This window comes from Paenarthrobacter nicotinovorans, assembly GCF_021919345.1.
Taxonomy (GTDB): domain Bacteria; phylum Actinomycetota; class Actinomycetes; order Actinomycetales; family Micrococcaceae; genus Arthrobacter; species Arthrobacter nicotinovorans.
The window spans coordinates 337146-448400 of the sequence record NZ_CP089293.1 but is presented as its reverse complement, the minus strand read 5'-3'; the positions used below and the strand labels follow the sequence as shown (position 1 = coordinate 448400).

Below are 111255 nucleotides of genomic sequence, written 5' to 3'. Positions count from 1 at the left end.
CCCGCCAGCTATCACAACGGCTCCGTGTGGCCCCATGACAATGCGCTGATCGTGTCCGGACTCCTCCGCTATGGCTTCGTGGAGGAAGCCCAACGGATAGCAACCGCAATGCTTGAAGCCGCCGAGATCTCTGGCGACCGTTTGCCCGAACTCTTCTGCGGATTCGACCGCACGCAATTCCGGGAACCCGTCCCTTATCCCACGGCTTGCTCACCCCAGGCGTGGGCCGCCACGACGCCCATCCACCTGGTCATGAGCCTGTTGCGCTACGACACGCACATCTCCTTGGGCGGCATCTGGCTGGATCCGGTGCTGCCGCCGTCGTTCGGGGACCTGCACATCCGCAATGCGCCCATGGGCGGCGGGCGGATCACCATTGACGCTTCCGGCACGGAAGCGACGGTTCAGGGCATCCCCGACGGCCTCACGGTCCATCACGGGCAACGGCCGTGGATGTCCGAACTTGTTGAGCGGGCTCACCACCGGACTCCCGACAAAACCTAGGCACGGAAGCCTGTTACTGGATGGCTGCTTTGAGTTCCTTCGCAGCCAGTTCAGGATCAGCGGCACTGTAGATGGCGCTTCCGGCCACTGCTACGTCGGCACCTGCCAACTGCACGGCCGCAATGGTGGATGCGTTGACGCCGCCGGCCACGGAGAACGGCACGCGGGCTTCTTCTCCGGCATTGAGGAGTCCGCGCAGGTCATAGCCCGGCTGTGCCTGCTCGTCGAGGCCCGCGTGGAATTCGATGAACCTGGCCCCGAGGGAACGGGCTTGCTTGGCGCGGGAGACCTTGTCGGCCACGCCAATGAGGTCCACCACGATGCCCTTGTTGTGGGACTGAGCGGCCTTGACGGCACCGGCGATGGTGGAGTCATCCGCAGTTCCCAGGACGGACACAAGATCGGCACCCGCCTTGAAAGCGATGTCCGCTTCGAGTTCACCGGCGTCCATGGTCTTCATGTCGGCAAACACGATCTTGTTGGGGTGGGCTTCCTTGATGGCCGTCACGGCGGCGAGACCCTCAGCCTTGATCAGCGGGGTACCGAGCTCGATGATGTCCACGTGCTCGGCAACTTTGCCGGCGAGTTCCAGGGCATCTTCGATGGTGAGGAGGTCAAGGGCGACTTGCAGTTTCATGGTGTATCGCTTTCTTTTGTTTGGGGTGGCTTTGGAGGACGGGTTTGCGGTCTATTCGAGGTTTGCGTGACGCAGCCAGAGCTTCTCGGCGGGCTCTGCAGTGGCTTCCCACAGAGTTTGGAAAACCGACTCCGTCACCAGGAAAAGGGATTGTTCAAAGAGGCTGCCCGAGTATTGCCGGGACAGGTCGGAGCCGTGGTCAGTCTTCCGCGCGGCGGGAATGACCACCAGCGCGTCGGCGAAGCCCGCAACAGCGGACGAGGGGTTGGTGGTTACTGCTGCCACCCGCGCCCCCGCGGCCAGTGCTGTCTGGGCTGCTTTGACCACGCCGGAGGTGGTCCCGGAACCGGATGCCACCAGCAACAAATCGCCGGCAGTGATGGCCGGTGTTGTGGTGTCGCCGGCTACGTAGACCGTCAGGCCCAGATGCATCAAGCGCATCGCGGCCATTCGGAGCACCAGCCCGCTCCGGCCGGCTCCGGCCAGGAAGACGCGCTCCGCTGCGCCAACTTCCTCTGCAAGGCGGGCAACCTGGCCGTAGTCCAGTTCGGAAGCAATGCCCCCAAGCTCTGCGAGGATCAGGGAGGCGTTGCCGGCTACGTCTTCAGCTGTGGCTGTCGCGGTGTCTGCAAAGACGTTCACGGTTCACTCCGTTCGTGGGTGGTTGATAGCGGCCTTCCGACCTTGTAACTATTCTTCCGACTGGCAGGGTTGGCTGAAACGCCGAAAAAGGACAGTCCTGGCCACCCGTTCGGGTAGGCAAGAACGTAACTGCTCGTCTACGCTTGGGATATGCCCCAGCAACCGTCCGTGCCCTGGCAGCTCCTCAAAGCCATCGAAGACATCGCCCAAGCGCCCCTCGCGCGTATCGCGGAGAGCCTGCGGACGGCCCTCTCGCCGTTGGTCCCCTCCAGCGCCTTGGTGATTTTCACGGAAGACTGCACGGGCCGGCCCCAGAAAAAGGCGGGTGCCGAGGGCATTGTCAGCCGCGTTTCCATCCCCGAGCTTGATGGGATCCGGGCATCCATGGAGGCGAAAGGGCCGTGGCGGACGCGAGCGTGGATTGCGGGGCAGGAGCGCGACATTCTGGCCTTCACCTACCCGCCCAGCAACGCCCTCCTGGTCCTCACCGACCCGGAGTTGCCGGAAGACGATGAACCACTGCGCCTCGCCTCCTACCTTTGGGGACTCACAGCGGCCCGTATCCAGGAGAAGGTCAGTGACGCGCCGCCGTCGTATCTTTTGGAGTCCCGGGCAGCATCAGCTGAACGGATCCGCGTAACCGCGGAGCTGGTGGACCAGCACTCTACTACCCTCGAAACCCTGCTGGCCGCACTGCGGTCCAACTCCTTGGACGATCACGCGGCCCGGGTCTCCGTGACCGACCTCGCCGTCAAGGCACTGATCGGCCTCAGGACCCTGAACGACCGCACCAGCGATCTCGTGGAAGAACCTGTGAGCACCGCCTTCCAAAGGCTCCGGGAGGACCTCCGTCCGTTGATGCACTTCAGCAACATCGACATCCAGTTCATCGAGCCACCCGCCAACGGACGTGCCCTGCCCGGAGAGGTAGCCCACGCTGCCAGGGCCGTCGTCCGGGGCCTGGTCCTGGCGATCGCCGAGCAACCCGATGTGCACCGCGTACGCGCCCAATGGGACTGCGACGGGGAAAACCTGCTGATCAATGTCAGGGATGACGGACGCGGGGAACTGTCCCCGGATGCCCCGAACATGGAACGGCTTCGCCAGAAGGTGCAGGCCCTTGACGGCAAAATGAGCGTCGACGTCATGCACGGGTGGGGAGCAGACATCTCAGTGGCGCTTCCCTTGGACCCGCCGGCAGCGCCCGTGGGGGATGTCGCGGCGTGGGGCCTGGCCACCAGGGAATTGGAAGTTCTTCAGGCATTGGCCGCCGGGCAACGCAACCGGGCCATCGCCGCAGAGCTGAACATCAGTGAAAACACGGTCAAATTCCATCTGCGGAACCTGTTCCGGAAGCTGGACGTCCGGTCCCGCACTGAGGCCATTGCGCTGGCCCACAGTGCGGGACTCCGGTAACAGCTAGGCGTCGATCACCATATCGGTGCGCGCCGTGGAGCAGCAGGGCAGGAACTTGCCGGCGTCGATTTCCCGCGAGCGGATTCCGCCCTGGTGGTTCATTTCCACCTCGCCGGAAAGCTTGACCACCTTGCAGGAACCGCACATGCCCTCTTTGCAGTTGGCACCGATCCTGACACCGGCCCGCTGGGCCACGCCCAGGATGTGCTCATCGGGGTCAATGCGGACATTGACGCCGGTGCGCAGGAAGGACAGAGTGAGGCTTCCCGTTCCGACGGTCTCGAAGCTCGAGGCATCAGGCGTTGCAGCCTCGGGCGCCTGGCTTGGACCGCCGTCGGAAGCTTGGGAACCTGAGGCGTCCGGGTCGGAGGTTTCCAGCGGGAGTCCCGTGGCTTCCAAAGTCCCGTCGGCGTCGTAACCCGGCTCGTAGAGCCCGAACGCTGCCGGTTGGCTTTCGTAGTAGTCCTCGGCGGAATCGGCGATTTCCTCGGCGATTTCCTCCGCAATATCTGCCGCGAGCGCGAGCTCTGCCTGGTATTCGAGGAGGGTCTGGCGGTCACCGGTGAAGAACTCCATGTAGATGGAGGTGTCGTCAACGCCTACCTTTTTCAGCAGCTCAGTGGCCGTGTTCAGGTAGCCTTCCGGGCCGCAGGCATAGACCTGCCTGCCGTTGGCGTCAGGGGCCACCTCTTCGAGCATGGCCGCTGTGAGCCGTCCGCTGAACCCTTCCCATCCTTCCGGTTTGCTGCGGTCGCCCAGGGAGTAGAAGACCTTGACGCGTGAGTCCACGGAGGCGATGTATGCCAGCTCCCGGTGGAACGCGAAGCCGCCGGCCTCCGCTCCGTGGTACAGCACCACGACGTCGGCATGGCCGGGCAGGGAGTGGATGGTCCGCACCATCGACATGATGGGGGTGATGCCGGCACCGGCGGCCAACAGGAGGTACCTGGCGCGCCGGTCGGCGTCGGGCAGGTGGAAAGCCCCCACCGGTCCGAGCATGTCCAGCACAGTGCCGGGCTTGACGTTCTCATGAACCCATGGCGACACAAGGCCCGTGGGATCGCTCTTGACAGTGATGTTGAAGGTCCAGGGCTCCGTGGGCGAACTGGACAGCGAGTAGCTGCGGTCCACCGGGTCCTGGTCCTCGCCGTTTACCGGAAAAGCGATGTTGACATACTGGCCGGCACGGAACGCCAGGGGCGCCCCGTCGCAACGGCGGAAGACGAAGGTCATCATTCCGCCGGCCTCGGGAACAGTCTCGACACATTCGGCCATGAACTCCTGCGGATGCCAGGGACCCAGGGCACGTGCGGCACGCGCGGGTGCCTCGCTGCTGCCCATCACCCGGTTCCACGGCATCTCAAGACCCCGGATGCGCTGCGGCTCCCGGATTGCCGTTTCAGTGAGGAGTTCAATCATGCCAAGTGCTCCTGCACGCGCTGGACGTACCAATTGATGAATGCCTCCACCTGGTATTCGCTCTTCATGTAGGGGCCGGGCTCGTAGGCGGGGCTGCCGGCACCCGTCTGGCACAGCTCAACGAACGCCTTGTCCTGCAGGTTCGTCTGCTTCCAGGTGTAGGTGAGTTTTTCCAGGTCGTAGTCGACGCCTTCCACGGCGTCGTCAGCCACCAGCCAGGTGGTGCGGACCAGCGACTGGTGTTCGTTGATGGGGAAGACGCCGAACGTGATGACGTGGTCGCTCTGGAAGTGGAACCAGCTGTTGGGCTGCAGGTGCATGGAGCAGCGGCCGAGGCGGAAGTCGCGCAGATCGCCCAGGAGCTTCTTGGAAAGCCTGCGCCCGTCGGGCGAGAACGATTCGCCTTCACCGTCCAGGGATTCGCGGGAGATGCGGATGCCGGCGATGCGCGTGTCGAGTTCCTCCACTACCTCGTAGGGGAGGCCATAGCGGCGGCAGCGCTCCTCGAGGGAGGACTGGGCTTCCTTGTTGCGGTCCCAGACTTCCTCAAGGTGGGCCGGAATCAGGCCCTCGGTGAGTCCCCACGTGGGGAAGAGGGAGCAGGCGAGTTCCGGGTGCCCATCGCAGTGGTAGCACTCACGGTTGTTCTCCATGACGAGCTTCCAGTTGCCCTCTTCGATGATGTTCTGCTGGTAGGCGATTTTTGTCTTCGCCAGATCGTGGGGCGCGAGGTAGGGCTCGAAGATCTTTGAGGTTTCATCGAAGTCGGCCGGCGGCTCGCTCGCGATGCAGACGAAAATGAGCCCCGCGACGACACGGCTGTGGGCGCGCTTGAGGGCGAAGCAGTTCTTGTCGAACTTCGTCTCCCCCGGTGCCGAGGCGTGGATCAGGTTGCCCTCGGGCGAGTAGGTCCAGGAGTGGTAGCCGCACACCAGGTTTCCGGTGGAGCCTGCGGCTTCGGTCAGCACCCGGGCACCGCGGTGGCGGCAGACGTTGTGCAGGACGTTGACGTCGCCGTCGTCGTTGCGCAGGACGATCAGGGAGTACGGGCCGTAGTCCACCGTGATGTAGTCACCCGGTTCCGGCAGTTCGGCGACGCTTCCGGCAAAGATCCAGTGCGCACCGAAGATGGCTTCCATGTCGATCTTGAAGATCGTGGGATCGGTGTAGAAGGGGGCGTCCAAGGAGTAGCCGGTGCGCCGGAACTCGAACAGGGCACTGATCTCGGCCAGCTGCTCGGCAGGCAATGTTGAGGCGAGTTTTCCGCGCGAATTCAGGGGCACGTTCACTTGAGCAGTCATGGGTTTCCTCCCGGGAGGCTGGGTAAGTTGGGGGATCTTGGGGGCCGCGGGTGCATCGTCGCAAGCGGCGTTATCGAAGTCTTCGTAGTACGAGATTAGGGACGAATGCACTGCAACAAAAGCGCAATATTTAGGAGATAACCATGCGCAATGGGTGCATGATTGGTCCATGATCGATCAGAGGTTGATAACACTTCGGGTGTTTGCCCGATGTGGCACCGTGGGGGCGACGGCCGAGCTCACGGGATATTCCCCTTCCGCCGTCTCGGCGCAGCTGCGCGAGCTCCAGCGCGTCCTCGGCATGCAACTGCTGACCAAGGACGGCCGGGGCGTGCGGCTGACCGCCACAGGACGCTTCCTCGTGGCGGGTTCGGACAGCCTTATCGCCGAATGGGAGAGCCTGAGAGCCGCGGCAATGGAGGCCGGCGACCAGGTGCAGTCACATTTCGGCCTGGGCGGATTCTCGACGGCGGCCGCGCAGCTTCTCGCGCCACTGGCCGCAACGCTGCGCTCCACGCGGCCCCTGCTGGAGGTGCAGGTGCTGGAGGCAAATCCATCACGTTGCTTCGACCTGCTTGTGGCTGAACGCATCGACCTCGCCGTCATTGTGGCGATGCAGTCCGACACCTACGGCGAGGACGATCCCCGCTTCGAGCAGACGGTCCTGCTGGACGATCCACTGGACGTCATCATTCCCGCGGACCATCCCCTGGCTTCACGGCAGACGGTGACGCTTGAGGAACTGGCGTCGGAGCCGTGGATCACGGAGGCAGCGGGGTCCACCTACCATTCCTTGTTCACCGCAGCATTTACGGCAGTGGGAGTGACGCCGCGGATCGCGCATGAGGCAGTTGAATGGGAGACCCAGATCGCATTCGTAGGGGCCGGGCTTGGCGTAGGCCTGCTGCCCCGGCTGGCGCCACTGCACAGCGCGGAGAACGTAGTGCGGCTGCGCATTACGGGCAAGGGGAGACCTGCGCGCCGCATTGTCGCAGCGGTCCGCAGGGGCAGCATCGCCTCGCCCCTGATCCAGGAGTCACTGGGCATCCTGCAGGCCAGCGCCAAACGGATTCTGGCGGCGCGGCCCGAAGACGATCTCTGAGCCCCACGGCAACAAAACCGGCCCGGCCGGCAACAGCGCTCCGACTAAGCCCAGACCTGGTAGCCGGTGGACTTGTCAAAGAGCCGCCGGGTGTCGGCTCCCGCGGCGGCGATCCACAAGACGGAGTCGTCATCCGCCGCCTGCTCCACCACGCCCGTCATGACGTGGTCGTCGAAAAGCCACACCTCCACGGTGTGGCCGGTCAGCTTGGCCCAATCCATCCGCAGTCCCCGGCCGTCCGCCGTCCTCACCGGCCTCACGTCCAGCACCCCGGCCTACCAGCCGCGTTCTGCGAGGCGGTGGGGCTGCGGGATGTCGTCGACGTTGATGCCGACCATCGCTTCGCCCAGGCCGCGGGAGACCTTGGCAATAACGTCAGGATCGTCGTAGTAGGCAGTAGCGTTCACGACGGCGGCGGCACGCTCTGCCGGGTTGCCGGACTTGAAGATACCGGAACCGACGAACACGCCATCGGCGCCGAGCTGCATCATCATCGCAGCATCAGCCGGGGTCGCGATGCCACCGGCAGTGAACAACACCACCGGAAGCTTGCCCGTAGCGGCAATTTCCTTGACCAGTTCGTACGGGGCCTGCAGCTCCTTGGCCGCAACATACAGCTCGTCCTCGGGAAGGGCGGCGAGCTTGGCGATCTCGGAGCGGATCTTGCGCATGTGACCGGTGGCGTTGGAAACATCGCCGGTACCGGCTTCGCCCTTGGAACGGATCATGGCCGCGCCCTCGTTGATGCGGCGCAAAGCCTCACCGAGGTTGGTGGCACCACAGACGAACGGGACGGTGAAGTTCCATTTATCGATGTGGTTGATGTAGTCCGCCGGAGTCAGGACCTCGGACTCATCGATGTAGTCAACACCGAGGGACTGCAGGACCTGGGCTTCGACGAAGTGGCCGATACGGGCCTTGGCCATGACCGGGATGGACACGGCAGCGATGATCTGATCGATCATGTCCGGATCGGACATGCGGGACACGCCGCCCTGGGCGCGGATATCAGCCGGAACGCGCTCAAGCGCCATGACAGCCACGGCACCGGCGTCCTCGGCGATGCGGGCCTGCTCGACGTTAACGACGTCCATGATGACGCCGCCCTTGAGCATCTCCGCCATGCCCCGCTTGACGCGGCTGCTGCCCGTGAGCGGAATGTGTTCGAAAAGAGGGTGTCGTGTAGTCACGTGGTACTCCAGGGACGTGGGGGCCGTGATTGCATCACGAGCACAGGACCAGGATGGGCCAGGGTGTAGGCCGCGCCTAATATCCGAGTGATATATTAGTAAGAAGTCCAGTATGCAAGTGACCCGTCGCCGAGTCAACCACTTTGGCGGCGGACGCCCTTAGGCGGCGAACAGCGCCTGACGAACAGCTTGCTCAAATCCGCTGACATGGAGACGGGCGAGTTCGGCGGCCGCTTCTTCGTTGCCGTCAATCACAGCCCGCAGAAGATCCAGGTGCTCGCGGACGTGGTGCTCGAGGTCCGGAAGCCTGTCAAGTACCATGCACCAGATCCGCGTGGCCAGATTGTCATAGCGGATCAGCACGTCCTCCAGGTGCGGATTCGCTGCAGCCGAATAGATGCCCTGATGCACGCTCGCGTCAAGACGCAGGGTTTCCACCACGGACGCCGCGCTGACATCGAAGTCCTCCACGGCCCGCATCACGTTCCGCAGATGTTCCCTGGTGGCAGCTGAAGCCACCCGCGCTGCGCGGGCCGCGGCAAGCGGTTCAAGCTGGGCGCGGATTTCGGAGATGAAGGCGAGGTCGGTTACCTCCACGCGGGTGGCGAACGTTCCGCGCCGGGGGTAGGTAATCACCAGCCGATCCAGCTCCAGCCGTTTCAAAGCTTCACGGACGGGAGTCCGCCCCACTTCCAGCTCCTTGGCGAGCTGTTCGTCATTAAGGATGTCCCCTGGCTTGATTTCAAGCATCAACAAGCGGTCGCGCAGCCGTTCGTAGGCCACGTCGGCCAGTGATTTCCTGGTGGCGTCGCCAATGCTTGCGAGAGTTCCAGTAGCCACAGCGTGAGCTCCTTCTTCAAAACCGGGAAATCTATTGACCTGCCCCGGACACCAGTATACGCTGATTTCCAATCCTAATATATCAGTTCGTATTTCAGGAATATATCTAGGCAAACACCTAAGGAGGACACATGACCCTCGTGGCTTCAGACTCACACCTCAGCACCCTTCCGGCAGAACGCGGCCAGCTCAAGGACGAGCAGGCGCAGAAGTTCGTACTCACACTGTCGTGCGTCGAACAGCCGGGCATCGTGCAGGCAGTCACCACTTTCCTCTTCGAGCGCGGCTTCAACATCGAAGAGCACCAGCAGTTCGATGACAGCCTGCGCCAGACATTGCACCTGCGCACTGCCTTCTCCGGCGGCCAGAGCTACTCCCCGGATCAGCTGGAGGATGAGTTCCGTTCCATCGCGGACCGCTTCGATATGAAATTCAGCTTCCACGACCAGACCAAGCAACGCGTCCTGGTGATGGTCTCCAAGTTTGGCCACTGCCTCAACGACCTCATCTTCCGCTGGCGCGGAGGCAGCCTCGGCGGCGAGCTCGTCGCCGTCGTCTCCAACCATGAGACCCACCGCGCCATGGCCGAGGCAGCCGGGCTGCCCTTCATCCACATCCCCGTAACCCCGGACACCAAGGCCGAGGCGGAGCAAAAGCTCCTGGAACTTGTGGACGAATACAAGGCCGACCTCGTGGTCCTGGCCCGCTACATGCAGGTCCTTTCGAACGACCTGTGCCGCAAGCTGGAAGGACGCGCGATCAACATCCACCATTCCTTCCTCCCCGGCTTCAAGGGTGCCCGCCCCTACCACCAGGCCTACGACCGCGGCGTGAAGCAGGTGGGTGCTACCGCCCACTACGTCACCGCCGACCTGGACGAGGGCCCGATCATCGAGCAGGAAGTCATCCGCGTGGACCACAGCTACGGCCCCAACGCGCTTTCCACTGTGGGCCAGGACGCAGAAGCACTGGCACTTTCCCGTGCCGTCCGCTGGCACTGCGAACACCGCGTCCTCCTGGACCGGACCAGCACGGTCGTCTTCCGCTAACCAGCCCGTTCAAGCCCGCCCCACACGAACTTCCGCAGGAGAATTTTCATGGCATCCACGCCCCGCATTGTCATCATCGGAGCCGGGATCGTCGGCACCAATCTCGCCGACGAACTGGTCACCCGTGGCTGGAACAACATCACCGTCCTGGATCAGGGCCCCCTGAACATGCCCGGCGGTTCCACCTCGCATGCACCGGGGCTGGTGTTCCAGACCAACCCTTCAAAGTCCATGGCGTTGTTCGCCAAATACACGGTGGAAAAACTCCTCTCGCTGACCGAGGACGGCCAAAGCTGCTTCAACCAGGTGGGCGGCCTTGAAGTAGCCACCACGGAAACCCGTCTGGCGGACCTCAAGCGCAAGCTGGGTTACGCGCAGTCGTGGGGCATCGACGGCAAGATCCTCTCCCGCGAAGAGTGCAAGGCGCTGTACCCCCTCATCAACGAGGAAGACATCCTCGGAGGCCTGCATGTTCCCACGGATGGCCTGGCCCTGGCCGCCCGCGCGGTCCAGCTGCTCATCAAGCGCACCGAGGCCGCCGGCGTCAAGTACATCGGCAACACCGAGGTGACCGGGATCGAGCAGTCCAACCGCCGCGTCACCGGCGTCGAGACCGCCGACGGCGTGATCCCCGCGGACATTGTGGTTTCCTGCGCCGGCTTCTGGGGCGCCAAGGTAGGCGAGCTGATCGGGATGTCCGTCCCGCTCCTGCCGCTGGCCCACCAGTACGTCAAGACCACACCGGTCCCTGCACAGAAGGGCAAGAACGAACTGCCCAACGGTGCACAGCTGCCCATCCTGCGCCACCAGGACCAGGACCTTTACTACCGCGAGCACGGCGAACGCTACGGCATCGGCTCCTACGCGCACCGCCCCATGCCCGTGGACCTGGACGAACTGGGCAGCTACGAGCCCAGCAGCATCAGCGAACACAACATGCCTTCCCGCCTGGACTTCACCCTGGAAGACTTCCTTCCCGCGTGGGAAGCTACCAAGCAGATCCTCCCGGCACTGCGTGAAAGCGAGATCGAGGACGGCTTCAACGGCATCTTCTCCTTCACCCCGGACGGCGGCTCCCTGGTGGGCGAGTCCAAGGAAGTGGATGGCTTCTTCGTAGCCGAGGCCGTGTGGGTTACCCACTCCGCCGGCATCGCCCGCGCCGTGGCAGAGCTGCTGGTGGACGGAAAGTCGAAGATCGACCTTGGCGACTGCGACATCCACCGCTTCGAAGAGGTCCAGCTGACGCCCGAGTATGTCAGCGAAACGTCCCAGCAGAACTTCGTGGAGATCTACGACGTCCTGCACCCGCTCCAGCCCAAGCTGTCCCCCCGCAACCTTCGCGTCAGCCCCTTCCACGCCCGCCACAAGCAGCTGGGCGGCTACTTCCTGGAAGGTGCCGGTTGGGAACGCCCCTACTGGTTCGAAGCGAACGCCGAGTTGCTGAAGGAAATGCCGGACGAGTGGCAGCCGCCGGCCCGTGACGCCTGGTCCGGGATGTTCAGCTCCCCCATCGCTGCGGCGGAGGCGTGGAAGACCCGCACGGCAGTTGCCATGTACGACATGACGCCGCTGAAGCGCCTGGAAGTTTCCGGCCCCGGCGCCTTGAAGCTCCTGCAGGAACTGACCACCGGCGATCTCGCCAAGAAGCCCGGCGCCGTTACCTACACCCTGCTCCTGGACGAAGCCGGTGGAATCCGAAGCGACATCACGGTGGCACGCCTGAGCGAAGACACCTTCCAGCTGGGCGCCAACGGCAACATCGACACCGCCTACTTTGAGCGCGCGGCCCGCCACCAGACCGAAAACGGCAGCGCAGGCGACTGGGTCCAGGTCCGCGACACCACCGGCGGCACCTGCTGCATCGGCTTGTGGGGCCCTCTTGCCCGCGACCTCATCAGCACCGTCAGCAACGACGACTTCAGCAACGATGGCCTGAAGTACTTCCGCGCCAAGAAGGTCACCATCGGCGGGGTCACGGTGACCGCGATGCGCTTGTCCTACGTCGGCGAACTCGGTTGGGAGCTCTACACCAGCGCAGACAACGGCCAGCGCCTTTGGGATGCCCTGTGGAAGGCCGGCCAGCCGTTCGGCGTGATCGCCGCCGGCCGTGCCGCCTTCAGCTCACTGCGACTCGAAAAGGGCTACCGCTCCTGGGGCTCGGACATGACCACCGAACACGACCCCTACGAAGCGGGCCTCGGCTTCGCCGTGAAGATGACCAAAGAGAACTTCGTCGGTAAGGCGGCTCTGGAAGGACGCAGCGAGGAAAGCTCGGCCCGCCGCCTGCGCTGCTTGACGGTCGACGACGGCAGGAGCCTGGTGCTGGGCAAGGAACCGGTGTTTTATAAGGACCAGGCGGTGGGTTATGTCACCAGCGCCGCCTACGGTTACTCGGTCCGCAAGCCGATCGCGTACGCCTACCTGCCGGCAGCCGTCTCGCTGGGAGACTCCGTAGAGATCGAGTACTTCGGCCGCCGCATCCAGGCAACGGTCACCGAGGATCCGCTGTACGACCCCACCATGAGCCGGCTACGCGGCTGACCCCGCGCACTGCGGGTCCGTCAACGACCCGGAAGCCAGGACATGCGGCCCGGGCCCTTCCCCTCTCCCGACAGACCAGGGTCCGGGCCGCTGTTTCCGGCCTTCACATCCAGTTCAGCGTCTTACCCAGTTCAGCCAGGACGGCACATGATCAGCTCTGAAACCATCAATAACTACCTCTCCAGGCTGGCCTCCCGCCAGCCCACACCGGGCGGCGGTGCTGCCGCTGCGCTGCACGCGGCACAAGGAGCCGCATTGGTTGCCATGGTGGCCCGGTACACCACAGGCGCGAAGTTTGAGCAGCATGCCGCGCTCGTAGCCCGGATCACCAGCGCCGCCGACCACCTTGTAGTGGAAGCCTTGCGCCTGGCCGACGCCGATGAGCACGCCTTCCAGGCTGTCATTGACTCCTACAAACTCCCGTCGGACACGGACGAACTCAAGAGTGCCCGCAGCGCAGCCATCCAGGATGCCCTGGTCCAGGCAGCCCAAACTCCCGCGCAACTCATCCGGGTCGCCGGTGAGGTCGTCAGCCTCGCCACCGATCTCCTGGATGCGGCAAACCCCAACGTCATCAGCGATGTCGCCGCGGCTGCAGATGCCGCCCGCGCTGCCGCCACGACAGCGCGCGTGAACATCGACATCAATGTCGTGGCCATCAAGGACAGCGCCGCCCGCAGCCGCCTGGCAGGGCAGACGGACGGACTTGAGGACAAAGTGGTCCTCGCAGCCGATTCCCTGGTCAAGCGCGTCCGCGAAAGGATCCTCTCGTGAACACCCAAGTGCTTTCCGGCAAGCAGCTGGCAACCCTCATTCAACAGCGCGCCGGGGAAGAAGCCCGCGCCCTGGAGAACAGCGGGCGCCATCCCGTCCTGGCCGTGGTGGTTGCCACCGATGACGAGTCGACGCTTTGGTACGTCCGCTCCATCGAACGTGCAGCCGAACGGCTGGGCATCGGTTGCAGGATCGTGGACCTGGGACCCGAGGCCACCGAGCAGGTATTGGCAAGCGTCCTCGGGGATCTCAGCACTGAACCTTCGGTCAACGGAATCATCCTGCAGACGCCGTTGCCGGTGGGCGTAAAGGCTGATTCGCTGGTGGGCCTCATCGCCCCGGAAAAGGACATCGACGGCGCCAATCCCCTCAGCCTCGGCCGCTTGGCTGTAGGCCAACCCGCCTTCGCCCCCGCAACAGCGCAAGCCGTGGTGGAACTGCTGGACCACTTTGATGTGCCCGTCGCGGGACGCAACGTGGCCGTCGTCGGACGATCCGCAGTAGTGGGCAAGCCGCTGGCCTTGCTCCTCCTGGAGCGGGACGCGACTGTCACCATCTGCCATTCCAGGTCGGGGCCGCTGGAGCGCTATACCCTGCCGGCCGACGTCGTGGTTGTTGCCGCCGGCAGGACGGGCCTGCTTAAAGGCAGCCACATCTCACCGGAGACGGTAGTGGTCGACGTCGGAACCAACGTCCTGCCCGACGGCTCACTGGTGGGGGACGTTGACGAGGCGAGCGTCACCGGTATCGCGGCCGGGTTGACCCCGGTGCCCGGCGGCGTAGGCTCAGTCACCACAGCCCTGTTGCTCCTGCACACGGTTGAAGCCGCACGGCAGCAGGAGCCGGCCCAATTGGCCACCGCCACCTCCTCCGCCCGGATCTGAAGGGAAACCTCATGGCTACCAAAGCCCCCGACGGAAATATTGATGAGTCAAAGCTGACCGTCACCAAACCCAAAACCAAGGCGGTGGGCATCCCGGCCGTCGCCAACGCGTTGAAAATCTCGCTGGAACAGATGGGTCCGGTGCGCAGCGTCCAGACCCTGCTCGCCGTAAACCAGCTGGACGGTTTCGACTGCATGGGCTGTGCCTGGCCCGAACATGAAAAGCGGAACGCGGCGGAGTTCTGCGAGAACGGCGCCAAAGCCGTTGCTGAGGAAGCCACCCGCCGGCGCGTCACTCCCGAATTCTTCGCCAAGTACTCAGTGGAAGAACTGAAGACCCGCGACGACTACTGGCTGGGCCAACAGGGGCGCCTGACGCATCCCATGGTCCTTGAAGAAGGAGCCACCCACTACACCCCGATCGACTGGGACGACGCTTACGAGCTGATGGCCCGGGAACTCAGGGAGCTGGAAAGCCCGGACCAAGCGGTGTTCTACACCTCGGGCCGGACGTCCAACGAAGCAGCTTTCGTATATCAGCTCCTGGTCCGCGGAATCGGCACGAACAACCTGCCCGACTGTTCCAACATGTGCCACGAATCCTCCGGTTCCGCCTTGGTGGAAACGATCGGTATCGGTAAAGGCTCCGTCAGCCTCACCGATCTGGAAACGGCGTCGCTGATCTTCGTCGCCGGGCAAAATCCCGGAACCAACCACCCTCGCATGCTCAGTGCGCTGGAGAAGGCCAAGAAGAACGGTGCGGTCATCGTGTCCGTCAATCCACTTCCCGAAGCCGGACTCCTGCACTTCGAAAACCCGCAGCATGTGGCAGGAATGATCCAAGGAACGCAGCTGACGGACGATTTCCTGCAGATCCGTGCCGGTGGCGACCAGGCTCTCTTCCAGGGCCTGGGTAAATACCTCCTGGAAGCCGAAGCCGAGGGCCGCAAGACCCCGGGCCTGGAAACCGTTCTTGACCACGCGTTCATCAATGACCACACCGTGGGCATCGACGACTATCTCCGTTTTCTGGAGAAGGTGGAATGGGATGACATCGTGGAGGCAACGGGGCTCACCCTGGAACAGATCCACGCCACCGGTGAACGGCTTCTGGCTTCCAGCGCCACCATTGTCTGCTGGGCCATGGGCCTGACGCAGCACAAGCACTCCGTGCCCACGCTCCGCGACGTGGTGAACGTCCTGCTGCTCCAAGGAAACATCGGCAAGCCCGGCGCCGGCGTCTGCCCTGTGCGTGGCCACTCGAATGTCCAGGGCGACCGCACCATGGGCATCTTTGAGAAGATGCCGGAAGCATTCCACGACCGACTGGACCAGGAATTCGAATTCCGGTCGCCCCGGGACCACGGCTATGACACTGTTGCGGCCATCCGTGCCATGCGGGACGGGAAAGTCCGTTTCTTCATGGGAATGGGCGGCAATTTCGTGCGGGCCGCCCCCGACTCCGAGGTCACCGAGCACGCCTTGGCCAACACCCGGTTGACCGTCCAGATCTCCACCAAGCTGAACCACTCGCACCTGTCCACCGGCCGGCGGGCACTGATCCTGCCGACCCTCGGCCGCACCGAAAAGGACACCCAGCGAACCGGTGACCAGCGGGTCACCGTGGAAGATTCCATGAGTGCCGTCCACGCCTCACGTGGCCGCCTGAAGCCTGCAAGCGAGCACCTCCACTCCGAAGTCGCGATCGTCTGCAACCTCGCGGACAAGCTTTTCACCGACGGGTACCAGCGCTTGCCCAACACCCCCAGGGCTTCCTGGCTCGCCATGAGGGACGACTACACCCTGATCAGGAAACACATCGAGGCGGTCTTCGACGGTTTCGAAGACTTCGAAGCCCGGATCCAGCATCCCGGCGGCTTCGTGCTGCCCCACCCGCCCCGCGACGCCAGGAAGTTCGACACGGCCTCCGGGAAAGCGCACTTCACGGGCAATGAACTGGAGTTCATCAAAGTCCCGCCGGGCAAGCTGGTCCTCCAAACCCTGCGCTCCCACGACCAGTACAACACCACCATTTACGGCAAGGACGACCGGTACCGCGGCATCCACGGCGGGCGTCGGGTGGTGCTGATCAACGCAGGGGACATCAGCGAGCTCGGCTTTGCCGATGGGGACATGGTCCACCTGGTCTCAGAGTTCCACGGGACAGAGCGACGGGCCGAAAACTTCCGCATCGTTTCCTATTCGACGCCGAAAGGCTGCGCCGCCGCGTACTACCCCGAAACCAACGTCCTGGTGCCGCTGGATTCCGTCGCCGACACCAGCGGCACCCCGACCTCGAAGTCCGTGATCATCCGGCTGGAAAAGGCCTAGCCGCACCACAACTGTCCATTTGTCCGTTTATCGATATGTCCAACTGTCCGTGAATGGTGCTTCGGTGGCCTGAAACCTGGGGAGGTATTCCTCATCGAAGCACCGCTTTCGGACCGTTGGACAGCTCAGTTCAACAACAGCAAGGAACAGGGAGTAACCATGTCAGGAAACAGAGCAGTCGCCTACAAGGAACCCGGTGTCGTCGAAATCATCGACACCGACTACCCAACGTTTGAACTCAAGGACGGACCGGGCGTCAACCCGGCCAACGTCGGCAGGAAGGTCCCGCACGGGGCCATCCTGCGGACAGTGACCACCAACATCTGCGGTTCGGACCAGCACATGGTCCGCGGACGCACCACCGCACCGCAGAACCTTGTCCTTGGCCACGAAATCACCGGTGAAGTGGTGGAGGTGGGACCCGACGTCGAATTCATCAAGGTAGGTGACATCGTCTCGGTACCGTTCAACATCTCCTGTGGCCGCTGCCGGAACTGCAAGGAACAGAAGACCGGCATCTGCCTCAACGTCAACCCCGACCGCCCCGGCAGCGCCTACGGCTACGTGGACATGGGAGGCTGGGTCGGCGGACAGGCGGAGTATGTCCTGGTCCCGTACGCGGACTGGAACCTCCTGCGCTTCCCGGACCGGGACCAGGCCCTGGAGAAGATCATGGACCTGACCATGCTCTCGGACATTTTCCCCACCGGCTTCCACGGCGCAGTCACAGCCGGTGTCGGCGTCGGGTCCACCGTGTACGTTGCCGGTGCCGGTCCCGTGGGCATCGCTGCCGCGGTCGGCGCCCAACTGCTGGGGGCCGCCGTCGTGATTGTGGGCGACATGAACGAGGACCGCCTGGCCCAGGCCCGATCCTTCGGCTGCGAAACCGTCAACGTCTCCCAAGGCGATCCCAAGGACCAGATCGAGCAGATCCTGGGCGTTCCCGAAGTGGACTGCGGCGTTGACGCTGTGGGCTTCGAAGCCCGGGGACACGGAAAGGACGCCTCGCACGAAGCCCCGGCCACCGTGCTGAACTCACTCATGGACATCACCGCGGCCGGCGGCGCCCTGGGCATCCCGGGCCTCTACGTGACCGGCGATCCGGGCGGAATCGACGACGCCGCCAAGCACGGTTCGCTCTCCCTGTCGTTGGGGACGGGCTGGGCCAAGTCCTTGTCCTTCACCACCGGTCAATGCCCCGTGATGAAGTACAACCGCCAGTTGATGATGGCCATCCTCCACGACAAGGTCCAGATCGCCAAGGCGGTCAACGCCCAGGCCATCCCGCTCGAAGACGCGCCCCGCGGCTACGCCGAATTCGACGCCGGAGCCGCAACCAAGTTCGTACTGAACCCCAACGGCTACGTGAAGGCCTGACAACAGCTACCGGGGACTGCGCGGCAGTAATTACGGGAAGGCCGTGCAGTCCCCGGTGCCTTCCACACCGGAAGCACCACCCAGGAAACGGACATCCATGCTTGCACAAGAGGAGTTAACAGCCGGCCTCCAGCGGAACCATGCCATGACGTGGGCCGAAGCCCGGCAACTGGCGTACCACTGCGCAGCTCCCCTCCCCTCCGCACCAACAGGCTTCGACGCGGCGATCGGCTGCACTTTGGCCCGCGATGTTGTCGCCCGACAGGACCTTCCCCATTACGCGTCATCAGCCATGGACGGCTGGGCCATCAGCGGTGAAGGGCCCTGGGCACTCACCGGGCCCGGGCGGCGCCTTTCTGCCGGAGAAGCCAGTGTCATTGCCACCGGAGGCCTCATTCCTGCCGGAGCCACCACCGTGCTCCGCAAGGAAAGCGGACAGGTGTCCGACGACGGGCACCTCACCTTGGGGCCGGAGGTGAAACCGGGCGAAACACTTCCCGGCCGCCATATCCGCCCGGCCGGCGAAGAAGCCACCGCAGGCGACGTCCTCATACCCGCCGGCACCCTCCTCAATCCGGCCCACCTTGCCCTGGCCGCGGTGGCCGGCCACGATCAGCTGCAGGTACAGCGCAAGCCGAGGGTCGCCGTCGTCATGACCGGTTCTGAAGTGGTCACCTCAGGTGACCCCGCGCCCGGACAGGTGCGCGATGCTTTTGGTCCGCAGCTCAATGCCGTCATCCCGCAATTGGGCGGAGTGCCGGATGGGCAGCTACGGATCGGCGACTCGTACGGAGAGTGGCTGGCGGCACTGGACGGCGCCGGTGACGGGCGGCGTCCCGAGGTGACGATCACCACCGGAGGCACCGGTAAATCCGGTACAGACCACTTCCGTGCCGCCGTTGCGGCGCTCGGCGGGCGGCTCCTGCTGGACGGGGTAGCCATGCGCCCCGGGCATCCCGCCGTCATGGCCGAACTGCCGGACGGTCACTTCATCATCGGGCTGCCGGGCAATCCGCTGGCAGCCATGCTGACCCTCATGACCCTGGGCGAACCCCTGCTCGCCGCCCTGGGAAACCGCCCCTTCCAGGAGGCCACTCCGCTGCTTTCCGGCGCCGACATCGAACCCGTCCAGGGAAAGACGCGCCTCATACCCTGCCGGCTCATCCACGGGCTGGTGTTCCCGGCCGCACACGCTGGTCCCGGGATGATGCGCGGGCTCGCGTGGGCCGACGCGTATATGGCGGTGCCTCCGGAAGGAGCAGTGGCCGGCGAGCCGGTTCCCGTGCTGCCCCTGCCGTGGACAGCGCCCATCGGTAACCCGGGCCAGAACCAGCCAGGAAGGCCCACCGTATGGCCCGCATGACGCAGCGCAGGAAAATCCACCGCTTCCAACTCGATGGGACGGGCGGCGAGCACCCTGTTCGTTACAAAGAGGACGTCCTGGCTGCCGAGGAGCCACTGGAAATCAGGATCGGTGGGACCTCCTTCGCAGTGACAATGCGGACACCCGGGGACGACTTCGATCTTGTGGCCGGGTTCCTGGTGTCCGAGGGCATCATCCGGAACCCATCGGAACTGCTCTCCCTGCGGTTCTGTGCCGGCGAAAAGGACGGGACACAGACCTTCAATGTCGTCGACGCCCAGCTGCGCCCGGACGTGCCCCTGCCGGACACCAAACGCCACGTCTACACGTCCAGCTCGTGCGGCATCTGCGGAACCGACTCGATCGACGCCGTGCGCAAGACCATCCACTACGACGCGTCCCTGGATGGGCTGCGGGTTCCCGTCGATCTCCTGGCCGGGCTGCCGGACCGCCTCCGTGAGGCCCAGGCCGTTTTCGACAGGACCGGCGGTGTCCATGCTGCGGGACTCTTCAGGGTGGATGGTTCCGAGCCGGAGCTCCTGTGCCTTCGCGAGGACGTGGGGCGCCACAACGCCGTCGACAAGGTGGTGGGGTGGGCACTCCGCCAGGACCTGTTGCCGCTGACGGGCCTGGTCCTGCAGGTCTCCGGCAGGGCATCGTTCGAACTCGTCCAGAAGGCCGCGCTGGCCGGAATACCCGTCTTGTCAGCAGTCAGCGCACCCTCGAGCCTGGCGGCCGATCTTGCAGTGGGGACCGGCCTGACCCTGGTGGGCTTCAGCCGTGGCCACAGCCTGAACGTCTATGCAGGAAGGGAACGACTCATCGATTCACGGGCCAACGTCCCGGAGGTGGCCGTCAGCGCATAAGTTACGAGTGCCCCATGATGTGAAAGAGTCCGTGTAAAACTCCGTCTAGGATGAGGAAAGACGAGGGTGCAGGCCGTTCAGGGCTACCAGGCCCAGGGCCGCCTGCCTGGACAACGACACGAGGCAGCATGGCCGCACGCAACAACCCGGACTTCGACAAGGACGCGGACGCCCAGGGCGGAGGCGTCCAGTCAGTGGACCGCGCCCTCCAGATCCTGGAAATCCTGGCCCGGGAAGGCGACGCCGGAGTGAGCGAAATCGCCGAGGAGATGGGCGTCCACAAATCCACCGTGTCCCGGCTTGTGGGCTCCCTGGTTGGCCGCGACCTCGTCCGGCAAAACAGCGAACGTGGCAAGTACCAGTTGGGCTTCGGCATCCTCCGCCTGGCGTCATCCATCCCCGGCAGGCTGAGTGTTGTCCACGAGGCACGGGAAGTGCTGGAGGCCCTGGCTCACGAGTACAAGGAGACGGTCAATCTGGCTGTCCTGAGGTCCAACTATGCGGTCAACGTGGACCAGGCGATGGGACCGTCGACTTTGGCCACCTATGACTGGGTGGGGAGCCTGACGCCGTTGCATGCCACGTCGAGCGGCAAGGTTCTCCTGGCAGCACTGACGGCAGACGAAAGAACCCAGGTTTTCAAGGCGGTGGGGCTGCCTGCACGAACGCCCCGCACGGTGACGAACCGCGGAGAGCTGGAGAAGCAACTGCTGGACGTGGCCCGCAACGGATACGCCACGGTCCACGAAGAGTTTGAGATCGGCCTCACCGCCGTGGCTGTGCCCATTTTCAACCACACCGGCAGTGTCATTGCCGCCGTGAGCATCTCCGGTCCGGCGTTCCGTTTTTCGCCAGAAGAGCAGCCGGGCCTCATCGATGGACTGCGCGAGGCCGGGCTGAGTATCAGCGCCAGGATGGGCTACAGGCCCCGTTAGCCCGGACCCGTAACCAGCTCTTCCCCCGTGGCGCTCTTGGCGCAACGGTCATCATGATAGGCAACACCCCACGTCAAGGCCAATTGATATATCAAGTGGCCGTCAAAGACGGGAAAAGCCTTGACTTTGATGTGTGACGGGGCGCACTCTGTTGCTTAGCGCGAATGTTGTTGATTCATGCGGAACGTTCCTAACCTTCTCCGAACGCACAGCCCAAGGCCGTGCATCAACGCAAAACCCATGACTCGCCGAGCAAAGGACCCGCTCATGGCTACAAACAGTGACATAAAACCGTTAACACCTGAGGAGTTGCCTGCCGACGATCGTCCGGCAGGCAGTCCAGCAACCCGACCCGCCCACGTGGAGCTTCCTGAAGAAGTCATCAGCAGCTCCCCCGATGCAACAAACCCGGCAGCCCTCAACGACGAGGATGGAGGCGCAGAGACTCTCCCCGATTCTGAAGAATACGATCAGATCCTGGTGGAACTGCGCAACGCCAAGACCGAGCAGGCCGTCTCCGCCCGCCGGAACCAGAAACTTACCCTCGACAAAGTCACCTTCGGGATCACGGGCGCCATCGCCGTCGCCTTCGTGGTCTGGGGCTTTGTCGGACGCGACAGCCTTTCGGAAACATCCAAAGGGGCCCTGAACTGGGTCATGGAATACACAGGCTGGCTCTTCATGGTCCTCGCCTCCTTGTTCGTCGTCTTTGTCCTATGGCTGGCCCTGGGCAAATTCGGCAACATCCCGCTGGGCAAGGACGGCGAGAAGCCCGAATTCCGCACCGTCTCCTGGGTGGCCATGATGTTCGCCGCGGGCATGGGCATCGGCCTCATGTTCTACGGCGTGGCTGAGCCTCTCTACCACTACATCTCGCCCCCGCCAGGAACCGTGGACGGCCGCACGCCCGCCGCCATCCAGACCGCCATGGCCACCTCGATCTTCCACTGGACCCTCCACCCGTGGGCCATGTACGCAGTGGTTGGCATCGCCATGGCCTACGGGACCTACCGCCTCGGCCGCAAACAGCTGGTCTCCGCAGCGTTCACTTCGCTGTTCGGCATCCGGATGGTCGAAGGGCCGATCGGAAAGTTCATCAACATCCTTGCCATCTTTGCCACCCTCTTCGGAACCGCTGCTTCCCTGGGCCTCGGCGCCCTGCAAATCGGCAGCGGCATGACGTCCAACGGCTGGGCGGGTGAGATCGGCACTCCCGTGCTGGTGGTCATCGTGGCCGTCCTGACGTTCTGCTTCGTAGCATCAGCGGTTTCCGGCATCAGCCGCGGAATCCAGTGGCTGTCCAACATCAACATGGTCCTGGCCGTGGTGCTTGCACTCATCGTCTTCGTTGCCGGCCCCACCCTGTTCATCCTCAACCTGATCCCCTCGGCCATCGGCGACTACGCCCGCGACCTCGCGGAGATGTCGTCCAGGACAGAAGCCGTGGGCGACGACGCGTTGCGCAGCTGGATGACCAGCTGGACCATCTTCTACTGGGCCTGGTGGATCTCCTGGACGCCCTTCGTTGGCCTCTTTATCGCGCGCATCAGCCGCGGCCGCACCATCCGCCAATTCGTTACCGGCGTGCTTCTGGTCCCCAGCGTTGTCAGCGTGATCTGGTTCGGCATCTTCGGCGGAGCCGCATTCCACGTCCAGCAGGAAGCAGACAAGGCCGGTACGCCCGGCCTGGTGACCACAACCAACGGGGTCCCTTCCGTCAACTTCGACGGCGCACTCTTCGACCTCGTCAAGAACCTGGGAATGCCCGGCTGGGCCACGGCCGCCGTCATTGTCCTGGCCATGGTGCTCGTGGCGATCTTCTTCATCACCGGTGCCGACGCGGCCTCCATCGTCATGGGCTCACTCAGCTCCAACGGTGCTGAGCACCCCCGTCGTGCCGTGGTCATCTTCTGGGGAAGCCTCACCGGTGCTGTTGCAGCGGTCATGCTGCTGGCTGGTGGTGATGAACCATCCGAAGCCCTGGCCGGATTGCAAAGAGTCACCATCGTGGCGGCGCTGCCGTTCGTGATCGTCATGCTGCTGCTCTGTTTCGCCCTGACCAAGGACCTGCGGCGCGATCCCCTGTCGCTGCATAAGCGACTTGCCACCTCGGTGGTTGAACGAGCCATCCGGACCGGTGTCGAGCAACACGGCGGCGTCCAGTTCGACCTCGTCACCAAGCATGAGTGCGCCGGGAAATGTAACGAGTCCGATTGCCCCGGAGGAACGGCCACAGGGACCATACCGCTCGTCGGCAAACCCCAGCTGAACTCCGAAGACAAGTGACCGGCTCCGCCCCAAGCACTTCACCTGCACAGTTCTTCACCTGCACAGTTCATCCCACATAGTTAGGGCCCGCATGTCTTACATCTCAACCACCGACGGAACCCTCCGGCTCAGCCACCAGGCAAACGACGTGACCCTCACCCTGGACGCCTCCAAGCCCATGACACTGCGCATCGAGGTTGACCGTTGTCCCTGCGGCTCGGAACACAGCCGCCCCGGTTCCTACGTCGACAGCGACTTGAACAACTAGCACCGCAACTTAACAGCAAAGCAGGCGCCGGATTCTTCCGGCGCCTGCTTTTGTTTGTACTGCTGTGGAGCTGTTTGTACTGCTGTGGGGCCTGGGCCTACTTGGGCATCAGCACCGAGTCGACCAGGTACACCGTGGCGTTGGCGGTCTGGACGCCACCGCAGATGACGTTGGCACCATTCACGGTGAGGGCGTCCTTGGTGCCTGCAACAGTCACTTCGCCACCCTCTACAGTCTTGTGGGTGCCGACGATCTTGTCCGGGGACAGCTGGCCGGGGACTACGTGGTAGGTGAGGATCTTGCTCAGCAGGGCGTCATCGGTCTTGAGCGTTTCGATGGTGGCCGGGTCGATCTTGGCGAAAGCGTCATCAACCGGTGCGAAGACCGTGAATTCGCTGCCGTTCAGGGTGGAGACCAGGTCAACCTTGGGGTTGAGCTTGCCCGAGACGGCGGCGGTGAGGGTCTTGAGCAGCGGGTTGTTGGAAGCAGCGGTTGCTACCGGGTCCTTGGCCATTCCTGAGACCGAACCGGCACCGTCCGGAACCTGTGCGGCGTAGCCGGCGCAGCCGGGGCCTACAAGGTTGGCGGCGGGATCCATGGCGGCGCTGCTCATGGGGGACGACGACGGCGACGGTGCCATCGACGACGGAGCCGCGGAGGAACTCATCGGGGCGGGTGACGAAGAAGAGGGCGAGCTGGAGGTGCTGGATCCACCACAGGCAGTGAGCCCGAGAAGGGTGGCTGCAGTGAGGCCAACGAAGGCGAGGGCGGGGCGCTTTGTGGACAACATGTCATTCTCCTTGTTTTTGGAACCAGGGCGTTGGGTCCATTGGGTGGTGGGACACGGGCTGCAGGTACCGCTTTTGCTGTACCTCCGGTTTGTGTCTCACCAACTATTCGGAGGATGGGGCAGGGTGGATGGGTGCGGATTGAAAAAGTTTTTCGAACACTTTGAAACCGGGTCCACTCATGGCCCGCGGTGAGGCCATGCCGGGCCATAAGTGAACCCCGTTTTTACAAGTACGGCCGCGTGATGAGTTCGAGCGCGTGGCCCGAAGGGTCTTTGAAGTAGACCCCCCGGCCGCCGTGCTCGGTGTTCGTCTCACCCGGGCGGGTCATCTGCGGATCGGCCCAATGTTCGACGCCGGCACTCAGCAACCGCTGATAGGCGCGGTCGAAGTGTGCGTCGTCCACGAGGAACGCATAGTGCTGCATCTGGATCTCCACCGGCGGCTCAGCGAACTGGAGCATCACTCCTCCAGCCAAAGTGAGGTTGCTGAATGGCCCCCAGCCGGGAGCTTCGTCGGCTTCGAGGATGGACCGGTAGAACCTGGCAGAAGTTTCGCGGTCAAGGGACGCGATGATGGTGTGGTTGAAAAGCGCTGGCATTCATGACTCCTTTTATGTGGGTTCGTTTCGATGAATTGCTGGGTCATCGATCCACAAGGCGGAGCACGCTGGCGCGTCAGAGGTCGGCCGGGTAGCCGATCCGTGCAGGGCAGAAGCCCGATCCGGTCATCACGACCGCAAGCCTACCTGAGCCTCGCGGCAGTCCTGGCATATTTCCCGCCGTCGCCCCAAAACCCGCCCACCCGCCGTCGTCCGTTGCCCACCACCGGCCCGGGTGACAGGATGGGCGGCATGGCTATCGAGGTGAGACCGGCGACGGTGTTCGATGACGTGAAGACCATGGTCGGTCCCAAGCGCCCCGATTCCAACGTGTGCTGGTGCCTGAGTTACAGGATCCCGTCCAGGCTGAACCAAAGCCTCCAAAGACAGGAGCGCGGGAAGTACGTCGAGAAGCTGGTCGCCGAAGACCCGCCTCCCGGGGTGTTGGCGTACGACGGCGACGAAGTAGTTGGGTGGGCAGCGGTGCACCCGCGCGCGGACACCAGTTTCGCGACGAACCGAAAGATCCCGCAGGTGGACGATGCCAAGGTGTGGTCCGTGTGGTGCATCCGTGTGCGGCCCGGGCATCGCGGCAAGGGCATCTCCCACGAGTTGCTGCGCGGAGCCATCGAATTCGCCAAGAGCCATGGCGCCCCATTCATTGAGGGCTATCCCGTGGACAACCAGGGCGGCAAAGTGGACCTGACCATGGCTTATGTGGGTACGCGAAAGCTCTTCGAGAAGGCCGGCTTCAAGAAGGTGGCCGAGACGACGTCCGTGCTCAACGGTTTCCCCCGGGTGCTCATGCGCCTGGACCTGCGCTGAAAACCATCCAACTAGATGCCCTGTAACCGCGCCGTCATCCGGTGCGCTTCCTCGAGCAGCAGCTTGCCCAGGAACTCCTGCCGGTCAGGGCGGAACCGTGGCTCGATCCCCGTCAGGGACAAAGCCCACGCCGGCCGGCCCTGGGGGTCAAACACCGCAGCCCCCATGCCCCAGCTGCCTTCAAGAATCAGTCCGGGATTCACGGAGTAGCCGGTCAAACGGGTCTGCTCCAGGTTGTCCCGCACCACGTCCGCGGGGTGTCCGGAAGCGAAGTCGCCCGCATGTGCCGGCCAATCCGCCAGGAGGGACTCTTGCTCCTCAAGAGGCAGGAAAGCCATGATCGCCGTTCCTGCCGAAGCGATGCCCAGCGGAAAGCGGACGCCCTCGTGCAGCACGAACGACCTCACAGGGAACGAACCTTCTTCACGCAGCACGCACACTGTTTCATTGCCCCGGCGGATGGAGAAGAACGCGCTCTCCCCGGTTTCGGCTGCCAAGCGGCGCAATGACGGGCGGGCAATGTCTTCCATGGGAAAACGGGCCGCCGCCACCGACCCCAACAGAAAGACTTCCGGCCCCAACACCCATTTACCGGAGTTTGAATCGTGTTCCAGCAGGCCCTCCGCAGCCAGCGAGGTCAGTAGCCGGTGCACAGTTGGCCTGGTCAGCCCGGATTCACGAACCAAACCCGCCAACGAGGTGCCCTCGGGCTTCCGTCCCACCAGCCGAAGCAGCAGCGCTACGCGCCCCACCACTTGCGCTCCCTGTACCGCCATAGTGGCCTCCCGAAGATTTCATCCACAATATGGACACCATCCACCATAGCGTCCATAGGGTGAGTAGCCAATGGGAGGGAGCGTTGACCCGCCCCCTCAAGAAATCTAGGCTCCAAGGAAAGAACGGGTCGTCCACAAAGTGGATGCCACTCAGCAACACTCAACATCACTCAACGAGGAGTCCACCATGTCCAAGATCCACGCGAGCGCAGCCCAAGCGCTCCATGACCTGATGGCAGACGGCTTGACCATCGCCGTCGGAGGTTTTGGCCTCAGCGGCATCCCCGCCGACCTGATCGACGCCGTTCGCGCGTCGGGCGCCACGGATCTGACCATTGTTTCCAACAACATGGGCGTGGACGGCAAGGGACTGGGCGTGCTGATCGAGGCGGGCCAGGTCCGGAAGGTCATTGCTTCCTACGTGGGCGAGAACAAGCTCTTCGCTGAGCAGTATTTGGCTGGCCAGCTCGAGGTCGAGTTCACCCCGCAGGGCACGCTGGCCGAGCGCCTTCGCGCCGGCGGCGCCGGCATTCCCGCTTTCTACACGCGGACGGGCGTGGGCACCTTGGTTGCCGAAGGCAAGCCGCTGGAAGAGTTCGACGGCGTCACGTACGTCCGCGAGCGCGCCATCACCGCCGACGTCGCACTGGTCCACGCCCACACCGCGGACACGGACGGCAACCTGATTTACCGCTACACCGCACGGAACTTCAACCCGGTGGTGGCCACGGCAGGCACCGTAACTATTGCCGAGGCCGAGGTCATCGTGGAACCGGGCGAGCTGGACCCCAACCACATTGTCACCCCGGGCGTCTACGTCCAACGGCTTGTCCAGGCAAGCAACAGGGTCAAGGACATCGAACAGCGAACAGTCCGCCAGCGCGCTGAAGCGCACCACGCCGAACCCCTCACGGTCTGAAGCAGAAGGAGCAAACCATGGCTTGGACACGAGACCAGATGGCCGCGATTGCGGCAGAAGAACTGAACGACGGCGACTACGTCAACCTCGGCATCGGCATTCCCACGCTGGTGGCCAACAACCTGCCCGATGGCGTGCGGGTAGTCCTCCAGAGCGAGAACGGGCTACTGGGCATGGGTCCGTTCCCTTATGAGGGCGAGGAAGACGCCGACCTTATCAACGCAGGCAAGCAAACAGTCACCATCACCCCCGGCGGGAGCATCTTCGACTCTGCAACTTCATTCGGCATGATCCGTGGCGGGCACGTGAAGGTAGCCATCCTTGGCGCCATGCAGGTGTCCGGCAGCGGCGACCTCGCCAACTGGACCATCCCCGGCAAGATGGTGAAGGGCATGGGCGGTGCCATGGACCTGGTGGCCGGCACACCGCGCGTCGTCGTCCTGACCGAGCACAACGCCAAGGACGGTTCGGCCAAGATCGTCACCGAATGCACCCTCCCCCTCACGGGGCTCCGCTGCGTGGACCGGATCATCACGGACCTCGCCGTATTCGACATCGTGCCGGTTACGGAAGGGAACGACGGCGGCACCCGCCTGCTGCTGACCCGACTCGCCCCGGGCGTCACCGTGGAAGAGCTCCGCGACAAGACCGGGGCCGGGTTCGCGGTAGCGCTCGCCTCTGTTGAACACACCCTCGAAGGAGCCAACGCATGAGCCTCAAAGACCAGTTCGGCAAAGACATCCTGCTCACGGGGTGGGGACACAGCAAGTTCGGGAAGTTGACCGATGAGACCCTGGAATCCCTGATCGTCCAGGTGGCCGGGGAGGCCATCAGCAACTCCGGGCTGGACCCCAAGGACATCGACGAGATCTACCTCGGCCAGTTCAACTCCGGCATGCAGCCGCTGGGCTTCACGTCGTCCCTGGCACTCCAGCTCTCCGCGGACCTGGCCAACGTCCCGGCGACCCGGACGGAGAACGCCTGCGCTTCCGGGTCCGCCGCCTTCCAGCAAGGCGTCAAAGCCGTGCTGGCCGGGACTGCCCGGAACGTGCTGGTGATCGGTGCGGAAAAGATGACCGACGCCGGAGCCGACGTCGTGGGGGCAGCGCTGCTCGGCGCTTCCTACGAAATGGCTGGTAAAGCCTCCAGCACCGGATTCACGGGCCTCTTCGCTGAGGTCGCCAAGCATTACGACAAGCGCTACGGCGCAGGCATCACCGGTCCCGGTGTCCAAGGCCTCGGCGATGTCCTGGGTTCCATCGCCGCCAAGAACCACCGCAACGGCATGGACAACCCTTACGCCCAGATGCACCGCGACTTCGGCGAGGAATTCTGCCGGACCATTTCGGACAAGAACCCCATGGTGGCCGAACCCTTGCGCCGCACCGACTGTTCGCCGGTCTCGGACGGAGCTGCCGCCGTCGTGCTGTCAACGTCGGCGACCGGGGGCGTAACTGTTCCCGTGCGCCTGGCCGGGTTCGGCCACGCGAACGATTTCTTCCCCGCAGAACGCCGCGATCCCACCGAATTCGCTGCCACCCGGGCGTCGTGGGAGCGCGCCTTCGCCATGGCCGGGGTCGGCATTGAGGGGCTGGACTTCGCCGAGGTTCACGACTGCTTCACGATCGCCGAGCTCGTCATGTACGAGGCCATGGGCCTGGCTCCCCGCGGTGAAGGATCGCGGGCCATCACGGAGGGTTGGGTCTACAAGGACGGCAAGCTCCCCATCAACGTCTCCGGCGGCCTGAAGGCGAAGGGCCATCCTGTGGGCGCCACCGGTGTGTCGCAGCATGTCATCGCCGCTATGCAGCTCAGCGGAACCGCCGGCGACATGCAGTTGCCCAACGCCCGTCGCGGAGCCGTCCAGAACATGGGCGGCGTGGGCATCGCCAATTATGTGAGCGTGCTGGAAGCCGTCTAGTCCATCTACGTCAGCGGGACCTGATCAGCGCCGCGATCTCCGTAAATCCGAGCCGCTCTGCATTTTGCAGGGCGGTTCGGCCTTGCGGATCGCGGATGTCCGGGTTGGCTCCGGCCGCGAGGAGTTGCCGGACCACGTCCTGCTGCTTGGGGCCGCCGTTATTGAGCAGGATGGCTTCCTGCATGGCGCTCCAGCCCAGGTTGTTGACGTGGTCCACGGGCACGCCGGCGGCGATGAGGATCCTCACTGTTTCCGTGTGTCCGTGTTCGCTCGCGGGGATCAGGGCGGTGCCGCCGTAGCGGTTGGTGCTGCGCACGTCCGCCCCTGCTGCCAAGGTCAGCTCCAGGACTTCGTTGAAGCCCTCCGCGCCGGCGTACAGGAACGCGGAGTCCTGGATGTCGTCCTTGGCGTTCACGTTTCCGCCGGCCGCGATCAGCTCCCGGACCCTGGCAACGTCGTTGGCCTTCGCGGCGAGGATCAGGAGTCGGTCGGTTTCCATTTGGGCCTCCGGTGTCAGGGTGGGCGGCACGGCAGCCGACGACGTCGGGCCGGGACCCGCCCCCGATGGTTCGGCTGAGGTGGGGGCTGAATGAGTCGGCGTTTGGTCGGAAGGTGAGGCGGCGGAAGGTGAGGCGGCCGCCGTCGAGCTCTGTGTAGTTGACGGCCCGGGCGACGACGGCGCGCACCCGGCCACGAGCCCGACCAGCACCAACCCCGCCCCCACCACCCGAGTTTTTGTCCAGATATCGCCCTTAAGACGCTCCCATAAGGGCATCACGTGTACAAAAAAGCGGGCGCGGGTGGTCATGGGTCGAGGCTACTTCGCCGCTGCGGCCAAGGCTTCTGCACCGGCGGTGGCGCAGGCCTCGTCGAGGGCACCGTCGGGAGCACCGCCAACACCGATGCCGGCAACAGAAACGCCGTTGACCTTCAGCGGAACTCCTCCGGCCAGGAACAGTGTGCCGGGGAGGTCGGCGATCGAGGGACCGTTGCCGTTGATGCGCTTGGCCAGCTCGCTGGTGGGAGCACCGAACGCGGCAGCCGTGTAGGCCTTCTGCTTGGCAGCTTCGATGGTGTGCTCGGCGGCGTTGTCACCGCGGAGGACCGCCTGGACGGTGCCGAAGCGGTCCACCAAAGCGACGGTAACGAATGGCAGCTTGTCCGCCTGGCACTTGGCCAGTGCGGCATTCACGGCTTTGCTGGAAGCGCCCACGGTGATGCGGTTCTGCGCTACGACGTTCTCGGGGGCAGGCTGCACATCCGCGGCAACCTTTGCAGGCGCGGCCTCAGGTGCCACGGCGTTGGCCACAGCCGTGATTCCGCCGGTGAGCAACAGCGCTCCGGCAGCAGCGGCGGCAATCATCTTGTTGGACTTCTTCACGGGGGGTTCTCCTTCGGGACTGCATGGACATTCCGAGTACACATCCATGCTTCCCGGACGGCCCCGTTGCCACATCGGCCCGAAGCAGGCCCCGGGCTCATCCTTTCCGCACGCTGTATCAGCCAAAAGGTGGAGAGACCAATAACCGCCCGGGACCTAGCATGGAAAGATCGCCCACCACAGCAAGAAGCCGCCACAGCCAGGAACGGAACCGGGAACCATCCATGCCAACTGCTCCTCCACAGCCAGGGCCCAGCAGCCGCTTCGACGGCCGCATCGATGCCGTGGTGCATGTGGGCTTCGCCGTGCTGATGGTGGCCTCCGGGGTCCGGTACGTCATGCGGCACTCCCCCGCGGACAACCTGTGGACGGTGGCTTTGGCGGCGGCAGTGTGCGGGCTCTACGCCATCACCGCCCTCCTGGCACATCGACGCCCGGCCCGGGGCAGCCACTGGATCCCGTGGATGATCGCCCTTGTGGCAGCGTGGGCCGCCCTGGTGATCGTGGCTCCGAGCTTTGCGTGGTGCTCGTTCGCCATCTTCTTCCTTGCGCGCAGGGCTTTCCGCGGCTGGGCCGGATACGCGGCCAGCAGCGTGACCGCAGCGGCCACCGCCGTCGGGCTCTTCCGGATGAGCGGCTGGACGGACGTTGCCATGCTGCTTGGCCCGCTCGCCACGGGTGCCCTCCTGACCTTGATCTACGACAAGATCGAACGCGACCAGGAGCAGTTGGCCGCAACCGAACGGCAGGCCGGGATCGCCACCGAACGCGAGCGCGTCTCCCGGGAAATCCACGACACCGTGACCCAAGGCCTGGCAAGCAGCCTGCTTCTGCTGGAGGCGGCGCAGCGCTCCTGGCCGGATGGTTCGGCCCAGCGGGACGTTGCCAAGGCGTCCGGCCTGTTGAGGCGGAACCTCGCCGACACCCGCAGCCTGGTGCACGAACTTTCCGCGCCAGGTCTCGAATCAGGCCCGCTTCCGGAAGCCCTGCAGCACGCCGCGAGCCAATATGTGGATACCATCCAGGTCCACATCACCGGCGATGAACGGCCGCTCCCCGCAGAGGTCCGCCATGCCCTGATCCGGGTGACCCAAAGCGCAGCGGCCAACATCAAGCTCCACGCGCACGCGGACCACTCCAGCGTGACGCTTGGGTACCTCCCGGAGTCGGTCACCTTGGACGTGTACGACGACGGACGCGGCTTTGATCCCGCAGCGGTACCTGCGCCGTCGGAAACCGGAGGGTACGGCCTGCGGGCCATGCGGCAACGGGTTGAGCAGCTGGGTGGAGAATTGTCAGTGGAGAGCTCGCCGGGTGAAGGCACCATCATCGCGGCGCAGCTGCCGCTCAGCCAGCCTGCCCGGTCGTCCAAGGAGGGCCTGTGACCGCCATTTCCGTTCTGCTCGTTGACGACCACACCGTGGTCCGGAGCGGACTCAAGGCGCTGTTGGGCACCCAGGCGGATATCGCCGTCGTCGGTGAAGCCTCCTCCGGCGAAGACGCTCTGGAAGCGGCCCGGGTGCACTCGCCGGCGGTTGTGCTGATGGATCTGGCCATGGGAGCCGGGATGGACGGCATCGAAGCCATCAAGCAGCTCCGGCAACGCAACCCGCAGCAAGCGGTGATCGTGTTCACCACCTACGACTCCGACGCCGACATCGTCCGCGCCGTGGACGCCGGAGCCATGGGGTACCTGCTCAAGGATGCCGCGCCGGAGGAAATCTTCGCAGCCGTCCGTGGTGCTGTGCAGGGCAAGAGCGTGATGAGCGCACCGGTCGCCTCACGGCTGTTCCAGCAAATGCGGAATCCGGACGACATCCTTACTCCGAGGGAAGCCGAGCTGCTCAGCCTGCTGACCGAGGGACTCAGCAACCGGGACCTCGGAAAACGCCTCTTCATCTCCGAGGCCACGGTCAAAACACACCTGGCACACATCTACGCCAAACTAGGTGTCGAGACGCGTGCAGCAGCCATCGCAACAGCCATCCGGCGCGAGGGGATGCGGTAAAGGCACACGGTTGGTTACGCTGACCATATGTCGGACACAACGGGTCGCAGAATGTTCACAACTCCAGGGACAGCTTTGTTGGTCCGGGGAGCCCTCGCCATCGTTTTCGGACTGCTGGTCCTGGTCTTGCCCAGCGCCACGGCGTTTGCAGTGGTGGTGGTGTTCGGCTTCTTCGCCATCATCGACGGCATCACCAGCGTGGCCCACTACTTCTACGACCCCGCCGGCCGCTCGCGCTGGAGCGTTGTGGGTGGATTCATCTCCATCGCCGCCGGCATACTGGCCATCGCCTGGCCCGGCATTACCGCTGCCGTCATTGGCGTGATCATTGGCTTGTGGGCCCTGGTACTGGGGATCTCGCAGATCATCCTGGCCCTTGCCGCCCGCAGCTTCATCCGCAGCTGGGGACTATGGCTGCTCACCGGCCTCATCACCACGGTGTTCGGAATTGTGGTCCTGGTCAATCCGGGCATCGGGCTCCTCGGCCTGATGGGAATGCTCGCAGCTTTCGCCATTGTGACCGGCCTGCTCCTGATCGCTTCGGGCATCGGTCTCCGCAAGCTGGCCAACACCCAGCCGCTGTATGGCCACTAGCTTCGGCTCGGTAAAAAGCCGCAGGGGGATGCGCTCAGCCCCAAGTTCGGTAAGTTAGTGGCTGTGAAGATAGCTACCTGGAATGTGAACTCCCTCCGTGCCCGAGCCGACCGTGTTGAAGCGTGGCTTGAGCGCAGCGACTGCGATGTCCTGGCCATCCAGGAGACCAAGTGCAAGGACGAGAACTTCCCCTGGGAACTCTTTGAACGCATGGGATACGAGGTAGCGCACTTCGGCGTGAACCAGTGGAACGGCGTGGCCATTGCCTCCCGTGTGGGCCTGGAAGACGTTGAGCGCACCTTCGTGGACCAGCCTGCCTTCGGCAAAGCCGGCAAGGACCCCGCCCAGGAAGCCCGCGCGATCGCTGCCACCTGCGGCGGAATCCGCGTCTGGAGCCTCTACGTTCCGAACGGCCGCTCCCTGGACGACGAACACATGCCCTACAAGATCAAATGGCTCGAAGTCCTGCGGGACCAGGCAGCCGAATGGGTCAAGGCCGACCCCAACGCGCAGATCGCCCTCATGGGTGACTGGAACATCGCCCCGTTCGACGACGACGTCTGGGACATCCAGCTCTTCCGCGACAACAACTACACGCACGTCAGCGAACCCGAGCGCGCAGCGTTCCACGCGTTCGAAACCGCCGGATTTACCGACGTCGCACGTCCCTATACGCCGGGGCCGGGGGTCTACACGTACTGGGACTACACGCAGCTGCGGTTCCCCAAGAAGGAGGGCATGCGGATCGACTTCTGCCTGGCCTCCCCGGCACTGGCTTCCCGCGTCACGGGTGCGTCCATCGACCGCGAGGAACGCAAGGGGAAGGGCGCCTCGGATCACGCTCCCGTGATCGTGGAGCTCGCCGACTGAGCACTGCACCTGATGACTCATTGACGAAAGGGGTGGCTGGACATGGCGGGTAGTCTGTACCGGGGCCAGGCGGGACTGCCGTTCTCTTCGTCGCTGCGCATTTACGAGCCGCTTGAGGCGTTCCCTCCCGAGCAACAGCGCCAAATTGTGGCGGAGGGCAGCAAGGCAGGTTCCCGGGCCGCCGTCGAAAATGCGGAGCTCCAGGCCTCGCTGGGACGCATCACCCGCTCCGGCGGCGATCCGTTCCCCACCGGCCGCACCGATCTTGTCCGCATGACGCGGGTCCCCATGGGACGGCACGCCGCTCCCGGCAATGATGAGGACGACGCCGGACGGCTGCTTTACTGCCCCAGCCAACTGGTGATTCGGGCCGGCTTGGCGGCCAACGCGCTCATGGACGGAGTCCACAGTCCGCTGGCCGACCTGCTCATTCCGGTTTCGCAAAGGGACAAACACCAGATGCGGATCGACCGGATCAACGCCCGCGAAGACGCCAAACGCGTCCACACCCGGGCCTCAACCTGGGGTATCCCGTTCAGCTGGTTCTCGCTGTTTGCCGAATCGGACCGCAAAGACGTCGTCGAGTCCGACGGCCGCATCCTGACGGTGCGGGTATGGACCCCACTGACTGAAGCCTTGGAAAGGGCCCGGTTTTCCGTGGCCCATCTGGCGCTGGCCGCTCCGGACCTGGACATGCTGGATGACCTGACGCAGCTCACTGAGTGGCTTGAGCTGTTCCACGTCCAGTCGATGGTGGAGCTCGATTACGGCGCCGTTGCAGACAAGGTGTACCCGGACGACTCCCCCATGGATGTCCGCTTGGGCATCGAGTGCCTGGCCGAAGGCGACATGACAGGCGCCGCGGCCGCGTACCGGCGCCTGGCTTCCCGCTGGATTCCCATTCGGCAGTTGGCGCGCGCTTCGTAGCTTCACGGTTTCCAGGCTCCCGCTTGTGCGGGCTCCTGCGTCCTTAGTTGGGGCTGTTGGTGAATTTCCCGTTCGGCGGCGCTGTAGTCTCGCGGACAATCAACTGGTGGGGAGCCACGGCGGAGTGCACCGCTCCGACGTTGCCGTCGAGTTCGTCCAACAGCATCTTGGTCGCAAGTTCGGCTTGGTTGTCCGGGCGCTGGCCGACTGTGGTCAGGCCCAGCGAGGACGAGAAATCGTGGTCATCGATGCCGATCACGGAGAGGTCCTCCGGGACCCTCACCCCGTGGCGGCCGGCTTCAAAAATCACGCCCATCGCCATCTCATCGGAGGAACAGAAGATCGCGGTCGGTTTCCGGCCGGGCTGGCTCCACAGCCGGTTGAAGGCCTGCTGCCCGCTGGCGACGGTGAAGTCACCCCACTGGTCCCACTCAGGGCGGACTTCCAGCCCGGCGTCGGACATGACTTCCTGGAACGCCTGGATCCGCACCCGGGGGACGTCGAAGTTCAGATCCGTTTCGTCATCGCCGTGCAGCAGGGCAATGTCCTTGTGTCCCAGATCCAGCAGGTGCTTCACGGCGGTGGATGCGGCGTCGTAGTCATTGATGCCGATGTAAGGGCAGTCCTCGACGTGGCCACCCACCACCACCAACGGAATGTCGATCTTGTGGAGATGCTCCAGTTCGTCCTCAGTCAAGGACATGCAGAGCACCAGCAGGGCGTCGATCTGCTTGTACACCATGGTGGAACTGAAGAGGCGTTCACGGTTGCTGCCGTGGCCGCCTAGGTTGAACAAGGAGAGGTTGTATTTCCTTGAGTGCAGCTCACGGTCGGCGCCTTCGATGGCTTTCGAGAAGAACCACCGGCTGACGAAAGGAGCCAGGACGCCTATGGTCCGGGTGCGGCCCGTCGCCAGCCCGGAGGCCGACGACGACGCCACATATCCCAATGAACTTGCTACTTCGAGGATCTTCTCGCGGGTTGCGGGAGATACCCGCGGCAGTCCCCGCACTGCACGGGAGACGGTCGCCGTCGAGACTCCCGCTGCTGCGGCAACGTCCTCGATGCTGACGCCGGTGTGGCCGCCGCGTTGGGACCGCTCGTTCGTCTTTGCCACTCAAGCCCCCTTTTTTGGTGCATGCCGAAAGCCGAGGGCTCGTTCCCGGACGGCACCTTCCAGCCTATTCCGCCTGCCTGCTGTTCGCCGATTTCGCACAAGTTATTGCGACGCCGGTCAGGTACTGGTGTTCTCCATGGGCCGCCTCAACCAATCCGTCGTGTCGTACGGCGCGGTAGCTTGCGCCGCAAGCGGAGCATTCCCCAGAGGGCGAGGACAACGGCCAGGAGCCCCAACGCCCAGCCGAGGGCGGGCTGGCCGGTGACCTCCATCGAGATGGTGGCCACCAGGAGCACCAGGCCCCAGAAGGCGAGGAACCCGATGATGATGTCGAAGTCCTCCGCGGACCGTACCCGTTTGGTGCCCGGGTCGGGCTTCGCTGCGGGGGACTCCCGACGTCGATTTCCGTAACTTGTCACTTGACAGCGCCTGCCGTGAGGCCGGCCACGATCTTGCGCTGGAAGATCAGCACAAGGACAACCAGCGGAATGGTCACCACGGTACCTGCGGCCATAACGGCTGTGTACGGTTCCTGGTGCGGCTGCGCACCGGCAAAGTACGCGATGGCTACCGTGACGGTCTTGGTGGCGTCATTCGACAACTGGCTGGCGATGAGGAATTCATTCCAGGAGGCAATGAACGCCAGGATCGCGGTAGTGAACGTTGCCGGGGCCGCCAGCGGAAGGATCACTTTCCGGAACGCCTGTCCCTGCGTGCAGCCATCGATCCTTGCGGCTTCTTCGAGCTCCCACGGCATCTCGCGGAAGAAGGAGGTCAGCGTGTAGACCGTGAGCGGAAGAACGAAGGAGATGTTCGGAATGATCAGTGCCTGGTAGGTGCCGAACCAGCCGATGTTGGTGAACAACTGGAACAGCGGGGTAACCAAGGCAACGCCGGGGAACATCGATGCGCCCAGGATGAAGCCGAGGACCACGAACTTGAACCGGAAATTCAACCGGGCCAGGGCGTAGGCCGCAAACACACCGACCAGCAGCGCTACGACAGTCGTCACGGCGCCAACGATCAGGCTGTTCAACAGGTTGCGGCCGAAGTGGTTGCCAAGGCTCTCGTCGAACACCGTCGCGAAGTTGTCCCATGTGAAGTGGGTGAAGAACGGCGTGGTGTCGAACGTGTATCCGACGTCGCGGAAGGCGGTGACCAGCATCCAGTAGAAGGGTGCCATGCACCAGACGAGGATGATGGCGGCGCTGATGTAGGTGCGCAGCGACCCCCAGTTGAAGGGCCGTTTGGGCCGTTCCACGGAGTCGGCGGAGGTCTTCGAAGCTGTGGCTGTGCTCATCTCACTTGGCCTTTCCGGAAGATGTGGCCGCGTCCACGGCATTCGCCCCGAGGAAGCGGACGAAGATAAACGCCACGAGGAAGATCACCAGGAATGTAATGGTCGATAGCGCCGCCGCTGTATTGAACCCTTGCCTGATTTGTTGGACAACAAGGATGGACAGCGTGGTGGTGCCGTTCGCGCCCTGGGTCATGATGGCGGGGAGATCGTACATGCGCAGTGCGTCGAGGACACGGAACAGGATGGCCACCATCAGCGCCGGCTTCACCAGCGGCAGGGTGATCAGGCGGAACCGCTGCCAGGTGGACGCGCCGTCAACCTTGGCGGCTTCGTAGACTTCGTCCGGAATCAGCTGCAGGCCCGCCAGGATCAGGAGGGCCATGAAGGGCGTGGTCTTCCAGACGTCGGCAATGATGATTGCCCACTTGGCCGGCCATTCCGAGCCGGTCCACAGGATCTGGGTACCGAACAGCTTGTTGGCGATGCCTTCGAAAGCGAAGATGAAGAACCAGAGTTTGGCGGTAACGGCCGTCGGGATGGCCCACGGAACCAGGACGGCTGCGCGGATCAGGCTGCGTCCGCGGAAGGCGCGGGCCATGATGATTGCCATCCAGAAGCCAAGAACGGTCTCGAAGGCCACGGTAACCACCGTGAAGAAGAAGGTAGTGCCCATGGAGTCCCAGAACTGGGCTCCGAGTGTGCCCGGAGGGCAGGCCAGCGAGCCGCCGCCGGGGGCCGTGCATTGCTGCAGCAGCCAGTGCGTGTAGTTTTCAAAGCCGGCCGGGCCGCCCTCGGAGAAGAACCCCGTGGCCGGGTCGAGGCCGGAGTCCTTCTGGAAGGACATGATGATGGCGTTGAGCACCGGGTAGATGATGACGATCGCCAGCAGGATGAGCGACGGCGCCAGGAGGGTGTATGCCCAACGGCCCTGCGTAAGCTGCTTCCGGTCGGCGCTTTCGCGGCTGGGCATCGTGTGTCCGGAAGCCGCCGTCGCGTCTGGTTTTTGTAGTTCTGTTGACATGTCAAGACTCCTGTCAGGGAGAAGGCCGTGGCCGGCAGTCCGGCTGCCCGCCCCTCAGGGACAGGCAGCCGGACTGTAGCCCGGGTGGTTACTTAGCTCCGGCCGACTCAATAGCCGCTTGCATGTCGGAGATTGCCGCATCCACGGTCTTCTCTCCCTTGAGGGCAGCGTAGGCGTTGTCCTGCACAGCCTTGGTGACGGCGGGGTAGAACGGCGTCACGGGACGCGGAACCGCGTTCTCGATGGACGTCTTCAGCACCGGGAGGTACGGCAGCTTGGTCACGAGTTCCTGATCGTCATACAGCTTGGTCAGGACCGGGGCCAGCGAACCCTGGGTAGCGTAGAAGCGCTGGGTTTCCTCGCTGGTGATGTACTTGATGAAGTCCGCAACAGTTGCCTTGTTCTTGGAGTAGACGCTCATAGCGATGTTGTGGCCACCAAGCGAGGAGGCGCCGGGGCCGTCCTTGCCCGGGAGGGGTGCCATCTTGAACGTGTCCTTCACAGTGGAGGAACCGTCGGTCTTGGCCAGGTTGTACACGTACGGCCAGTTGCGGTGGAACAGCAGCTTGCCGGCTTCGAAGGCCTGGCGTCCCTGCTCTTCCTGGAAGGTGATTGCTTCGGTGGGGATGTTGCCATCCTTGTAGGCGTTCACCAGGTTGGTGAGGCCGGCCTTGGCTTCGCTGGAGTTCACGGCAGCCTTGCCGGAATCATCAACGATCTTGCCGCCTGCCGAGTTGATGGCTTCAGCAGCGTTGACCGTCAGGCCCTCATACTTCTGGAACTGGCCTGCGTAGCAGCCGATGTTGTTCTGCTTGGCGATCTCGCACATTCCCATCATCTCGTCCCAGGTCTTGGGCGGGTTGGGAACAAGGTCACCACGGTAGTAGAGGATGCCGCCATCCGAACTTTGGGGGGCTGCATAGAGGGTGTTGTTGTAGGTGGCGCTCTTGACGGTGGACTCGAGCATCCCGTCCGTGGAGATTGCGGTCTTGTCCTTGAGCGGCTGCAGCCAGCCCTTGGCAGCGAACTCAGCAACCCAGATGAGGTCGACGCTCATGACGTCGTAGTTGGCGTTCTTGGCCTGGAAGTTCTGGACCAGGTCATCGTGCTGCTGGTCGGCCTGGTCCGACTGCTCCTTGAACGTTACTTTCTCGTCCGGATGGGCGGCGTTCCACTTTTCGATGAGGGGCCGGACAACGTTGCTGTTGTCCTTGCCCTGGACGTAGGTGATCGGCCCGCGGCCGTCAAGGTTGTTGGCTGCGTCGCCGCTGGCACCTCCGGAACTGGTGCCGCCGCCACCCCCGCCGCCACCACAGGCGGTCAGGGACAGAGCCAGGACTCCGGCTACAGCTGCCGGAAGCAGGAACTTTTTGGATTTCATGCTGGGAACTCCTCGGTGAGTGGACCAGGTTTTTCCGCGGTGCGGTTGATGTGGTGAGGCTCACAATAGTCACGGGATGAAGCAAAATGCAAGCGCTTACACGCGTCGTGACCACAACGATACAAAGTAGCCTGATTATTCACGCTCACCACCCTGGCAACGAGGGGTCTTTCCGCCGACATGGATGCGTTTTGGGATGGCCGTGGCCTGGAGTCGATTTGATTGCCCACTATTGCCTATGGAACAGTGGGAAGCGTGGATGAACTCGAAGCACTGCAGACCATTGGACGGCTCATCAAGGAAGAGCGTCTCGCGCAAGGTCTCAGTCAGGTGCAGCTGGCCAAACAAGCAGGAACCGCCATCAAGACAGTGCGGACACTGGAGTCGGGCACGCGACGCACGCAGGAAATCAACCAACGCAAACTCGAGCACGCCCTGGGGTGGCGTGCAGGATCGGTGTCCGAAGTCCTCAAGGGCAAATCGAACTTCGCACCGGACATGATCACGCCGGACGACATGCGCTCCGGGGACGACTCAAGGCAAGGACCACCCCGCATTGCCGTTCCCGCGGCACCCGTCGCCCGGGCCTCACATCTTTCCGACGAGGAACTCCTCGCAGAGCTCACCTACCGGATGATGCACCGCAACAGGGGCTGAATGCCCTGTTCTTCGCCGGCGCTCCTTCATTCCGGCGGATCTTCTCTGTCGGCGCTCCTTCAGTGTCGGCGCATCGGACGGTTGGCCAGTTGCTGCAGATATTCGTTGTAGGCGTCCAGCTCAGGGTCTCCGGCCACGGCGGACTTACGGGCAGCCGCGACCCACCCCCGGGCCTCGTCCCGCTGCCAGCGCACCAGAATGAACATGAGCAGCAGCACTCCCGGCAGTTCCCCGTATGACCAGGCCAAACCTCCGGCCATGCCCTGGTCCGCCATGGGGTCGAGGCTCCAACTTGCCGGCGGGGTGGCGAAGAATTTGACCATCGGAGCCGTTGCCATCATGATGACCACGCCGAAAAAGGCGTGCAGCGGCATCTCGGCAAAGATGTCGAGCATACGACCGAAGTGCGTCTGCCGGGTGGGCAGCGGGTCTGCCGAGATCAGCGGCACGGTGAACAGGACGCCCGCAGCGAGGAACAGCAGTTCCAGCCACACATGCCCGTACCAATTCGGCAGCAGCAGGTCCGCGAGGCCGGAAAAATAGACACCGTAGAAGCTCAGCAGGAACAGGGGGACCATGAAAGCCGGGTGGATGGCCAATCTGCCCCAGCGTGAACGCAGCCCCCACATGGCCATCCTCAAGACGGGCCGGCCGAAGCGGCCATGAGGGGTTGCCCGCAGCAGCAAGGTGCCCGGAGAGCCGATGACCAGCAGCGGAGGCACGGCCATCATCAGGGTCAGCTGTTGGAACATGAAGACGGAGAACATCCGCAGTCCGTAGCCCTCGATCCCGGCGCCCATCACAACGATAATGGCCACGCAGCCGAGCAGGAACGACGCCGTCCTGACCGGCGACCAGTGCCGGCCCTTGCGCCAGAGGCTGATGGCACCGGCGAGGTAGAACACCGCCGCCAGCAGTGTCATGGCTGGAATCAGCGGAACCGGCTGAAGGTTCGGCGCGAGGTACTCACCCAGCGAGGGTGGCAGCGAGGGAAGCCAGACGGGGCCCTCGATTCCAGGCTCGCCCATCTCAGCACGCCCACTTGGTGAACGCGCCGTGTACCGGGGTGCTGTTTAGCCGTTGCTGACCGCTTGGAGCCTGTCCTGGCCCGCGTGTCCGACGTGCGTGAGCCCGAGGTCGAGCAACATCCGCACATGCGAATCCGCCAGGGAGTAATACGCCATCCGGCCGGCCCGACGGACCTGCACTACACGCGGTCCGCGCAGCAGCCGCAGCGCATGGGAGACTCCTGATTCGCTCAGCCCGGTGGTGGCAGCAAGATCGCACACGCACATTTCCCCGTCGAGGAGGGCAATGAGGATCCGCACCCGGCCCGGGTCCGAAAGCAGCCCGAAGATCACGGCCAGATCGTTCACGTCCGACTCGGCAGGCATCCGCGCCCTGACCTCCTCGACCCGGTCGGCGTCGACCACACGGACTGCGCAATCGCTGCCGGCCCGACGGGGCGTCGCCTGCCGTGCCCGTGCTGTTCCAGTCATCCATCAAGACTACCCCTACCTGCGAATGCGTCGCATTTGTCTTGCCTTAAGCGGCCGTCGAAAGGATGACGGACACAGAGTCCGGCCGTGCTTGGCGTGGCCACGAATTAACGTCTGAACAACTCTACATATATTCTGGAGTGGTGCCGGAATGCCTGGCACCACCCGGCCCCGGGCTGAGGGACCGGGCCGGGGATCAGCACCTAGGAGCCATCGTGACTTTGAAAGCCGCACTTGCAGGAGGCAGCCCGGCCATTTCCCCGGGACTGCCGTTCCTGATCGCGTCGGGCGGGACGGCTGTGATGGCGGACGGTGCTGCTGTCCTGCCCGCCATCCGGCAGGCCCGCGCATGAGCGGTCACGATCACGCTTCCGAAGCGACTGTTCGGCGCAGCAAACTCATCACGGTCTTCGCCATCACCTTCACTGTGATGATTGCCGAAATCATCGGCTCCGCACTTACCGGGAGCCTGGCGCTGCTGGCGGATGCCGGGCACATGTTCACCGATTCCGCCGGGCTGTTGATAGCGCTCGTCGCCGCGTCGCTGGCCATGAAGCCCGCCACGCTGAAACGGACCTGGGGCTATAAGCGCGCCGAGATCATCGCCGCGGCCGGACAGGCGGCATTGCTGCTCGCCGTCGGCGGCTTCGTCATCGTCGAGGGCATCCGCAGGCTCTTCGAACCACCCGAAATCGGCGGGTCCACGATGCTCTGGTTCGGCGTCATCGGCCTGGCCGGCAACGCCGTAGGCCTGATAATTCTGGCCTCCGGCCGGAACCACAACTTCAACATGAAGGCCGCCTTTCTTGAGGTCCTCAACGACGCCCTCGGATCGGTAGCGGTCATCACGGCGGCCATCGTCATAGCCGTCACCGGCTGGCTTCAGGCCGACGCCGTCGTGTCCTTGATCATCGGCGTCCTGATCATCCCGCGGACCCTGAAGCTGCTCCGCGACACCGTGAACGTGCTGATGGAATCCACTCCCGAAGGACTGGACCTGGCCAAGGTGCGCGACCACATCCTGGCTCTCCCGCACGTCATCGATGTTCACGACCTTCATGCTTCGCTTGTGGCCTCCGGAACTCCGGTGCTCTCGGCGCACGTTGCAGTGGAAGACAGCTGTATGACCGACGGCCACGCGGCCGGCATCCTCGCTCAGCTGCAGGCATGCCTCGCCCAGGACTTCGACATCAGCGTCGAACATTCCACCTTCCAGATCGAACCAGCATCCCACCGCGACCAGGAAAGCATCCACCACTGATGACGCACAGCAAAACACTGCCCCAGCCCATGGACAAGGCAAAGAAGGTCCGCGTATTCATCTGGGTCCTGCTGGCTGTCCTCGTCGCCGTTGGAGTGATCTGGTACACCGTATTTACGCTGAACAAACCCGCTCCGACAGAACCTACGCCTGCTGCTGAAGCCCAAGTGGTCCGTGACGACAGCCATCGAGTCACCTCCCCGGCTGTCGAAAAGGCACAACTGGTGGAGTTCCTGGACTTCGAGTGCGAAGCCTGCCTCGCCGCGCAGCCGGTGGTCGAGGAACTGAAGAAGGAATTCGGAGACCGCGTCACCTTCGTCCACCGCTACTTCCCATTGCCGGCACACCGCAATTCGGCCACGGCAGCCCTCGCTGTAGAAGCAGCCGCCCAACAGGGCAAATATGAGCAAATGTACGCAAAAATGTTCGAAACCCAGGCGCAGTGGGGCGAGAAGACGGAGTCCCAAGCACCCCTGTTCCGCACATTCGCCGGGGAACTGGGCCTCGATCTGAGTGCCTACGACGCTGCTGTGGCGGACGACAAGACCAAGGAACGGATCAAGAAGGACATCGCGGACGGTACAACCCTGGGAGTGAAAGGAACACCGACGTTCTTCCTCAACGGTGAGATGCTCACCCTGGACACCGAGGCACAATTCCGTCAGCTCGTAGCCGATGCCGTGAAATAGCTGACCACCCGCCAAGCGGCCCGTTGTCATTGCCCCGGATTGCCCCGGGCAGACGCCCGGGAGCGGCTTAGGCGCCTACCTGTCCCTGGCCGACCAGCAGAATTGCAGAACACTTCGATGAAACTCTTTACAACGCGACTCCTGCGCATCCGCTTGGTGATTGCCGCCGTCGTCCTTTCCCCTGCGGTCGCCGCAGCTCCGGCGCAGGCACACGCCGCCGCGGAAGCGGTGTTTCCGACCAGGGAGACCATCACCGTCCAAAACCCTGCCCAAGCCCGCACCGCGACACCATCGCCGACGCCCGAAGCGACTTCGCCGTCCAGCACCCCTGCCCCGGCGACTGAAACCACACCGGAACAGGTTAAGCCCAACGATGACAACGCTCCCCTGGCCGTAGGCATTGCTGCCGCGATCCTGGTTGTCGCCGCCCTTGTCCTCTACATCGCCCAGAAGCGCAGGGACAAGACATCCGCGGCATAGGCACCCGAAGCTGCCCGGGCATTAGTTTCCGGCTTGGCGCCTGACCATTTCATTGATCCAGGCCGGGGCGAACGGAGAAGTGCAGTTGGGTGGCGTTGGATAGTCCTTCAGCACTTCCAACCGCTCGCCGATGTCCAGGGCACGCGGACGGTACTCCGGGTGTTCAATCCCAATTTGCGCCAGACAGTTATTCATTGCCCACTGCAGGCGGTCCGGGGCGTCCTTCATTTCTGCTTCGATAATGTCCAGCAGTTTTCCGAGGTCCAGGCCTTCGGGGCGTTTGACCACACGCTCGGCGGTCAGTGCCCAGCCAGCACTGGACACCACAGGATCAGGGTCGGCAAACCATGCCACCCTCAAATCCTCAGCAAACGGGCTTTTCTTGACGACGTAATTGACGAACCAGTCATGTACTTTGGGTCGCTTGGCTTCCCGGAGCATGGCGTCGAGTTCGTTCTTTCCGAAGTCCTTGGGACGGCAGATCAGAAGTGACAGAAGACGCGCAGCGGTGTCGCCCGTGGACCACAGTTCGCGGGACAGATCCTGCTGGATTTTGAGCCTCTTGGCTACAGCACGAAGCTTGCTGAGATTCACCCCGTGATCGTCGCCGTGCTTCTCATTGACCTCGCGGGCCCGGGGATCCTCCAAGGCGGCAAGCTCCGCCAGGACCGCGTCCAGGGAAGATTCGGGCGCCATTGATCCTGCCACTGCTGTCTCCTGTCCTCCGATGGCAGAAACTACTGCTGATTGCCGTCCTTGAACAGTCCGGCAATCTTAGCGCCGAGGTCCTTCACGTTTTCGGCTACGTCCCCGGCAATTTCCTTTGACTTCTCCGCGACGTCACCGGCCAATTCCTTGACATTCTCTCCAACGTCACCGGAGAAGAACTCCTTCACGTTCTCTGCGGCTTCACCAGCGAATTCCTTGACATTCTCCACAGCGTCACCAGCAAATTCCTTGGCATTTTCAAGTGCGTCGCCTGTGGCGTTCTTCGCGTTCGATGCCCCGTCATTCACCGCGTCGGCTCCAGTGTTTTCCTCAGTCATGACGAACTCCTCTGTCGGGTTGTGGCTTTGCGCATCAAAGGAGGTTTCCCCCTCTGGCTTCAAACTATTTGCAGCAGCGGAATTACGCAACGTCAGCGCACCCGTTCGGCTTTCGTGAATCTTGAGCGCGCCCCCGAAACCATGTGCACCAGCACCGGCGTCTTCTGTCCGATGACGAGGTCCAGTGCTTCGACCAGTTGTGAGACCTCCGCAGCCAGGAGGTGGGGTGCCACGCCCTGGCGCGGTTGGATGCGTATCCGCAGACCCGGTTGCCCCTTGAACTCATAGGTTGCCACTGACACCCCGGCAAGGTCGGTTCTTTCCGTCAACGCAGCCCTCAGTGCCTGTTCGGCGACGCCACCGCCAATCCTGACTTCGCCGTCGACATTGCTGTCATCATCACTGGCGACCAGGAGGTTGGCCCGTCCTTTGCCCTGCTGTGACAGCCACGCAATCATGGCGACGATGAGGGCCACCAGGACCACACCCGCCACAATCCACAGCCAGCTCTCTTCGCGTCCGGGAAACCGCGTCTGCCGGAAGGCATTCTCAGCTCCGGCCCAGACGCCGGCAGCCCATCCACGCCACCAGGCGGCCACTGCAGGGACAGTCGCCAGCAGCAGGAGCAGAAGACCCACCGCCAAGAGTTTGATCCCGATGATGAAGAGCAAGACGCGGTTGAGTGCCCGGGGTGTTCCGTTCACGCCCCAATCACCCCCGACGACGCCAGGTTGACCCGGACCGTGGGCATGGGAACCGGCGACATCTCCTCAAGTTCAGCCTGCACAGCCGCGAGTACGGCGTCGTGGCTCACGCGGCTCCCGGATGTTGGCCGCACATTGACCACCACTGTCTGTCGGGAAACCACCACCATCACCTGCTCCTGGGTAACGTTCGCTGCCATCCGGGCACGACGGGCAAGTGCGGAGGCCAGGACTTCGTCGTCAACCACGACGGCGGTCCGCGGGTCCCGGAGCAGATGGCGGGCCCGCCTGCCAGGCAGCACTGCGTGGAGCAGGAAGAACAGCCCCACCATGGCGACCACGGCACCGCTCGCTCCCAGCAGGAGGGGTGAAATGCCCTCAGGTAGGGCGATGATGCGTTCGGCAGCAGTGGTGGGATCAACCAACCAAGGAGGCTGGCCGACCGCACGGACTCCGGCTTCCAGCAACGCGTATACGCAGAGAATAATGACGAGCACCGCAGCAATGACGGCGGCGCCGGCCCGTGATGAATGGGTCTCGCGACGGAGGATACGGCTCATCGCCGGGTCCTCCCCCGCCACCGGCGCGGCGTCGTTGTCCAGGCCCACGGCCATGAACTTCCCGGTTTCCTGGTCCTGTGTCATTGAACGCGGCCTCCCTCCCTGACCTGGGCCCCACTGATCCTGATATCCACCCTGCTCAGCTGGGAACCACTGAGCCGGGTCACCGTCTCGAGGACTCTGGATTTGGCAGCTACGGTGCGATCCCAGATGGAGCCCCCGAAACCTTGGACACGCCTGGGATCCCGGAGCACTTCCGTCAAAGCCGGGACGCTGATGGGTGCGACAATCGACAAAGCCAGCAGGCCGTCGTCGTCCGCCCAATCCGCGCGGATGTCGCTGGCCTCAACGCCGAGCGCCTCGGCGGCAGCGGCGCGGGCCAGGGAAGTCAAAGCCTGGGTACTGATCCGGTTATGGCCGGCCAGGCTGGTGGTGGTGTACTCCACAGCCTCAGCCACGCTCATGACGAAGAGCGCCGGCCCGTAATGGCGTCAAGGACACTTCTAAGATCCAGTTTCCCTTCGGCGGCCCGCCCCAACAACGCTCCGATTCCCATGAAAAGCAGTGAGATGAGGAAACCCCACAGCCCGAACGAGAACGACATGAACGCCACGAAGGCTCCGATCGCGATTCCCACTACGGTCATGCTCACTGGAGTGCCTCCCTTTCCACCACGACGGTCTTGGCCCCGGGCTGTTTTGCCGGCGGCGCGATGAAAACGTCGGTAATCTCTATGTTCACTTCGATCACCTGAAGGCCAACCAGTTCTTCGACAGCGCGGTACACCGCCGCCCGGACCTGATTGGCGACGCCATGCAAAGGATGGCCGTAGAGGGCAACCAAGGTGATGTCCACTGCCACTTGGGTTTCGCCCACCTCGGCGCGGACGCCCGCTGCGTGGTCTGAACTGCCGACAGCGTCACGGATCGCGCCAAGAGCGCGGGAAGGACCTGAACCAAGAGAGTAGACACCGGGCACTGTGCGGGCGGCGACACCTGCCACCTTCGCCACCGCGGCCTCGGAGATGATGGTGCGTCCGGTACCGGGAATCTCGCCCCCAGGCACAGGATCCGGCTGCACGTTCTGGACTTCCATGGAGCACTCCCCTTCTCTTGAGTACCACCCTAGCGTCTAGCTACGACGCTTTGGAGACAAGGGGTGCGCGCGGCGGTGCCCTAGGAGCAGTTCTTCTCTGTCCACGTCTGGATGGGCTTCATGAGTTCCTCGAACTGGCCATCGCCGTACTTGCTGAAATCCGACCCCGCGGACTCAGTGAAGGCCCGCAGTTTCTCGAACGACGGCTTCAGCTCTTCCGGCACCTTGCCCTGCATTTTCGACAACTCATCCTTGGCCTTCTGGATGTCCTCAGCATTTCCGCCGGTCATGGCTGCCAGGGGGAGAATGGTGACGCTCAGCATGGTGGCGCTGACAGACAGGCAAGCCTCTGACATTGAGGTGAATTGGCCGTATACACCGTCGGTTCCTGCCGAGCCGTCCGGGCTGGGCGCGCTGGCGGAAGCGGAGCTTGAACCCACTTCCGCGGCGGGGGTTTCGGACGCCGCCGGGGTGTTTTGAGCTGCCGGCGATGGTGAGGAGCAGGCGCTGAGCGTCAGCATTGCGACGAGACCGGCAGCTGCTGCCAGGCGGCCGGAAAAGGACAGGCGTGAACGTTCGATGGCGACCATGAATTCCCCCAAAAAGATGCGTGCGATGACAAGCTGGCAGGCCAAGAATACTTCGGCCATCGCCCCGAGGCCAGAGACGAGTTATCCACAAGGCCCGTTTCCAGGCTGGGAGGCGACTGGGAACCCTGCCTAGACTGGCCGACACATCACCTGAAACAGCAGCTGGGGAGCTCGCCATGCCACGCCTTACGTATGCCGCTTTGTTGCCTCTCCGTGCGCGAACGGCGGCAATCGTCGTTGTTGCAGCGGTGCTTCTCAGCGGCTGCCAGGGCGGGTCACCCACTGCGGGCAACTCGGAAACACACACGACGACGGCGTCGCCCACCTCAAGTGTTTCGTCGCCTGTTGCTTCGGCTGCTCCGCCTTCGTCGGGTGCGTACAAGCCGGCGGATGCGAAGGGGAAAGCGCAGAACGTGCCGGTGCCTGTGATGCCCGAGTTGGCGAAGGAGAACTCCAAGGCGGGGCTGGAGGCGTTTATTCGGTATTGGTACGCGACGTACTCTTATGCCACTGAGACCGGTGACCTGGGTCCATGGCTACAGACCACCGATACCTCCAACACGCTCGCAGCCGCTTATAAGAGAGCTCTTGAGGGCAACCACTCGGACGGAAGATGGATGGTTGGCGGGCAAATTTCCGTTCCAGCCGTCGACATCATCTGGACCGCAGGGGCAAGTACCCAAGAGGCCAGAGCCCAGGTCATTCAAGAAGAAATTCACTACCTCAACCCCGACGGCACTGAGGGCAGGGAATCTACACCGGCATCGAACATCGCCGAGGCGGTTTTTCTGGAATTCAGGAGTGGTACGTGGAGAGTCATTAACAACGGCTTGATTGTTGGTTGATGGTGAAGATCCTTCGCGTTGGGGTTCTTCTCCTGGTCCTCTCGGCTATCTGGGCAACCCCGGCTCCCGCGCATTCTTCAAACGACGACGGACGCCAACTAAGTGTCGGCCGTGGTGAGACGGCACTGACCGTCGGGGCCACATTTATCTTCAACCCCGAGACCGGCAAATCTGAGCCGAGGCCTGGAGCGTCCCCGGCCGCCGAGGACCCCAACCAGTACATGGCCGATACCCACTGCCGTGCCGACGGACCCGACACCAAAGACCCCGGCTGCGACGCCCTCGACTGCCCCGCCACCACACCCGGTGGCCCAGAAGGCACCCCCGTCATCTGGAAAGAAGCCCCCAAAGCCATCACCAACCCCGGCTGGACCAACTGGATCCCCATCACCGGCCCCACCTGCCTCTATGACGCAGAGCCGCAAAACGTCCTCGCCGACATCGCCGCCCGCATCCTCAACGACTTCCGCCAACTCCCCATCAACCCAGGAAACCTCCAAGCCCAACCCTTCCCCCACACCCTCAAAGGCGGACCCACCAACTTCTACACCACCGCCACCGAACAAACCTTCGACGTCACCATCCTCGGCCAAGCCATCCACCTCACCGCCACCCCCGCCAACCACACCTACACCTTCGGAGACGGCACCACCCTGGGCCCCACCCCCGCCGCCGGCTACCCCCTCCCCGAAGCCGAATGGCTCACCACCGAAACCCGCACCAGCCACAGCTACACCGAAACCGGAAACTACCCCGCCACCATCACCACCAGCTTCACCGGCACCTACTCCGTCAACAACGGCCCACCACTACCCATCAACGGAACCCTGGACCTGACCACACCAGCCACAACCATCCACGTCTGGAAAACACAAAGAGCACTCGTCGCCGACACCTGCCAACAAAACCCCAACTCCTGGGGCTGCCCCACCACCGAACCAACGCACTAAGGCCTCGGAACAGTAGCTTCCTGACCCGTTTTGAACCCGAAACAGCTCGAAACCGCGGGAAAAGCGCGCTCAACGGCCTCAAACAAGGTCACAAAGCCACACCACCCAGGTGCCGACGTCGAATCTTGCGGAAACCCCTGTACCCCCACCACCCAAGTTGAGGGCGGACAGCCCGGCAACACACCCAAACACGGCGTGTTGGATCCCTCACAGTTTCAAAGTGGGTGGCGGCGGTACGCGGGGACGGAGAAGCCGCGTCTTCAACGGAGATCCTGGGCCTTAAAAGAAGAAAAGCACCAGTTCCAAAGAACTGATGCTTCCCAGTGGTGGCTCCGACCGGCGTCGATCCGGTGACCTTTCGATTTTCAGTCGAACGCTCTACCAACTGAGCTACAGAGCCTAGGTGACATGTCACCTTGAGAACCGAATTTCTTCGGCGCTCAGAGCGACCCTGACGGGACTTGAACCCGCGACCTCCGCCGTGACAGGGCGGCGCGCTAACCAACTGCGCTACAGGGCCTTGCGTTTGCAGTATCTCTACCGCGTTTTTTTCAAGGCTTCTAGCTTACCAGACTTTTTCAGTCCGATTTACCACTTCCTTGCGTACCCCCAACGGGATTCGAACCCGTGCCGCCGCCGTGAAAGGGCGGTGTCCTAGGCCGCTAGACGATGGGGGCCTGAACTCAATTCGGATTTTGCAAAGAAAAGGGACGCTTTACGCGTTCTTTCCGTGTCTCGCTCGTCCGAACTGGACTCTAAAACTTTAGAGCATAGATGCCGATATTCCCAAATCGAGGTTGGAGGACCATCCCGGGCCCCCGCTTGCGAACGCGCCGAGGGGTTGGAACCCACCCTTTTGGAGGCTTCCTAAGAGTCGAAAGGTAACCCCTCGCGAGACCCGAGAAGGGAGGCCCGCGAACATTGGCAGGATCTTGCCCTGACGCGTCCGAAAACCGCCAGCCGTCCCGGCCGATGCCCCGATAGATTTGGCACATGACAACCACTTCCCCGGCCGAACCCGGCCAGCCATCCCCGAGCCTGCCCCCGCGCACCACCCCCGCGCCGGGAGCGGCCATCAGCAAACTGGGCATCGCTGCGGTCATCGTTACCGTTGTCCTGTGGGCATCCGCGTTCGTGGGCATCCGGGCGGTCGGCCCCAGCTTCTCCCCCGGGTCGTTGACGCTCGGGCGTTTGGCGGTTGCCGCCGTCGTTCTTGGCATTGTGGTGCTGCCGACGCTGAAGGTCTGGCCGAAAGGCCGGGAGTGGCTTCCGATCGTGGCCTACGGGGTGATGTGGTTCGGCGGCTACAACGTCGCCCTGAACGCCGCGGAACACATGCTCGACGCCGGCACCAGCGCCATGCTGATCAACGTCTCGCCCATCCTCATCGCCATCCTGGCGGGAATCTTCCTCAAGGAGGGCTTCCCGCGGTGGCTGCTGATCGGCAGCGGGGTGGCTTTCTGCGGTGTGGCGATGATCGCCTTGGGTTCGGGGCAACGTTCGACGGCGGATGTCGCCGGAGTGCTGTTGTGCCTCCTCGCTGCTGTGCTCGCCTCAGTGAGCGCAATCCTGCAAAAGCCCGTGCTCCGGAAATTCTCAGCAGGCCAGGCAACGTGGTTCGGCATCATGGTCGGAGCGCTTTGCTGCCTGCCGTGGGCAGGTCAGTTGGTGACCGAAATCCAGGCAGCGCCTCTTCCGGCCACGCTCGGCCTGGTGTACTTGGGCATCTTCCCCACCGCCATCGCCTTCACCACGTGGGCGTACGCCCTGTCGCTGATCTCGGCCGGCAAACTGGCTGCCACGACATACCTGGTGCCGGGAACAACGATCCTGATCTCCTGGGCCGTCCTTCAGGAAGTACCAACCATCTGGGGCCTGATCGGTGGAGTGGTGTGCCTGGTGGGCGTTGGGCTCACGCGGCGTCGGACCAGCTGAACCTGCCGCTAGCGGGCCATCTCTGCCAGGAGTTCACGGTGCGTGGGCGGGTTGGCCCCCGGACGCCCGACAGTGATGGCGGCTGCCATCGACGCGATGCTGCCGATCCGCTCCAGCACGGTTGGCGCCAGCCCGTCGCTGCCACGCAACAAAAGGCCCATGATGAGCGCCGACATGTAGGAATCGCCCGCGCCAATGGTGTCCGCCACGGTGGACGGCACGGCGCGGACCCGGAGCTGAAAGTGGCGCGTGGCCATCAATGAGCCCTTCGCACCCTCGGTCATGACCGCCAGGGTGGTACCCAGCGTCAGAAGATGGCTCGCGATATCCTCCAGTGCCTTGCCCGGGTAGAGCCAGTGGGCGTCCGAGGCACTCATCCTCACGACATCCGTCAGCGGCACAATTTCCTCAAAGAGGGCAAGTGCTTCGTGATGGCTGCCCAGGAGATCAGTGCGGATGTTGGGATCGTAGGTGACCATGCAGCCTCCCTGCGCCTGCTCCAACAAGCTCCGGACCACTCCGGCGCCGGGCTCAAGGAACGTAGCAATGGAACCGGTGTGCAGGATGCGCGGCGCATACGGCAGCGCCAAGGGGGCCAGGGCCCACTCAATGTCGAAGGTGTAAGCGGCCGAACCGTCTGCAGCGATCCTGGCTGTCGCCGTCGCGGTCTTTCCCATGGACTGGGACCCGGGCAGCAGCACCACTCCCGCGCTCTGGAGGTGCGCTGCGATGGCGTCGCCCCGGGGGTCCCGGCCGATCGCCGTCAAAAGTCCGGCTTTCACATCCAGCCGGCCCAACCCGTAAGCAACGTTGGTCGGCGAACCGCCGGGGTATTCGGCCTGGCCGTCGGGCGACTGCACGATGTCGATCAGCGCCTCGCCCACAACGACGACGTCGAGGGGTTCAGACATGGGGGAAGCGGTGGAAGTCATGCGGTTCCTGTGTCTATCGGAAAGGGACTGAGATCAGTATCCCTCATGACATGGGGCGCTAATACAGCCGTGGCGGACTAAAGTCGAGTCATGCCCGCGAATCTTCCTCCCGGACTTCCCATCGTTCCCGACGGCGAGCGTCCCTCTTCGCCGCTGCCGGAGCGGGACGCGCCGCACAGGCTGCCCTTCCAAATGTCACCCGAGGAGTTTGAAGAAGCCGTCAGCGACGCCCTGCAGCTGATCCCGGCCAAAGCCGCCCATGCCATGGACAACGTGGCAATTTTCATTGAGGACGACTACACCCCGCAGCCGGGGGAAGACCCGGGCACAGTGTTGTTGGGACTGTACGAGGGCGTGCCGCTGACGGAACGGGATTCCTGGTGGGATGCGGGCTCCCTGCCGGACCGCATCACAATCTTCCGCCAGCCCATCCTGGATATCTGCGGCAGCCGCCAGGAAGTCATCGATGAGGTTGCCATCACCGTGGTTCACGAGATCGCACACCACTTCGGGATAGATGACGATCGCTTGCACGAGCTCGGCTGGGGCTAGCCTTGTATGCATGGGGCATGATCACAACCACTCGCACGGCGTTACCGCAACCGGAAAGCACCGCAAACGCCTGATCGCCGTCCTGGGCATCACCTTGGGCGTCGTGGGCATCCAAGTGGTCGGTGCCGTCGTTTCCGGTTCCCTGGCGCTGCTGGCGGATGCCGGGCACATGCTCTCCGACGCTGCAGGTGTCTTCATTGCGCTCATGGCCGCATGGATTGCCACCCGCCCGGCCAGCGATCTGCGGACCTACGGATACCAGCGCGCAGAGGTTTTGGCTGCCTTGGCCAACGCTCTGATCCTCATTGTGATCGCCGTAGTGATCATGATCGAAGCGATCCGTCGGTTCGGCGAAGCCACCGAAATCCAGACCGGCGTAATGCTGTGGGCTGCAGTCCTGGGCGCCGTCGCCAACCTGGTTTCCCTCCTCATCCTGCAGGGAGCGCAAAAGGAAAGCCTCAACGTCCGCGGCGCCTACCTTGAGGTGCTGGGCGACCTCCTGGGCTCCATCGCGGTCATCGTGGCAGCAATCGTGATCATGACCACCGGGTTCTCGGCTGCCGACCCCATCGCCTCGGTCCTCATCGCCCTGATGATCATTCCCCGTGCATGGCATCTGCTCCGCGACGTGGTGGACGTACTTCTTGAAGCCACCCCCAAGGGCGTGGACGTGAACATGATCCGCGAGCACATCATGGCCGTGGACGGTGTGGTGGAAGCACACGACATCCACATCTGGACCATCACTTCCGGCGTACCGGTGTTCTCCGCCCACGTGGTGGTGCAGGACGAGGTGCTCAATGCCACTGGCGCGGACAGCATCCTGGACCAGCTGGGCTCCTGCCTTGGCCGGCACTTCGACACCGAGCACTGCACGTTCCAACTGGAGCCCGTCAGCCATTCCGAGCACGAATCGCACCAGCACGCCTGAAAAGCTCAGCCGTCCGGGTCTTCCGTACTGACTGTCCCCGCTGAACCGTCCACGGTGATGCGCTGGCCCGTACGTAGCCGGATGGTTGCGTCCGGGACGCCGACGACCGCAGGGATCCCGTACTCGCGTGCCACCACGGCGCCGTGCGAGTTTGGCCCGCCCATCTCCATGACCAGGCCTCCCGCTGTGAGGAACAGCGGGGTCCACCCGGGATCCGTGGACGGAGCCACGAGGATCTCACCCGGCTCCAGATGTGCCCCGACCGGGTCCATGATGACGCGCGCAGGCGCGCTCACCTGACCCGTCGACGCCGGGCTGCCGGACAATGTTCCCGGGCGCGGATCGGCATCGCCCGCAGCCGTCGCTTCCGGCTCCGTGCCGTCTGAGAGCAGCACCCGGGGAATGTGCCTGCGCCGGAGTTCGTGTTCGTAGGCCGCCCTGTATTGTGCAATTTCCTCGCCGAAATCCTGCCCCGCAAGCGCATTTTCCACCCTGTCCAGATCCAGGAAGAAGATGTCCTCCGGGCGCTCGATCCGATGTGATGCTGCCAGTTCGTTTCCCACCAAAAGCAGTTGTTGCCGGGCCACGGCGAGGCCCAGCACGAGGTTGTATTTGGGCAACTCGCGCAGACCAGCGAACCTGCGCGTTCGGTCCAGCGCTGCGCGGACCACCACTGCGTGGAGCGGACTGATGGCCCGGGCCCGGGCGATGAACTTCGCCACCTGTTCTTCGGCCTCTTCAGCTGCCCTGCGGAACTGCTCGTCGGGAGCCCCCGCACCGGGCTGCAGTCTCAGATAATTGGCCAGGACGCCAAGAATGTGGGTGGGATCGTCTCCCCACCGGGGCATGCCAAGGTCGATTTCAGCCACGGCCCGGTGCCCGTAGGCGCGCAGGAACCCATCGAGGCCGGATTGTGCAATGGCAGGCAACCCCTCGTCCCTGTACCGTTCCAGCAGCGCTTCCGCCGTTTGGCCAGCCATGGAGGCAGCGGCGTCGTCATCTTCCCTGATCTGCGAGGCGAGCTGCCACAGGGCCAGGTCCATTTCAGTGGTGACGTTGTTGGGCAGCCCGCGGATCACGGTCTGCAGTTCAGCGTAGGATGCCTGGTCGCCGAGTATCCGGCCTACGAGCGCCAGCAGGGCAAAGCCGAGCGCCGGCAATGGCAGGATTTGCGGGACGGTGGCGAAGAGCTCCGAACCCAGGATTCTTTGCACGTGGGCTACCCGTTGATGGGCGGTGGCTTCCCCGGGGACGGCTATGGCTTTGCGGAGGTCAGAACTGTGGCGCTCTACCCGTTCCAAGGCCGCCTCCGGACGGAACAGACCCCGGAGCAACGATTCGGGGACGCGGTATTTTGCAGCAACTGGAGCCACGTGGCGGATGAGTTTCAGCGGCGTTTTGATGGTCACCGAAAAGCGGGCGTCATCGAACAAACTCCGTATCAGCATGGCGGACCGGGCTTCCATGACATCGAAGACCCGGGGCACGATCTTCCGCCCGATCCGGCTCCGCAATACCGGGGTGAGATCAAAGAAGATGCGCTGGCCGGCCTCGTAATAGGGCGAGGGTCCTGACCGGGGATCCGGGACGGCAAAGCCCGCCGTTTTGCCTACACAGGAGGCTATGAGGCGAATCCCGGCCAAACCCATGGGCGTCAGTGGCCGTGTGAGGCCCTGCGCGAGGCTGAAATTCAGAAAGGCGTGGATGCCAGGGACCTGTGGGGTGCGGGTGGTTTGCGGGTAAAGGGTGGTGATGGGCCTGGCCTGGGTCAGCCACAGTTTTCCGTTGGGATCCATGGCCCACTCGGTGTCCTGTGGAGCTCCATAGTGTCTCTCCACCAAGCGGCCAAGTTCGGCCAGCTCCTTGATCTGCCGGTCACTGAGACACGGTTGAACAGCTGCATCCCGGGCGCCTTCCGGGTCCCCCGGACTTTCGTTGAGGGACCGTTGGGTCCGTTGCGTGCCGCCGCCCGGCACGGCATGGATCTCCACCCGCCGGTCCCCCAGGGTGCGTTTCACAATGGCACCGCCGGCCATATCAACAACGTACTGATCCGGATTCACGGCGCCGGATACCACGGCCTCCCCCAGACCGGGGCTCGCGTCGATCACTGTCTCGTGCCTCTTGCCCGTCACGGGATTGGCCGTGAACATAACACCGGCAGCCGTCGAATCGACCATCTCCTGGACAACGACAGCCAGGGCGGCACCAGCATGCTCAATGCCGTTGGTAGCCCGGTACGTCACCGCCCTGTCAGTCCACAAGGAAGCCCAGCAGCGGCTCACGGCATCCAGGACAGAGTCCGCGCCCACCACGTTCAGGAAAGTGTCCTGTTGGCCGGCGAAACTCGCGAAGGGAAGGTCTTCGGCTGTTGCCGAGGACCTGACCGCGACAGGGACGTTGCTGCCCAGGGCGTCATAGGCGGACCGCACTGCTTCAGCGATGTCGGCCGGGACCCCGGCGTCGAGGACCAGGGAACGGGCCCGCCCGGCCAACCGGTTCAGCCCTGTAAGGTCAACCGTGCTTGTCGATTCCAGGGCCGCACAAATGTCATCCAGGCCGCTCGATGACAGCGCACGCCGATAAGCATCCGTGGTCAGGCAAAAGCCTGGCGGCACGGGTAGGCCGGCGGCTGCAAGCTCGCCGAGGTTCGCTGCTTTGCCGCCCACCTCGGGAAGCATGGGTCCACGAATATCCGTGAGCTGCAGCGTGAACACCGGCATCCCTTTTCCTGCGCCTTTTCCTACACCGCGCCGAGCATCGGACCAAACTTGTCGCGGTCTGCCAGACGGGGATCCTCGCGGTCCGGAACAACCAACACGGGTCCCTTCGCATGGTGCAGGACGCCATCCGATGTGGATCCCAACAGCATGCCCGCAAACCCGCCGCGGCCACGGGTGCCCAAAACCACCAATTCCACGCTGCGGCTGGTTTCCACCAGAACGTCAACAGGCGAGCCGTCCCTGAGGTCCGTCTCGATGGTCAGTTGCGGGAAATGGCTCTGCAGCCAGGCAACCCCCGCGTCCAGCTGAACCTTGATATCGGCAAACAAGGCGTCCCGGTCCAAGGGAGCGGGGACCCAGGCCAAGGAACCGCTGTATTGCGGGACAGCGCAAATGACGCGGAGCTTGGCTCCCATGCGTTGGGCCTGCTCAGCTGCTTCGAGCACAGCGACCCGCGCCTGCTCCGAGCCGTCCACGCCCACTGCAACCACGTTTTCCACGATGCGGGGGCCGGCCTTGGCGTGCTCGGCCTTGATGTGTTTGTCCTCGGTATTCTCGCCGAGGCGGTCAGCACAATAGAGCGGGACAGTTACTGTGGGGCACTTGGCATGGGCGGGCAAGGCGCTGCTGACTGAACCCAGCAGACGACCTACGAAACCGCCGCGGCCACGGCTTCCGAAAACCAGCAGCGCTGCCTCTGCGGAAAGATCCAGCAGCACGCCTGCTGCGTCGCCGTTTTCGACGGAAGCATCAACGTCGATGGAGTATCGGGCGACCTTGTCCATGGCCTGCTTGACAATGGCTTCCGCGCCCTCACGAATGACCGAATCGTCCACGGTGGCGTATCCGCCGTCGAGTCCTGAGGCGGCGAAAATAGGAACCGAGTACGCCGTGACGATGTGCAGCGGAAGCTGCCTGCGTTCGGCCTCACGTGCTGCCCACACCAGGGCGCACTGCCCGTGTTCCGAGCCGTCCACTCCCACGACGATGCCGCCCGGTGCCACTGTCAGGCCCTCGCCGTCCTGTGGCTCTTCACTGTGTCTGCCGTGCTGGTCCATTTGGGGCCCGCCTCTCCACCTACTGCTTGATGTTCCGGCCATTCTGCCAGAGGTTTTCCGCATCGGATTCCTCGAGGGCTCGATTGTCAATGGCCAGGGGCAGGGAAATCCGGAATTTCCCTGTCCAATGCCCACTATTCTCGGTCGGCAGGGCCGAATCAAGGTGGCTCGGCTGTATGTGTATAACGGTCGGGGCTCGGTTTCCGGACCCCGTTTTTGTGCTGCTGATGAACACACGGAACACGCTGTCAGGGAAGGCTATCCATGCGCGAAAAAGTTCGGTAGTGTTCGAGTCACCGAATGGCCGGCGAACGTGTCCTACAGCACACTCCGGCCATTTATTTGCGGCCGCTTGGGGAACTCGGACGCGATCCCACGCGATGCCGCAAGGCACACACGTCAAGGAGGAACCAAGCAGTGTCACACGCGCCTGATTCCGGCACGGAACGCACAACCACCGTGGTCATAGGAACCGGCTTGTCCGGCCTGGCAGTTGCCAGTGAACTCAGCCGCTACGGCGTGGGCTCCATAGTGGTGGATGGTTTCGGTGCCCTGTCAGCCACCGGCCCGGCGGTCCACACAGGCATGCTTCAACGCTGCGAGGTCACCGATCCCGCGTCCATCCAGGAACGCAACGAAATCCTCCGCCACTTACGCAATTACGCGGCCAGCCACCATCTGGACGTACGCAGCACCACCAGGGCCGTCCGCCTGGATTTCCTGGGCGCGGACCCAACCCAGCACATCGGGTACGGGCTCGCCGCAAGCATGACCCGGAGCGGTCTCCATGCCTCTGGCCCCCTCGAATCCGCCCCGCGACAGTGGGCAGTCCACACCGCCAACGGGGTTCTCCTGGCAGACCATATTGTGGTCACACGCTGCGCCCAGAGCCAGCTGCGCCGCATGCTGGCCGAACTTGGAATCGCCGTCGGGCAGAACCTGGTCTCCGCGATGCGGGCAGTGGGAATGCACCTGGTGGGCGTGGGCGAGCTCATTACGCCCAGCCCCAAGGAAGTCCTGCGGCAAGCCAAGGCAGTGGGCCAGGCAATCTCCACCAAAGTGGCGCTCCCGGGCGGCCCGGGTATCGCCATCGCCTAGCCGGCATCATTCACGGCAGCCGCAACACGAAGTTTAAACGCCAAAGGCCGGTGTCCTCGAAGATGATCTTCGGAGACACCGGCCTTTGCGTTGAAGCGTGAGGCTTATGCGCCAGCGCGTACGTACGTGATGGGACCAGTAGCGGTCAACCAGCTGATCGGGTGGATGCCCGTCTGATTGCCGTTGATTCCACCGCTGATTGCCTGGCCGTTGCCGATGTAGATGGCGACGTGGCCGGACTGGACGATCATGTCGCCCGGCTGCGGGTCGCTGACAACCTTGCCGTAGTTCATGAACTGCATGGGGGCGAGGTCGCCAACCGGAATGCCGGCGGAACCGAGGGCCCGCTCAACCATGGCGGTGCAGTCCTGCATGATGCCGATCTGGGCGTAAGCCGAGGCAACCATGGCAGCGTTGACGCCGCCGGCAGCGGGAGCAGCAGCTACAGGAGCAGCAGCAGGTGCAACAGCGGCCGGAGCTGCAACTGCAGCCTGGGCAGCTACGGGAGCCGCAGCTGCGGCAGCGGTAACGGCAGCCGGCTTGGCAGCGGGGGCTTCAACTACAGGAGCCGGCTTTTCGATGACCGGAGCTGCAACGGAAGCAACAGCCGGACGCTCGAAGTTGATGGTAGCCGTAGAAAGAGCGGTAACAACCTTGGTGGGGGCCTCGGAAGCGGTCTCGGCGACCGTGGCGGGGCTGGCATCGCGCTGGACCGGAGCCTCTGCAGCGTGTGCAGCGACAGAGCCGGTCAGAACGAGTCCGGAAGCTGCTGCGATAACAGCTGCCTGGCGGCCAGCGCCGGAAGCGTTGCTCGCAACTGCCTTGGAGATGGAGATGAACGGATTAGGACGTACGCTGTCCGCCTTACGACGGCCGCGAAGAATGCGTGAAGACATGAAAGAGCCTCTCCCGATGCCTGCGAGGTTAGCTGTCGGATTCGGATGGGAGTCACCCGGCCACTATCCCCCGCTGTTCAGCGGAAGCTTCGTGACTTCACCCCAAGGCACGCTCGAAAGCGGCCCAAAATGGGTTCCCCGTCTCTGCCGTAGGTTTGTCTGCGAACGGATTCCGGACTGCGGCAGAGCTAGGCAATCAGGCCGGAAGTGCCCGCTACGTGGAACAGGCACAGGTACTACCGTACGCGATGATCCCGTCGAAGTCACATTTAAGTAACGAGGACTGCGGCTTTGGCGTGTCGCGGTAACCGAACCGAGATATTCGCAGCTACGTAGAAAAGCCCGCTATTCTGCGGCTTCCGGGCGGTTTTCGTCGTCCGATCCGGCAAGTTTCCTGCGGGCTGTAACGGCGAGGAAGATCACGAGCGCAACCGCAACAACCGCAATGACAACAATGCTCCAGGGGAATGGCTGGGACGCATCTGCCGCGGGCGAACTGCTGGCTGTTCCCGGAGGCGCCGTACCCGCGGACGGCACCGTTCCCGAGGTGGCCGAAGCGGACGCCGAAGGTGCCGCCGAGCCGCTTGCCGCCGTCGTGCTTCCCGCTGTGGCCGTGAACTTGAAGGTGCCCTCAATGGGGTGCGAATCGGAGCTGACAACGCGCCACACCACCGTGTACTCCCCCGCCGGCGCGCCGGCCCGGAGCTTCTGCACGGCCTGGCTGTCGATGATCTCGACCGGCCCGTCTGCCCAGTTCTCGCCGCCTGAGGTTACGGAGACGCCCGATCCGATGGCCAGCGGCCGGTTGTTGAACGTAATGGAGACCGACGCCGGCACTTCAGCCACGGTTGCACCGTTCGCCGGCGCTGTGGATTCCGCGACGTCGTGCGCGGACGCCGGAGCCGCGGAAAACAGCAGGGCAGACGCGAGGGCAAGGGCGGCGACGACGGCGGCCAGAAGCGGGCGGATGGTACGCATGGGGCGGTTTCTCCTAGTGTTGGCTTCCTTACAGACTAGGGGAATGGTCCGAAGCTCCCACATTCAACGGCATAGGATTTGAGAGCACACTCCCCCCAATACCCGGAGACCTTCATGCTTAAACAAGGTTCTGCAGTGGACCGCTATTTCAAGATTTCCGAACGTGGCTCCACGTACTCACGGGAAATCCGTGGCGGCTTCGCGACATTCTTCGCCATGAGCTACATCGTTGTGCTGAACCCGCTGATCCTCTCGGGGGCAGACTCCAGCGGAGCTTCCCTGGGCTTCACCGCGGTCGCAGCCACCACGGCGTTCGTCGCCGGCATCCTGACCATCCTCATGGGCGCCTGGGCCAAGCACCCCTTCGCTGTGGCCACCGGGCTGGGCGTGAATGCGTTCGTCGCGGTTACCGTGGCCTCGCACCCGCAGCTGACGTGGCCCGACATGATGGGCCTTGTTGTCCTCTCCGGCGTCACGATGCTCATCCTGGTGCTCACCGGCTTCCGCACCGCGGTTTTCAAGGCTGTGCCGGAGGCGTTGAAGACGGCGATCGTGGTGGGCATCGGCTTGTTCATTGCCCTGATCGGCCTGGTGAACGCCGGTTTCGTCCGGCGCATCCCGGACGCTGCGGGCACGACGGTTCCGCTGGGACTCGGTGTTGACGGGAAGCTCATGGGCTGGCCCACTTTGGTGTTTGCCGTCGGTCTGATCCTGACCATCGCCCTGGTGGTCCGCAAGGTCCGAGGCGCCATCCTGATCGGCATCGTGGTCTCCACCGCTCTGGCTGCGATCCTCGAATTCACGCTCCACATCGGCCCCAGCTTCGATGGCAAGAACGTCAACCCCCGTGGCTGGTCCCTGGTGGCCCCCACTTTGTCGGAGTGGGGCGCTCCGGACCTCTCCCTGATCGGCAAGGCCAACCCCTTCGGGGCCTTCGAACACCTCGGCTTCATCGCCGCGGCGCTGCTGGCATTCGTGATCCTGCTGAGCATCTTCTTCGACGCCATGGGCACCATGGTGGGCCTGGCCAATGAGGCCGGAACGGTGGACAAGGACGGCAACATCCCGAACGTGGACCGCGTGCTGCAGGTGGACGCCCTTGGTGCCATCGTCGGCGGCGGGGCCTCGGTTTCCTCCAACCAGATCTTCGTTGAATCCGGTGCGGGCATCGGCGAGGGTGCCCGCACCGGCCTGGCGTCGATCGTGACCGGCGTTCTCTTCCTTATTGCCATGTTCTTCACACCGCTGATCAACCTGGTGCCGTTCGAAGCCGTGGCCCCCGCGCTGGTGGTTGTGGGCTTCATGATGGTGTCCCAGGTGGGGAAGATCGACTGGCAGGACTGGGGAGTCGGGATTCCCGCGTTCCTGACCATCGCCTTGATGCCGTTCACGTACTCCATCGCCAACGGCCTGGGTGCCGGGTTCATCTCGTTCGTGCTGATCCGCACCTTCCAGGGCCGCGCCCGCGAAGTCCACCCCTTGATGTGGGCTGTGGCCGCTGCGTTCCTGCTCTTCTTCGGCATCGGAACCGTTGAGGAACTCCTGGGCGTCAAGTAGGCATTCCGGTATTTCAGACACCCCGGACCCGGAACTGCTGGTATTGGCAGTCCGGGTCCGGTCTGCTTAAAGCATGGAAACACGCGCCGTAATTGTAGATGTCAGCCCCGCCCCGTGGACCGGCCGTTTCGACGGCGACGGCGTTGCGCACCGCCGCTGGTGGCAGGCCGTCACCCCGCACACGCCCGCAACGGCCAGCACCGCCTCGCGTCCCGCCGTCGTGCTTGGGTTCTGCAGTGACGCCGGCGTTCGACGCAACAAGGGCCGCACGGGTGCCGCCGCGGCGCCGGCCGCCATCCGTTCGGTACTGGGACCGCTGGCTTACCACCTGGAACGGGACGTGTTCGACGCCGGCGATGTGGTTGTGGAGGGCGACTCGCTGGAAGCGGGCCAGGAGCGCGCCGGCCATGCCATCTCGGGATTGCTCGACGCCGGTAACCTCACCGTGGTGCTGGGCGGAGGCCACGAGACCGCGTTTGCCAGCTACTTGGGCGTCGCCGGCTCGGACGTGGTCCAGGGCAAGCGGCTGGGTGTGCTGAATCTTGATGCCCACTTTGACCTAAGGGATGAGCCCACACCGAGCTCGGGCACGCCGTTCCTTCAGATGGCCCGGGCGGAGGCCGCCGCCGGACGCGAACTGCAGTACGCCGTCGTCGGAATTTCCGAGCCGAACAATACCCGGACCCTTTTTGACACGGCGCAACGCCTCGGCGTGAAGTATCTGCTGGACGAGCAATGCTCACCGGAAGCCGTGGAGGTTTTTGTAGCGGATTTCCTGGCTGGCGTGGATGTCCTGTACCTCACGATCGACCTCGACGTGATGCCGGCCTCGGTGGCACCCGGGGTGAGCGCTCCTGCGGCCTATGGCGTCCCGCTGCCCGTGATCAGCGCGGTTTGCCGGCAGGTTGCCGCCAGCGGGAAGTTGCTGCACGTTGATGTCGCCGAACTGAATCCGGAATTCGACGTTGATTCCCGGACTGCGAAAGTTGCAGCACGTTTGGTGAACACGCTCCTGGGATAGTCGCCCGCCCCTTTTCCCTCCGGCCTTCGCCGCTTAGCCTGTGTGGAGGGAAGGATGGCGATGCGCGCAGTTCCTGTGCAGGACAAGTGGGCCTGGGTCTCCGGGCTGCTGGCCGTCGGCCTGGGACTGGCGGCGCACCTGACGGCGGGCGGCAGCGCTCCGGCCCTTCCCGTTCTGCTTGGCTTCGCCGCACTGTGCTGCCTGGGGGCCCAACTCCTGGCCCGCTGGGTCCAAGGGCCATTGATCCTGCTGCTGGTGTCAGGTGTGGCGCAGCAACTGCTGCACTTTGGGTTCGCTGCATTCGGCGGTTACTACCCCGGGAGTGGATGGGTGGAGCACCTCCACAGCGCCGCACCAGGTCCAGGTGATCCGCCGGCAGCGGCTGGCTTCAGCGGTGGTTCGCCACACATCATGCTCTATACGCACATGGCCGCAGCCATCCTGACTCTCATGGTTGCTGCCGGGGTCACAGGACTACTCAAACGCGTGTCATTGACGGCAACCAAGGGCAATACTGCGTAGCCGCGCGAAAGCCCGCGTAGCCCTGCGAAAGCCTGCGCAACGAATGTTGTAAGCCCCTGACCCACGCACCTAGTGTCGACTGCACGTGGTGTACCCAAGAGGCCAGGGAGCTGCCTGCAAAGCAGCGTACGCGGGTTCGAATCCCGCCACCACGTCCAATCGGTCCCGGCGATCGTCCTCCGAATTGGCAGTTAATGCGGGTGTTTTGTCGGCAAAGTCAATTGGTGGGAGCAACGCTGGGGGTTAGGCCGCTTGTAGCAGCTGGTTTAGCCGGTTGGCTGGGGTCTCGAGGTTCAGTGTTGGTCTGGGGCGGCGGTTGAGTTTCGCTGCGACCAGGCGGATGTCCTCGGGGGTGTGCACTGAAAAGTCAGTGCCTTTCTCGAACCAGAACCGCAGGAGCCGGTTGGTGTTTTCGTTGGTGCCGCGCTGCCAGGGCGAGTGCGGGTCGCAGAAGTACATCGTCGTATCGAGAGCGGTCTGGATTTTTGCGTAGTCGGCCAGCTCGGTGCCGCGGTCCCAGGTGATCGACCGGCGCAGGTGATCCGGGAGGGAGGCCATCTCCCGGATCATCGCGGCGGCAACGGTTTCCGCGGTGTGGTCCCCTGGCAGGTGCAGCAGGATCGTGAACCGGGTTGAGCGTTCCACCAAGGTTCCGATCGCTGTCCCGTTGGCGCCGATGATGAGGTCACCTTCCCAATGCCCGGGCACTGCCCGGTCCTGGACCTCGGCGGGACGTTGGCTGATCTTGAAGGCCTCTTTATAGGGGCTGTTGGCGCGCCGGTCAGTGCCGTGGGGGATGCGTTGTTTGCGTTTCAGGCTGAGCTTTTCGGCCAGGTCCGCCCGCAGGTTCCCGCGGGTTTGGACGTAAAGGGCCTGGTAGATCGTCTCGTGGCTCACCTGCATAGTCTGATCGTCACCGAAGTAATACGCCAACATCGAGGAGATCAGCTTCGGACTCCACCCGTCATCCATCCAGACGCCGACCAGCCGGCACAAACCCTCGTCCTTGGCCAGCCTGAAGGGTTTGGGACGGCGCCTGTCCTGATGCGCTTTGGCGTGAGCGACCGAGGCGTAGTACTTCCCGTCCGCGCTCGTGTGGCGTTTGACCTCCCGCCAAACTACGGACTTATCCCGCCCGATCAATGCGCCGATCTTCGCGTAACTGAGGCCCATCCGCACACCCATCTGGATCATGCCTCGCTCTTCCAGACCCAACGCACGGCCAGGGCCCCCGACTGAAGGAGCAGGATCGGCAAGACCTCCGGTAGCACCCCGGTTCACGGTCATCATTAGGCCAGACTGAACCCACCAATTGTGCCCGGTAGCGTGCACCGCCCCGACACGCCGGGCAGCAGTACGAACAGGCATCCCCGCACACACCAAATCAAGAAACTCAGTACGCGCAGCCTTGGGGAACAACTTGACCATAAAACGCTCCATCAATCAGAGCGTTGCAACGACCCTATGACTTTGCCGTCCAAACATTGGCATTAACTGCCACCTCGGCACGCCTGAGACCCGGGTCACTCCGTTGCCAGTCATCTTACAAATAATCGGCAAGCTCCGACTATGATTGATGGGTCGCCCTCGCATGCGGCAAGTAATAGGAGGCCCCCAAATGACCCCTGCAATGACTGCAGAACGCGAAATCCGCCTGTCCTTTTCCAGGGCGGACGAAATCCACGACGGACTCGAGCAGGCCGTGGATGCATTGATCAAGAACGCAGCGGCAGACGCCAACTGCGGCATTCTGGTGACCAGGCACGAGCCCGGCACCTACACCGTGGCGCTGGACGAATCCGTTCCCTTCGGTCAGACCCACGAAGTACTCGCTGCCTGATTGCCACCCCTGACGGCATCACTGGCAGCGACGCCAAAAACCGGGGCCCGTCCCCTTCCGCATCTACTACCCGCGGAAGGGGACGAGCCCCGGTTTCTGTTTAAGCTACGCCCGGCGGAGAGTGACGCCGTCGGACTTCATGAACAATTCCTTGCCCTCTTCGGTGACGCCGGGCCCTGAGTGCTCAAGCCACACAACGTTTCCGCTGCTGGAAACCTCCTCAACCCGACCGGCTGCGATGACGTGGGCGTACTTGACCACTTCCACCGTGTCGCCGGCCTTCAGCGTCTTCCAATCGGAAACCGTAGCCGAGTGAGCGTTTCGCCTGGACAGGACTGCTCCGCGTGCCTTCATTGAACTTCTACCCCTTTGTGGATGTTCTCTGTTGTGTATTGAGTTGTGAACGGTTGACCGTCAAGCCCACGACATCTTCGGCGTGGACGTGACGTACACCATAAGTTCTACTACATTTGCCACGCCCCGGTGCCTGCGTTGCGAACAAAGACCGGGGCGTGACAAATCTGCCCATGAAATGAGCGTTTTATTCGACGTCAGGCCAAAATCCCGACGGCGGATTCGGCGGCCGCACGGACCGCGCCGGAGCCAACCAAACGGTCAGCCGCTTCGAGTTCGGGCGACAGGAACCGGTCGGTTCCCGGTCCCTGCACCACTTCGCGAAGCACCTCAAGTACTGCCGTGCCGGCAGGACCCGGGGTGAGTTCGCCGTCGGACATCTGCGTACGCATGTCAATGGCGCGTGCGCTGGTGACGAGTTCGACGGCGAGCACGCGGCGAAGGTTCTCCACGGCCTTGCGAAGCTTCCGGGCTGCGTGCCAGCCCATGGACACGTGGTCTTCCTGCATGGCGGAGCTCGGGATGGAGTCCACCGATGCCGGAACGGCCAGGCGCTTGTTGTCCGAGACCAGGCCTGCCTGCGTGTACTGGGCGATCATCAGGCCGGAGTCCACTCCGGGGTCTCCGGCGAGGAAGGCCGGGAGTCCGTGCGAGCGGGCCGGGTCCAGCATGCGGTCCGTGCGGCGCTCGGCGATGGAGCTGAGGTCCGCGACGGCGATGGCCAGGAAGTCCAGGACGTACGCCACGGGGGCGCCGTGGAAGTTGCCGTTGGAGGTGACGCGGCCGTCGGGCAGGACCACGGGGTTGTCGATGGCGGCAGCAAGTTCGCGGGACGCCACCAGCGCGGCGTGGTCCACGGTGTCGCGGACGGCGCCGGCAACCTGTGGGGCACAACGAAGCGAGTAGGCGTCCTGCACCTTGGTGTCGTTGATCCTGTGGGAGGCAACGATTGGCGAGTTGGACAGCACACGGAGCATGTTGTCGGCGCTGGCGGCCTGGCCGGGGTGCGGACGCAGTGCTGCGTGGAGTTCCGGCAGGAACACCTGGTCGGTGCCCAGCAGTGCCTCGACGCTGAGCGCTGCGGTGACGTCCGCCGTCGCGAGCAACAGGCGGATGTCGGCGATGGCCATCAGCAGCATGCCAAGCATGCCTTCGGTGCCGTTGACGAGGGCCAGGCCCTCCTTCTCAGCCAGCGTGACGGGCTCGATGCCGTGCTGGGCGAGCAGCTCAGCAACGGGCGCCTTTCCGGCAACGCCGTAGAGCTCGCCGTCGGGGCCCGTTGCTTCACCTTCACCCATGAGGACCAGCGCGCAGTGGGACAGCGGTGCGAGGTCGCCGGAGCAACCGAGCGAACCGAACTCGCGGACCAGCGGGGTGATGCCTGCATTGAGGACGTCCACCATGGTCTGCAGGACCACCGGACGGACGCCGGTGCGGCCCGATGCCAGGGTCTTGGCGCGGAGGAACATGATGCCGCGGACCACTTCGCGTTCCACGGCCGGGCCCATGCCGGCGGCGTGGCTGCGGATCAGCGACTTTTGCAGCTGCGTGCGGAGGTCGTTGGGGATGTGGCGGTTGGCCAGGGCGCCGAAGCCCGTGGAAATGCCGTAGGCGGGGACATCGCTGGTAGCGAGGTCATCGATGTGGGCGCGGACCTTGGCGACGTTGTCCAGGGCTTCCTGGGAGATGGTCACCTTGGCGTCGTGGCGTGCGACGGCGACCACGTCTTCCGGGGTCACGCCGCTGGAGCCGAGGGTGACGGTCAGGGGTTCGTGGGTAGTAATAGTCACTTTTGTTGCCTACTTCTCGTTCATGGGGATGCGGACGCCGCGTTCGTTGGCGACCTCGATGGCGCGGTCGTAGCCGGCGTCGACGTGGCGGATGACGCCCATGCCGGGGTCGTTGGTCAGGAGCCGTTCCAGTTTCTGGGCTGCCAGTTCCGTGCCGTCAGCGACGGAAACCTGGCCAGTGTGGATGGACCGGCCAATACCGACACCACCACCGTGGTGGATGGACACCCAGGTAGCGCCCGAGGATGCAGCAGTCAGTGCGTTCAGCAGCGGCCAGTCAGCGACCGCGTCCGAGCCATCCTTCATCGACTCGGTCTCACGGTACGGGGACGCCACGGACCCTGAATCCAGGTGGTCACGGCCGATCACGATCGGGGCCTTGACCTTGCCCTCGGCGACGAGCTGGTTGAACAACAACCCGGCCTTGGCGCGTTCGCCGTACCCGAGCCAGCAAATACGTGCCGGCAGGCCCTCGAACTCCACCCGCTCCGCGGCAGCGTCGATCCACTTGTGGAGGTGCTTGTTCTCCGGGAACAACTCCTTGATGGCTTCATCGGTGACGCGGATGTCTTCCGGATCGCCCGAGAGCGCGACCCAGCGGAACGGGCCCAAACCCTCACAGAACAAGGGACGAATGTACGCCGGAACGAAACCGGGGAATTCGAACGCCCGGTCATACCCGCCCTTACGGGCCTCGTCACGGATCGAGTTTCCGTAATCAAAGACCTCAGCTCCGGCGTCCTGGAACTCCACCATCGCCTGCACATGCCGGGCCATGGAAGCCTGGGCCTTCTTGGTGAACCCTTCCGGATCCGCCTCGGCTTCGGTGTGCCACTCAGCCACGGTGATGCCCTCCGGCAGGTAAGACAACGGGTCATGCGCACTGGTCTGGTCCGTGACCACATCAAAAGTGACTTCGCCGGCCTTATGACGACGCAGCAATTCGGGGAAGACTTCAGCGGCGTTGCCCACGTAACCGACGGACCAGCCACGGCGCTCGTCCTTGGCGGCCTGAACTTTGGCGATCGCGGTGTCCAGATCGGTTTCGACCTCGTCCAGGTACCGCTTACCCACCCGCCGACGCAGCCGGGACTCGTCCACATCAACAATCAGGCACGCGCCATCATTCAACGTCACGGCCAGCGGCTGAGCACCGCCCATGCCGCCGCAGCCACCGGTCAGGGTCAAGGTACCGGCGAGCGGCCCTTCCGTGGAACCTTCAGCGGCAGGCGCGGGGTGGCGGCCCTCCGCAGCGAGCTTATTTCCGACGGCGGCAAAGGTTTCGTAGGTGCCCTGCAGGATGCCCTGGGTGCCGATATAAATCCAGGACCCGGCCGTCATCTGCCCGTACATCATCAGGCCCTCAGCCTCGAGCCGGCGGAACTCAGGCCACGTAGCCCAATCACCGACGAGGTTGGAGTTGGCGAGGAGAACACGGGGCGCCCACTCATTCGTGCGGAAGACACCCACCGGCTTACCCGACTGCACCAGCAGGGTTTCGTCCTTCTCCATGGTTTCCAGGGTCCGGGTGATCGCATCGAACGCAGCCCAGGAACGCGCTGCGCGTCCGGTGCCACCGTAGACGACCAGGTCGTCCGGACGCTCGGCGACCTCGGGGTCGAGGTTGTTCATCAGCATGCGCAACGGCGCCTCGGTCTGCCACGACTTGGCAGTAAGCTCAGTACCCCGGGCGGCCTTGACCGGACGGGCACCAGTAGTGAAATCGGCGGGTGCCATGGTGACTCCTTCGTCTGTGGGAAGTGTGTGGTGGAAAGATCTTCTGCTTCTACTAAAGCCCCTTTACCAAGCGGCCGGAACGGCTTTTCGGGCGGTGCTGTCCGGGATTACAGACATGCGGATGCTCTCGCTTTCGCGCCCGGATGCGCGCATGCTGGACCCATGGCAACGTATCGAGTGTCCACCTTGGTCGCCGCGCCGCCGGAGCGGGTTTTCGACACCTGGACGGATCCTGACAGGTTTACTGAGTGGATCGGCGGCGTCACACGCGTGACCGATCTCGTTGGCTCCACCGACCAGGCCGGCAGCAGCTATACGGTGTGGTTCGGCCGGATGGCAAGTCCCACGGAAGTCATCGCCGCGGAACGGCCGCGGCACATCCGCACCCGCTTCGGCAACGCGATCCTCAAAGGGGAATCGGATGTCACGTTCACCCCGGAAAGTGGTGGCACGCGCATCCAGCAGCTGTTCGAAACACGCGGACTGGTGTCCACGGTGGTGGGACGACTCTTCGCCACGGGATCCTACCGGGGCAGTTTCCGGGGCGAGCTGGAAGCTTTCCGCGCCATGGTTGAACGCGACTCCCCCGGGCCGGGCAGCCGCTAGGGTGCATCGGCGCTTACTAAGCGTCAGCCCGCCGTCGGGCGACCATGGATCCGGACCGACAGTTCGTCGGCGGCTTTCCTGATCCGCGCGGCCAGTACGGGCCATTGCTCAGCCGGCACTTTGTCCTCCAGGAACGTGACGGCGACTGCCGCCGTCGGCCATCCAACGTGGTCAGTCACGGCGACGGCGATGGAGCCGAACCCGGGAGTGATTTCGCCGTTTTCCGTGGCGTAGCCACGCTGGCGCACCTGGTCCAAATGGGACGACAAGGCGGAGTACTTCATGATGGGAAACTCGACATCGTGCCGGGACGTGAAGGCCGCAGCGTTCGGGTAGAGGGCGCGGACCTGCGACTTGGGCAAGGCGGCGAGGATTGCCCGACCGGACGCGGTGAGGTGGCTGGGAAGCCGAACCCCGACGTCGGTCACCAGGCTTGGGCGGTTCTTGGCACGTTCTTCCACGATGTAAAGGACATCGCGGCCATGGAGCACAGCCAGGTGTGCGCTCTCGCCGATCACGTCGACCAGCGACGCCAGCATGGGGCGACCCAGCCGTGACAACGGCTCCTGCCGCGAATAGGCGGAGCTGAGTTCGAAGGCACTGATGCCGAGCCCGTAGCGCTGCTCCTCATGCAGATGGAGGACGAAGCCGTTCGCCTCCATAACGCCCAGAAGGTGGTAGACACTGGACCGCGGCAGGCCCAGTGCCGTGGCGATATTCGACGCCGCCATCGGCCCTCGCCGCGAAGCCAACAGTTTCAGGATGCGCAAGGTGTTTTCGGCAGCCGGGACTTTGGACGTGGCCTTGCCGGGCGCGGTGGGCGTGGTGGTCATGGTTCCTCGCTGCTGGGGGATCTTGAGGGGCGCCGGAGCATACTGTCCGGTATCCCGTACTCAAGCGTGCACCTTTCACAAGGCATTGACCAGCACCGGGCCGCCGGGAGTGTCCGGTATACCGGACACTCCGACGACGTTTTCCGACTGCCCGGAGGCGTAGCCGGCTATCCCTCGGCTGGGGAGGGACCCTTGCGGCGCAACAGGAACGTGATGGCTCCAGCTGCTGCCAGGACCAGTGCCACGATGAGGCCGATGGTCCAGCCACTCATGCCCGCAGAAGAAGCAGCCATCGGAGCAGCCGCCTCCTGTGACTGGGAATCCACCGAAGTGGAGCCCTTTGCTGCCGAGGTCGTCGGCGGCACGGAAATGCTCGGTGCGGCCGAAGGCGTTGCTGCGGGCTTTTCTACGGACTCCGTGACAGCTCCGGTCTCAGCCAGTCCGACGGCGGGAGCGTACTCGCGCGGCCACGGAATGACGATCGGGGCTGCTCCTGTTCCCGATTGCTGCGATGCATCAACGCTGCCGGCCGCAAGCTGCCCACCAGCGGCTTCGGCCTGGCGCGCGGCCTCGGCCTGGCGCGCGGCCTCGGCTTGGCGTGCGGCTTCAGCGGCCTTCGCAGCGTCAGCCGCCCTACCGGCGTCGAGGATTGCCTGGTCAGTGAGCCGCGACAGCTCTGCGAGAGCGGTGTTTACGGCGGCGGTATGCCGGGCATTCGCCGCGTCCTTTTCGGCAGCAGTGAACTGTTCGCTTGATGCAAATGCCTGAAGTTCCGCTCGCCCGCCCGCCATCGCTACGCCAGCAGCAGTCTGGAGCTCCGGAGAATCGAGCCTTATGAGACCGTCGGCCAATTCCGAGTTATCCAAGTACTGCGCGTCGGAGTGTCCGTACTCGAGGAAGTACCGGACATCTGCATGGTTGACGGACTTAACAGCGTCCTTAGCAGCCTGGACCACGTGCACGCCGCCCGCGGCCATGTGCTGGAAAGCACGCTGCCTGTCGTTAACAAAGGCTGCACTGTCCTGTTCGCTCGCGAGACCGTGACCATCGGCAATGAAGTCCTTGACGGCAGAGTCCCCACCCAGCAGAGCAGCCTCAGCTGCCTTCCGCACTTCAGGCGTACCCACCAATGCGAGGTCCAGTGTGGCCTGGCGGGCTTCCATGATCAGAGGATCAAGATCAGCACCAGGGGCCGTTAGCGTCGACAGCAAAGCCGGAAGCTCGGCGGCGGCCTTTTTGAATGCAGCCTTGGCGGGCTCTTGGGATGCGAGCCGGGCTTTGTCTATGGCCTGCTTGGGCCAAGCCTGCGAGAAGCGATAGTCCCGCTCTTCCAGCAAGCGCCTCAGGTCGGTCTTCTTGGGGCCATCAACGGCGTGTCGCGCGTTCTCCAGAGCAGTCTTCGCGCGATCCGCCACGGCTGCCGAGCCAGCAGGGTTGGCTGCGATATCTGCCCTCACAGCGTCGAGTGATTTGGTGACCGTAGTCAATTTTTGGTCCTGCGCTGCGGCAACGAACTGACCGTAGCGCAGGTATGTAGCAAGGACTTCAGGGTCGTAGGTGTCCAGAGCAGCCTGCGCTCCGCGAGTGACGGCGGCAATGGGCGAATTGGTCAGGTAGGCTACCGCCTCACGGTCCTGGCCCTGAGCGGTCTTTTGCCAGCCTTCGAGAACGAACTTCTCGACAGCCTCACTGCCGTTGTCCAGGCTCTTGGAAGCAGCCATCCGGATGGGACCCGAGTAGTTGAGGAACCGAGTGGCCGTTATCCGCAGGTCGAGATCCCAGGCGCCGGCCCAGCCCTTTGACAGGAAGCTCGTGATCACGCTGGGGTCGTTAGTGGCCAGTATCCTGACCGCGCTCTCCCTGACATGTTCGCTCCCCCGTGTCGTCAGCTCGGTGACCAACTGCTTCCGGTCAGCTGCCAGCGCGACGTCCTGGCCGCCGTCGAGGAATGCCTGGACCGCGTCCGGCCCACCCACCAAGGCGGCAGCGGCGGCGGTGCGGATTGCGGGACCGCCGGTCTTCCAGAGCTCAACCACGCCAGCGGCGTCACTCACCCGTTCCACGAAAGGCACGGGAGCTTGCGAGGCGTTCGGAACCTCAAAATTCGGCACGTCATAGGCCTGCGCGGGTGCGGCAAAGAGCAAGGATGCCCCGGCCACTACGGCAACAACGGCAGCTGCCCAACGGCGTCGGGTAGCGCGGATTACGGAAATCATGAGTCCCCCAAGTAACAGATGCAAGAGTCAGCACAGAGTTCAAAGGGGGCGACGCGAAATGCGAGGGATGCCTGACCGTGTTGAAGAGCTGTCCGCGGTCATCATATCCGACCGGGAACTATGACTTTTACCACCCTCTGATGAGACCCACAGCATGGTGTCTGCGATCAAAGACACCAATCACCCGTGAGTCCGATCACAAGGCCGTCAAAAGTGATCTGCTGGATAGCGATCCCCTCCCAAAGACGAGAAGGTTTTACTATGCAACAAACCAAGCTGGCTGTGGAGAGCTCTGTCCTCCAGGCCGCAGGTACGGCGCTCAGCCGAGGCCTCAACGTCCGTCACATCCGCTTCATGGCACTCGGATCCGCGATCGGCACCGGCCTGTTCTACGGCTCGGCGTCGGCCATCCAAAAGGCCGGACCGGCCGTCCTGCTCGCCTACATCATCGGCGGCGCGGCCGTGTTCATGGTGATGCGCGCCCTCGGCGAAATGGCCGTCCGACACCCCGTGTCCGGCTCGTTCGGCCAATACGCGAGCCGCTACCTGGGGCCTTTCGCCGGTTTCGTAACCGGGTGGACCTACGTGTTCGAAATGGCGATCGTGGCAATCGCCGACGTCACGGCCTTCAGTATCTACATGGGCTTCTGGTTCCCACAGGTGGACAGATGGATCTGGGTGCTGGCGATCATCCTGTTCCTGGGCGCCATGAACCTGCTCAGCGTGAAGGTGTTTGGTGAGCTTGAGTTCTGGTTCTCGCTGATCAAGGTGGTGGCGATTATCGCCATGATCGTGGGCGGTGCGGCGATCATCGTGTTCGGTTTCCAAACGGGCGACGGCGGTGGCGTGGCACCGGGGTTGGGGAACCTCGTGAACCACGGCGGTTTGTTCCCCAACGGATTCGAAGGGCTCCTGGCAGCGTTCGCCGTCGTGATGTTTGCCTTTGGCGGAATCGAAACGATTGGCATCACCGCGGGCGAAGCCGCCGACCCCAAAAAGGTCATCCCGCAGGCCGTCAACACCGTGCCCGTGCGGGTGCTCCTGTTCTACGTGCTGACTTTGGGCGTGCTGATGAGCATCTTCCCGTGGAACGAGATCGGCAGCAGCGGCAGCCCGTTCGTGCAGATCTTCGACGGACTGGGCATCCCGGCCGCTCCGCACATCCTCAACGCCGTGGTCATCACCGCCGCGCTCTCGGCGATCAACAGCGACATTTTCGGGGCCGGGCGCATCCTGTTTGGTCTGGCACAGCAGGGCCACGCACCCAAGAGCTTCAGCAAGATTTCCCGCCACGGCGTTCCGTGGATGACCGTGGTGATGATGGGTTGCATCCTGCTGGTGGGCGTCGTTTTGAACGCCGTCATCCCCGAAGACGTGTTCGTGCTCATTGCCTCGATCGCCACCTTCGCCACCGTGTGGGTCTGGGTGATGATCCTGGTTTCGCACGTCGCGATGAAGCGGGAGATCAAGCGCAAGGGCCTGCCGGCGTCGGAATTCGGCTCGCCGCTCTGGCCTGCTGCGTCCATCCTGACCATGGCGTTCATGGCGATGGTCATCGTGATCCTCGGAGTCTTCGAGGACACCCGGGTTGCGCTGTATGTTGGCGGAACCTGGCTGGTACTCCTGTTCGTGGCCTACAAACTGTGGGTCCGCGGTGGTGGCCTGCGCCGGGCCGAATTGGTAGACGAAACCGCCTGATTTTCCACGCCCGTATGACAGTTAATGCCAATGTTCGCGCGGCAAAGTCATAGGGTCGTTGCAACGCTCTGATTGATGGAGCGTTTTATGGTCAAGTTGTTCCCCAAGGCTGCGCGTACTGAGTTTCTTGATTTGGTGTGTGCGGGGATGCCTGTTCGTACTGCTGCCCGGCGTGTCGGGGCGGTGCACGCTACCGGGCACAATTGGTGGGTTCAGTCTGGCCTAATGATGACCGTGAACCGGGGTGCTACCGGAGGTCTTGCCGATCCTGCTCCTTCAGTCGGGGGCCCTGGCCGTGCGTTGGGTCTGGAAGAGCGAGGCATGATCCAGATGGGTGTGCGGATGGGCCTCAGTTACGCGAAGATCGGCGCATTGATCGGGCGGGATAAGTCCGTAGTTTGGCGGGAGGTCAAACGCCACACGAGCGCGGACGGGAAGTACTACGCCTCGGTCGCTCACGCCAAAGCGCATCAGGACAGGCGCCGTCCCAAACCCTTCAGGCTGGCCAAGGACGAGGGTTTGTGCCGGCTGGTCGGCGTCTGGATGGATGACGGGTGGAGTCCGAAGCTGATCTCCTCGATGTTGGCGTATTACTTCGGTGACGATCAGACTATGCAGGTGAGCCACGAGACGATCTACCAGGCCCTTTACGTCCAAACCCGCGGGAACCTGCGGGCGGACCTGGCCGAAAAGCTCAGCCTGAAACGCAAACAACGCATCCCCCACGGCACTGACCGGCGCGCCAACAGCCCCTATAAAGAGGCCTTCAAGATCAGCCAACGTCCCGCCGAGGTCCAGGACCGGGCAGTGCCCGGGCATTGGGAAGGTGACCTCATCATCGGCGCCAACGGGACAGCGATCGGAACCTTGGTGGAACGCTCAACCCGGTTCACGATCCTGCTGCACCTGCCAGGGGACCACACCGCGGAAACCGTTGCCGCCGCGATGATCCGGGAGATGGCCTCCCTCCCGGATCACCTGCGCCGGTCGATCACCTGGGACCGCGGCACCGAGCTGGCCGACTACGCAAAAATCCAGACCGCTCTCGATACGACGATGTACTTCTGCGACCCGCACTCGCCCTGGCAGCGCGGCACCAACGAAAACACCAACCGGCTCCTGCGGTTCTGGTTCGAGAAAGGCACTGACTTTTCAGTGCACACCCCCGAGGACATCCGCCTGGTCGCAGCGAAACTCAACCGCCGCCCCAGACCAACACTGAACCTCGAGACCCCAGCCAACCGGCTAAACCAGCTGCTACAAGCGGCCTAACCCCCAGCGTTGCTCCCACCAATTGACTTTGCCCGCGGAACATTGGCATTAACTGTCACTTCGCGGGGATGGGGCGAAGGCGGGGCCTACCTCGCCGACCAACCACCGTCCATGGTGTAGCTCGCGCCGGTGACCATACCGGCGTCGTCGGAGGCCATCCAGACTGCCAACGACGCAACTTCCTCCGGCTCCACCAACCGCTTCACCGCCGACTCCGTGAGCATCACCTTGGCCAGGACTTCGGCCTCGGGGATGCCATGGAGCCGGGCCTGATCGGCGATCTGGCGTTCCACCAACGGCGTGCGGACGTAGCCGGGGTTGATGCAGTTGGACGTGACACCGTGCTCGCCGCCTTCCAAAGCAGTGACCTTGCTGAGTCCCTCAAGACCGTGCTTGGCGGACACGTACGCGCTCTTGTAGGCCGAGGCCCGGAGCCCGTGGACCGAGGAGATGTTGATGATCCGGCCGAAGTTGTTGGCGTACATGTGCGGGAGGGCGGCACGGATCAGGAGGAACGGCGCCTCCAGCATCAGGGCCAGGATCCGTCGGAACTCGGCTGGTTCGAACTCCTCGATCGGCGCGACCTTTTGGATGCCGGCGTTGTTGACCAGGATGTCGCAGTCAAGGCTCAGTGCGGCCAACGCCTCAGTATCCAGCAAGTCCACCGTCCAGGCCGTGCCGCCCAGCTCGTCGGCGAGGGCCGCAGCTCCGGAGGCATCGACGTCGGCCACTACTACCTTCGCGCCGCGTGCGGCGAGCGCACGGGCACAGGCAGCCCCGATACCGCTCGCGCCTCCGGTTATCAGCGCTTTGCGTCCGTTCAAGGAGTTGTCCATCAGATCAGCCCTTCGAGGTAGCGGGTGCGGTGGTGAGTCCGTGCCTTACTGCGTCGGCCTCGTCCACCTCCTGGAGCGCGATGCCCTTGGTTTCCTTGAGTGAAATAACCGCGACGGCGGTAATCGCGCAGGCGACCACGAGGTAGATCGCTGTGGGAACCCATGAGCCGGTGTCCTTGAGCCACTGGGTTGCCAGCAGCGGCGCGAGTGATCCGGCGAAGATGGACGTGACCTGCGAGCCCAGTGAGACGCCGGAGTAGCGCATGCGGGTGGGGAAGAGCTCGGACATGATGGCCGGCTGACCGGCGTACATGAAGGCGTGCAGGCAGAGGCCAATGGTCACGGCGAGCACGATGATCACGGCGTTCTTGGTGTCGAACATGGGGAAGGCGAAAAACGGCCAGGTTGCACCGGTGATGGCGCCGATGAGGTACACGGGCTTGCGGCCCCACGAATCAACAAGCCGGCCGACCTGCGGAATGACCAGGAAGTGGATGACGTGGGCGATCAGGAGTGCCAGCAGGAGCGAGGACGTGTCGTACTTGTGGACGCTCTTGAGGTAGACGATCGCGAAGCTCACCACGAGGTAGTACATGATGTTCTCCGCGAAACGGAGTCCCATGGCCTGCAGGATGCCCTTGGGGTACTTGCGGATGACCTCGCCGACGCCGTAGCTGATGGCCTTGGACTCTTCCACCTGTGCCTTGGCTTCGAGGAAGATCGGAGCTTCGGTGACGTGGGTTCGGATGTAGTAGCCAACGAACACGATCACCGCGGAGAGCCAGAATGCAACGCGCCAGCCCCAGCCGAGGAACGCTTCGCTGCTCAGGGTGGTGGACATGACGAACAGGACCAGTGTGGCCAGAAGGTTGCCCACCGGCACTGCGGCCTGCGGCCACGAGGACCAGAAACCACGCGACTTGTTGGGGCTGTGCTCAGCTACCAGCAACACAGCGCCACCCCACTCGCCGCCGAGCGCGAAGCCCTGGATGAAGCGCAGTGCCACCAGCATGGCCGGCGCCCAGTACCCGATGTCCATGAAGCCGGGGAGGCAGCCCATCAGGAACGTCGAGACGCCCACGATCACGATGGTCAGCTGCAGCGTCGGTTTGCGGCCGAGCTTGTCGCCGATCTGGCCGAACACGATGCCACCCAGCGGCCGCGCGACGAAACCCACGGCGTAGGTGATGAAGGCCTGGATGATGCCGTCCAGTTCGTTGCCGGTGCTCGGGAAGAAGTACTTGCCGAAAACCAGCGTGGCGGCTGTGGCGTACAGGAAGAACTCGTACCATTCCACGACGGTGCCCACCATCGAGGCCGCGACGATCTTCTTCAGGCCGGAGCCTTTGCCGGCGTCTTTCCCTGCTCTTGATGCGGAGCGCTGCTCTACGCTCATATCCATCTCCTCAGTGTCCTCTTTGACCCTTTTGAACGTGATGTGATCCACAACACGAAATGCTCCACTGAGTATTGCCGCAGATTTGTTATGCCTCAATGACCAAAGAGGCACCACATGTGTGCAAAATTGCAGATATGAAGCCGAACCCCGACGACCTCCTCATCTTCCTTGCCGTCTCACGTTCAGGAAAGTTCACGACGGCGGCACAAGCCTTGGGGCTGAACCACACCACCGTTTCGCGCAGGATAGCGGCGCTGGAGAAAGCGTTGGGCGGCAGGGTCCTGGCGCGTGCGGCCGGTGGTTGGGAGGTGACGGAGTTGGGCGCCGAAGCGGTTCTGGTGGCGGAGCGGATCGAAGCTGCGGTGGGTGCGCTGGGACCCAGCGACCGCGCACCCGACCCCATTACCGGCGTCGTACGCATGACCGCGACTGACGGCTTCAGCGCCTATATCGCGGCACCAGCGGTGGCCCGTCTGCGGAGCTCGCACCCTGGTCTCAGCGTGGAGATTGTGACGGTGACGCGTCGGGCGTTGCAGCAGCGCTCGGGCCTGGACATCGAGGTGGTGGTCGGGACGCCGCAAGTGCACCGGGCTGAAGCGATCAGGCTTGGCGAGTACCGGCTGGGAATGTACGCCTCCCGTGCCTATCTGAAAGACAACGGGACGCCTTCCAGCATTGAGGAACTGACGCAGCACCAGCTGGTGTACTTCGTGGACTCAATGCTCCAGGTGGATGATCTGGACGCTCCCCGGCGGCTGGTTCCCACCATGCGCGACGGGCTGAGTTCAACGAACGTCTTTGTCCACGTCGAAGCAACCAGGGCCGGCGCCGGGGTGGGGTTCCTGCCGTGCTTCATGGCTGACCGGCACGCGGATCTGGTCAGGTTGCTGCCATCGGACTTCGCGGAACTGCTCCCCTACTGGATGGTCCTCCGCCCGGACTCCATGCGCCGCCCCGCGGTAGCCGCCGTCGTGCAGGCTTTGCGGGAGGAGACGGAGAGCCGGCGGGAGGAGCTGCTGGGGGCGGGATGACTCTCCGAGGTGGCAGTTAATGGCAATGTTTTCGCGGCGTCTTCAGGTGGCTAGTGCAACACCCCTGTAGTTGGAGGGGTGTCATGGTCAAGAAGTTGCCGTGGTCGGTTCGTGCGTGTGCGTATGAGCACTTGCTGGCGGGTGAGGACACGGGACGAAGTGCTGCCGCGGCTGGGGTGTCCCGGCAAGCGGTGTCGCAATGGGCGAAACTAGCGGGCATGGAACTTATCTCCGGCCCTGGTGGTGGCGTGCGTCTTCCGATGGCTTCGGAGGTGCTTTCGCGGGATAAGGAGCGAAGGTACCGGCGGCTGACTTTGGAGGACCGGGCTTATATCAAGGCCTGTCTGGGCTTGCCGGAGCCGCGTTCCATGCGACAGATCGCCAAGGAGTTGGGCGTGCATCCATCAACGGTGTCCCGGGAGATCCGCCGACACAGTATCGAGCATTGGGCCCGGCGCTATTACGACGCCGGGGTTGCCCAACACCGGGCACTGGTCCGCCGTAGACGGAACCGGCCCGTGAAGCTCTCTGCGGGAACGGCGGTGTGGAAGGAGGTCGTGGCACGCTTGAACCAGCGTTTCTCACCTCAACAGAGCGCTGCGGACCTGAAGAAGACGTTCCCCGAGCAGCCGGAGATGCACGTGTCCCACGAGTCAATTTACCAAGCCCTTTACGTGCAGGGCCGGGGTGCCTTGCGGCATGAACTTGCCGTGGAGAAGGCCCTACGTTCGGGCCGGACCGGTCGTAAGCCCCAATCAAAGCTGCCTGCCAGGAACGTAAGGCCCTGGCTTGAAGGGGCCCGGCTGAGCGACCGGCCCGCCGAAGTCCAGGACCGGGCCGTGCCCGGCCATTGGGAAGGTGATTTGGTCGTGGGTCCCGGTAACTCCGGGATCGTCACCTTGGTCGAGCGCTCCTCACGGTTCACTTTGCTGGGCCGGCTGCCGGGAGCCAGGGACAGCGCGACGGTCATCGAGGTCATGCAGAAAATGATCCACACCCTGCCCCAGGCGATCCTTAAAACGATCACCTGGGACCAAGGCACGGAAATGGCTCAACACGCCAAGTTCACAGTAGCGACCGGCTGCCAGCTGTTCTTCTGTGACCCGCACTCACCCTGGCAACGCGGCACGAACGAGAACACCAACGGACTGGTCCGCGATATCCACCCCAAAGGCACGAACTTCAACCAGGTCAGCGACGAAGAACTCGCCCACACCCAGCACCTGCTCAACATCCGACCGCGTCAAACACTCCAATGGGACACCCCAACTGAAAGACTGACCAAACTAATCGATGGTGTTGCACTAGCAAGCTGAAACCGCCCGCAAAACACTGTCATTAAGTGCCACTTCGCGGGTCGGGGGAATCAGCGGGGAATCAGGACCCAAGCGGGATCACCAGCGGAGTGTGGCTCACGGGGTCGTCGATCACGAGGCACGGCAGGCCGAAAACGTGCTCCACCAGCTCGGCTGTCACTACATCGGCGGGCCGGCCCTCGGCAACCACCGCGCCGTCCTTCATGGCGATGAGGTGGGTTGCGTAGCGGCAGGCGTGATTGAGGTCGTGAAGGACAGCTACCAGGGTGTTGCCTTCCCCGTTCAACCGCCGGAACAGTTCCAGGAGCTCGATCTGGTGCGCGATGTCCAGGAACGTGGTGGGTTCATCCAGCAGGAGCAACGGGGTTTGCTGCGCCAACACCATGGCCACCCACACGCGTTGCCGCTGCCCGCCGGAGAGTTCGTCCACCAAACGCCCGGACAGTCCTTCAACATTCGTCGCTTCCAACGCCTGAACCACCGCGGCCTCGTCAGCCTCAGACCACTGACGTAACAACTTCTGGTGCGGGTACCGGCCACGGGCTACGAGGTCAGCCACGGTGATTCCATCGGGCGCAATGGAGGTCTGCGGCAACAAACCGAGGCGGCGCGCGACTTCCTTGGCCCCATAGGAGGAGATGCTCTTGCCATCCAAAAGCACCGACCCGGACGTCGGCTCCAGCAGCCGGGACAACGCCCGCAGCAACGTCGACTTACCGCAGGCATTCGGGCCCACGATCACCGTGAACCCGCCGTCCGGAATCCGCACGTCAAGCGCCTCGGACACCGTGCGTCCCGCGTAGCCGAGACTCACACTCTCGGCGCTGAGGCGCGAAGCGAAGGGGCGGGCACCCGGCGCAAAACCAGAAACGGGATCAACCAACACATCAGTCACAACAGACTCCTTCAATTCTTCGCTCATTGCCGCTTCACCTCACGGGCAAGGAGCCACACGAGGTAACAGCCGCCGATGCTGACAGTCACCACACCTACCGGCAATTGCGTGGGCGCAAAAAGGTTCTGCGCCGCGATGTCGCTGGCCACCAACAGGAAAGCGCCCATGACAGCCGACGGGACCAGGCCCACAGAGGCCGAGCGGGTGAGACGGCGCGCGAGTTGCGGCGCTGCCAGCGATACAAAGGCGATTGGCCCCGCGGCGGCGGTGACCATCGCTGTCAAAGCCACGCCCACCACCGCCAGAACCAGCCGCGAGCCTTCCAGCCGAACACCCAAGGCGCGGGCGGCGTCGTCGCCCATTTCCAACAGGCCCAGCCGCCTGCCGTAGAAAGACAGCACCACCAGCAGCACCCCGAACACGATCATCACCGGCAACACCTGGTCCCAGGTGATCTTGTTCAAGGAACCTGCACCCCAGACGGCTGCCGACATTGCCTGCTCCAGCGAGGCTTTGAGAATGAGCCAGGTATTTACCGAGGCCAACATGGCGCTCACAGCGATGCCCGCGATGATGAGTCGGAACCCCTGGATGCCCTTCTTGTAAGCGAACACGTACACCAGCGCGGCAGTCACCAGACCACCCACCAGAGCACCGGCCGACACCGCAAAGTAGCCGCCACCCATCAGCAGGATGACCACCAGCGCGCCCGTATAGGCGCCCGTGTTGAAGCCGATCACATCGGGGCTTCCCAGCGCGTTGCGGGTCAGCGACTGGAAGATTGCCCCGCTGACCCCCATGGCCGCCCCCAATAACAGGGCCAGGAGGACACGGGGCAATCTCCACTCCACCACCACCATGTGCACGGCGCCGCTGGATTGGCCCAGCAGCGCCGAAACAACGTCCGGTACCGCAACGCTGAACTCACCCAGGCCAAGGGCGACGACGGCGAGCGCCAGGGCGGCGGTAAACAGGACGGCGGTGACAACCAACGTCCGGACGTCGAGGCGAAGTGAGACGCGTCCGCCAAAGCGGCGGATGGCGATGGTCCGCCGGCCGAAGTCGACGGACGTCGCCTTCTCAAGGGGAAGCGCCTGGTCAAGGGATGTCACAGGGTGCTCACTTTCCGGCGCCGGATGAGCCAGATGAGGACGGGAGCGCCCACAAAAGCAGTAATGATTCCCACCTGCATTTCGCCGGGCCGGAGGACCAGCCTGCCAAGAATGTCGGACACCAGCAGCAGCACAGGCGAGAGCACCAAAGTGTAGGCCAGGATCCAGCGTTGGTCCGGACCAACGATCCAGCGGGCGACGTGTGGCACCATGAGCCCCACGAAGCCGATAGGTCCGGCGGCAGCGGTGGCGGCTCCGCAGAGCAGCGTGACCGCGATGATGGTCCAGATCCGGGTGCGCACGATGTTGGCACCGAGGGATCTGGCGGTGTCATCGCCCATGGCCACAGCGTTGAGGGGACGGGCCATGCACAGCGCTATCAGCGTTCCCAGCAGGATGAACGGCGCCACGGAAGCCAATACTTCCCACGTGCGATTGCTCAACGTTCCTGCACTCCAACTGCGCATACTGTCGAACACGGCCGGACGCAGGAGCGTGATGCCGGACGAAATGCCGCCGAGGACCGCGCCCAGGGCAACCCCGGCAAGGGTGAGGCGGAGCGGAGTGGTCCCACCCCTTCCCCGCGAACCGATGAAGTACACGGCCACCGTGGCAACGACCGCGCCAAGGAAGGAGAACCAGATGTACTGCTGGATGCTGGTGACGCCGAAGAGCGCCACCCCGAGGACCACGAAGAAGCCGGCGCCGGCGTTGACGCCCAGGATGCCGGGGTCCGCCAACGGGTTGCGCGTCAGGGCCTGGATCAGCGCGCCGGACAGGCCCAGGGCTACGCCCACCAGCACGCCGGTGACCGTCCGGGGCAGGCGAAGGTCGTGGATGATCACGTGTTCCGGCGAGCCGTCGTACGCGGTGATGGCGGGCCATAGACTCCCCGGGTCCACGTCTTTGGATCCCACCACAAGGCTCAGCCACAGGACCAGCGCCAGTGCACCGACTGCGGAAAGCAGCCCCAGGAGCCTATGCCTGTTCACAGCCGCCAAGGCCGCCGGCCGCAACGTGCCCGCTGAAACCGGCGCGGTTTCAGCGGGGGCTGATCGCAACTCCATGGTCCCGGCCGCCACTTAGAGCCCCAGCAATTCGAACCTGGCGTCCTGCAGGTCCGCGATTTCCTCGTGGTCACGATTCCCGTTGGACCAGAGCTCGTCGAACCAGCGGCGGGTTTCGGCGTCGAGGTTTTCCCAGCGCTGTTCCCAAGCCTCGCTCTTGTCCGTCCAGTAGCCGATCAGCTTGTAGGACTCGGGCGTGAGCTTCTTCTCGTGCCGAAGATACTTGCGGATCCCCCGCAGCACCTTGGTCTCGCCGGCCACCCAGATGTAGCCGACACCGCCGGGCAGTTCCATCGACCGCAGGACCTCCTCCAGGCGGGATTGGCTGTGGCCGTTCCCGCCGTGGATCCAAGCGAGTTCGGTCCCGGCGCCGAGGGTGATCTCCTGCTGGTGCGTGGCGTGCTCAACCTCGATCAGCACCCGCGTTCGAACGCCTGGCGGCGTCTGCTCCACAAGCCGGGCCACGGCCGGAAGTCCGGTGGCGTCTGCCAGCAGGATCTGCCACTGCAGCCCCGCCGGCGGTTCGTACAGACCGGTCGGAGAGTTGAGTCCGACGACGTCCCCCACCTGGGCGCGCTGCGCCCAGGAAGCTGCCAGTCCGCCGTCGTGAACTACAAAATCAATGTCGACGGTGCCGGTGGCAGTATCCACTGACCGGACTGTGTAGGTCCGCATGGCGGACGGCTCGACGCCGGGCTCCCAGTCCCAGGAGTCGCCGGTGGAGATGGGAAGCCGCGCTTCCCGGGCACCCGGCTTGGGCAGGAAGACGCGGAGGTATTCGTCGCCGATTCCTGTGGTGTCAAAGCCGGCAAGGGCGGGTCCGCCGAAGGTAATCCGGATCATTCCGGGCGTGAGAAAGCGGGTTCCGACTACCTCGGCGCGGTAGATCCGCATCATGGCAGGAGGGCCTTTTCGATCTTCTCAAGCAGCGCATACTGGCCACTGGGTGAGCCGTAAATCATTTCGAGGTCGTACGTATGGATCTCTTTGTTGGCCACGAACGGCAGCGAGGTCCAGAGCTTGTTTCCGGCAAGCGGAGCGAAAGCGTCCGGGTTGGCACCGTCCTTTTCGGGAACCTCGGTGGTGATGGCGACATCGATTCCCTTGAGCTGCTCCAGTTGCTCGGCGCTCAACTTGCTGCCCTCGCCATCAGCCAGGGGTGAGATCTTCAGGCCCAGGTCCTTGATCACCAGGCAGGGCGTTCCGTAGCAGCTGACGGAGACCTGGTCCTCGTAGTAGTCCACGGGGCCGACCACCAGGTTGTCCTTGCCGGCCGCAGCGAGACGCTTTTTCACGTCGTCAACCTTGGCCTGGTACTTGTCCATCCAAGCCTGGTACTGAGCCGTCTTGCCGAAGGCTTCGGCTACGGTCTTGAACTTGGTGCGCCAGTCGCTGCCGTCGAAACCGTTGAAGGTATAGGTCGGCGCGATGTCGGAGAGCTTCCCGTCCAGTTCCTTGTCGTAACCCAGGCCGTTCAGGATAACGTCGGGCTGGGCTTTGAGGATGGCCTCGAAATTGAACTCCGGGTAGTTGGTGAACGGCGTGATGCCCTCCAACGCTTTCTGGTCGAAGAAGTACGGGAAGCCCTTGTAGCCGCTGTCCCGGATGGGCTGCTGGCTGGCGAGCGGAATGCCGAGGGTGATCAGCATGTCCAAGTCTGTGGTGTACATGCCCAGCGCCTTCCTGGGCTCGGCGGGCATGACGACTTCTTTGACCTCGCTTTGGACCGTCCGGGTCTCCGATGACGCGCTGGCGTTGGCATCGGTGGTGGCGCAACCGCTCAGGAGCAAAGCTGCGGATGCCAGCGCCGCAACGGCGGCAGACATGGTTTTAGGGCGTGAAATCACTGCGGTCCTCTTGATTCTCAGGGGAGGCGGAGAGCTCCCGGTAGCGGCGCTGCTTTGTCATCCGGCCGCCGAAGTTAGGTATACCTACCCTAACAACATACTCCTCGAAGAGACCGCCGGATTCTATTCGGAACCGGCCAAAGGCTGATGATTTCCGGCCTTCAGCGACGCCACGTACCAGCCAGGAGTGTGCCCCATCACCTTTCGGAACACCTGCACGAACGCGCTCGGATTGTTGTAACCCACACGCCTGCTGACCGACGACACCGGGTAGCCGGCCGCCAGCAAACCCAACGCCACGCGCACCCGGGCGTGGATCCGCCACTGGGCAAAGGTCATCCCGGTTTCCTTATGGAACAGCCGGGACAAGTTACGCACGCTGACGGCAACCACAACGCTCCACTCCTCCAACGAACGATCCAGGGCCGGATCATCAAGAAGCGCCCTGGCCATCAGTTCCAGCCGCGGATCGGTGGGCATGGGCAGCAGCATCGGCCGGGAATCAACGACCTCGAGCAGCCCCACCACAACATGCTCGGATCTCCGCCGGATGGAATCGTCCATGTCAAAGGTGCTCATGTGGCGCAGCAACTCCTGCGCGGCCGCGGGCACCGTGACAGCCACGGTTCGATGTGCCAGCGCGGGAGCCACCTGCGCATCAATGTGCGAGCAGTAAAAGCCCGTACCCTGGGTCGATTTCACCGCGTGCGCCACGCCCGCCGGGATCCATAGGCCCAGCGTCGAAGGGACCGCGAAGAACCCGTCGTCGGCTTCCACCGTGAGCACACCACGGGCGCCCCAAAGCAGTTCATGGGTTTCATGGACGTGTTCAGTCCAGGTAGCCGGCGTCGCGCACTCGAAGTATCCCGTATGGACACCACGGACATGCGGCGTGGAAAGGCTGCCGCCTGCTTCCACCGGCGGCGTATGTCCGGATTGCGATATAGCTTGGCGGGTCATCTGGCCTTCTCGAAGTTAGGTGAGCCTTACTATGGTAAGCATGCCTTCCAGTTCCGCTCTTCAGTCCTGCCCGCCCGGGCGCAACAAGCAAGCACCGTGGAAGGTATCCCGGATCTTCACGTTCGCCCTGTTTGCGAACGGCCGATGGAAGTTGCTGCTGGGAGGCTGTGCCGGGCTCGCGCTGCACCAGGTCAGCGAGGCTTTGGTGCCGGCCACCATCGGCGCGGCGGTGGACAACGCCATCCAACCGAACGACGTCGCCGCTCTCCTTGGGTGGCTGGGCGCCCTGGCCGTGGTCTTCGTGGTCCTGGCGCTCTCGTGGCGGCTCGGGACGCTGGCCACTGAGCGCTCCTTCAACTACGGCTCCCACGACCTCCGCCAACTCGTCGTGGAACGAAACCTTCACCCCCGCGGCATGGCCAGCCGGCGAGCGCCCGGCGAAATCGTCGCCATCGCGTCCTCCGACGCCGACAGGGTTGCAGGACTTTCCTGGCTGATCAGCGGCGGCCTGGCTGCCGTGGCCGGGCTGGTAACCTCCGCCGTCACGTTGCTGCTGATCTCCGTGCCCTTGGGGCTTGCCGTCCTCCTGGCGACCCCGGTGATGCTGCTCGTCATGCATCACCTCACCCAACCGCTGGAAAACCGCAGCGACGCTGAACAGTCCACGGCCGCGCGGGCAGGAGCCCTGGCGACGGACTTCATTACCGGTTCCCGCCCCTTGAAGGGCCTCGGCGCCGAGGACGCAGCCATCACCCGGTACCGCTCCGCGAGCCGGGTCTCGTTGGCTTCGGCGCTGAAAGCCATCCGCGCCAAGTCCGCCTACACAGGCGCCGGCACCGCCCTCTCTGCGGCGTTCCTGGCCGGCATCGCCTTCTTCGCGGCCTGGTTTGCCCTCCAAGGGACAATCTCCGTGGGTCAATTGGTGGCGGTTGTTGGCGTGGCCCAATTCGTCCAGGGACCCATGACCTGGCTCGGGTTCCTGAGTGTGGAACTGGCTCAAAAGCGTGCCTCCGCGGCGCGGATCGCGGCCGTATTGGAGGAACCGGCCGCAGTGCCGGCCCCCGAACAGCCCGGCTCACGTGAGCCGAAAGAGCGCACGACGCCGGACGCCCGGTCCGCGGCGACCAGCGCCCCGCTGCTCGAAATCCACAGCGGCGCAGCAGACAGCACCTTGCCCGCCTTCACGGCGTCAGCCGGAGAAATCGTGGGGATCGTCCTCCCCGACAGCACGCAGGCGAGGCAGTTGGTGGACACCCTTGGCGTCCGCGTACCCACCCCGCCTGGCCTCATCTCCATTGATGGCCAGGATGCCGCAGGGCTCGACCCCGGCCACATCCGCTCGCAGGTCTTTGCCGACAACCACGATGGTGTCCTGTTCCGGGGCAGTGTCCGCGAAAACGTCGCGGCACCCACCGCCCTGCTGGAGGAACGCGCCATGGCCGCTGCCGCCGTCGGGGACTTTGTGTCCGGGCTGCCCGACGGCACCGAAACCGTCCTGACCGGTCATGGCCAGAGCCTCTCCGGCGGCCAGCGGCAACGGCTGGTACTGGGGCGCTCACTGCACCAGCCGCAACCGGTACTGGTCCTCCACGACCCCACCACCGCCGTCGATACCGCCACGGAAGCCGTGATCGCCGACGGCTTGCGGAACTTCCCCGACAAGGCGCTGGTCCTGGTAACAACCAGTCCCACGCTGCTGGCGGCGTGCCACCGCGTAGTCATGGCGGGTGCGGGCGGTCCGGCGGAAACAGGCACCCACCGCGAGCTTCTTGCCACCTCCGCCGGCTACCGCGAAGTGGTGGGTTCATGAGCATCGAAATTCTTCCCATAGCCTCTCCCCGTGAAACACGGAAGGCCATGTGGCGCCTGTTGGCTCAGCGTCCGGGCAGGCTCACGTTGACCATCCTGGTCTTGCTGGCAGCATCCTGCTGCGGGCTCGCGGCTCCGGCAATCCTGGGCATGATGGTCAATATTGCGGCGACGGGTGGAGACGTCCTGTCTTTGCTGTGGCTGGCCGTTTCCTTGTTGGTGGCCGGTGGCTTGGGAGCACTCCTAGGAATTCTGGGACAGAATCTCCTGGCCCGGATCTGCGAGGAAGCGTTGGCAGGACTGCGCGAGGACGTGTTCGCAGCAGCAGTCCGCAAGCCGCTGGCACAACTGGAAAAGGCAGGGATCGGCGACGTCGTTGCGCGGGTTTCCGGCGACGTGGAGGCCGTCAGCGAGGCCATCTCCCGCGTGCTGCCCGCGTTCACCAGCGCAGCGTTCACCATTGCCGTGACACTGTTTGGCCTGGGTGTGATCGACTGGCGGTTCGCCGTCGCCGTGCTGGTTGCGGCACCCTTGCAGGTCATCACGTTGCGCTGGTTCCTCAAACGGACCGCCCCCATCTATCGGACGGTCCGGATCACCGAGGCCAACCGGACCGAGCAGATCATCGAGACCGTCCACGGTTCGGCGTCTGTCGTGGCGCTGGGACTGGCAGAACGCCATGCCGATCTTGTGGCGGCAGCCTCCCGGGAAAACATCGGCCATTCGTTGCGCGGGGTTGGCTACCTGACCCGCTTCTACAACCGCCTCAACCTGGCCGAGCTCATTGGGCTGTCCGCCGTTTTGCTGGTGGGGTTCTGGCTACACGCCGAGGGCGCGGTAACCATTGGGGCAGCGACGGCAGCGGCACTGTATTTCTACCGGTTATTCGATCCGATTGGCCTGGTCCTGGGGCAGTTCGACGAGCTCCAGAAGGCAGCCGCGGGCCTGGGCCGGATGTTCGGGCTGACGCAATCCGCGGGGCCGGCTGCTCCCCCGGACCGGACCAAGCCTGACGGCACCGCCCCGGGTGGCACCGCCCCGGAAAAGGACGCCGGAATCGTCTTGGACGATGTCTCCTTCGCCTACCCCGGCCAGCGTCCCGCGCTCAACGGAGTGTCCCTCACAATCAAACCCGGCGAACGTGTGGCCATCGTGGGAACGTCAGGGGCAGGCAAGACCACACTGGCCAAGGTCATCATGGGCTTGGAACAACCCCAACGCGGGACTGCCCTGGTGGGGGGCCTCAATTCCGCCAGCGCCCACCCCGCGGAGCTGCATCAACGCATTGCCATGGTGAGCCAGGAAGTGCATGTCTTCTCCGGCACCCTCGCCGAGGACCTCAGGCTCGCCAAGCCGAACGCTTCCCCTGCGGAATTGCGGCAGGTCCTGCACACGGTAGGGGCCACTTGGAGTGAAACGCTCGACGACGGACTGGAGACTCCCGTAGGTGCCGGCGGCCACCAGCTCACCCCCGAGCAGGCGCAACAAGTAGCCCTTGCACGGCTCCTGCTCAAGGACCCGCCGATCGCCGTTCTGGACGAAGCGACGGCGGAGGCAGGAACGGGTTCGGCAACCATGCTTGACCAGGCCGCGGAAGCTGCCCTGGCAGGCAGAACGTCCGTGGTGATCGCGCACCGGCTGTCGCAGGCCGCCTCCGCGGATACGGTGGTGGTGATGGAGCACGGAAGGCTTGTTGAGTCCGGTCCGCACCAGGAATTGTTGGCCCACGGCGGCCGGTATGCCACCTTATGGGAGGCTTGGAACAGCTCCTTGAGCCGGGGGTAACGTCACTCGGCAGGAGGATCGTGCCGCACCGGGGTTCCGGCTGCGAAGGCCCGTACCTTGGCATCGTCCCAGATGTGGGCCGGCACGCCGCCGCCCAGCAACCTGCGCGCCAGGGCGGGGTCATCGCCGAAAGGAACGTGGCTGCCGGCCATGATCATGTTGCCGTACCGGCGCCCTTTGAGCATGGCCGGATCAGCAATGATCATGGTGTGCTCGAAGGTGTCTGCGATAGTGGCGGCGTCTGCCCGGGCATTCTTCAGGTCCGGCGCATCCCCTGAGTTGACCACATACAGTCCGTCAGCGGCGAGTACGGCATCGGCATGGGCCGTGAACTCCCGAGTGGTCAGGGCACGTGGCGTGAAGGCTCCGGCAAAAACATCGCGGATGATGAGGTCGCGGGTATCCGGAGTGAGGGACTCTGTGACTTCCCGGGCTTCTCCCACGCGGATCCTCAGCAACGGCGCCTTGGGCAGATCGAACCAGCCACGGACGTAGTCGGCCAGCTTGCCGTCAAGCTCCACAACCACCTGCCGCGCTTCGGGGTACGCCGAGTGGAAGTACCGCGCCATGGAGCACGCCCCACCGCCCAGATGGAGTGCACGCAGCTTGGGCTTGTACTCCCTGGGCCATCGGGATTCCACCAAGGCCGCAATCCACCGCATGTACTCGAAGTCCAGGAACAGGGGGTCCGCGAGGTCGATATGGGAGCTCATGACACCGTTGATTTTCAGCAGCCAGCCGTTGGAGTTGTCCTGGTCCTGCAGCAATTCGCAGTCGCCGGTATCGATGTAATAGACGCCTGCCACCGGGCCGTCAGGACGGGTGCCGGAGGGCACCTCGACGACTCCCGCCGTCGACCTTTTTCCGCGTTTCGCCACTATTGCCGCCCTGCCTGATCCATGGTTCCAGCCTAGTGGAGTGCAGTGTTACCCGATTCAGTCACATCAGTAGTAAGGATACTTACAATTTTGCTCCGCTGAGCCATATGATCGCTACATGGAACTTGGAGCATCGGTATGGGCGGAGGTACTGACCGCAGCAGTGGCGTGGCTGACGGTGGTCTGCCTCCTGCTCGCGCGGGTGCCCAAACCGCCGGGCCTGCTCGACTCGCCGCTGGACATGGACCAGCCCGAGGAGAGCGAGCGCTGACTCAGGATCAGACGCCGGGGCGTACCATCCGATGCTCCGGGAGCGAATACCACGATGGGTCGCACAACTGGCGCTTGCCGTCAGGGACGAACCCGTTGCGGCGGTAGAAAGCCTGGGCCCGCGGATTGTCGTCCAGGACCCACAGGTAAGCCGGAGCGTCCCCGATCAAGGCGTCCACCAGCGCCTGTCCAACTCCCCTCCCGTGGATCCGTTCCAAGGTGTAAAGCATGAACAATTCCGTATCGCACGGGCGGTCCTCGTGGTTGCCCTGACCAGCTGCTCCGAGCCCCACCAGGTCGCCATCGGGGCCGAAAGCCAGCATCCTTGCATGGCCCGCGGCGATTGACTCCTCGTACTTGTCGATGCGTTGGGGCAATCCTGCTTCCTGTTTGGCAAAGAACTCATCGGGCAGGAGCCGTCCATAGCTCTCGCGCCATGACTGGAGGTGCATCACGGCCATGGCCCGGGCATCGTCCACCGTTGCAGGGCGAAGCGTGAAGTCCACCTATCGCACCCGCGCGATCGCGAAGCCGTCCCAGCCCTTGCTCCCTACCGTCTGGATGGCCGTGGCATCCAGACGCGGATCCTGCCCCATCATTTCCAGCGCCTTTACGATTCCGGGAGCGTTGGTCTCGTCCCGCCCGGGCTCCAGGATGGCACCGTCCCAGATCACGTTGTCCATCACGATCACCGTGCCGGGGTGACCCAGCCGGATGGCCCAGTCGAGGTAATTGGCGTCGTTTTCCTTGTCCGCATCAATGAACACAAAGTCGAACGCCTCCTGGCCTGCAAGCGTCGGAAGCGTGTCCAGGGCCGCACCCACCCGGATGTCCACCTTGTGGCCAACGCCGGCAGCATCCAGGTTGGCGCGTGCAACATCGGCGTGCTTCCGGAGGTATTCGCACGTAACGATCCTGCCGTCATCAGGCAGTCCCTGGGCCATCCACATACTGCTGAACCCAGCCAGCGTTCCGATCTCCAGCACACGCCTGGCCCCCGACATCTGCACCAGCATCCTCAGCAGCTTGCCAGCGTTTGGCGCTACCTCGATGGCAGGCATCCCGGCCTCCATGGCGGAAGCCACCGCGCGCTGGTGGGCAGGTTCGGGATGCACGACGACGTCCGTCAGGTACCGTTCGACGTCCACCCAGCCGGGTTCGGTCACGTGTTCAATCATGGCCCCCAGTCTGGCACTGACCGCCCGCCGGGGAAAGCATCTACTCCGAAGCGGAGATGGCGTCTTCCAGGCGCTCCACCTTGCCGGTCAGCTCGCCGCTGTAACCAGGGCGGATGTCCGCCTTGATGACCAGCGAGACGCGGCTGCCATAGCGCCCGACCGCCTCGGTGGCCCGTTTGACGACGTCGAAAACTTCGTCCCATTCGCCTTCGATGGTGGTGAACATGGAGTCCGTCTGGTTGGGCAATCCGGACTCGCGGACGATCTTCACGGCGGCAGCAACGGCGTCGTGCACGGAGGCGTCAGGGGTGGGTCCACCGTTGGCGGCGGAAGCGGGCTGGCCCGAAGGGGCAACTGAGAATGCAAGCAACATGAATCCAGTGTTTCATGTGCCGGTTTGTCATATAACAACCTACTCCCGCGTAACAACAGGCCTGAACGCCTGCGTTGCTACCCTGACAAGCATGGAACAGCCCTCTGAACGCAAGCCCCTCAGGGCAGACGCCGCACGCAACGTAGACAAGATCATTACCGCCGCCCGGCAGTGCTTCCGTGAATTCGGTCCTGACGTGCCCCTGCAAACCATTGCCGCCACCGCTGGAGTTGGCCCCGCAACGTTGTTCCGCAACTTCTCCGACAAAGAGCAATTGGTCCTCGCCGCACTGTCGCGTCAATTGCGCCAGCACGTGGACCCCGTGGCCGCTGCGGCAGCGGACGGCATGGACGCCGCCGAAGGCCTCATCAACGTCATCGACGCCGTGATGCGGGTTGCCAGCGAAGATGCCAATCTGCTTGACGCCGTCGCCGGCCGCCGTGGGCTACTCATGGGCATCACGGGCGGGCTCATCGGGTCCATGGCCACACTTTTGGAACGCGGCCAGGGCCAGGGATCGCTGCGCAAGGACATCACTATCGAAGACATGGTCAGGCTGGTGGCCATGCTGATAGGGGCAGTGGACACCATGGAACCGGGATCCGAAGCCTGGAAGCGTCCTGTGGCCCTGATCGAGGACGCTATCCGGACAGAACGCCCCTCGCGTCCCCTGCCGGAACAGTCGGGCATCCCCGGAGTGACGCTCACCGAAGGCGCCTGAAGCCCCTCCGCGGCTTCCAGGGCCCGGCCCGTTCCTTGGCCCATGGTGAGTCCTGCCCATCGCGGGGCCGAAGACGTGACCGTATCGTCTACCGTATGAATATTCCCCTGAGCTCATACTCTTCCAGCGGAGCAGGATCCGCTGGCACGGCCGGCCTCGCCCTGCTGTTCATGCTGATCTACTTCGCCGTGATCTTCGCGATCGTTGGTGTGCTCTACATGGGAATCTTCACCAAGTCCGGCCGACCGGCCTGGGCCGCCTTCGTCCCTGTCTACAACGGGATCAAACTGCTCGAGATCGCCGGGCGCCCCTGGTACTGGTACTTGCTGTTCCTCATCCCGTTCGCCGAGATCTACTTCAGCATCGTGGCCCTGAACGACCTCGCCAAGAGCTTCGGGAAAGACGCCGGCTACACGGTGGGGCTTGTCCTGCTTCCGGTGGTCTTCGTGCCCATGCTTTCGTACGGCTCAGCTCAATACCTCGGACCGGCAGCCGGCCGACAGTTCATGGCGTACCCGCCGGCATATCCCCCGGTTTACGGCCAGCAGCAGGGCTACGGCCAAGTACCGGGTTACGGACAGCCGCCTGTCCAGGGTCATCCCGGACAATACCCAGCGGACCAGCAGTACCGCTAGCCCCAGCCCAGCAGCCGCAGCAATGCAGCGGCTGCTGCGCCCGAAATGACAACAACCAGGAACGGCGCACGAAGCAGTAGTGCGACGGCGGCAGCCACCAGGGCGCCGATCCGCGCGTCGAGAACCAGGCCCTGGCCGGACGCCACAGCGTTCACCACCGTGAGGGAGGCGAGCAGCCCGATGGTCATGGTTCCGGCCACGTGCATGATGCGGGGGTTGTCCAACAGCTTGGCGGGCACAAAGTAGCCCACCAGTTTGGTGAGATAAGCCAAGGCGCAGGCGATGAGGATCCACAGCCAGAGGTTCACTCCGCACCCCCATTTCCGTGATGATCCTTGCTGTGCTGATTCTTATCTCGCCGGCGAGTCTCCGCGTAGGGATCCAGATCCGGCTCAAGCCCTTCATCCATGCGCGAGTGGCTGAACCAGCCGATCACGCCTGCCACCACGGCCGCAACGAGAATAGGGACGCCGGACGGCACGAAGGGCACAGCCAGCACTGTAGCCAAGGCGCATGCTGCGGCAATCGCCCAGGGTTGGCGCCCTTTGAGCCGGGGCCACAGAAGCGCCAGGAAAGCCGCAACGGCAGCACCATCCAAACCCCACTGCTTCGGGTCGCCCATGGCATCGCCTGCCAAGGCTCCAACCGCCGTAAAGATATTCCACAAGATGAATATGCCAATACCCGCGGTCCAGAACCCGCGGGCTTGTTCGCCGGGATCGGACTGGCCGGAAGCTGTGGCAGTCGATTCGTCAATGGTGATGTGGGCGGAGACGTAACGCTTCCAGCCCCCTGGACGCAGCATGGCGTTGATCTGCATTCCGTAGATTCCGTTGCGCAACCCCAGCAGGGCGCTGGCAGTCATCGCGGCAACACCTGAGCCTCCACCCGCCACCACGCCGATGAACGCAAACTGGGATCCACCGCTGAACAGCAGAAGGCTCAAGACCATGGTTTGCCAGAAATCAAAACCTGATGCCACGGAGAGGGCCCCGAAAGATACGCCATACAAGCCCGTCGCAATGCTCAGGGACAGCGCGATCTTGAAGGCCGGTGACTCCTTCAGCTTCGCGGGAGCGGAACCGCCACTCATTTCCGGAGACTCCACGACCAAAGGATGAGGGGAAGTTGCAGCGGCAGGCGGAGTGTGTGGATACGGCGCTCTTTCTTCGTGCCAGTCGGACCGTAGGCGCGACGCAAGGCATCAATATGTCCTGCAAGGAATGCAGTGAACATGGCGGTAGTCGCGTCGGCGGCAACCTTGCGCGTGGCAGGGACCAGCAGTCCGACGGCGACTGCGGCCTCCAGCAGGCCGGAAGACGCAATCCATTCCTCGCGGGACATAACTGCCAGGGGGCCGTTCGGGCGGCTCCCCGGCTCATCCTTGCGGCACAAGTAATCCGGCACCACAGGCTTGTAGAACGAAGGCGTTCGGAAGTGCTTCACAGCGCTGGTCAGGAGCAGGGCGCTCAGGGCGACTGCGGAAGTGGTACGGGTTGCTTGGGCTGACCAGCGAAAAGGCATGAGACCACTCAATCACAAGCGGAGTGGCCCCCAAAGCCGGAGCTACGCCGGTCTAGTTGGACACCATCAACTGGGCAAGTACCTGCGCCGGCTTGTTGGTGGTGATCTCCTGGATGCCGAGGCCTTGGCACAGGGCAACATCCTTTTCGGAGTCCACAGTCCACACCCTGAACGTGCGCCCGGCTTCCAACCAGCGCTGAACGTTCCGTGCGTGCTCGCGCACATAGTCGATCCCCGGACCGGCGATGCCCACCTGTCCTTCGTCCAGGACACGTTCGGCATCCTCCTGGGCTGCTTTCATGACATTGGCCACGGCACCGCCGGTAAGGAAGCCCAGCCCGAGTTCCTGCCGTATTTCCTGCACTGTGAAGTCATCCACCAACTGGCAAATGTGGCGCCCTGGAACCGATTGGAGCAACCGCTGCACGGAGTCGGAGTCAAAGCTCATGAACGAGATTTGTATATTCTCCAGCCGTGATTCTTCGGCGGACCAGCCTTCCTGCTTCAGGACTGCGATGACCCGCTCCTCCAGCTTGAGCCCGTAGGGACTGGGATGCTTGAGTTCGATTGCCAGACCAATTTCCCGTCCCGCTCCCCGGAGGATGTCCAGCAGTTCCGGCAGGGTAAGGAACTGGTCTGCCACTCCCCCATAGGCGTCCGGAATGCGCGCGCCTTTCCATGAGGAGAAATCCAGGGACCTGAGCTCCTCCAGGGTGTGTTCCGAGACAGGTCCCGTGCCTGTGGAGGTGCGGTCGAGGTTGGCGTCATGCAGGAGGACCACGTGTTGGTCACGGGTCAGGTGGACGTCGCACTCCACACCGTCGGCGCCGTCGGCGATGGCCTTCAAGTACGCCGCACGGGTGTGCTCGGCGAACGCGGCACTGGCACCCCGGTGGGCGTAGACCTTCGGGCGGAACGGGGCGAAGTCGTCGCTAGTCATGCAGACACGGTAGCCCACACCGCCGTCCCAACGGGGGGCTACGCTGGGCTAATGCAGGTGAACTCTGAGCGAATCCCAACTGAAGACGTCACCACCCCGGACCCGCTGCCCACGCAGCCAGGTTCGACGACGACGCGCGGACGTACCGCCGTCGTCGATCTTTCCGCTGGTGAAAGGGAAAAGGCAGCCGCGCTGCTGCGGATGAAGCGCTTGGCGCTGGCCCTCCTCATTGCCATGGCAGTGATTTTCACGGTCGCTTTCGCGTTCCAGAAGCAATATCCGTGGCTGGAATATGTGCGTGCTGCGGCCGAAGGCGGCATGGTGGGTGCTTTGGCGGACTGGTTTGCCGTGACCGCGCTCTTCAAGTACCCCATGGGCCTGCGGATTCCGCACACGGCCATCATTCCGCGGCGCAAGGACCAGATCGGCGAATCGCTCAGTGAGTTCGTGGAGAGCAACTTCCTTTCACAGGAGGTTGTGCAGGAGAAACTGGCGAGCATCGATATCGCCCGTAAAGCCGGGCACTGGTTGTCCGCTCCCGGCGGCGCCGAACGCGTGGCCAAAGAGGGCGGCGCGGTGATCCGCGGCGCGTTTACGGTCCTTAACGACGACGACGTACAGGCGGTCATCGAAGGAATGGTCCGCAAGCACCTCCTCACTCCCCCGTGGGGGCCGCCCGTGGGCCGGATGGCGGAAAGGATCTTCGCTGATGGACACCACCACACGCTGGTGGACCTGCTGGTTGACCGCGCCGCAGACTGGGTTGATGCCAACCATTCAACTGTGAACCGGCTGGTGTCGGACCGCTCGCCCCTGTGGGTGCCGACCTTCGTTGACGGGCTGGTGGGAGACCGCGTGCACGTGGAACTTTCCAAGTTTGTCCGCGCAGTCCAGGCCGACCAGAATCACCAGGTCCGCCAGTCGATCGACGCTTACCTCACCGACCTTGCCCAGGATCTCCAGCATGATCCGGCAATGATAGAACGGGCGGAGAGCATCAAGGCACAGATCCTGGGTGACCCCGAGGTCCGCGAACTTGCCTCCCGCACGTGGGGGACGGTCAAGACGGCACTGCTCAACGCCGTCGACGATCCCGACAGCGAACTTAGCCAGCGCTTCAAGAGCGCCGTCCGCGACTTCGGTGCGCGCCTGGTCAACGACGACGAACTGGCGGGCAAGGTCAACACGTGGATCGGCGACGCCGCCGGCTACCTGGTGAACACGTACCGCTCAGACATAGCAGGCGTCATTTCGGACACCGTGGCGCGGTGGGATGCCGAGGAAACCTCGCAGAAGATCGAACTCCAAGTGGGCAAGGACCTTCAGTACATCCGCATCAATGGAACCGTTGTGGGCGCGCTGGCAGGCCTGGCGATCTTCACCGTGGCCCATCTGCTCTTCGGCTAAAGACCCTTCGGGGTGAGTGGCCGGCTCTGGAGCTATCCAGCGTGCCTTGGTACGTTCAACGCATGCCTATCAAACTTGAAAACGTCGGGATTGCCGTCCGGGATCTTGAAGCAACAATCGCGTTCTTCACCGACCTTGGCCTCACAGTGTTGGGCCGCGACACTGTCAGCGGCGAGTGGGCCGACACCGCTGTGGGGCTCGACGGCAACCACGCCAAGATTGCGGTACTCCAAACCCCCGACGGCCATGGCCAGTTGGAGCTTTTCGAATACCTCCACCCGGATGCGATCGAAACGAGCCCGACCCTTCCCAACGAGATCGGCATGCACCGGGTCGCCTTCTCCGTTGACGACATCGATGCCTCCCTCGAAATCGCGGCCAAGCACGGATGCACCCCTTTACGCGGTGTTGCCAACTACCAGGACATCTACAAATTGACGTACCTCCGTGGGCCCAGCGGCATCCTCGTCATGCTGGCCCAGCAAGTGAAGAAGGACTGACGCTCGGGCACGTTGTTGGGTGTCTCGTCACCGGGGCCCCGATCCGCTAACCCAGCAGATGCACCATCTGCCCCGGTCTGGCCTGCCCGATCAAGTCGAGGTCGTCATCGCGCACCACCGCGATCACCGGCGACTTGGCCGTGGCCGGACGGTCGGCAAGTGCAATCACCGGAAGGCCCGACGCCGGCAACACCACCGAGCCTGCCGTCAACGGTTGGGCCTCGGGTGCCGGAGCCGAAGCCACCTCGAGTGGCCGGCCCGCCAGCCGCGCACCGACCCGGTCCGACTCAGGCGAGAGAATCCACGGTTCCGTGGTCAGGCGATGCCACAACCCGGCGTCGTAGTTGGGGACGTGGGGTCCGCGGCTGATCCGGGCGACCACCGGCCGTTCCGGATCCAAAGCGCGGCGGGCTGTCTGGTGGATGTGTGGGAAACCATGTCCCTGTGCCTTGCCAAATGACAGTGCGGCGCCGGCTTGGAGTGCCCCGCGGCCCGTGAATCCGCCCTGCACGGCAACGTAGTACCGGATTCCGAACTTGGCCGGACCGAAGGACAGCACCGCTCCGGGAGCCACCCGGACGGGCTTGTTCAGCGGCAGCTCTTCGCCGTTGAGGGTCACGACGCCCTCGGCACCAGTCACTGCAACGGCGGAGCCTGTCACGAAGCGGAGTTTGAGCCCACCCACCAGCACCTCCAGACCGGGCGCTGTGGCGGAATTACCCAACAAGGCGTTGGCAAGGTTCATGGACGCGCGGTCCAGGACATGCTCCGGCTCAAGCACCAGGCTTGAGGACCCGGGATCCACCACTACTGCGCCCATGCAACCTCCCAACCCATGAATTCTGCCGTCCAACCAGAATCAGGCGAACGCCTCAATGCCCACGCCTGCGCTTTCAAGGCCCTCGCGAACCGCGGTCGCCATCGTTACCGCTCCCGGCGTATCGCCGTGGATGCACAGCGAATCCGCTTGGACAGGCACAACCGAGCCGTCAATGGCCACTACTTCCCGACGTGTTGCCAGCCGCACGGCCTGTGCCACGACTGCAGCGGTGTCGTGCAACACGGCGCCTTCCTGCGTGCGGGGAACCAGCGTTCCGTCCGGCAAGTACGCCCGGTCCACGAACGCTTCGCGGAAGACAGGGTGTCCTGCTTCCTCGGCCAGGGTGATCCAGGCCGAGTCCGGCAGGCCCAATACGGGAAGCCCGGGATCGTAGGCGTGGACGGCCGCGACCACGGCCTCGGCCTGCTCGGCGTCCCGGACGATTCTGTTGTACAGGGCGCCATGCGGCTTCACGTAGTCCACCGAGGCTCCTACCGCGTGGGCCATGCCGTCCAGGGCTCCCAGCTGGTACAGCACATCGCCGAACAGTTCGTCGAAGGTCATGTCCAGGGAACGCCGACCGAACCCTGCCAGGTCCCGGTATCCGACGTGCGCTCCTACGCGAACATCGAGTTCAAACGCCGCACGGCAGCTGTCCAGCATGGTGAGGGGGTCGCCGGCATGGAATCCGCAAGCGACATTCGCGCTGCTCACGATGCGGAACATCGAGGCGTCGTCGCCCATGGTCCAGGAGCCGAAAGACTCCCCCAGATCAGCGTTCAGATCCACTATTGCCGCCTTCCAGTATCGGGTTGTCCGCAGGGGTCGATTTCCCGGCAATGTTTTTGGGTGCGTTGGGAAGCAGTTCCCCTGGAATGGTGTCCGGCAAGGGGCCAAATGCTTCCTTGGCAGTTGACACCACGGCCCGCCCCATCATCATGTTTCCGGCACCGCCCACCACTGCGCCAATGCCAAACGGCAGTGCGCGGCCAAGGAACGCAGACCCTTGCCGCTTTATCAGGTTCTTGAGGAACGCCCGCTGGATGGCGTCCCGGACGACTCCAAAGCCGCTGCCCGGGATCTTCTTGGTCAGGGTTTTCCCCCAGGCATTGGTGACGCCCATTCCCCGCCCCAGTGAATGCCCGCTGAGCGCGCCGAGCATGGACGTGCCTTCTTCACCCAACATGATGGCCATGACCATGGTCTGGGCCCGGACAGGGTCAGTGAGCCGGATGCCATGGAGTTCCGCCAAGGACGACGCGTACAGCGCGGTGGTTTCCAGGAAACCCACGGTCGCCAGGGCTGAGAGTCCCAGCGATGCCGCAGTTCCAATTCCAGGCACGACGGCGGCGGCGCCCACCGCTGCACCGCCACCTGAAATGGCGAACAGGTAGTGGCGCTCGAGTTTGGCGGCAAGCTGCGCCGGGGAATCGTTGGGGTGCCTTCTCTGAAGCCTGCGAAGGTTCGCCAGGACCAGGGGACGCTGGACCTCCACTGCCTTCAGGAGCACGTTGTGCACTCCTGGCTTGGTGTTGCCTTCGGCATCGAAGACTGCGTTGTGTGCTGTCTCCTGGGCGATTTTCACCGCCGGGTTGGGTCGCTTGGGCATGTTCACCTCTCCTTGGCAGCTCTGATTGTTCAGGGAACTGATGGTTTCAGCCTATGCCACACTCCAACGTTGCATGGGCCGTTTTGTGCCGTTTGTGGATACTATTCCGCGCAGAGCGGACCCCGTTTGCAGCCTTCCGCGGCGTAGACTGAGTTCACTCACGGAAGCAGTCCAAGAAGGACAGGGAGTATCCGTCATGACCGCCCCGGACAAGAACGAGCACCTCGACCGGCACCACACCGACGCCCCGGCAGAGGGTGAAACCGAAGGCTGGGTTCCGCACGACACCGGCCTGCACAGCCAGGAGCCGGCGGAGGGTCCGGACATCGACGACGACGTCCCGCCGTCGGGCGCTTCTTGACCTGACGTCTCCCCTCGCCGGCGGCTGGACCGCCTTACGCAGCGTGCCGACACAGGTTTAGGCTGGTGAAATGGCCGCCCTGAGAGCGCTGCGCCCCTTTGCACACCGGGAATTCCGGGTGTTGATCTCTGCTTTGTCGATTTCCATTTTCGGATCCGGCATGTGGGCCGTGGCGATGGTCTACGAGGTCATCCATCTGGGAGGCGGCCCGCTGGAATTGTCGTTGGTGGCCACTGCCGCCAGCATCGGACTGGTGGGATTTGTGCTGGCAGGTGGCATCGCCGCCGACCGCTTTCCCCAGCGGCTGCTCATCATCGGCGTGGAGGGGGCCAATCTGGCTGTGATCGCCACGGTGACGTTGCTGGCGATGCTCAATGTCCTGCAACTCTGGCATCTGGCCCTCGGTGCGTTCGTCCTGGGCGTGGGGCAGGCCTTTTTCTTTCCGGCATATTCGGCGATCCTTCCGCGCATCCTGCCGGCAGAGGACCTCCTCGCGGCCAACGGGATGGAAGGCACCGTCCGGCCGATCCTCCAGCAAGCGGCCGGTCCGGCGATTGCGGGCATCCTGGTAGCGGCATTTTCACCGGCGCACGCCGTTGCCGGGGTTGCTGCATGCCATTTCCTGGCCTTCGGGATCCTGAACTTCCTCAACAGACGTACTTTGGGCGGCCCCGATGCAGGCGGGGCGTCCTCCGGCGCGTCGGCTGGGAGGTCCTTCCTGAGGGACCTCCGAGAAGGGTTCAGCTACACCGTCCGCACCCCCTGGCTACTGTGGACACTGCTGTGGGCGTGCCTGTCCGTGTTGTTCCTGATCGGGCCGATTGAGGTCCTGCTGCCCTTCGTCGTCCGGGACCAGCTCGGTGGCGATTCAAGGATGTTTGGTTTCCTGCTGGCGGTCATGGGCGTGGGGAGTGCCGTCGCCGCGCTGGCCACCGCTTCTTTCCCCCTCCCCCGCCGCTACCTGACAGTGATGGTAGTGACGTGGGGCCTCGGAAGCCTGCCCGTCGCAGCCATTGGTTTCATGGACAGCGTGTGGCTGCTCGGAGGTGCCATGCTGATCTTCGGAGTCACCGAGGGCATGGGAACGGTCATCTGGGGCACACTCCTGCAGCGAAGGGTCCCACGGCATTTACTGGGCCGGATTTCGAGCCTGGACTTCTTTGTCTCCCTGGCCCTGATGCCTGTGTCCATGGCCCTCGCCGGGCCCGTGGCCGAGGTGGTTCCCATCTGGCTGATCTTCCTGGTGGCCGGACTGGTGTGCCCGTTCATGGCGTTCGTGGCCGTCTTCGCAGCGCGCATGATGACTGACGAGATCGACAATCCCTTGACGCCGGCCGTTTCCGAATCCGCGGACTCACAGTCCGACTCCGTTTAGCGCGGTAGCCCGGTCCTGCCGCAGGCCTTACCCAGGCACGGGCCCTGTGGTGCGGCGCGCCACCAGGTGCGGTGTCCGCACCAGGTGGGTGGCCGGCGTCGTCCCCTCCAAACGGTCGACGGCGCGGTCCACTGCGGCCTGCGCAAGGAGCGGTGCGTCCTGGCTGACGGAGGACAGCTGGACGTAGCTGAGGCGTGCAAATTGACTGTCGTCGTAGCCAAGGACGGACACGTCTTCCGGCACGCGAAGGCCAGCAGCCTTGAAACTCTCCCAGACGCCCAGGGCGCAGCGGTCGTTGAAAGCCACGACGGCGGTGGGCAGCTCCTCCTGCAGCTTCCGTCCGGCGCGCAAACCGTCTTCTTCCGTGGGGCCACCCGGGACTACGCGGCCATCCAGTCCGCGGCGCTCCATTTCTTCCCGGAAGGCCGCCATGCGCTGCGGACCGGAGATGGCCTCACCGCCGTCAACGTGGGCTATGCTGCGGTGGCCCAGCGAGGTCAAGTGCTCGATCGCGAGGTGCATGCCGGCCCGGTCGTCGCTGCTCACGGAGTCCACGGAGTCCCCAACGTCGTCCCGGAGCAGGCTGACTACAGGCACCCGGGCCGCGTATTCGGCCAACTGCTGTTCTTCGAGGGTCGGGGAAATCATGATCAGGGCTTCGCATCCGAGATCCAGCAGCGAGTCCGCTGCACGTTCTTCGGACCGTCCGTTGGCCACCGCACTGAGCGCGATATCGTAGCCCCGCAGTGTGGCTCCGGCGTAGGCGGCATCAACGATTTCGGCGTGAAAAGCATGGGCAGTGGAGAAACTGACGCCAAGGAGCCTCGTGCGGCTGCTTCGGAGCAGGCGGGCACGACTGTCCGGCCTGTAGCCAAGTGCCCGGGCAGCTTCCTGAACTTTTGCCCGGGTGGCGTCCGATGCGCCTGGAACATCCCGCATGACGATGGAAACGAGGGCGCGTGATACACCTGCTGCTTCCGCTACGTCCATCAACGTAGGCCGTTTGCCCGTCATGGCGCTCCTCTGTTCGGGAGCCAGTCTATAGAACGATCCAACCGCCGGGCTTCGAACGAGTCGTGCGGTCGGTCGCGACTCAGACGACCGACCGCACTAGCCCGTTCATGCAACGATGGCGCCCCGGGCGGGCCCCAGAACCCGCCACACCCATCGCTGCCTACTGTGCCGATGACACGCGACGCAGCCGAAAAGGGCAACGGCGCGGAACGCGGTCAATGACATGGGCACTGGATATGTAGTCCGAGTCCCTCAAACATGACGCGGAGTTCCGAAGATTATTTCCGGGAAGAGGTTTTTTGTTTGAAGTCCGGGACCCCTTAGACCTCTTTTTGGGCGTCTCTCCGAATCCGACGCCATCTTTACGGCCTCCCAAGAAATCCACTAGAACGATCTAGACACGCACTCACACTGCATGCAACCATGGGAGCGACTAGAACGATCTAGAAACCTGAAGAGGAGCCCCAGTGACGTATCTCCAGCACCCGGTCCAGACAGAGCAGCCTGTCCGCATCGCCGTCATCGGCGCTGGCTGGATCGGCAAATTCCACGCCGAGACCATAGCCCGCCGCATTCCGAATGCACGCCTGGAATCAATCGCCGACCCCGTCCTGCCCGCCGTCGAAGAACTCGCAAACAAACTTGGCGTGGCCAAAATCAGTGCGGACGCCGCCGACGTGCTGGCCGACCCGGACGTTGATGCTGTCCTCATCGCCTCTCCCATGCGTTTCCACGCCGGGCTGATCACAGCCGCAGCGTCAGCCGGCAAGGATGTTTTCTGCGAAAAGCCCGGCGGTCGGACCATCGATGAACTCGACGCCGCCATCGATGCCGCGGCGAGCGCCGGCGTCGTTCTCCGGTTTGGCTTCAACCGCCGTTACTCCAGCGATTTCGCAGCCGCCCGCAAGCTGGTGGACGACGGCGCCGTAGGCACACCGCAGCTGCTGCGCTCCCTCACCCGGGACCCCGGAACCGAAGCCGGAATCAGCAACCCGGAGCGCATTGCCCCAGGCACGATCTTCCTGGAAACCCTCATCCACGACTTCGACACCCTCAACTGGCTCAACCCCGGGGCCGTCCCGGTCAAAGTCCACGCGGTCGCTGATGCCCTGGTAGCGCCCGAGGCGAGGTCGGGCGGCCTGCTGGACACCGCCGTCGTGACCGTCACGTACAGCAATGGCGCCATCGCTGTGGCCGAAGCGAACTTCAATGCGCTCTACGGCTACGATGTCCGCGGCGAAGTGTTCGGCTCCGCAGGCATGGTCACCGCCGGAACACCGCAGGCCACCAACGCCACCAGCTACACCGCCGCAGGCATCGTCACGGAGACTTCGCACCTGAACATCCACCTCTTCCACGACGCCTACACCGCCGAGCTCGCGGCCTTCGCGGACGACGTTGCGGCACGCCGCGGATACCCGGAGCAACGCACGACGGCGGCCGCCCCGCCGGCCCCCGTGGCAGCTCCGGGTGGGGTGGACGCACGGAACGCGTTGGCCGTAGCACTGGCTGCCTTCAGGTCCGCGGAAACAGGCTTGCCCGTGGAGATTTCGGACATCGCGGAACTGCAGGCCGCAGAGCCCGCTGCGCAGCCCGCCCCGGCCGGGGTCCCCGCATGAGCTTCCGCCTGGCCGTCTGCGCGGAAATGGTCTACGGCGAACTGCCCCTGATTGACCGGGTTCGTCGGATCCACGAGCAAGGCTTCGAGGTAGAGCTATGGGACACCCGAGGCCGGGACATTCCGGCTTTGGCCGCCACCGGGGCATCGTTCTCCTCCATGAGCGGATACTTCGGGGGCAGCGTCATCGACGCCGCCAATGCCCACGAGGTCCTTGCGTCGGCAGAAAAGCTGGTTCCCACTGCGCTGGAACTGGGCGTGGAGCGCATGGTGGTCCATCCTTCCGAACTCGGCGAGGGAGGAAGGGCCGTGAGGCCCACCCACCGCTCAACGGGCGACATGTGGCTGACAGGGCTCCGGACTCTGGAAAAACTTGGCGAACTGGGCGAAAAACACGGCATCACGTTCGCCTTGGAGAACCTCAACACGATCCTGGACCACCCGGGCATTCCGCTGGCAAGGGCCAAGGACACCCTGGCCCTGGTACAGGCCGTCAATCATCCCAACGTGAAGATGATGCTGGATCTGTATCACGCACAAATCGGCGAGGGGAACCTGATCGAGCTCGTCCGTGCGGCGCAGCCATTCACCGGCGAGATCCAGGTAGCCGACGTGCCCGGGCGCTTCGAACCAGGAACCGGCGAGATCAACTATCCGGCGATCGCGAAGGCCCTCAACGAGGCCGGCTATACGGGTGTGGTCGGCATGGAAGCCGGCGCGATCGGTGGCCAGGGAATAGACGCGGGCGATGCCGCCCTGGCCGCCTTCCGCGCCGCGTTCTCTCCCAACTGAGTCCCAGCAGCGCGCGTTATGGGCGCAGGAACCGCCCGCCCACAACGCGCGCTGCTGCTTGCACCGTTGCTACCCGTCCGGGTCAGTACTTGACTGGCTCCATGCGGCCGGAGCGCAAGGAAAGCACAGCAGCCTCGGCGATGGCTTGGGCCTTCAGCCCGTCTTCCAGCGACGGCGCGGGAGCCACGCCGCTTTCCAGCGCGGAAACGAACGCCGAAAGGGCCGAGGCATACGTCGGTTGCACGCGTTCGAACCAGCCGGGGTGCAGCCCGTCGTCCACCACTGACGTGCCGGAGTAGCGTGACACTGCCCCGTTCCGGTGTCGTCTGGCTTCCACCATTCCCTCGGAACCCATGACCTCGATGCGTTCGTCGTACCCGTAACCGGTGCGGCGCACACTGTCGATCTGGACCAACGCCCCTCCGGGGAGCCGCAACGTGACGGCGGAGGTGTCGACGTCGTCGTGATCCGCCACGCCGGGTTCCGCCAACGCTGATCCAGTGGCGAAAACCTCCACCGGATCCACGTTGGAAAGCCAGCGGGCCAAGTCGAAGAAGTGGACAGTCTGGTCGCGCATCTGGCCGCCGGAGACGGCGACGTAGGACAACGGGGGCATGGATGGGCCACGGGAGGTGAGTTGGATCAGTTCCACCGTGCCGATCCCGCCGGAATCGACCACACGTTTGAGTTCGGCGTAGTCGCGGTCGAACCGGCGGTTGAAATCCACCATCACGGGGACGCCGCATTCCTGCACGAATGTGGCGGTTTCGCGGGCGCGGTCCAGGTCCAGGTCGATCGGCTTCTCGCACAGGGCTGCAATTCCGACGGCGGCCGCGCGCTGCAAGTGCCCGGCGTGTGTATCGGTGGAGGAGGCGATGAAGACAGCGTCGATCAGGGATGGGTCGAACACCTCCTCCAACACCCCGGCGGCGGCAGCACCGTGGGCCGCGGCGAGGGTTTGCGCGCGCCGCTGGTCGACGTCGTAAACGAGCCGGAACTCGACCCCGGGATGTGCTGCGAGGTTTGCCGCGTGGACGGTGCCGATGAAACCGGCACCAATGAGTGCGAAGCGGATCATGTCAGGCTGCTGCTTTCTGGTGTGCTGATGCGGGGATTATCCATGCGGAATCGTCGTGGTGCGAGGCTGCGACTGCTTCCACGAACTGGACGCCGATCAATCCATCGATCCCGGTAGGGAAAGACAGCCCGCGTTCCGGGAGCGGCGTGGAGTCGCGGCGTGCGCGGAGGACCTCGGCGAGGTCGGAATAAAAGTTTGCGAAGGCCCCAAGGAAGCCCTCCGGATGGCCGAGGCCGACGCGGGTGAGCCGGGACGCGTCGTCGTGCAGGGTGCTGAGCCCCTGTGTGAGGACGGTAGTGGCTCCTGCCGGATCCTGGACCTTGAGGTAATGAGGGTCTTCATGCTGCCACGCCAGGCTGCCCTTCTCCCCGTAGACGCGGATGCGGAGTCCATGGTTGTGGCCAGTGGCGGCCATGCTTGCCCAGACGCGGGCCGGGACATCGCCGGTCAGTTCGAGTTCCACGGTGGCGTTGTCGAAGACCCGGCGCCCTGGCACCAACGTCTGCAGCCGGCCGGAGAGACGCTGGGCTTCCAGTCCCGTGATGTAGCGCAACAGGTGGAAGGCGTGCGTGCCGAGGTCGCCCACGACGCTCGGGAAGCCCGCAATGTCCGGATTGGTGCGCCACGAAGCCTGCTTGTGGCCCTCGTTTTCCAGCGGGGTGGCCGCCCACCCGGAAGCATGTTCGACGTCGACAAAGCGGATGGCGCCCAGCTCCCCGTTGCGGACCATGCGGGCAGCCTGGCGAACCATGGCGTAGGCGGAATAGCAGTGCGGCACCGCAAGGATGGCGTCATTGGCGGCGGCGATGCGTACGAGTTCGGCGGCGGAAACCGAGTCCTGCGTGAGCGGCTTCTCGCAGACCACAGAAATGCCGCTGCTGAGGAACGTGCGGGCGATCTCGAAGTGGCTGTCGTTGGGCGTCGCCACCACCACGACGTCCACACCGTCTTCGCGAACGGCCTCGGCCTCAGCCATTTCGCGGACGTCCCCATAATTGCGGTCCGCCGGCACACCGAGCGCGGCACCGATGGCACGGGAACTGCTCGGATCCCGCCCGAAGATTCCGGCCTGGAGGTCGTAATGGCCGTCAAGCCTCATGGCGAAGCGGTGGGTCTTGCCGATGTCGGCGCCTTTGCCGCCTCCGACCATGCCGGCTATCAGTTGCCGGGTATGTGGTTCACTCATGAAAAATCCTCAAGGACTCTCTTTGGAATTTACTTGGACCGGTCCATAATGGCGGTGGGGAGGCGAAGGCGTCAAGCCCTCTAAGCTTGGATGGGATCTGCCGGAGTGAAAGGAGACATGCGTGACTGACGCGTCCAGCCTGCCCGGAAGCAAGCCCACCATCCGCGATGTCGCCAGCGCCGCGGGCGTCTCAAAATCCCTGGTCTCCCTGGTCCTGCAGGGCTCTGCCAACGTCAGCGACGGTCGCCGTCGCGCGGTCCTCGAAGCGATGGAACAGCTCGGTTACCGGCCCAACCGGCTGGCCCAACGCCTCTCCGGACCGCGCAGTGGCACCATCGGGGTGATGCTTAATGACATCCGGAACCCATGGTTTGTGGAACTGCTGGAAGGGCTCACCGCGTCACTGCACGCGGCCGGCATCTCACCGGTCCTGGCTGACTCCTACACCGACAACCGCGTAGGCCGCAGTTCCGTGGAAACCCTGCTGGAGCAGCGGATCGACGGCCTGGTAGTGGTAGGAACCACCACGGAATCGGCTGCGATCGAAAACGCCTCACGAAACATCCCTGTGGTCCTGGCCGGGACGCGCGAACCGGAACTTCCCGGCGTTGACATCGTGGTCAATGACGACGACGCCGGCGCGCGGCAAGCGACCGGGCACCTGCTCTCGCTGGGGCACCAGCGCATTGCGCATCTCCAGGGCCCGGGCGAAGTCGGCAAGTTGCGACGGTTATCGTTCGAACGGACCATGCTCGACGCCGGGTTGGAACCTTTGGTGGTAACTGGCGGGGTGAGCGAGGAGAGTGCCTATGCTGCCGCGAGCCGTCTCCTGGCCGGACCCCAACGGCCGACCGCGATCTTCGCCTACAACGACATCGCATGCATCGGGGCACTCTCCGCGGCCGACGACCTTGGACTGTCCGTGCCCGAGGATCTCTCACTGGTTGGCTACGACAACACCTACCTCGCGAGGATCCGGCATCTGTCGCTGACCTCCGTGGACAACGGCAATCTCGCCGTGGGGGTGGAAGCCGGGAAGTTCATCCTTGAGCGGCTCACAGCCCCGGAACTTCCTGCCCGCCTGCACCAGGTTCCGTCGCAGCTGCAGGTGCGGGGGTCCTCTGGGGATGCCCCGTCGTAGCTACCGTTTCACTCGGCCCAGCAACAGCACTCCTGCGTTGGCTCCGACGATCAGGACGATTCCCGCCCACTGCGCTGGTGCAAGTTCCTGACGCAGAATGAGGGCTCCGATGACGGCCGCGAAAACGGGGTTGATGCTCATCAGCACGCCGAACAGATTCGCCGGAACCCTCCGCAGCGCGATCAGATCCGCCACATATGGCAGCACTGAAGCCATGATGCCGGCACCCACGGCACAGAGCACCGCAAAGCCATCGATGGGTTGGGTCAGGAAAACTACGACGGCAACCGGCAGGAAGAGGGTCGCCGACACCCCCGTGGCGGCCGCTGTGCCCTGGATTCCTTGGATTCGTTGGCCCACTATCCGGTTCAGGAGGATGTACGCAGCCCAACTGCATGCGGCAATTAGTCCAAGGCTGATGCCGGGAAGATCTGTGGACGCCTCCGGACCGGTGATCGCCACAACGCCCACTGCGGCGGCGAGCGCGCACAGGGCACTTCCCTTCCCTCGGGAACCCGCAAGGGCCACGGCCAGCGGGCCCAGGAACTCCAGCGTCACTGCCAGCCCCAGGCCAATGCGCTGAATGGATGCATAGAGCCCGAGGTTCATGGTCCCAAACGACACGGCCAGGAGAAGTACCGGCCACCATTGGTGCCAGCTCAACTCGCGCAGCCTCGGCCGCACGACCGGAAGCAGGACAGCCGCGGCCACAAGTTGT

The 111255-nt window shown here is 63.9% G+C and carries 116 protein-coding genes, 4 tRNA genes and 1 riboswitch (2 of these 121 running past the window's edge); of the genes, 56 read left to right on the top strand and 64 right to left on the bottom strand.

The window, feature by feature from the left end:
- On the top strand, positions 1-504 hold the final stretch of the coding sequence (locus JMY29_RS02275) for an amylo-alpha-1,6-glucosidase (RefSeq protein ID WP_018779488.1). 1653 nt of this gene lie to the left of the window's left edge; the window shows 504 of its 2157 coding nt (coding positions 1654-2157); its start codon lies off the left edge, out of view; its stop codon occupies positions 502-504.
- Positions 505-517: 13 nt separating this feature from the next.
- Here JMY29_RS02275 and hxlA read toward each other — a convergent pair whose 3' ends face one another.
- Positions 518-1141: a 3-hexulose-6-phosphate synthase gene (gene hxlA, locus JMY29_RS02270; protein WP_018779489.1), complete on the bottom strand. Its 624-nt coding sequence runs from the start codon at positions 1139-1141 to the stop codon at positions 518-520.
- Between the two features lie 51 nt (positions 1142-1192).
- Positions 1193-1783, bottom strand: a complete 591-nt coding sequence (hxlB, locus tag JMY29_RS02265) for a 6-phospho-3-hexuloisomerase (RefSeq protein WP_189076712.1) — start codon at positions 1781-1783, stop codon at positions 1193-1195.
- A 150-nt stretch (positions 1784-1933) separates the two neighbouring features.
- On the opposite strand from hxlB, the gene JMY29_RS02260 reads away from it, so the two are divergent.
- Positions 1934-3199, top strand: coding sequence for a helix-turn-helix domain-containing protein (locus JMY29_RS02260; protein ID WP_189076713.1), 1266 nt, complete (start codon positions 1934-1936; stop codon positions 3197-3199).
- A gap of 3 nt (positions 3200-3202) precedes the next feature.
- Here the strand turns inward: JMY29_RS02260 and JMY29_RS02255 are convergent, their stop codons facing one another.
- Together JMY29_RS02255 and JMY29_RS02250 are read right to left on the bottom strand one after the other, a co-directional pair.
- On the bottom strand, positions 3203-4618 hold the full coding sequence (locus JMY29_RS02255; RefSeq protein ID WP_189076714.1) for a ferredoxin reductase: 1416 nt from the start codon (positions 4616-4618) through the stop codon (positions 3203-3205).
- On the bottom strand, positions 4615-5919 hold the full coding sequence (locus JMY29_RS02250; protein ID WP_018779493.1) for an aromatic ring-hydroxylating oxygenase subunit alpha: 1305 nt from the start codon (positions 5917-5919) through the stop codon (positions 4615-4617). The genes JMY29_RS02255 and JMY29_RS02250 overlap by 4 nt, the downstream gene beginning before the upstream one ends.
- Before the next feature lie 169 nt (positions 5920-6088).
- On the opposite strand from JMY29_RS02250, the gene JMY29_RS02245 reads away from it, so the two are divergent.
- Positions 6089-7021: a LysR family transcriptional regulator gene (locus JMY29_RS02245; RefSeq protein ID WP_064723497.1), complete on the top strand. Its 933-nt coding sequence runs from the start codon at positions 6089-6091 to the stop codon at positions 7019-7021.
- 44 nt (positions 7022-7065) lie between these two features.
- On the opposite strand, the gene JMY29_RS02240 is transcribed toward JMY29_RS02245, so the two are convergent.
- From JMY29_RS02240 to JMY29_RS02230, 3 genes are all read right to left on the bottom strand, one after another.
- Positions 7066-7281: a hypothetical protein gene (locus JMY29_RS02240; RefSeq protein ID WP_229778699.1), complete on the bottom strand. Its 216-nt coding sequence runs from the start codon at positions 7279-7281 to the stop codon at positions 7066-7068.
- Positions 7282-7296: 15 nt separating this feature from the next.
- On the bottom strand, positions 7297-8145 hold the full coding sequence (gene pdxS / locus JMY29_RS02235; RefSeq protein WP_233461153.1) for a pyridoxal 5'-phosphate synthase lyase subunit PdxS: 849 nt from the start codon (positions 8143-8145) through the stop codon (positions 7297-7299).
- 225 nt (positions 8146-8370) lie between these two features.
- Positions 8371-9051, bottom strand: coding sequence for a GntR family transcriptional regulator (locus tag JMY29_RS02230; RefSeq protein ID WP_189076715.1), 681 nt, complete (start codon positions 9049-9051; stop codon positions 8371-8373).
- 131 nt (positions 9052-9182) lie between these two features.
- On the opposite strand from JMY29_RS02230, the gene purU reads away from it, so the two are divergent.
- The 11 genes from purU (at position 9183) to JMY29_RS02175 (ending at position 23706) form a co-directional block, all read left to right on the top strand.
- Complete coding sequence (gene purU, locus JMY29_RS02225; protein ID WP_018779498.1) at positions 9183-10100, top strand: formyltetrahydrofolate deformylase; 918 nt, start codon at positions 9183-9185, stop codon at positions 10098-10100.
- A gap of 48 nt (positions 10101-10148) precedes the next feature.
- On the top strand, positions 10149-12641 hold the full coding sequence (locus JMY29_RS02220; RefSeq protein WP_189076716.1) for a GcvT family protein: 2493 nt from the start codon (positions 10149-10151) through the stop codon (positions 12639-12641).
- 147 nt (positions 12642-12788) lie between these two features.
- Positions 12789-13415: a cyclodeaminase/cyclohydrolase family protein gene (locus tag JMY29_RS02215; RefSeq protein ID WP_189076717.1), complete on the top strand. Its 627-nt coding sequence runs from the start codon at positions 12789-12791 to the stop codon at positions 13413-13415.
- Entirely contained in the window at positions 13412-14299 is an 888-nt protein-coding gene (locus tag JMY29_RS02210; protein WP_189076718.1) for a bifunctional 5,10-methylenetetrahydrofolate dehydrogenase/5,10-methenyltetrahydrofolate cyclohydrolase, read from the top strand. Before JMY29_RS02215 ends, JMY29_RS02210 begins: the two co-directional genes overlap by 4 nt.
- 11 nt (positions 14300-14310) lie before the next feature.
- On the top strand, positions 14311-16629 hold the full coding sequence (locus JMY29_RS02205) for an FdhF/YdeP family oxidoreductase (RefSeq protein ID WP_189076719.1): 2319 nt from the start codon (positions 14311-14313) through the stop codon (positions 16627-16629).
- Positions 16630-16788: 159 nt separating this feature from the next.
- Positions 16789-18006: a formaldehyde dehydrogenase, glutathione-independent gene (gene fdhA, locus JMY29_RS02200; protein ID WP_018779503.1), complete on the top strand. Its 1218-nt coding sequence runs from the start codon at positions 16789-16791 to the stop codon at positions 18004-18006.
- Positions 18007-18103: 97 nt separating this feature from the next.
- Positions 18104-19369, top strand: coding sequence for a molybdopterin molybdotransferase MoeA (locus JMY29_RS02195; protein WP_189076720.1), 1266 nt, complete (start codon positions 18104-18106; stop codon positions 19367-19369).
- On the top strand, positions 19357-20235 hold the full coding sequence (gene fdhD, locus JMY29_RS02190; protein ID WP_064723707.1) for a formate dehydrogenase accessory sulfurtransferase FdhD: 879 nt from the start codon (positions 19357-19359) through the stop codon (positions 20233-20235). The genes JMY29_RS02195 and fdhD overlap by 13 nt, the downstream gene beginning before the upstream one ends.
- Positions 20236-20363: 128 nt before the next feature.
- The gene (locus tag JMY29_RS02185) at positions 20364-21170 is read left to right on the top strand and encodes an IclR family transcriptional regulator (protein ID WP_018779506.1); all 807 of its coding nucleotides are present in this window, start codon (positions 20364-20366) and stop codon (positions 21168-21170) included.
- Positions 21171-21437: 267 nt separating this feature from the next.
- Positions 21438-23456 (top strand): BCCT family transporter, encoded by a 2019-nt coding sequence (locus JMY29_RS02180; protein ID WP_229778700.1) that lies wholly within the window; start codon positions 21438-21440, stop codon positions 23454-23456.
- A gap of 73 nt (positions 23457-23529) precedes the next feature.
- Positions 23530-23706, top strand: coding sequence for a hypothetical protein (locus JMY29_RS02175; protein WP_018779508.1), 177 nt, complete (start codon positions 23530-23532; stop codon positions 23704-23706).
- A gap of 97 nt (positions 23707-23803) precedes the next feature.
- Here JMY29_RS02175 and JMY29_RS02170 read toward each other — a convergent pair whose 3' ends face one another.
- Entirely contained in the window at positions 23804-24496 is a 693-nt protein-coding gene (locus JMY29_RS02170) for a fasciclin domain-containing protein (RefSeq protein ID WP_026267414.1), read from the bottom strand.
- Positions 24497-24720: 224 nt separating this feature from the next.
- Positions 24721-25095, bottom strand: coding sequence for a VOC family protein (locus JMY29_RS02165; protein ID WP_110505336.1), 375 nt, complete (start codon positions 25093-25095; stop codon positions 24721-24723).
- 252 nt (positions 25096-25347) lie between these two features.
- Between JMY29_RS02165 and JMY29_RS02160 the strand changes: the two genes are divergently transcribed.
- Positions 25348-25920 (top strand): GNAT family N-acetyltransferase, encoded by a 573-nt coding sequence (locus tag JMY29_RS02160; RefSeq protein WP_018779512.1) that lies wholly within the window; start codon positions 25348-25350, stop codon positions 25918-25920.
- A gap of 11 nt (positions 25921-25931) precedes the next feature.
- Here JMY29_RS02160 and JMY29_RS02155 read toward each other — a convergent pair whose 3' ends face one another.
- On the bottom strand, positions 25932-26696 hold the full coding sequence (locus tag JMY29_RS02155) for an IclR family transcriptional regulator (protein WP_189076722.1): 765 nt from the start codon (positions 26694-26696) through the stop codon (positions 25932-25934).
- A gap of 187 nt (positions 26697-26883) precedes the next feature.
- On the opposite strand from JMY29_RS02155, the gene JMY29_RS02150 reads away from it, so the two are divergent.
- Genes JMY29_RS02150 through JMY29_RS02140 form a run of 3 tightly spaced genes read left to right on the top strand, consistent with a single transcriptional unit; the run spans position 26884 to position 29536 of the window.
- Positions 26884-27615, top strand: coding sequence for a CoA transferase subunit A (locus JMY29_RS02150; protein WP_055973938.1), 732 nt, complete (start codon positions 26884-26886; stop codon positions 27613-27615).
- Positions 27616-27632: 17 nt separating this feature from the next.
- A complete protein-coding gene (locus tag JMY29_RS02145) occupies positions 27633-28328 on the top strand; it encodes a CoA transferase subunit B (RefSeq protein WP_189076723.1) in 696 nt (231 codons plus the stop codon).
- Positions 28325-29536 carry an acetyl-CoA acetyltransferase gene (locus JMY29_RS02140; RefSeq protein WP_018779516.1) on the top strand — a complete coding sequence of 404 codons (1212 nt, stop codon included), beginning with the start codon at positions 28325-28327 and terminating at the stop codon, positions 29534-29536. The genes JMY29_RS02145 and JMY29_RS02140 overlap by 4 nt, the downstream gene beginning before the upstream one ends.
- A gap of 10 nt (positions 29537-29546) precedes the next feature.
- On the opposite strand, the gene JMY29_RS02135 is transcribed toward JMY29_RS02140, so the two are convergent.
- Both JMY29_RS02135 and JMY29_RS02130 read right to left on the bottom strand, forming a co-directional pair.
- Complete coding sequence (locus JMY29_RS02135) at positions 29547-30311, bottom strand: ankyrin repeat domain-containing protein (protein ID WP_189076733.1); 765 nt, start codon at positions 30309-30311, stop codon at positions 29547-29549.
- Positions 30312-30353: 42 nt separating this feature from the next.
- A complete protein-coding gene (locus JMY29_RS02130; RefSeq protein WP_189076724.1) occupies positions 30354-30917 on the bottom strand; it encodes a GlcG/HbpS family heme-binding protein in 564 nt (187 codons plus the stop codon).
- A gap of 224 nt (positions 30918-31141) precedes the next feature.
- On the opposite strand from JMY29_RS02130, the gene JMY29_RS02125 reads away from it, so the two are divergent.
- The 5 genes from JMY29_RS02125 (at position 31142) to JMY29_RS02105 (ending at position 35316) form a co-directional block, all read left to right on the top strand.
- Positions 31142-32302 (top strand): sensor histidine kinase, encoded by a 1161-nt coding sequence (locus JMY29_RS02125; protein ID WP_189076725.1) that lies wholly within the window; start codon positions 31142-31144, stop codon positions 32300-32302.
- Positions 32299-32925, top strand: a complete 627-nt coding sequence (locus tag JMY29_RS02120; protein ID WP_018779520.1) for a response regulator — start codon at positions 32299-32301, stop codon at positions 32923-32925. The genes JMY29_RS02125 and JMY29_RS02120 overlap by 4 nt, the downstream gene beginning before the upstream one ends.
- A gap of 27 nt (positions 32926-32952) precedes the next feature.
- Positions 32953-33519: an HdeD family acid-resistance protein gene (locus tag JMY29_RS02115; RefSeq protein ID WP_026267417.1), complete on the top strand. Its 567-nt coding sequence runs from the start codon at positions 32953-32955 to the stop codon at positions 33517-33519.
- A gap of 63 nt (positions 33520-33582) precedes the next feature.
- Positions 33583-34389 (top strand): exodeoxyribonuclease III, encoded by an 807-nt coding sequence (locus tag JMY29_RS02110; protein ID WP_026267418.1) that lies wholly within the window; start codon positions 33583-33585, stop codon positions 34387-34389.
- 42 nt (positions 34390-34431) lie between these two features.
- Positions 34432-35316 (top strand): hypothetical protein, encoded by an 885-nt coding sequence (locus JMY29_RS02105; protein ID WP_189076726.1) that lies wholly within the window; start codon positions 34432-34434, stop codon positions 35314-35316.
- Positions 35317-35359: 43 nt separating this feature from the next.
- On the opposite strand, the gene JMY29_RS02100 is transcribed toward JMY29_RS02105, so the two are convergent.
- From JMY29_RS02100 to JMY29_RS02080, 5 genes are all read right to left on the bottom strand, one after another.
- Positions 35360-36433 carry a LacI family DNA-binding transcriptional regulator gene (locus tag JMY29_RS02100; RefSeq protein WP_018779524.1) on the bottom strand — a complete coding sequence of 358 codons (1074 nt, stop codon included), beginning with the start codon at positions 36431-36433 and terminating at the stop codon, positions 35360-35362.
- 146 nt (positions 36434-36579) lie between these two features.
- Positions 36580-36852 carry a hypothetical protein gene (locus tag JMY29_RS02095; RefSeq protein WP_018779525.1) on the bottom strand — a complete coding sequence of 91 codons (273 nt, stop codon included), beginning with the start codon at positions 36850-36852 and terminating at the stop codon, positions 36580-36582.
- Positions 36849-37733 carry a carbohydrate ABC transporter permease gene (locus JMY29_RS02090; protein ID WP_018779526.1) on the bottom strand — a complete coding sequence of 295 codons (885 nt, stop codon included), beginning with the start codon at positions 37731-37733 and terminating at the stop codon, positions 36849-36851. Before JMY29_RS02090 ends, JMY29_RS02095 begins: the two co-directional genes overlap by 4 nt.
- Position 37734: 1 nt before the next feature.
- The gene (locus JMY29_RS02085; protein ID WP_026267419.1) at positions 37735-38754 is read right to left on the bottom strand and encodes a carbohydrate ABC transporter permease; all 1020 of its coding nucleotides are present in this window, start codon (positions 38752-38754) and stop codon (positions 37735-37737) included.
- Positions 38755-38842: 88 nt separating this feature from the next.
- Positions 38843-40135, bottom strand: a complete 1293-nt coding sequence (locus JMY29_RS02080; RefSeq protein WP_018779528.1) for an ABC transporter substrate-binding protein — start codon at positions 40133-40135, stop codon at positions 38843-38845.
- Positions 40136-40390: 255 nt separating this feature from the next.
- On the opposite strand from JMY29_RS02080, the gene JMY29_RS02075 reads away from it, so the two are divergent.
- Complete coding sequence (locus JMY29_RS02075; protein ID WP_026267420.1) at positions 40391-40792, top strand: helix-turn-helix domain-containing protein; 402 nt, start codon at positions 40391-40393, stop codon at positions 40790-40792.
- 59 nt (positions 40793-40851) lie between these two features.
- Here the strand turns inward: JMY29_RS02075 and JMY29_RS02070 are convergent, their stop codons facing one another.
- Together JMY29_RS02070 and JMY29_RS02065 are read right to left on the bottom strand one after the other, a co-directional pair.
- A complete protein-coding gene (locus JMY29_RS02070) occupies positions 40852-41820 on the bottom strand; it encodes a cytochrome c oxidase assembly protein (protein WP_039239399.1) in 969 nt (322 codons plus the stop codon).
- Between the two features lie 45 nt (positions 41821-41865).
- A complete protein-coding gene (locus tag JMY29_RS02065) occupies positions 41866-42291 on the bottom strand; it encodes an ArsR/SmtB family transcription factor (RefSeq protein ID WP_035734213.1) in 426 nt (141 codons plus the stop codon).
- 215 nt (positions 42292-42506) lie between these two features.
- Between JMY29_RS02065 and JMY29_RS02060 the strand changes: the two genes are divergently transcribed.
- The 4 genes from JMY29_RS02060 to JMY29_RS02045 all read left to right on the top strand — a co-directional run bounded on the left by JMY29_RS02060 (position 42507) and on the right by JMY29_RS02045 (position 44721).
- On the top strand, positions 42507-42644 hold the full coding sequence (locus JMY29_RS02060) for a hypothetical protein (RefSeq protein WP_160291483.1): 138 nt from the start codon (positions 42507-42509) through the stop codon (positions 42642-42644).
- On the top strand, positions 42641-43552 hold the full coding sequence (locus tag JMY29_RS02055) for a cation diffusion facilitator family transporter (RefSeq protein ID WP_189076727.1): 912 nt from the start codon (positions 42641-42643) through the stop codon (positions 43550-43552). Before JMY29_RS02060 ends, JMY29_RS02055 begins: the two co-directional genes overlap by 4 nt.
- Positions 43552-44241 carry a DsbA family protein gene (locus JMY29_RS02050; RefSeq protein WP_018779534.1) on the top strand — a complete coding sequence of 230 codons (690 nt, stop codon included), beginning with the start codon at positions 43552-43554 and terminating at the stop codon, positions 44239-44241. Before JMY29_RS02055 ends, JMY29_RS02050 begins: the two co-directional genes overlap by 1 nt.
- 117 nt (positions 44242-44358) lie before the next feature.
- Positions 44359-44721, top strand: coding sequence for a hypothetical protein (locus tag JMY29_RS02045; RefSeq protein ID WP_039239393.1), 363 nt, complete (start codon positions 44359-44361; stop codon positions 44719-44721).
- 21 nt (positions 44722-44742) lie between these two features.
- Here JMY29_RS02045 and JMY29_RS02040 read toward each other — a convergent pair whose 3' ends face one another.
- The 8 genes from JMY29_RS02040 to JMY29_RS02005 all read right to left on the bottom strand — a co-directional run bounded on the left by JMY29_RS02040 (position 44743) and on the right by JMY29_RS02005 (position 48776).
- Complete coding sequence (locus tag JMY29_RS02040) at positions 44743-45417, bottom strand: DNA alkylation repair protein (protein ID WP_144401221.1); 675 nt, start codon at positions 45415-45417, stop codon at positions 44743-44745.
- A gap of 41 nt (positions 45418-45458) precedes the next feature.
- The gene (locus tag JMY29_RS02035; protein WP_189076728.1) at positions 45459-45767 is read right to left on the bottom strand and encodes a hypothetical protein; all 309 of its coding nucleotides are present in this window, start codon (positions 45765-45767) and stop codon (positions 45459-45461) included.
- A gap of 92 nt (positions 45768-45859) precedes the next feature.
- On the bottom strand, positions 45860-46471 hold the full coding sequence (locus JMY29_RS02030) for a hypothetical protein (protein ID WP_039239390.1): 612 nt from the start codon (positions 46469-46471) through the stop codon (positions 45860-45862).
- Positions 46468-47115 (bottom strand): DUF6286 domain-containing protein, encoded by a 648-nt coding sequence (locus tag JMY29_RS02025; RefSeq protein ID WP_018779539.1) that lies wholly within the window; start codon positions 47113-47115, stop codon positions 46468-46470. Before JMY29_RS02025 ends, JMY29_RS02030 begins: the two co-directional genes overlap by 4 nt.
- On the bottom strand, positions 47112-47495 hold the full coding sequence (locus JMY29_RS02020) for a hypothetical protein (RefSeq protein ID WP_018779540.1): 384 nt from the start codon (positions 47493-47495) through the stop codon (positions 47112-47114). Before JMY29_RS02020 ends, JMY29_RS02025 begins: the two co-directional genes overlap by 4 nt.
- On the bottom strand, positions 47492-47683 hold the full coding sequence (locus JMY29_RS02015; RefSeq protein ID WP_018779541.1) for a DUF2273 domain-containing protein: 192 nt from the start codon (positions 47681-47683) through the stop codon (positions 47492-47494). The genes JMY29_RS02020 and JMY29_RS02015 overlap by 4 nt, the downstream gene beginning before the upstream one ends.
- Positions 47680-48126, bottom strand: coding sequence for an Asp23/Gls24 family envelope stress response protein (locus JMY29_RS02010; protein WP_189076729.1), 447 nt, complete (start codon positions 48124-48126; stop codon positions 47680-47682). Before JMY29_RS02010 ends, JMY29_RS02015 begins: the two co-directional genes overlap by 4 nt.
- Before the next feature lie 80 nt (positions 48127-48206).
- Complete coding sequence (locus JMY29_RS02005) at positions 48207-48776, bottom strand: hypothetical protein (RefSeq protein WP_039239388.1); 570 nt, start codon at positions 48774-48776, stop codon at positions 48207-48209.
- Between the two features lie 116 nt (positions 48777-48892).
- Between JMY29_RS02005 and JMY29_RS02000 the strand changes: the two genes are divergently transcribed.
- Positions 48893-49561, top strand: a complete 669-nt coding sequence (locus JMY29_RS02000) for a DUF6318 family protein (RefSeq protein ID WP_039239387.1) — start codon at positions 48893-48895, stop codon at positions 49559-49561.
- A complete protein-coding gene (locus JMY29_RS01995) occupies positions 49561-50511 on the top strand; it encodes a hypothetical protein (protein ID WP_233460881.1) in 951 nt (316 codons plus the stop codon). The genes JMY29_RS02000 and JMY29_RS01995 overlap by 1 nt, the downstream gene beginning before the upstream one ends.
- Before the next feature lie 324 nt (positions 50512-50835).
- On the opposite strand, the gene JMY29_RS01990 is transcribed toward JMY29_RS01995, so the two are convergent.
- From JMY29_RS01990 to JMY29_RS01980, 3 genes are all read right to left on the bottom strand, one after another.
- A tRNA-Phe gene (locus JMY29_RS01990) sits at positions 50836-50911 on the bottom strand.
- Between the two features lie 46 nt (positions 50912-50957).
- Positions 50958-51031 (bottom strand) — tRNA-Asp (locus tag JMY29_RS01985).
- A gap of 84 nt (positions 51032-51115) precedes the next feature.
- Positions 51116-51188, bottom strand: a tRNA-Glu gene (locus JMY29_RS01980).
- Between the two features lie 316 nt (positions 51189-51504).
- Here JMY29_RS01980 and JMY29_RS01975 point away from each other — a divergent pair.
- Positions 51505-52446, top strand: coding sequence for a DMT family transporter (locus JMY29_RS01975; protein WP_018780269.1), 942 nt, complete (start codon positions 51505-51507; stop codon positions 52444-52446).
- Between the two features lie 8 nt (positions 52447-52454).
- Here JMY29_RS01975 and JMY29_RS01970 read toward each other — a convergent pair whose 3' ends face one another.
- The gene (locus tag JMY29_RS01970; RefSeq protein ID WP_018780270.1) at positions 52455-53378 is read right to left on the bottom strand and encodes a carbohydrate kinase family protein; all 924 of its coding nucleotides are present in this window, start codon (positions 53376-53378) and stop codon (positions 52455-52457) included.
- Positions 53379-53468: 90 nt separating this feature from the next.
- On the opposite strand from JMY29_RS01970, the gene JMY29_RS01965 reads away from it, so the two are divergent.
- Positions 53469-53930, top strand: coding sequence for a metallopeptidase family protein (locus JMY29_RS01965; protein WP_189076919.1), 462 nt, complete (start codon positions 53469-53471; stop codon positions 53928-53930).
- Positions 53931-53940: 10 nt separating this feature from the next.
- A complete protein-coding gene (locus JMY29_RS01960; RefSeq protein ID WP_018780272.1) occupies positions 53941-54861 on the top strand; it encodes a cation diffusion facilitator family transporter in 921 nt (306 codons plus the stop codon).
- 5 nt (positions 54862-54866) lie between these two features.
- Here JMY29_RS01960 and JMY29_RS01955 read toward each other — a convergent pair whose 3' ends face one another.
- The gene (locus JMY29_RS01955; RefSeq protein ID WP_229778727.1) at positions 54867-57584 is read right to left on the bottom strand and encodes a PEP/pyruvate-binding domain-containing protein; all 2718 of its coding nucleotides are present in this window, start codon (positions 57582-57584) and stop codon (positions 54867-54869) included.
- A 20-nt stretch (positions 57585-57604) separates the two neighbouring features.
- Positions 57605-58642 carry a universal stress protein gene (locus JMY29_RS01950; protein WP_018780274.1) on the bottom strand — a complete coding sequence of 346 codons (1038 nt, stop codon included), beginning with the start codon at positions 58640-58642 and terminating at the stop codon, positions 57605-57607.
- Between the two features lie 417 nt (positions 58643-59059).
- On the opposite strand from JMY29_RS01950, the gene JMY29_RS01945 reads away from it, so the two are divergent.
- Complete coding sequence (locus JMY29_RS01945) at positions 59060-59740, top strand: NAD(P)/FAD-dependent oxidoreductase (RefSeq protein ID WP_039239382.1); 681 nt, start codon at positions 59060-59062, stop codon at positions 59738-59740.
- Positions 59741-59844: 104 nt separating this feature from the next.
- Here the strand turns inward: JMY29_RS01945 and JMY29_RS01940 are convergent, their stop codons facing one another.
- On the bottom strand, positions 59845-60636 hold the full coding sequence (locus tag JMY29_RS01940) for an NlpC/P60 family protein (RefSeq protein WP_189076920.1): 792 nt from the start codon (positions 60634-60636) through the stop codon (positions 59845-59847).
- 3 nt (positions 60637-60639) lie between these two features.
- A riboswitch (cyclic di-AMP (ydaO/yuaA leader) is annotated at positions 60640-60807 on the bottom strand.
- 174 nt (positions 60808-60981) lie between these two features.
- Positions 60982-61614 (bottom strand): copper resistance CopC family protein, encoded by a 633-nt coding sequence (locus tag JMY29_RS01935; protein ID WP_189076921.1) that lies wholly within the window; start codon positions 61612-61614, stop codon positions 60982-60984.
- A 114-nt stretch (positions 61615-61728) separates the two neighbouring features.
- Here JMY29_RS01935 and JMY29_RS01930 point away from each other — a divergent pair, with 114 nt between their 5' ends.
- From JMY29_RS01930 to JMY29_RS01915, 4 genes are all read left to right on the top strand, one after another.
- Positions 61729-63171, top strand: a complete 1443-nt coding sequence (locus tag JMY29_RS01930; protein ID WP_018780279.1) for an NCS2 family permease — start codon at positions 61729-61731, stop codon at positions 63169-63171.
- A 73-nt stretch (positions 63172-63244) separates the two neighbouring features.
- Positions 63245-64192, top strand: a complete 948-nt coding sequence (hutG, locus tag JMY29_RS01925) for a formimidoylglutamase (RefSeq protein WP_189076922.1) — start codon at positions 63245-63247, stop codon at positions 64190-64192.
- 60 nt (positions 64193-64252) lie between these two features.
- Entirely contained in the window at positions 64253-64714 is a 462-nt protein-coding gene (locus JMY29_RS01920) for a hypothetical protein (RefSeq protein ID WP_189076923.1), read from the top strand.
- Between the two features lie 84 nt (positions 64715-64798).
- Positions 64799-64872 (top strand) — tRNA-Cys (locus tag JMY29_RS01915).
- Positions 64873-64957: 85 nt separating this feature from the next.
- Here the strand turns inward: JMY29_RS01915 and JMY29_RS01910 are convergent.
- The gene (locus JMY29_RS01910; protein WP_374757942.1) at positions 64958-66142 is read right to left on the bottom strand and encodes an IS30 family transposase; all 1185 of its coding nucleotides are present in this window, start codon (positions 66140-66142) and stop codon (positions 64958-64960) included.
- Between the two features lie 190 nt (positions 66143-66332).
- Here JMY29_RS01910 and JMY29_RS01905 point away from each other — a divergent pair, with 190 nt between their 5' ends.
- Positions 66333-66554, top strand: a complete 222-nt coding sequence (locus JMY29_RS01905; RefSeq protein WP_018780282.1) for a hypothetical protein — start codon at positions 66333-66335, stop codon at positions 66552-66554.
- A 105-nt stretch (positions 66555-66659) separates the two neighbouring features.
- Here the strand turns inward: JMY29_RS01905 and JMY29_RS01900 are convergent, their stop codons facing one another.
- From JMY29_RS01900 to JMY29_RS01890, 3 genes are all read right to left on the bottom strand, one after another.
- The gene (locus JMY29_RS01900; RefSeq protein ID WP_018780283.1) at positions 66660-66908 is read right to left on the bottom strand and encodes a hypothetical protein; all 249 of its coding nucleotides are present in this window, start codon (positions 66906-66908) and stop codon (positions 66660-66662) included.
- 197 nt (positions 66909-67105) lie between these two features.
- The gene (gene hutH / locus JMY29_RS01895; RefSeq protein WP_018780284.1) at positions 67106-68698 is read right to left on the bottom strand and encodes a histidine ammonia-lyase; all 1593 of its coding nucleotides are present in this window, start codon (positions 68696-68698) and stop codon (positions 67106-67108) included.
- Between the two features lie 9 nt (positions 68699-68707).
- On the bottom strand, positions 68708-70435 hold the full coding sequence (locus JMY29_RS01890) for a urocanate hydratase (protein WP_189076925.1): 1728 nt from the start codon (positions 70433-70435) through the stop codon (positions 68708-68710).
- 162 nt (positions 70436-70597) lie between these two features.
- Between JMY29_RS01890 and JMY29_RS01885 the strand changes: the two genes are divergently transcribed.
- On the top strand, positions 70598-71041 hold the full coding sequence (locus JMY29_RS01885) for an SRPBCC family protein (protein WP_189076926.1): 444 nt from the start codon (positions 70598-70600) through the stop codon (positions 71039-71041).
- A gap of 23 nt (positions 71042-71064) precedes the next feature.
- On the opposite strand, the gene JMY29_RS01880 is transcribed toward JMY29_RS01885, so the two are convergent.
- Complete coding sequence (locus JMY29_RS01880; protein ID WP_018780287.1) at positions 71065-71874, bottom strand: IclR family transcriptional regulator; 810 nt, start codon at positions 71872-71874, stop codon at positions 71065-71067.
- 167 nt (positions 71875-72041) lie between these two features.
- On the bottom strand, positions 72042-74090 hold the full coding sequence (locus JMY29_RS01875; protein WP_189076927.1) for an ALF repeat-containing protein: 2049 nt from the start codon (positions 74088-74090) through the stop codon (positions 72042-72044).
- A gap of 261 nt (positions 74091-74351) precedes the next feature.
- Here JMY29_RS01875 and JMY29_RS01870 point away from each other — a divergent pair, with 261 nt between their 5' ends.
- On the top strand, positions 74352-75788 hold the full coding sequence (locus JMY29_RS01870; protein WP_055975539.1) for an amino acid permease: 1437 nt from the start codon (positions 74352-74354) through the stop codon (positions 75786-75788).
- Between the two features lie 87 nt (positions 75789-75875).
- A complete protein-coding gene (locus JMY29_RS01865; protein ID WP_374757942.1) occupies positions 75876-77060 on the top strand; it encodes an IS30 family transposase in 1185 nt (394 codons plus the stop codon).
- A gap of 86 nt (positions 77061-77146) precedes the next feature.
- On the opposite strand, the gene JMY29_RS01860 is transcribed toward JMY29_RS01865, so the two are convergent.
- Together JMY29_RS01860 and JMY29_RS01855 are read right to left on the bottom strand one after the other, a co-directional pair.
- Positions 77147-77896 (bottom strand): 3-hydroxybutyrate dehydrogenase, encoded by a 750-nt coding sequence (locus JMY29_RS01860; protein WP_189076929.1) that lies wholly within the window; start codon positions 77894-77896, stop codon positions 77147-77149.
- 4 nt (positions 77897-77900) lie between these two features.
- Positions 77901-79292 carry an MFS transporter gene (locus JMY29_RS01855; RefSeq protein ID WP_026267518.1) on the bottom strand — a complete coding sequence of 464 codons (1392 nt, stop codon included), beginning with the start codon at positions 79290-79292 and terminating at the stop codon, positions 77901-77903.
- A gap of 137 nt (positions 79293-79429) precedes the next feature.
- Here JMY29_RS01855 and JMY29_RS01850 point away from each other — a divergent pair, with 137 nt between their 5' ends.
- Both JMY29_RS01850 and JMY29_RS01845 read left to right on the top strand, forming a co-directional pair.
- The gene (locus tag JMY29_RS01850; protein ID WP_189076928.1) at positions 79430-80326 is read left to right on the top strand and encodes a LysR family transcriptional regulator; all 897 of its coding nucleotides are present in this window, start codon (positions 79430-79432) and stop codon (positions 80324-80326) included.
- Positions 80327-80409: 83 nt separating this feature from the next.
- Positions 80410-81642 carry an IS30 family transposase gene (locus tag JMY29_RS01845; RefSeq protein WP_307730309.1) on the top strand — a complete coding sequence of 411 codons (1233 nt, stop codon included), beginning with the start codon at positions 80410-80412 and terminating at the stop codon, positions 81640-81642.
- 61 nt (positions 81643-81703) lie between these two features.
- Here JMY29_RS01845 and JMY29_RS01840 read toward each other — a convergent pair whose 3' ends face one another.
- The 6 genes from JMY29_RS01840 to JMY29_RS01815 form a co-directional block, all read right to left on the bottom strand.
- A complete protein-coding gene (locus JMY29_RS01840) occupies positions 81704-82564 on the bottom strand; it encodes an ABC transporter ATP-binding protein (protein WP_209783740.1) in 861 nt (286 codons plus the stop codon).
- On the bottom strand, positions 82561-83649 hold the full coding sequence (gene fepG, locus JMY29_RS01835; RefSeq protein ID WP_189076437.1) for an iron-enterobactin ABC transporter permease: 1089 nt from the start codon (positions 83647-83649) through the stop codon (positions 82561-82563). The genes JMY29_RS01840 and fepG overlap by 4 nt, the downstream gene beginning before the upstream one ends.
- Positions 83646-84716 carry a Fe(3+)-siderophore ABC transporter permease gene (locus JMY29_RS01830; protein ID WP_179128484.1) on the bottom strand — a complete coding sequence of 357 codons (1071 nt, stop codon included), beginning with the start codon at positions 84714-84716 and terminating at the stop codon, positions 83646-83648. The genes fepG and JMY29_RS01830 overlap by 4 nt, the downstream gene beginning before the upstream one ends.
- A gap of 15 nt (positions 84717-84731) precedes the next feature.
- Entirely contained in the window at positions 84732-85613 is an 882-nt protein-coding gene (locus JMY29_RS01825) for a siderophore-interacting protein (protein ID WP_189076436.1), read from the bottom strand.
- On the bottom strand, positions 85610-86542 hold the full coding sequence (locus tag JMY29_RS01820; RefSeq protein ID WP_039239365.1) for an ABC transporter substrate-binding protein: 933 nt from the start codon (positions 86540-86542) through the stop codon (positions 85610-85612). The genes JMY29_RS01825 and JMY29_RS01820 overlap by 4 nt, the downstream gene beginning before the upstream one ends.
- Positions 86543-86686: 144 nt before the next feature.
- Complete coding sequence (locus tag JMY29_RS01815; protein ID WP_229778653.1) at positions 86687-87523, bottom strand: helix-turn-helix domain-containing protein; 837 nt, start codon at positions 87521-87523, stop codon at positions 86687-86689.
- 40 nt (positions 87524-87563) lie between these two features.
- On the opposite strand from JMY29_RS01815, the gene JMY29_RS01810 reads away from it, so the two are divergent.
- Together JMY29_RS01810 and JMY29_RS01805 are read left to right on the top strand one after the other, a co-directional pair.
- Positions 87564-89333, top strand: coding sequence for an ABC transporter ATP-binding protein (locus JMY29_RS01810; RefSeq protein WP_229778652.1), 1770 nt, complete (start codon positions 87564-87566; stop codon positions 89331-89333).
- Positions 89330-91117 (top strand): ABC transporter ATP-binding protein, encoded by a 1788-nt coding sequence (locus JMY29_RS01805; protein WP_189076434.1) that lies wholly within the window; start codon positions 89330-89332, stop codon positions 91115-91117. The genes JMY29_RS01810 and JMY29_RS01805 overlap by 4 nt, the downstream gene beginning before the upstream one ends.
- A 2-nt stretch (positions 91118-91119) precedes the next feature.
- Here JMY29_RS01805 and JMY29_RS01800 read toward each other — a convergent pair whose 3' ends face one another.
- Complete coding sequence (locus JMY29_RS01800) at positions 91120-91995, bottom strand: spermidine synthase (protein ID WP_189076433.1); 876 nt, start codon at positions 91993-91995, stop codon at positions 91120-91122.
- A gap of 118 nt (positions 91996-92113) precedes the next feature.
- Between JMY29_RS01800 and JMY29_RS01795 the strand changes: the two genes are divergently transcribed.
- Entirely contained in the window at positions 92114-92266 is a 153-nt protein-coding gene (locus JMY29_RS01795; RefSeq protein ID WP_018778877.1) for a hypothetical protein, read from the top strand.
- A gap of 7 nt (positions 92267-92273) precedes the next feature.
- Here the strand turns inward: JMY29_RS01795 and JMY29_RS01790 are convergent, their stop codons facing one another.
- Genes JMY29_RS01790 through JMY29_RS01780 form a run of 3 tightly spaced genes read right to left on the bottom strand, consistent with a single transcriptional unit; the run spans position 92274 to position 93816 of the window.
- Complete coding sequence (locus JMY29_RS01790) at positions 92274-92771, bottom strand: GNAT family N-acetyltransferase (protein ID WP_189076432.1); 498 nt, start codon at positions 92769-92771, stop codon at positions 92274-92276.
- The gene (locus JMY29_RS01785) at positions 92772-93443 is read right to left on the bottom strand and encodes an O-methyltransferase (protein ID WP_039239359.1); all 672 of its coding nucleotides are present in this window, start codon (positions 93441-93443) and stop codon (positions 92772-92774) included.
- A 40-nt stretch (positions 93444-93483) separates the two neighbouring features.
- Positions 93484-93816: a thiamine-binding protein gene (locus JMY29_RS01780; protein WP_055977396.1), complete on the bottom strand. Its 333-nt coding sequence runs from the start codon at positions 93814-93816 to the stop codon at positions 93484-93486.
- A 91-nt stretch (positions 93817-93907) separates the two neighbouring features.
- Here JMY29_RS01780 and JMY29_RS01775 point away from each other — a divergent pair, with 91 nt between their 5' ends.
- Together JMY29_RS01775 and JMY29_RS01770 are read left to right on the top strand one after the other, a co-directional pair.
- A complete protein-coding gene (locus JMY29_RS01775; protein WP_018778881.1) occupies positions 93908-94537 on the top strand; it encodes a TetR/AcrR family transcriptional regulator in 630 nt (209 codons plus the stop codon).
- Positions 94538-94632: 95 nt separating this feature from the next.
- Positions 94633-95172 (top strand): DUF5684 domain-containing protein, encoded by a 540-nt coding sequence (locus tag JMY29_RS01770; RefSeq protein WP_189076431.1) that lies wholly within the window; start codon positions 94633-94635, stop codon positions 95170-95172.
- Here JMY29_RS01770 and JMY29_RS01765 read toward each other — a convergent pair.
- Genes JMY29_RS01765 through JMY29_RS01750 form a run of 4 tightly spaced genes read right to left on the bottom strand, consistent with a single transcriptional unit; the run spans position 95169 to position 97636 of the window.
- Entirely contained in the window at positions 95169-95480 is a 312-nt protein-coding gene (locus JMY29_RS01765) for an AzlD domain-containing protein (RefSeq protein WP_018778883.1), read from the bottom strand. The genes JMY29_RS01770 and JMY29_RS01765 overlap by 4 nt on opposite strands.
- Positions 95477-96265, bottom strand: a complete 789-nt coding sequence (locus JMY29_RS01760; protein WP_018778884.1) for an AzlC family ABC transporter permease — start codon at positions 96263-96265, stop codon at positions 95477-95479. Before JMY29_RS01760 ends, JMY29_RS01765 begins: the two co-directional genes overlap by 4 nt.
- Positions 96262-96696 carry a DoxX family protein gene (locus JMY29_RS01755; protein WP_018778885.1) on the bottom strand — a complete coding sequence of 145 codons (435 nt, stop codon included), beginning with the start codon at positions 96694-96696 and terminating at the stop codon, positions 96262-96264. The genes JMY29_RS01760 and JMY29_RS01755 overlap by 4 nt, the downstream gene beginning before the upstream one ends.
- A gap of 52 nt (positions 96697-96748) precedes the next feature.
- Entirely contained in the window at positions 96749-97636 is an 888-nt protein-coding gene (locus JMY29_RS01750) for a glycerophosphodiester phosphodiesterase (protein ID WP_026267316.1), read from the bottom strand.
- 51 nt (positions 97637-97687) lie between these two features.
- Between JMY29_RS01750 and JMY29_RS01745 the strand changes: the two genes are divergently transcribed.
- Positions 97688-99043 carry a DUF445 domain-containing protein gene (locus JMY29_RS01745; protein WP_055977390.1) on the top strand — a complete coding sequence of 452 codons (1356 nt, stop codon included), beginning with the start codon at positions 97688-97690 and terminating at the stop codon, positions 99041-99043.
- A gap of 62 nt (positions 99044-99105) precedes the next feature.
- Positions 99106-99543 (top strand): VOC family protein, encoded by a 438-nt coding sequence (locus JMY29_RS01740; RefSeq protein WP_018778888.1) that lies wholly within the window; start codon positions 99106-99108, stop codon positions 99541-99543.
- Between the two features lie 46 nt (positions 99544-99589).
- Here the strand turns inward: JMY29_RS01740 and JMY29_RS01735 are convergent, their stop codons facing one another.
- Genes JMY29_RS01735 through JMY29_RS01725 form a run of 3 tightly spaced genes read right to left on the bottom strand, consistent with a single transcriptional unit; the run spans position 99590 to position 101972 of the window.
- Positions 99590-100363 (bottom strand): 5-oxoprolinase subunit C family protein, encoded by a 774-nt coding sequence (locus JMY29_RS01735; RefSeq protein ID WP_189076430.1) that lies wholly within the window; start codon positions 100361-100363, stop codon positions 99590-99592.
- A gap of 39 nt (positions 100364-100402) precedes the next feature.
- Positions 100403-101152 (bottom strand): LamB/YcsF family protein, encoded by a 750-nt coding sequence (locus JMY29_RS01730; RefSeq protein WP_018778890.1) that lies wholly within the window; start codon positions 101150-101152, stop codon positions 100403-100405.
- A complete protein-coding gene (locus JMY29_RS01725; RefSeq protein WP_189076429.1) occupies positions 101136-101972 on the bottom strand; it encodes a hypothetical protein in 837 nt (278 codons plus the stop codon). The genes JMY29_RS01730 and JMY29_RS01725 overlap by 17 nt, the downstream gene beginning before the upstream one ends.
- A gap of 196 nt (positions 101973-102168) precedes the next feature.
- On the opposite strand from JMY29_RS01725, the gene JMY29_RS01720 reads away from it, so the two are divergent.
- Together JMY29_RS01720 and JMY29_RS01715 are read left to right on the top strand one after the other, a co-directional pair.
- A complete protein-coding gene (locus tag JMY29_RS01720; RefSeq protein WP_018778892.1) occupies positions 102169-102333 on the top strand; it encodes a hypothetical protein in 165 nt (54 codons plus the stop codon).
- 70 nt (positions 102334-102403) lie between these two features.
- Entirely contained in the window at positions 102404-103708 is a 1305-nt protein-coding gene (locus tag JMY29_RS01715) for an MFS transporter (RefSeq protein WP_189076428.1), read from the top strand.
- Between the two features lie 27 nt (positions 103709-103735).
- Here the strand turns inward: JMY29_RS01715 and JMY29_RS01710 are convergent, their stop codons facing one another.
- On the bottom strand, positions 103736-104722 hold the full coding sequence (locus tag JMY29_RS01710) for a LacI family DNA-binding transcriptional regulator (RefSeq protein WP_189076427.1): 987 nt from the start codon (positions 104720-104722) through the stop codon (positions 103736-103738).
- A gap of 467 nt (positions 104723-105189) precedes the next feature.
- Between JMY29_RS01710 and JMY29_RS01705 the strand changes: the two genes are divergently transcribed.
- Together JMY29_RS01705 and JMY29_RS01700 are read left to right on the top strand one after the other, a co-directional pair.
- A complete protein-coding gene (locus JMY29_RS01705; protein ID WP_189076426.1) occupies positions 105190-106341 on the top strand; it encodes a Gfo/Idh/MocA family oxidoreductase in 1152 nt (383 codons plus the stop codon).
- Complete coding sequence (locus JMY29_RS01700; protein ID WP_189076425.1) at positions 106338-107132, top strand: TIM barrel protein; 795 nt, start codon at positions 106338-106340, stop codon at positions 107130-107132. The genes JMY29_RS01705 and JMY29_RS01700 overlap by 4 nt, the downstream gene beginning before the upstream one ends.
- 82 nt (positions 107133-107214) lie before the next feature.
- Here JMY29_RS01700 and JMY29_RS01695 read toward each other — a convergent pair whose 3' ends face one another.
- Positions 107215-108210, bottom strand: a complete 996-nt coding sequence (locus JMY29_RS01695; RefSeq protein WP_189076424.1) for a Gfo/Idh/MocA family protein — start codon at positions 108208-108210, stop codon at positions 107215-107217.
- Between the two features lies 1 nt (position 108211).
- Positions 108212-109396, bottom strand: coding sequence for a Gfo/Idh/MocA family protein (locus JMY29_RS01690; protein WP_189076423.1), 1185 nt, complete (start codon positions 109394-109396; stop codon positions 108212-108214).
- 121 nt (positions 109397-109517) lie between these two features.
- On the opposite strand from JMY29_RS01690, the gene JMY29_RS01685 reads away from it, so the two are divergent.
- Positions 109518-110537 (top strand): LacI family DNA-binding transcriptional regulator, encoded by a 1020-nt coding sequence (locus JMY29_RS01685; RefSeq protein ID WP_039239346.1) that lies wholly within the window; start codon positions 109518-109520, stop codon positions 110535-110537.
- Here JMY29_RS01685 and JMY29_RS01680 read toward each other — a convergent pair whose 3' ends face one another.
- On the bottom strand, positions 110538-111255 hold the 3' portion of the coding sequence (locus tag JMY29_RS01680; RefSeq protein WP_039239372.1) for an EamA family transporter. 140 nt of this gene lie beyond the right edge of the window; only the last 718 of its 858 coding nucleotides appear in the window; the start codon falls outside the window, past its right edge; its stop codon occupies positions 110538-110540.

Coding starts and splice junctions, on each gene's coding strand:
- JMY29_RS02055 (WP_189076727.1), top strand. CDS start 42,641: ATGAGCGGTCACGATCACGCTTCCGAAGCGACTGTTCGGCGCAGCAAA.
- JMY29_RS01960 (WP_018780272.1), top strand. CDS start 53,941: ATGGGGCATGATCACAACCACTCGCACGGCGTTACCGCAACCGGAAAG.
- JMY29_RS02010 (WP_189076729.1), bottom strand. CDS start 48,126: ATGGAAGTCCAGAACGTGCAGCCGGATCCTGTGCCTGGGGGCGAGATT.
- JMY29_RS01735 (WP_189076430.1), bottom strand. CDS start 100,363: ATGGGCGCAGTAGTGGTGGATCCCGGGTCCTCAAGCCTGGTGCTTGAG.
- fdhD (WP_064723707.1), top strand. CDS start 19,357: ATGGCCCGCATGACGCAGCGCAGGAAAATCCACCGCTTCCAACTCGAT.
- JMY29_RS02215 (WP_189076717.1), top strand. CDS start 12,789: ATGATCAGCTCTGAAACCATCAATAACTACCTCTCCAGGCTGGCCTCC.
- fdhA (WP_018779503.1), top strand. CDS start 16,789: ATGTCAGGAAACAGAGCAGTCGCCTACAAGGAACCCGGTGTCGTCGAA.
- JMY29_RS02025 (WP_018779539.1), bottom strand. CDS start 47,115: ATGACACAGGACCAGGAAACCGGGAAGTTCATGGCCGTGGGCCTGGAC.
- JMY29_RS02195 (WP_189076720.1), top strand. CDS start 18,104: ATGCTTGCACAAGAGGAGTTAACAGCCGGCCTCCAGCGGAACCATGCC.
- JMY29_RS01720 (WP_018778892.1), top strand. CDS start 102,169: ATGACCGCCCCGGACAAGAACGAGCACCTCGACCGGCACCACACCGAC.
- JMY29_RS01975 (WP_018780269.1), top strand. CDS start 51,505: ATGACAACCACTTCCCCGGCCGAACCCGGCCAGCCATCCCCGAGCCTG.
- JMY29_RS02250 (WP_018779493.1), bottom strand. CDS start 5,919: ATGACTGCTCAAGTGAACGTGCCCCTGAATTCGCGCGGAAAACTCGCC.
- JMY29_RS02020 (WP_018779540.1), bottom strand. CDS start 47,495: ATGAGCGTGGCTGAGGCTGTGGAGTACACCACCACCAGCCTGGCCGGC.
- JMY29_RS02035 (WP_189076728.1), bottom strand. CDS start 45,767: ATGACTGAGGAAAACACTGGAGCCGACGCGGTGAATGACGGGGCATCG.
- JMY29_RS01965 (WP_189076919.1), top strand. CDS start 53,469: ATGCCCGCGAATCTTCCTCCCGGACTTCCCATCGTTCCCGACGGCGAG.
- JMY29_RS01940 (WP_189076920.1), bottom strand. CDS start 60,636: ATGTCTTCACGCATTCTTCGCGGCCGTCGTAAGGCGGACAGCGTACGT.
- JMY29_RS02175 (WP_018779508.1), top strand. CDS start 23,530: ATGTCTTACATCTCAACCACCGACGGAACCCTCCGGCTCAGCCACCAG.
- JMY29_RS01885 (WP_189076926.1), top strand. CDS start 70,598: ATGGCAACGTATCGAGTGTCCACCTTGGTCGCCGCGCCGCCGGAGCGG.
- JMY29_RS01865 (WP_374757942.1), top strand. CDS start 75,876: ATGGTCAAGTTGTTCCCCAAGGCTGCGCGTACTGAGTTTCTTGATTTG.
- purU (WP_018779498.1), top strand. CDS start 9,183: ATGACCCTCGTGGCTTCAGACTCACACCTCAGCACCCTTCCGGCAGAA.
- JMY29_RS01725 (WP_189076429.1), bottom strand. CDS start 101,972: ATGCCCAAGCGACCCAACCCGGCGGTGAAAATCGCCCAGGAGACAGCA.
- JMY29_RS02115 (WP_026267417.1), top strand. CDS start 32,953: ATGTCGGACACAACGGGTCGCAGAATGTTCACAACTCCAGGGACAGCT.
- JMY29_RS02245 (WP_064723497.1), top strand. CDS start 6,089: ATGATCGATCAGAGGTTGATAACACTTCGGGTGTTTGCCCGATGTGGC.
- JMY29_RS01810 (WP_229778652.1), top strand. CDS start 87,564: ATGCCTTCCAGTTCCGCTCTTCAGTCCTGCCCGCCCGGGCGCAACAAG.
- JMY29_RS01845 (WP_307730309.1), top strand. CDS start 80,410: ATGGTCAAGAAGTTGCCGTGGTCGGTTCGTGCGTGTGCGTATGAGCAC.
- JMY29_RS01745 (WP_055977390.1), top strand. CDS start 97,688: ATGCAGGTGAACTCTGAGCGAATCCCAACTGAAGACGTCACCACCCCG.
- JMY29_RS02000 (WP_039239387.1), top strand. CDS start 48,893: ATGCCACGCCTTACGTATGCCGCTTTGTTGCCTCTCCGTGCGCGAACG.
- JMY29_RS01750 (WP_026267316.1), bottom strand. CDS start 97,636: ATGACTAGCGACGACTTCGCCCCGTTCCGCCCGAAGGTCTACGCCCAC.
- JMY29_RS01970 (WP_018780270.1), bottom strand. CDS start 53,378: ATGACTTCCACCGCTTCCCCCATGTCTGAACCCCTCGACGTCGTCGTT.
- JMY29_RS02090 (WP_018779526.1), bottom strand. CDS start 37,733: ATGAGCACAGCCACAGCTTCGAAGACCTCCGCCGACTCCGTGGAACGG.
- JMY29_RS02165 (WP_110505336.1), bottom strand. CDS start 25,095: ATGCCAGCGCTTTTCAACCACACCATCATCGCGTCCCTTGACCGCGAA.
- JMY29_RS01920 (WP_189076923.1), top strand. CDS start 64,253: ATGCGCGCAGTTCCTGTGCAGGACAAGTGGGCCTGGGTCTCCGGGCTG.
- JMY29_RS01695 (WP_189076424.1), bottom strand. CDS start 108,210: ATGATCCGCTTCGCACTCATTGGTGCCGGTTTCATCGGCACCGTCCAC.
- JMY29_RS01710 (WP_189076427.1), bottom strand. CDS start 104,722: ATGACGGGCAAACGGCCTACGTTGATGGACGTAGCGGAAGCAGCAGGT.
- JMY29_RS01805 (WP_189076434.1), top strand. CDS start 89,330: ATGAGCATCGAAATTCTTCCCATAGCCTCTCCCCGTGAAACACGGAAG.
- JMY29_RS01910 (WP_374757942.1), bottom strand. CDS start 66,142: ATGGTCAAGTTGTTCCCCAAGGCTGCGCGTACTGAGTTTCTTGATTTG.
- JMY29_RS02140 (WP_018779516.1), top strand. CDS start 28,325: ATGAGCCTCAAAGACCAGTTCGGCAAAGACATCCTGCTCACGGGGTGG.
- JMY29_RS02155 (WP_189076722.1), bottom strand. CDS start 26,696: ATGGCGGTACAGGGAGCGCAAGTGGTGGGGCGCGTAGCGCTGCTGCTT.
- JMY29_RS01825 (WP_189076436.1), bottom strand. CDS start 85,613: ATGATGCGGATCTACCGCGCCGAGGTAGTCGGAACCCGCTTTCTCACG.
- JMY29_RS02080 (WP_018779528.1), bottom strand. CDS start 40,135: ATGAAATCCAAAAAGTTCCTGCTTCCGGCAGCTGTAGCCGGAGTCCTG.
- JMY29_RS02260 (WP_189076713.1), top strand. CDS start 1,934: ATGCCCCAGCAACCGTCCGTGCCCTGGCAGCTCCTCAAAGCCATCGAA.
- JMY29_RS02170 (WP_026267414.1), bottom strand. CDS start 24,496: ATGTTGTCCACAAAGCGCCCCGCCCTCGCCTTCGTTGGCCTCACTGCA.
- pdxS (WP_233461153.1), bottom strand. CDS start 8,145: ATGGCGGAGATGCTCAAGGGCGGCGTCATCATGGACGTCGTTAACGTC.
- JMY29_RS02040 (WP_144401221.1), bottom strand. CDS start 45,417: ATGGCGCCCGAATCTTCCCTGGACGCGGTCCTGGCGGAGCTTGCCGCC.
- JMY29_RS01905 (WP_018780282.1), top strand. CDS start 66,333: ATGACCCCTGCAATGACTGCAGAACGCGAAATCCGCCTGTCCTTTTCC.
- JMY29_RS01820 (WP_039239365.1), bottom strand. CDS start 86,542: ATGTCTGCCGCCGTTGCGGCGCTGGCATCCGCAGCTTTGCTCCTGAGC.
- JMY29_RS01880 (WP_018780287.1), bottom strand. CDS start 71,874: ATGACCACCACGCCCACCGCGCCCGGCAAGGCCACGTCCAAAGTCCCG.
- JMY29_RS01860 (WP_189076929.1), bottom strand. CDS start 77,896: ATGGACAACTCCTTGAACGGACGCAAAGCGCTGATAACCGGAGGCGCG.
- JMY29_RS01740 (WP_018778888.1), top strand. CDS start 99,106: ATGCCTATCAAACTTGAAAACGTCGGGATTGCCGTCCGGGATCTTGAA.
- JMY29_RS01715 (WP_189076428.1), top strand. CDS start 102,404: ATGGCCGCCCTGAGAGCGCTGCGCCCCTTTGCACACCGGGAATTCCGG.
- JMY29_RS01870 (WP_055975539.1), top strand. CDS start 74,352: ATGCAACAAACCAAGCTGGCTGTGGAGAGCTCTGTCCTCCAGGCCGCA.
- JMY29_RS01850 (WP_189076928.1), top strand. CDS start 79,430: ATGAAGCCGAACCCCGACGACCTCCTCATCTTCCTTGCCGTCTCACGT.
- JMY29_RS02205 (WP_189076719.1), top strand. CDS start 14,311: ATGGCTACCAAAGCCCCCGACGGAAATATTGATGAGTCAAAGCTGACC.
- JMY29_RS02180 (WP_229778700.1), top strand. CDS start 21,438: ATGGCTACAAACAGTGACATAAAACCGTTAACACCTGAGGAGTTGCCT.
- JMY29_RS01875 (WP_189076927.1), bottom strand. CDS start 74,090: ATGATTTCCGTAATCCGCGCTACCCGACGCCGTTGGGCAGCTGCCGTT.
- JMY29_RS01935 (WP_189076921.1), bottom strand. CDS start 61,614: ATGCGTACCATCCGCCCGCTTCTGGCCGCCGTCGTCGCCGCCCTTGCC.
- JMY29_RS01775 (WP_018778881.1), top strand. CDS start 93,908: ATGGAACAGCCCTCTGAACGCAAGCCCCTCAGGGCAGACGCCGCACGC.
- JMY29_RS02145 (WP_189076723.1), top strand. CDS start 27,633: ATGGCTTGGACACGAGACCAGATGGCCGCGATTGCGGCAGAAGAACTG.
- JMY29_RS02135 (WP_189076733.1), bottom strand. CDS start 30,311: ATGCCCTTATGGGAGCGTCTTAAGGGCGATATCTGGACAAAAACTCGG.
- JMY29_RS02050 (WP_018779534.1), top strand. CDS start 43,552: ATGACGCACAGCAAAACACTGCCCCAGCCCATGGACAAGGCAAAGAAG.
- JMY29_RS01890 (WP_189076925.1), bottom strand. CDS start 70,435: ATGGCACCCGCCGATTTCACTACTGGTGCCCGTCCGGTCAAGGCCGCC.
- JMY29_RS01830 (WP_179128484.1), bottom strand. CDS start 84,716: ATGGAGTTGCGATCAGCCCCCGCTGAAACCGCGCCGGTTTCAGCGGGC.
- JMY29_RS02185 (WP_018779506.1), top strand. CDS start 20,364: ATGGCCGCACGCAACAACCCGGACTTCGACAAGGACGCGGACGCCCAG.
- JMY29_RS01840 (WP_209783740.1), bottom strand. CDS start 82,564: ATGAGCGAAGAATTGAAGGAGTCTGTTGTGACTGATGTGTTGGTTGAT.
- JMY29_RS02220 (WP_189076716.1), top strand. CDS start 10,149: ATGGCATCCACGCCCCGCATTGTCATCATCGGAGCCGGGATCGTCGGC.
- JMY29_RS01760 (WP_018778884.1), bottom strand. CDS start 96,265: ATGAGTGGCGGTTCCGCTCCCGCGAAGCTGAAGGAGTCACCGGCCTTC.
- JMY29_RS01900 (WP_018780283.1), bottom strand. CDS start 66,908: ATGAAGGCACGCGGAGCAGTCCTGTCCAGGCGAAACGCTCACTCGGCT.
- hutG (WP_189076922.1), top strand. CDS start 63,245: ATGGAAACACGCGCCGTAATTGTAGATGTCAGCCCCGCCCCGTGGACC.
- JMY29_RS02005 (WP_039239388.1), bottom strand. CDS start 48,776: ATGGCCGAAGTATTCTTGGCCTGCCAGCTTGTCATCGCACGCATCTTT.
- JMY29_RS02125 (WP_189076725.1), top strand. CDS start 31,142: ATGCCAACTGCTCCTCCACAGCCAGGGCCCAGCAGCCGCTTCGACGGC.
- JMY29_RS01780 (WP_055977396.1), bottom strand. CDS start 93,816: ATGTTGCTTGCATTCTCAGTTGCCCCTTCGGGCCAGCCCGCTTCCGCC.
- JMY29_RS01755 (WP_018778885.1), bottom strand. CDS start 96,696: ATGCCTTTTCGCTGGTCAGCCCAAGCAACCCGTACCACTTCCGCAGTC.
- JMY29_RS02045 (WP_039239393.1), top strand. CDS start 44,359: ATGAAACTCTTTACAACGCGACTCCTGCGCATCCGCTTGGTGATTGCC.
- JMY29_RS02255 (WP_189076714.1), bottom strand. CDS start 4,618: ATGATTGAACTCCTCACTGAAACGGCAATCCGGGAGCCGCAGCGCATC.
- JMY29_RS01795 (WP_018778877.1), top strand. CDS start 92,114: ATGGAACTTGGAGCATCGGTATGGGCGGAGGTACTGACCGCAGCAGTG.
- JMY29_RS02065 (WP_035734213.1), bottom strand. CDS start 42,291: ATGACTGGAACAGCACGGGCACGGCAGGCGACGCCCCGTCGGGCCGGC.
- JMY29_RS02105 (WP_189076726.1), top strand. CDS start 34,432: ATGGCGGGTAGTCTGTACCGGGGCCAGGCGGGACTGCCGTTCTCTTCG.
- hxlA (WP_018779489.1), bottom strand. CDS start 1,141: ATGAAACTGCAAGTCGCCCTTGACCTCCTCACCATCGAAGATGCCCTG.
- JMY29_RS02150 (WP_055973938.1), top strand. CDS start 26,884: ATGTCCAAGATCCACGCGAGCGCAGCCCAAGCGCTCCATGACCTGATG.
- JMY29_RS01855 (WP_026267518.1), bottom strand. CDS start 79,292: ATGAGCGTAGAGCAGCGCTCCGCATCAAGAGCAGGGAAAGACGCCGGC.
- JMY29_RS01815 (WP_229778653.1), bottom strand. CDS start 87,523: ATGACCCGCCAAGCTATATCGCAATCCGGACATACGCCGCCGGTGGAA.
- JMY29_RS01950 (WP_018780274.1), bottom strand. CDS start 58,642: ATGGACCAGCACGGCAGACACAGTGAAGAGCCACAGGACGGCGAGGGC.
- JMY29_RS01930 (WP_018780279.1), top strand. CDS start 61,729: ATGCTTAAACAAGGTTCTGCAGTGGACCGCTATTTCAAGATTTCCGAA.
- JMY29_RS02070 (WP_039239399.1), bottom strand. CDS start 41,820: ATGGGCGAGCCTGGAATCGAGGGCCCCGTCTGGCTTCCCTCGCTGCCA.
- JMY29_RS02160 (WP_018779512.1), top strand. CDS start 25,348: ATGGCTATCGAGGTGAGACCGGCGACGGTGTTCGATGACGTGAAGACC.
- JMY29_RS01785 (WP_039239359.1), bottom strand. CDS start 93,443: ATGATTGAACACGTGACCGAACCCGGCTGGGTGGACGTCGAACGGTAC.
- JMY29_RS01995 (WP_233460881.1), top strand. CDS start 49,561: ATGGTGAAGATCCTTCGCGTTGGGGTTCTTCTCCTGGTCCTCTCGGCT.
- JMY29_RS01770 (WP_189076431.1), top strand. CDS start 94,633: ATGAATATTCCCCTGAGCTCATACTCTTCCAGCGGAGCAGGATCCGCT.
- JMY29_RS01955 (WP_229778727.1), bottom strand. CDS start 57,584: ATGCCGGTGTTCACGCTGCAGCTCACGGATATTCGTGGACCCATGCTT.
- JMY29_RS01690 (WP_189076423.1), bottom strand. CDS start 109,396: ATGAGTGAACCACATACCCGGCAACTGATAGCCGGCATGGTCGGAGGC.
- JMY29_RS01700 (WP_189076425.1), top strand. CDS start 106,338: ATGAGCTTCCGCCTGGCCGTCTGCGCGGAAATGGTCTACGGCGAACTG.
- JMY29_RS02085 (WP_026267419.1), bottom strand. CDS start 38,754: ATGTCAACAGAACTACAAAAACCAGACGCGACGGCGGCTTCCGGACAC.